Source organism: Photobacterium makurazakiensis, from assembly GCF_050336715.1.
Taxonomy (GTDB): domain Bacteria; phylum Pseudomonadota; class Gammaproteobacteria; order Enterobacterales; family Vibrionaceae; genus Photobacterium; species Photobacterium makurazakiensis.
In genome coordinates, this window is sequence record NZ_JAKJSJ010000023.1 from 1 (window position 1) to 103,499 (window position 103,499).

A 103,499-nucleotide genomic window follows, 5' to 3' on the forward strand; every position below is an offset into this window, starting at 1 on the left:
ATATATCCTTTTACCCGAACACCCTTTGATTGGTATATAATAATACAATACCTTAACCTTATATTATTGAGTCAAAGGATTGGAATATTAGGATGAATACTCAAAAGGATATTGTCTTAGATGCAATTGAAATAGTTAGACCATCGATAGAGCGTTTATTTACACGTACTAATCGACAAGAACTCCATATCGTAGTGATGAACCCTCAAGTTAAGCCTTGGGAATCGAACTTCGAAGAAGCAATATTGGTTGAAACGTCTATTGGTGAGCCTGATGCATGGACGATCCCCTTCGATCAACTCGCTAGAAAAAAAGCACAACAAGCTTGGCGAGATTCTCAAGCGAATATATCCCACCAAACCATTCACCCAAGCTCTCTTCATGATGATGATGTGCTTTATTACGGCTCTTTTGTTTACGGCAATATCGTTGTCGCCTGTAGCGGCGTTCAACAATGGTACGACATGTTAATCAGCGGTTGGATTGCACTTGCAATAGAGCAACTTACGATGAATGACTACCAAACTACAAAAATAAATAACCCTACTCAAACTTACCGATTTGAAAAATAATAAGGTCTAAAGCTATGAATAAATTCTTAAAAGCAGCAATGGTAACCGCAGGCGTACTTGTTTCAGCCTCTGCAATCTCAGCAGATTACCCAAGTAAAAACATTCGCTTAGTTGTTCCATTTGGTGCTGGCGGCGGTACTGATGCTGTTGGTCGAACATTGGCTAATAGTGCAAAAGATGTATTAGGCCAAAATATTGCTGTCATGAACCGTACAGGTGGCGCAGGCGCTGTTGGAATGAGCTTTGGTGCCCAACAACGTGCAGATGGTTATACACTAACGGTAGTTACTCGTGAGATTGCTTCTCTTCCTCAAATGGGGTTAATGAGACACGATGCTGATGACTTTAAGCTGATTCGGATGGTAAACCTTGACCCTGCAGTTGTCCTCGTTGCCGCTGACAGCCCATACAACACAATTAATGATTTAATCGAAGAAGCGAAACGTGAGCCAGGTAAAGTTAAATTTGCTTCGACAGCTGCTCCTAACTTCTATTTGATGGCATTAGAAAAAGACCAAGGCATTAAACTCAATGCGATTCCTTATAACGGTGCTTCTGAAGCGATTCCTGCGGTTTTAGGCAATCATACTGATGTCACTATGGTTACACCTGGCGAATCCATTGCTCAATTACGTTCAGGTCAATTAAAAGCACTTGGTGTAATGTCTGACGAACGCATCTCTTTCATTAAAGATGTTCCAACCTTAAAAGAGCAAGGTATTAATGTTGTAACAGGTACATGGCGTGGTATTGGGGCACCGAAAAACACACCAGATGAAGTCATTGAAAGACTTGGCAAAGCATTTGATACAGCAATGGCGAGTGAAGAGTTTAAATCATTCATGGAAACAGGTGCGATGACTATCCATAACCTGAATGCTGAAGACTTTACTAAGTTCGTTTATGAAGATACACAAGCACTTGGCACTTTAATTAAGTAGTCACCGCCCTAGAGCCAACAATCGTTTGTTGGCTCTATTCTTATTACCACGTTCAACATAAGGATGGATTCTATGCTGAATAGAAACTTTCTTTTCCCGTCCCTTATTATTTTCTTAAGTGCGGCTGCATTATTTATTATAAGCCAATTTGACAAACCGATGTTTCAAGATGCCAGTGTCGATGCTCGGTTTTTCCCCATGGTTGTTGTTATTGCACAAATCATCATCTGCGGAGTATTACTTGTTCAACACAAAATGAAAATGAACAAACAAGCACTCGAAGCTGAAGACTCTCTTTTTTCTAAACTATCTGTTTTTGGTGTCATTTTTCTCATTGGTTACGCACTACTCATTCATTTTATTGGCTATCTTTTTGCAAGTCTTATCGCCTTCACCTCATACCTTATTTACTTCAACGTTAAGAAGCCACTTTATTATGTCGTTGCTGCCGTTTTTGTTTTTTCTGTTTACTACCTATTCGGTGAAGTGTTCTTAATTGCACTTCCTGAAGGCATTATTTTTTAAGAGGCCGTTATGCTAGAACATTTAATGACAGGTCTTTTTACGGCCTTTAGCCCAACCGTTTTTCCAGTCTTGGTTTTCGGGGTACTTGGCGGAATTATTCTCGGTGCCTTACCTGGCTTAACCGCAACAATGGGGGTCGCTATTTTGCTCCCCTTCACCTTTGGTATGGAACCAACGGCTGCACTCGTAATGCTAATTGGCGTCTACATCGGTGGCATCTATGGTGGCTCGATTGCGGCAATATTACTTAAAACACCCGGTACGCCAGCCTCTGCGGCAACAGTGCTTGATGGCCACACGTTAGCCGTAAAAGGGCAAGCCGCAAGAGCACTCAGTATATCTGCCGTTGCTTCTTTTGTGGGCGGTTTAATCAGTACCATAGTATTAATCGCGATTGCGCCTTTACTGGCTGATTTTGCACTCAAGTTTAATGCGCCAGAATATTTTGCCTTGGCACTCTTTGGCTTAACCATTATTGCCAGCGTCTCTTCAAAAAACATCTTAAAAGGCTTACTTGCCGGGACTATCGGGCTACTGATATCGACCGTCGGACTTGATCCTATTAGCAGCGTACCGCGCTTTACCTTCGATGTAATGGACCTCTATAGCGGTATTAACGTTATACCCGTATTGATTGGCTTATTTGCTATATCAGAAGGCCTTAATCAATTAGAAAAACTACATGCACAGAAGAAAAGTGCACCACCGAAATTTGACCATAAGCTATTGAGCAAAACTGACTTAAAAGCAATGCTACCAACGGCTGTTAAGAGTGGTTTAATGGGGACAACCATTGGTTCTGTACCCGGTGCTGGCGCTGATATTTCTGCGTTCGTATGCTACAACGAGGCAAAACGTTCCGCAAAAAATCCCGACGAGTTTGGTAAAGGGTCTGTGCATGGTTTAGCCGCAGCAGAAGCCGGTAATAATGGTGTGACAGGAGGATCGCTAGTTCCCCTATTAACGCTTGGTGTCCCAGGAGATGCTGTTGCCGCTGTTTTGCTTGGTGCATTGATTGTGCAAGGGTTAACCCCTGGCCCACTGCTATTTAGCCAAAACCCTGAAGTCGTTTATGGCGTATTTAGCTCAATGCTTGTTGCTAACATTATCATGCTAATTATCGGCTTAGTCGGCATTCGCTTTTTCTGTCGCATCATTGAAGTACCAAAGATCATTATGATCCCAATTATCATTTTCCTCTCGGTGATTGGCGCCTATGCAATTAATAATTCTATGTTCGATGTTGGTATTGCTATCTCATTTGGTTTACTCGGTTTTGTATTGAATAAGATAGAGATCCCTTCCTCACCAATATTGCTCGCTATTATTCTCGGGCCAATGGCAGAAACGAACTTGAGGAAGTCTCTCTTGATGTATGAAGGAAGTTGGTCATTTTTATACGAAAGGCCAATCGCACTGGCATTTATTGTACTTGCTGTCTTCTCTGTATATTCAACGATGAAGATGAAAAAGAAACAAGCTAAGAGCAACGTCGTACACCAATAACTTTATAGCGTCCTATCTCATGGCTTGGGTTAGCGTATAGCCCAAGCCATGCTGACTTAAATCTACCAAGAGTTATAATCGCCCCCCCCAGACATTGACATAAAGAATACCCTTCCCCACAAAACATCACCTCAAGTTATGTATTAACCATAGCTAGCCTTATGTATCCCCCAGCCCTCAAGTGTTCAAATACCAACCATAAAGACACAGCCACTTACCCTACAGAATTAAAGTGACAAACAACCAAGGTGTCTTTGAATAACAAACGGTGTAGCTCATTGGGATCGCAGCTCATGCGCTAGCTACTTACTCGCAAGTGTCCTTTAACCCGGATTGGTTAAATGTAAGCACTCATAGGATATCAGTATGAAGATTCTCTTTAATTTATATGCCTTTACGCTCGCAATCATTGCCATCTTCTGTGTTGTGCTAATGACAGAGCCTGGTCAGGTTATCGGTGTACCAAGAAACTGGTTACTTCACTACTACCGCTATATGCCATTGTTTTGGACTATCCAAATCATCGCATTAATTACGCTTTGGATTGCTAACTATCGCGGTAAATTCTGGAAACCAATCTGGCTAGGACTTGCTTCTATGGGGGTTGGCATAACCTTTTGGGCACAGTCTTTTGCGATGCCGACGGCATTCCCGACAGAGCAGCTGAACGCTAAATATTATTCCGTAAAGGATGCTGACATGTTGATTCCAGAAGAAGATTCACGCGTTTATGTCACTGAAATCAATGGTGAGGTTCGAATCTTCCCTCGCTACCACCTTCAGGTACCTCATGTTGCTGGTTGGGAATCTGAAGGCATTGGTTATGCGATAACATACTGTGGTCTATCTAATCTCCCGATGGTCGTAGAGACTGATTATGGCCTAGGAAACTCTGACCTACAGGTACTTGGCCAAGTACATAACAACCTTATTTTTAAAGATGTAAAAAATGGCACTGCTATCCAACAAATTACCATGCAATCAGAGTTTACTGATCATTCGACCACGGTTCACCCAAACACGCAAATGGATTGGGAGAAAGCGAAAGGTATGTATCCAGATGCCAAGGTATACATCTATGGAATGGAAAGGATAATAGACAATATTTTACTTGGGTTGTTTGAAAAACCCTTGCAAGATCAGCGTGATATTAATAACCCTAATTTTATGTTCGATACGTTAAACCTTATAGATTCACGACTTAATCCTAAAATAGAGGTTTTCGGTTACGACAATGGCAAACAACAAATCGCAATTGACCCTGACTTTGCTCGTGCTAATGACGGCTTTGAATTTCAACTAAACGATGATGTATTAACGATTTCTACCGATGGTGATGTGGTAAGGCTTTTAAACGCTGTAGGTGAACAAGTCTCGACCCATAACGGTATACATTTCGGTATTTGGTCTCAATTTTTCCCTGGCACAAAGGTACTAAAATGAAACATTTAATCATTGCTTTAATGTGTACATTGGTTGTGTCTATGACCGATATTGACCAGCCATACGAACGTTTGATGATAAGACAGCACCATCAACAAGCCGACGCACCAGCGTTAATCAAAGATGACGTTTCACAATTCATTAAACAGGTTCAATATTAGTTACTCGAAATGGTCTCTAAGTACATCATTCACAAATAAATGGCTGATAGGTTAAGAGTAATGTCTACCTATTAGTCATTATTCTTTATCACTGTTCTAAAATCATGACCAAATCCCCCTCTACTGCGCAAAAACCTACCCGCCTTTCTCCACTGGTTGCTCAAAAACTAAGCTGGCAGATTAATTTAGACAAAAATCTCAGGCACTAAAATCCTATTGCGAACTAGAATTAATGGGATTCAGACAACGTTAAAAATACGTGGTTAATGAGGTACAACTGTGGATCTGAATTTACTAACAACCTTTTTGAGTGTCTATAAACACACTTCCATTACTGTTGCCGCTGAAGAATTAGATTTATCTCAGCCAGCGGTGAGCGCAGCCTTAAAGAGGCTCGAAAATTTTGTTGGAAAGCCCCTCTTTGTTCGAGATGGACGAGGGATCGCACCGACAGGCGCCGCAGTTGCGTTAGCAAATAAGATTGAGTTGCCGCTTACTGTATTAGAAACCATTGGTACGCAACAAGAGTCTCTTACTGTCTATTGCAGTGAAATGGTATTGCACCTAGTCAGCCATATAGAAGGAATTAAGCTAAGTGAAACGCCATTAGAGGAAAAAGCCATCTTTGATGACCTCTACACGCAAAAGGTCGATCTAGTTATCGATGTCATGTCTAGTAGGCAACATTCGCTTATTGTGGAAGAATTCCACCAAGAAGAACCGACATGTTTAACACGGTTAGATCATCCCAGAATCCATGCTCAAATGACAAAAGAAGAATATTTCGCAGAAGAACACATCGCGGTAAAATTCACTCGAAACAATACCAATACCATCAACAATCTCGCTGAAAAGCCTGTTGAGCCGCGTAAAGTAAAGATTGAAACGGGCTCTCTATCTAGTATGTTAATTCTTTCTTCTGTCAGCGATTATATCGCTTCTTCTCCTCGTTCAATTGCAGAGAAGTTAGCGCCAAAACTCAACCTTCGAGTTCATCATTACCCTTTTAAAATGAAGCCCGTAAGATTGTTCATGATCTATCATCGACGTTATGCAAATGACCCTTTCCACACAGCAAAACGACAGATTTTAAAGACCGCGATTACTCAAAAAAGCTAAACCACTAAACCAGTGTTTAAAGTAAGTACTCTCAATAACATCATGATAGAAGCATATCTTGAATGCTAGGGGCATGTTCTTTACATGTCTTCACCAAATCGAGAAGTTGGGCGTTAGAGCCAGTGCGTTTGTAGTAAATATATAATGGCAAAATTAAATTAATTTCGTTGATCGGAATACAAACACAGTTTTCCTGCGCGATAAACTTAATGCACTCTGGCGCAATTGAAATACCAAGCCCTGAAGATACTGAAGTGACTAGGTTTCTCATATTATCAGGATGAAAAGTGATATTAGGAGAGAAGCCACTTTCTTGAAATAAATGCAAAATATGTTCATACATCTCTGTCCATTCCGCACGGCGGAAGAGAATAAACTTCTCATCACGTAACTCACTAATACTTAGACTTTTTTCACTTGATAGCGGGTGATGTTTCGGTACGATTGCCACCAGCCTATCAATATAAATTTCTTCAACATTAAATAGATTTCCATCAAGCTTGGGTTGACGCCGAGAAAAGGCAATATCTATTTTGTTTTCAATTAGCGCTTCATATTGTTCTTGAGCTGTCATTTCATGCAAAGTAGTCAGTACATTGGTATGAGACGCACTAAAACTATTAATTAACTTTGGCATGAAAAATGAGCTTGCCGTCGCTAAATAACCAATATTAATTTGATACTCACTACTATCATTTGATTGACGAATAAGATCTTTAACCCTCTTATCATTTGATATTATTTTTAATGCTTCAGGCAACAAGGAGTCACCGGCTTTAGTCAGCTCAACTTGGTGTGTCGTCCGTAAAAATAACTTCACACCAAGCTCACTTTCAAGATCAGACACATGCCTAGAGACTGTCGGTTGTACAGTATGGAGCTCTCTGGCTGCCGCCGAGAAATTTTTTATCTTTGCTACAGTCACAAACGTTTTGAGTGTTTTTATGTCCATTCACTTTGCTTATTCATCATTTGTATTATTGTTATACATTAATATTATTTCCACTGATATGTAAGCATCTTTATAGTGAAACGTGCATCAAGTCTCAAGCATTCGTATGCATCCCGCCAACAAGAACAAAAGGGAGAGATCTTGCTTACTTGCCCTATTACTACAGGAACATACACATGGATATAGATATTATTGTTGTATTGGTTTACTTCACCTTTCTCATGAGCTTAGGCTGGGTATTCCGCTCTGCAGCAGCCAATACAAGTGATTATTTCCGAGGGGGCGGCCGAATGCTCTGGTGGATGGTTGGCTCAAGTGCTTTTATGATGGCACTAAGCGCAATGACCTTCACAGGTCTTATGGGGAAAGCGTTAACCAGTGGTATGTCCGTCGCAGTTGTCTTCTTCGCAAACGCATTAGGCTACTTTTGTAATTATCTTTTCTTTGCTGCGAAAGCTCGTCAAATGCGGGTGATCAGTCCTTTACAGGGAGTAAGGCTACGCCTTGGTAAAACCAATGAGCAAGTATTCACTTGGGCAAATGTACCGCTTAGTGTCTTACAAGCCGCGATTTGGCTTAATGGCTTGGCTGTCTTTACAAGTGCCGTTATTGGGGTACCACTTGAACAAACAATTATTGGTGCAGGTTTAGTCGTATTATTCATGTCACTAGTCGGCGGTAGCTGGGCTGTTATTGCTTCTGATTTCATGCAGATGATCATCATTACCGTGATGACATTTGTTGCTGCTATGGTCGCAATTTGGAAGTCAGGTGGTGTTGGTAACTTATTAGAAGTCGGTCTTCCAACTCAACAACTTATTGGTGATGGTTATAGCTACACTTACCTTTTTGTTGGCTGGTTTATCTGTATTTTTGTTAAACAGTTCTTTAGTACCAACAACATGGTCGATTCCTACCGATTCATTGCATCAAAAGATACTAAAAACGCACGTAAAGCGGCGCTACTAGCTTGTTCATTAATGATCATTGGTCCACTAACTTGGTTCCTTCCGGCATGGTTCGTTGCGGGAAATTATCCAGATATCACAACTTGGGGACTTGATGGCCTAGGTAATAATATTGCAGATGCTACCTACTACATTTTTGTAAAACGTGAAATGCCAGTTGGTATGGTCGGCTTAATGCTAGCTGCAATGTTTGCAGCAACAATGTCATCGATGGATTCAGCCCTAAACCGTAATGCTGGTATCATTCTTAAAAGTGTCTATGAACCTTACTTCTGTAAAGATTTCTCTGAAAAACACCTAATGCTAGCAAGTAAAATACTAACGGCGGTATTTGGTGTGATCATCATCGTGACAGGTTTATTCTTAACATCGTTGAAAGAGTTTGGCTTATTTGACCTAATGATGCTTGTAGGCACATTAGTTGGCTTCCCTGTTCTTATCCCTTCAATCCTGTGCTTCTTTATACGTAAAACGCCTGACTGGGCTGGTTGGGGTACAATCCTCGTTGGTATGTGTGTATCTGCAATCATCGCATTTGGTATAACACCGCAGGCAATTGAAACACTCTTTAACCTTGAAACTCCAATCTCTGCTCGTGAGTTCTCGGAAATGAAATCGGTAACAATGGGTGTTATTGGACACATGTCTATCACACTACCGTTCTTTGTACTTTCTCAATTCTTTTATAAAGAACCATCGCCAGAACGTGCCGCTGAAATTAATACATTCTTCAACAACGTCGATACTGAAGTTGTCGTGGAAGACTCTGAAGCAAGCATTGCAATGGATAACAAACAGCACGATATGCTTGGAAAAATGCTACTTACCGCTTCGGTTTTCTTATCGATGCTAGCGTTTGTTCCTAATCCATTATGGGGCAAGGCACTGTTCCTTATTGTCGCGGGTATTGTAGGACTCATCGGATTCATACTCCTGCGAACAATTAAAACGGCACCGCAACTAGAAGTTGCAACATCAAACACTTAATCAAATAAATATATCAGTATGAGAGGTAGGAACGTTGTTCCTACCTCTTTGGGGAAGACATGTCAGTACAACAACGATTTGGTGGTGAACTCAGTGATGAAGAATTTCGAAAATTCACCCTCTACACCACCCAAAGTAATAATTTCGAAGATGACAATGCAAGAGCAAAAATCATCGGCTTCAACAACTCTGGGGTAAGAGTTGCACCAGGCGCCATTGTGAGAATTGGTGACAACCAAATTGGTGAAAACTCGTATGTTGGTCTCTATAGCTATATCAACGGTGATGTATCTATTGGTCTGAATGTCTTGATTGGTCCACACGTCTCGATCGTAGCATCCAACCACTTATACGATCCGCAAACCGACCATTTCAGTGCTCGCAGTAACCTTCAAAAAGGAAAAGTAAACATTGAGGATGGTGTTTGGTTAACGTCTGGCGTCGTCATTACGCCCGGTGTCACCGTCGGTAAATGTGCATTAGTTTGCGCCAATTCTGTGGTCACACAAACCGTGGAACCTTATTCCATTGTGGCTGGTACACCAGCGAAAGAAATTGGAAAAATTGATCCTAAAAGTGGCAAGTATCACTGGTATAAAGAGGAGGTTTAGCATGTTATCTTTAGACCGACACCACGATTTTCAAGTTTTTGTATCCCCGAAAAACCAACAACCATCGGCGGTTAATCCACCGCGCTTTAATTGGCCTCAGGAAAAATACGAGTACACATACTCTATCGATCTTGAGCATGTTGAAAAACAACTTCAATGGCGTTGGGTTAACGTATCCTCTCCTTTCCAGCTCCCATTTTTATTATCAAGCGGTGAATATCGCTGGCGAGTTACCGATATAAATAATCAAGTCTCGGAATGGCTAACTTTCAGTGTTTCTGATGATACAGAAAACTATTTACCGCCTACAGCTCAAGAGTTATTTGAACTTTGTCATGGCAAAGATCAATTCTTAATGTATTTTGACGAGGACATAAGCAAAGTATGCAACGCCTCTCAAGCCACTTTAAGCAAGCTACAGAATACAGCGGCCTTAGCTGATATCAATGCTATCACCTACCCAACTCATTACCGCCGTGGAGCAGAAGAAGGTAAACGTACTGCGATTGCAAATGTACGAAATTGGATCGACCGAGATTTAATGGCATTAACCCTTCTTTATAAAATTTGGGGTGAAGAAGAAAGTGGCCATCAAGCTATCGCATTGTTACTTCGTTTAGCTGAATGGAGCCCTGAAGGCCCTGCCTCGTTATTACGTCCTTGCACATGGGGTGACGAAGTTGGACTTTCATTATCAAGAAACCTCTATTTAGCCTACCACTGGCTATCTCCTTTATTAACTGATAGCGAAAAAGATTTCATTCGACCGATGCTAATTCGAATTGCCTACCAAATGGAAGAGCGGTTAGAACAAGACATGTTCAAACAATACCCTGGGCATTCCCATACATCACGCCTTCCGGCTTATCTTGGGGTGGCGGCTTTAGCACTTCATAAAGAATTTGACCACGGCGTCTGTACACGTTGGTTAGAATACTCGCTAATGATATACCAGAGCGTACTTCCATTTTATGGTGGTGAAGATGGAAGTTGGGCTGAGGGGGCTTTTTATTCGTCATCTTACAGCAAGTGGCAGCACCCTTTCTTCCTTACTGTAGAGCGCATTAGCGGGTTTTCGTTTTACAATCACCCTTTCTACAAAAACTATCATCAGTTTGCGATGGACTTCGTCGCCAGTGATGAAGATATTCATCCATTTGGTGACGGTTTTTGGTGTAAGCGGGATAACAGCGTTGAATGGCCAGGTTTCTTTGCTCAGAACCCTTTACGCATATATGCAGACCGTTTCGGTAACAAAATTTCACGCGATATGTGTAAAGCATTAGAAGTAAATATTGATACCTACGAGCTACATTTGCTGGATGTAATTCCAACCATAAAACAAATTGAATGCTTAAATAACCCACAAGCGACTACTACCAGTAATGAAACGGCTGCAGATAACCTTTATAGCAAGCTCTATAACTTTGCTGGCTTCGGCAATGTGAAATGGAAAGAGTCATCATTGTATTTTAGGGCCAGCCAATTTGGTAATAGCTCACACCGACATGCTGACCAAGGTAACATCGCACTGATTGACTCAGGCGACAATGTACTCACGCCAAGTGGCAGCTATGGCTACCGGTTTGGTAGTGGTCACCACAGCGAATGGACTAGAACAACGAAAGCACATAACTTACCCTTAATAGGTGGTATTGGGCAGATCCTAGATGACGAGTCAGCAACGGCCAATGTTATCAGAAGTCAGTCAGGCAATAATTGGTATCTCGCGCAATTGGATCTTAGCAAAACATACACGGATGTAGTCAGTTTCATTCGCACCATCGTCTTCGTCGCTGATAAAGGACTAATGGTATGCGACAAGATCCAGCTTGAAGAAGCTAAGCCTGTACAGTGGCGACTTCACTCACCCTTGGCTGCAGAGAAATCAAGCAATCATATATCGCTTACAGGCTCTAAAAATACTTATACAATAGGTTTAGCAAATCATAAAAACGTATCCCCTACTTTAGCCTTCGGCTATGAAAATGACCCTTCTCACAGTGAAGTCGTTATATCTGATGCAAGTGAAGATATAAATCACATTGAATGGGAACTACCGAAAAGCAAAGAGCATTTAATCATAGGCTGTTGTGAGAAAAGCCCGCTGCAATTTACCACTGAAGATAATAGATTCCTCAACGTCGTTGTAGGGGAAGAGAGCATTGTGATCGATTCACTCGCTAAGCACGCAATTAAGTGTGCACAATACGAATTAACACTTTAGAATAATATCCATAATAAAAACCACCTAAATATTACTTAGGTGGTTTTTCAATGATAGGTAAATAGCAAGTCAAGCATTAAACGTTAAGGCTCAAAAGAGGTTATTAGCTGCATTAAGCAACAAGAATAACGCTTTCAGGCGCAATATTTAATTTAACTATATCATCCGCACATTTACGTACTTCATTAGCAGGGCGAGAGATCAATATCTCACCAAAAGACGTTTCAACCTCATATTCAACACGACTACCTAAATAGGTCGCACTGCATATTTTGCCATCGACACCTTTCGTATGATCATCTAAAAAGCTAATCAGTTCTGGACGGATTGAAACAGTTGCCATACCCAAATGCTCAGTTAACAATTTGAGTTTCCATTGACCAGCCTTGAAAAAACCATTATCAACTTTGCCTGTAATTAAGTTTGCATCACCGATAAAGTCGGCAACAAAACGAGAACTAGGCTCTGTGTACAATTCTTCTGGTGTGCCTACCTGTTCTATAATACCGTTTTTCATCACAACGACTTTATCCGAAACAGCTAAAGCTTCTTCTTGATCATGGGTAACATACACGGCTGTTATGCCAAATCTCTGCTGTAATTGACGAATTTCATTACGTACTTTTCGGCGAAGCTTTGCATCAACATTCGATAATGGTTCATCAAACAGTAAGACATCAGGCTGCTGAACAATTGCCCTTGCAACGGCAACTCGTTGCTGCTGACCACCAGATAGTTCTGATGGGTAGCGATCAGAAAGGCCATCTAGCCCAATCAATGACAGTACTTCATGAGCGCGAACAACTGCATCTGATTTTTTCTCGCCACGCGTGACAGGGCCGTACACCACATTATCCAATACTGTCATATGTGGGAAAAGCGCATATGACTGGAAAACCATGCCGACATTTCTATCTGAAGCGGCTAACTGGCTAACATCTTGGCCATCAATTTTTACGACACCACTAGAAGGTAATTCTAAGCCCGCAATTAATCGTAACGTGGTCGTTTTTCCACAGCCCGATGGGCCAAGAAAAGTCACTAATTCTCCGCGATTAATCGTCAGATCAATACCATTAACAGCAACCGACTTACCGAACTGCTTCTTAACACTTTTTAACTCTATTGCTATTTCTTTCATTTTCTATAAACCCTAGTTTGTCTGCGGCTGCGTTAATTGTTGAGACCGTTTTGCCCTTAACGAGCGACGCCCTAGGCCTTTTGTTATTAATGCTATGACCACAATCATGATCAACATCAGTACTGCGGAGTAAGTAATTGCAAGTGCATACTCACCATTTTCAACGCGCCCCATAATGTAAGCTGTTGCCATATTATGACGAGCACTCACAAGGAAAATAACAGCAGAGACGGCTGTCATCGCAGTAACAAATGCATATGTCACCGCCGTGAAAATTGCCGGTTTAATCAATGGCAATACCACTCGGTGCAGCGTGGAAAAACTACCCGCTCCCATCGTTTGACTCGCTTCTTCCATCGATTTATCAATCTGCGATAGAGCAGCAACGCCAGCTCTCATACCTACAGGCATGTTCCTAAAGGCAAAACAGATAATCAATATAATCAATGTGCCAGTAATATCGACAGGCGGCACATTGAATGCAGCCACATATGAGACACCAACAACCGTACCGGGAATAGCGAAACTTAGCATGGTCATAAATTCAAACTGACGGCTACCGCGGAAAGACTGCCGTGTTACTAACCAAGCCGTTAATATCCCCAAAACAGCGGTAACGGGTGCAGCAAGCGCTGAAACCCAAAGCGTTGTTTTCAGTGAATTCCATGCCGAACCATAAAGTTGAATCCCATCACTTGTTATGTCGAATGCAAAAGCAGTACTTAAATGCGCTGTCGAAGGCGTAAGATCCCAGCGTCCGATGTCTTGCACAACCCCACCGATCATCACAATGGCATAAATAACTACCGTTAAAACAATGAACGGAACAACAATACTACTCGCACCTCGCTGAACACTCTTCGGTAACGGGGCGATAACACCAGCATCGGATTTTCCGGTTACCGTGACGTAACTCTTTGAACCCAACCAACGATTTTGAAGCCAAAATGCTAATAACGTTAAGCTAAGCAGAATTAACGATAATACTGCGGCATTTGATAAGTCATACCTTGCACCAACAACGGCGAAAAATATCTTGGTCGAAAGTACTTCATAGTTACCACCTAGCACAATTGGGTTACCGAAATCAGCGAGGCTTTCAATAAACGCAAGCAGAAATGCAGCCGCAATACCCGGCTTCAACAAAGGCAGTGTTACCTTATAAAAGCTTTGTAGTGGACTGGCACCCATTGTTTGCGAAGCTTCCTCTAAACTAGGATTAACCGCCTCAAGTGCACCTTGTATAACCAAAAAAGTGACAGGCGTAAATGCTAATACCTGAGCCATCAAGACACCCGGCAAGCCGTAAAGCCATCGCGATGGGCGAACATCAAACAAATCAGCAACAAAGCCTGTTATTAAGCCACTTCGACCAAATAGCACGATAATCGCGACACCGACAACAAAAGGTGGAGTAATGATTGGTAAAATAGAGAGTCCGCGTAATAAGCGCTTATATTTGAAATTTGACCTAACAAAGAGAAGCGCCAATGCTAACCCTAGTAATGTCGATAATGAGGCTGCCAATACCGCGAGCAAAAGTGAGTTTATAACAACTCCACATCGGCCATTACTGTAAGTACAATCGAGTTGCCACAGCTCTTTTGAAGTAATACTTGGCCATAAATGGGATACCGCCCACTGCCCATCAGGCAGAATAAAGGCTGTAAGAATCAGCTTCGTTATTGGATAAAAAACAAATGTAACCAATAGCAATGAAATAAATACAACCGAGGCGCAGGCAAAGCGATCACCCTTACATAGGCCTCTGCTTGCCAGTATGTTTGATAGCAAACCAAAAGCAGCAACAATATAGCCAAACCCACCTAGCCCAAGTCCAACTTGCCCTTCAGATGCCGCGGGGAAAAGTGCGACTAACCAATGAGTTGACGATCCGTTTAATGGAATCGCAAATGCTTGCCCAACAACCACGCTAATGCCAGCCAGAGTCACATAGAGCACACTGTTGGAATCAAATCCCCTCTTCATTTGAATTAAACCAAATGTAAGGCATGTCGTAATGACCGCTAGCCATAGCCAACTAAAGCCATCAATAGCCTGAAAAAGAGCCCCGTTTAACCATGGAGATAAAGACTCCGATGACTTATACCAAGGCAATGCCACAATCGATAGCAGCATAAAAAAGAGCCAGCCGTAGCCAGCCCTTTGAGATTTAAGCATCGTTAGCATTAGCGTAATGACCCAACTTCATCATCCCAACGTTTCAACAGGCGTGTACGCTCATCAGAAGAGCCGTAACGTTCAAAGTCATAATCAATAAGCTTAATATCCGCTAGCTTAGGGGCTTCAGGTGGCGTCATCGCAAGCTTATTAGATGGTACTTGATATGAGTTCGCTTTAATTGCGAGGCTTTGTGCATCAGCTGTTAGTGCCCAGTCATACCACATTTTTGCCGTATCAGGGTTTGGACCGCCTTTAATGATACTCATTGAACCAATTTCGTACCCTGTACCTTCACACGGAGATACAGTGACAATTGGTGCACCTTGAGCGGCTTGTGCAACTGCGTCATGCATAAACACAATACCAACCGCTGTTTCACCAGTGCCTGCTGCTCGTATTGGTGCACTGCCTGATTGAGTATATTGATTAATATTTCCGTTTAGCTTTTTAAGGTAGTCAAAAGCCTCATCTTCACCAAACAGTTGAACCATTGTCGCTAGCATGGTGTAAGCCGTACCTGATGAGTTCGGGTTAGCGACTTGAACATCATCATTAAAATCAGAATCAAGCAAGTCTGCCCAACACTGCGGTTGATTATTCCTAACTAAATCACTGTTATAGCCAAACCCTAATCCACCAGCGTAAATACCAACAGTATGGTAATCAGACGCTTTGGCTTGTCTTACTGCCCAATCTTGTAGCTCATCAAGCTTACTCGACTTATATTGCGCAGTGATTCCTTCTTGTGCAGCTTGAAGGTGCGGATCACCCGTTCCACCCCACCAAATATCACCACGAGGCTGCCCACCTTCTGCCCGTATTTGAGCATACGTTTCGCCAGACGAACGACGAGTCATTAATACATTCACACCTGTTTCACGCTGGAATGATTCCGCCATAACGCGACACCAGTTTTCGTCAGATGAGCAATATACAACGAGTTCATTATTTGAAGTAGAAGCCGTAGCCGAATACATAGGTAGAAGGCTCGCTGCCAATGTACCCAACATTAGAATATTATTTTTCATGCTATTTCCACTTAATTAGTAATTTATTATTTGTTTTTATGCCAGTCATAATGCTCAGACCAATCTAATGTTGGAGTAAAGTATTCAGTATTATTCACTTTCATCCAGCTATTAAAATTGTCAAGATTAAATAATCTTGGGCGAACAAAATCCACACCTGCATTATTCAATTCAGACCAAATTTTATCATCAACCTCGTCTTCACCTTCGGGTGTATAATAAAAACGAACTTTCTGATTATTGCTATGGGCTAATTCAGTTATTCGCTCTAACTCTTGTAAAGCTTCAGCAGGCCACTCTCCCTTACCAAAGAAGTTGCCAAACTCTTCCCGATTAAAATAACTAAAATTAGAGGTAACTAATGGCATTAATGTTGAATTTTCTTCAACACCAAGATGATTATCTATGCTGCCATCAAGAAATGCATACCTGTCATTAGTACTTTCAAGCTCATTATGAAGTTGGTCTGTTTTACCAGATAGAATAACAGTAACAGGTCCCATGAAGACCTCTCCATTTTTATAATGGGAGAATACGTCAGGGTGTTTTTCCAGCATTGCTTCTATTTCTTGCCAAGTTTCATAAGGCTGTGAACTTCCTCGTACCTCAACAATCAATGCGAAGGAATGATCCCAGTCTTCATAAAACTTTCCATTATTATTTTCAATATGATTAACTAACGGTTTAATTAATTCATACTCAAATGACATGTCATACATGGTGTGCCACTCTTCGCGGCCCATAGTGACATATTTATAGTCTTCATCATTGTAATAGACATGAACTTCAGCACTACCAGATTTGAAATTAACGATTTGTTCAAATGGTGTTTCAGGCACTTCATCTAGGTAAGTTAACCGAACATTATTACTCGCAACAACATCAGATTCTTGTTCAACTTCATTATTATTAGAACTGCTATTACATGCTGCCAAAGATAGCACTAGAAATGGTAGTCCAGCTGCCTTAATTAATTTTTTCAAAATAAACCCTTATTTTATCGATAATATTTTTAATTAGTACATTGAGTACCAGGCATCATGGTCTAACCAATCAACACTCGGCTTTGACGGGTGTGGGTCATTTTCAAGTAACCAATCGTGTAATGCTTGTTGATGATCAGTATTAATAAAATCTACATCTGCATTAATCAATTCACGCCATATATGCTCATTTATATCATCACGTCCTTCAGGCGTAGCCCAGAAGCGGATCTTCTGATGGTTAGCATGTGCGATGTCTGTAATGCGGCTTAGTTCATCTAACGCTTCTTGAGGCCACTCACCTTTACCAAAGAAATTACCAAACTTATCGTTATTAAAGTAATTAAAGTTATTACTAATCAATGGCATTAGTGTCGCATCATACCCCTCTTCTAAGTCACCCATACGACCATCTACAAATGAGTAACGAAGGTTAGCATCACTCATTTCATTAATTGGACGATCACCTGAAATAATGGCTGTTACAGGCCCTTGATGAACTTCTCCATCTTCATAACGAGTAAATACATCAGGGTATTGCTCTAAGACTTCTTCAACGGCTAACCAAGTACTTAATCCTTCAGTTTTAATGTCAACAAGCAATACAACCGAGTAATCCCAATTATCAAAAAACTGATAACCATTATTTCTTACATGCTCTACGATAGGCTGAATATACATTTCATCGAAAGACCACTCTAAAGCCGTTTCCCACTCATCATGAGCTATCAAAACTTCATCATAACCATCACGCCAAAAGACATCAGCCTCAAAGCTACCAAACCCTAAATTTAGTGCACCATAAAAAGGGTCTTCTAAATGGTAATCATTATGAGAGTGTGAACGAACAGTTTGTTGAGAAGCTGGAAGCTCTTTCCCGCCCTCATCATTATCACTGCTATTACATGCTGCTAGCGAAAGTACAGCCGCTAATAAACCAGCAAGCTTTATTGACTTGTGCATATAAACCTCAAGATTAATTAAATTATCAAATGTGCACAGCTGTGCACAAAAACTGATGTAATAATCACAGTTATTTATTTCAGTTTAATGACCAAAATTTTAAATTAAAAAAGTTCAATACTTAATAACCCAACAGATAATAAGACTAGAAGTATATTTACACTTACACCAATAAATACATTCTTATTAATGTCATAAAACATAAATACAATGCTAATATTATTGTAGTTATTAACATTGATATATTTATGGATAGTAAAGTTAAACCGCCGTCATCTAATGATGTTGCTAAGTTAGCAGGGGTTTCACGTACAGCAGTTTCACGAACATTTTCTAATAATGGCTATGTTTCAACAAAAACTCGAGAAAAAGTGCACAAAGCGGCAAAGTCACTAGGCTATCGTGTTAACTACCTTGCAAAAGGTTTAACTCATTTACGGTCAAATTTGGTTGGTTTAGTCATGGCTGATATTGATAGTCCCTACCGCAGTCAACAAATTAAATCCTTAAGTGAAAAACTATTAGATAATGACTTTCACCCCATCTTAGTACCTACTAGCTCTGACAGAGATAGCTCTTCTGTCATCGAACTATTAATGAGATATAACGTGGGTGGGGTAATCATTACATCAGATACCCCACCAGATAGTATTTATTACGAATGTGTCGCGCATCAAATTCCTGTCGTTTTAATCAATAAAGCTGAACAAAACTATAAATCTGACCGTGTTGAATGTAATAATCAGCAAGGTATTGAATTTATTGCTGAAACTCTTACAAAGCTTGGTTGCTCACAAGTCGCTGTCATTAGCACGCACTCAAACTCTTACAGTATCAGTGAACGTACACATCGATTTTTAACCTATGCAAAGAAAATCGGACTTAAAACCAACACGATTTATGTCGATCATCATACTTACGAAATGGGGAATATTGCAGGTAACTTACTTCTTGAAACAGGTACTCTTCCTAATGGGATATTCTGCACAAATGATCTATTAGCTATTGGAGTACAAGATAGTCTCAAACAATCTTTAACATCAGATGAACTCGATGCCATTCCAATTATTGGATTTGATGATATACCTCAGGCTAATTGGTCAGGAAATAACATATCTACCGTTAGGCAATCAACCGAAATTATGGCTCGCTATGTCACTGATATGCTGAAAAAAAGACAAGAAAATCCAGATATCCCGCCGCAATCAACAATGTTTGATGTCGAACTGGTCTTACGTGGAAGCCTTGCTGATAAACCTTAACCTTATTAAGCCTCAGGTGAAAATATTTGTTGAGATTATTTAATCTCAACCTTCCCTCACAAAATAAATTTCGTTGTTATTAATGTAAGTAAATAAATGTCATCTAAAATTACTGTAAAAATAGTACTTTTAGAAAAATAAATCTAATTACGCTGGGGATTCGACCTGAACATGCCACATTAACACCGGAACCTGACATGCTCTCGATTGGAATTGATATACAGGTTGTCGAACCTCTAGGCCCAAATCAATTGGTGCAGGGTAATTTGGGTGAGCAACGGTTTATTGCTGTTACACCAGAACAGCACTTTGATATCGGAACAACACTGGTATTACACATTAAAAAACCAAACCTACACCTATTTGACACTTACGGAAGCATATTGATCGTCATGTTTCTGTTCAATCAGAAACTAGAATCTGTGCCGTTTAATTGACCATGTACGATTCGCTTTAACGGCACTATTTCTGCGTTACAGATCCTAAGCAATCTCGAGTCGAGAGGTTTAGGATCTGCCGCTATTCTTTAGAAAAACAGTGTGTTTAAACACTTAACCAAAAAGTAATCACTATGGTTTTATCCTCGCGTCAGAAAGATATCCTAACGTATTTAAATGACATTTATAGCGTGCTTTCTAGCGCGATGGCGAAAGCGGTAACTTAGGTCAGTACATCTATGTTAATCCTAACCGCGATTTTATCGGTGTCGTTTTCTCAACCAATCCATACCACTCCGGTTACGGTGAATTCAAAGCCCCTACCCTAATCGTACTGCCGTGAAACTTCTTACAGACAAATCATACTACTCACTATTAATACCTAAAACTGCTTCAGGGACGAAGCAAGCTTCGTGAATAAAATAAATCACACACTCATGCGTTTATACCCATGACATCGGTAATCTCGACTCTGCGATATGGCAAGTTTCACTTCGGTATCCACTCTGTAATAATCTCTGTTTAGCTGATCTTTATAAACCACTGTTATCTAAAATTTCAACGCGACATTCTTACTTGTATTAAAATTGTTAAATCTTGTATATATCAAAACAACTATTATGCTAAATAGAGACCTTAAACAACCTCAACCCCATGAAATATACCTTTATAAACATAAAGTTAATCTAAATTCCACCACTAGAATCACAAGATAATTGATGAATAAATTTGCAATTTACGTCTTTTCTAATAAGTTTAATATAGAACAATATTTAATCGACATATAAGTAAAAATAAAATAAATTTATTATTGATATTTTCAGGATGATTAATTTAGTTATTCTAAGTGAAGTGTAAGTAATACTACAGGTCATATTTTTATCATATTAAAATGCATATAGCATCAGGGATGAGTATATGAAGAAATTAAGTCATGTTGCTAATGATGGTAATATAACTATATTTAACGTTAATTCAATTTTGTTATTACTTTCCTGTGGTTTTATTTCGCTTTTTCCACCGATCTCATATGCAAATGGACTTGAGCTAAAGTTTGGTGGTTGGAGCCACCATGGTAAATCTTTTTCAACCGATGATTATGATTATTCTGAGGTTCATAATGGTATCGGAATAGAGTATTTTTTTGGAGGTAAAAATTGGAAGCCAGTGATTGGCGTTTGGACAATGGAAGATTCATTTAAAGAACGCTTATTCCAAGTTGGAGTGGGCTATCGCTATAGACCTGACTTTCTCGGTGGCCGTATTAGCGCCCAATTGATGCTGGCTTATGAGCGCAGAGGTGAACGTGTAGTATCACTGAATACAGGTGATACAAAAGAAATTCATATAACAAACCAACTTCAAGTCATCCCATATTTGCACTTTGTGCTTATCCCCTCAATCGGAGCCGCAGTAGACTTTACTTACGTGCCCAGGCTGAGTGAAACGGATGTAGAAACCTTTTTTATTCGTTTCAGTATTTCACCTCAAGCGGTAAGGAAAACGTTTTTGTAGATATAAAAATTCAGTTCTATTTATCTCCAATTACCTCCAAACAAGTTGAGACCATTTAACTTAATTTTTCACCTATATATTAAACGGTGAGTATAATTAAAATGAAGATATTCTACTATATGGAAATATAAACACCCCCTAACAGCCACCAATTTTATGTGATTTTTAGAATTATCAACCTAATAAGTATTTATTTTTATAATTAAAATAAATTAAATATTAAACTCCACAAATCATTCACCAAATATAAATAAATACAAAACCAAACTGTCACAACCCTCATTGAATATAGCTTCAAACGAAAGCTATATAAATTCGTACGAAAGATAAAATTCATATTTAAGGGATATAACATGAACAAACTATGGGTAGCAGGAGTTCTTTCTGCGGCGATGTCTTCAGCAGCAGTAGCCCAAACAGAAATTACTTGGTGGCACGCTATGGGCGGCCAGTTAGGCGAAACTGTCAATGAAATGGCCACTGACTTTAATGCTTCTCAAGACAAATACAAAATTACGCCTGTCTATAAAGGTTCGTACGTTGAAACATTAACGGCAGGTATTGCTGCTTTCCGAGCAAATGAAGCCCCAAACATTCTTCAAGTTGCAGATGTCGGTGCAGCAACCATTATTAATGCCCCAGGTGTAGCAAAACCCGTTGCAGATATCATGGTTAATTCTGGCTATGAGTTTAATTCACAAGACTACATTGCAGGTGTACGTAACTTTTATGCCGATAGCGATGGAAAAATGATTGGTATGCCATTTAACAGTTCAACACCAGTGCTGTATTACAACAAAGATCTCCTTGATAAAGCAGGCGTTAATCCACCAAGAACTTATGAAGAAATGGAAGTCGTCGCAGCCAAGTTGAAAGAAGCGGGACACGCCAGCTTCTCACAATCCCTGACGCCATGGATCATGTTTGAAAACTTTAAATCTCGCCACAATTTGCAGCTAGCCGATAAAAATAATGGCTATGATGGCCCAGCGTCAGAAATCTACTTTAATACTGAAGATATGCGTATGCACTTCAATAAGATGAGTGAATGGTCTGATAAGGGTTACTACAAGTACTACGGTAGTGATTGGGATGCAAACCAAACCCCATTTGAGCGTCAAGATGTTGCAATGTGGATGGGTTCATCTGGCTCTTTCGGTGGCCTGCGTAACCGTGTTCCATTCGAGTTAGGAACAACGTATTTACCTTACTGGGAGTCAATCAACGCCGAAGCTGGACGTACTTTCATCGGTGGTGCAGCTCTTTTTGCTCTTAGCGGCCATGCCGCTGAACAAGACAAAGGGGTTGCTGCTTTCTTCAAGTTCTTGACTCAGCCTGAGACCCAAATGGCTTGGCATAAAACAACTGGCTACGTTGCTGTTACGAAAGCCGCTTACGAGCTAACGAAAGAGTCTGGTTACTATAAAGAGTCGCCTGATGCAGAAGTTGGTATCAAGCAATTAAGTCTGCCTGGTGGTGAATGGGCTCGCGGCTACCGTCTTGGTTTCTACCCTCAAATTCAGGAAGTGATGCACCGTGAATTTGACAACATCTTCTCTGGTCGCTCAAGCGTCGAAGATAGCTTTAAGAAAGTAGAGCAAGAAAGTAAGGTTCTATTGAACCGCTTTGCCCGCACTGTGAAGTAATCGCATTAATTACAAACTGGCTATCGGACTTACCGCTAGCCAGTTTTTTGAACTTAGTTAGGAATTACCGTGGAACGTCGTCAACAGTTTTCCAATTCAGGTTTACCTTATCTGTTTCTGGCTCCTCAAATATTGATTATTGCCGTTTTCTTTATTTACCCAGCAGCACATGCCGTTTATTTAAGCTTTATGCTGGAAGACCCTTGGGGGATCTCATCGACATTTGTCTGGTTTGAAAACTACCAAATGATTTTCAGCTCAAGTGAATATATAAAATCAACATTATTTACGTTGGGCTTCGCATTCATCGTTTCTTTTTTATCGTTATCGATCGCACTGTTATTGGCTGTAAAAGCCAACAACATTCTTCGTGGTCAAGGTGCCTATAAAATAACACTCACTTGGGTTTATGCTGTCGCACCAGCAATCGCGGGTATTGCTGGAGGGTTCTTATTTAACCCTCACTTTGGCACCCTAACGGCAATGTTTTCAAATTTGGGTTGGAACTTTTCATATATTACGAATCCTTTTGATGCGACAGTCGCATTAATTATCGTCTCTGTTTGGAAACAAATTTCGGTTAACTTCGTCTACTTCTTAGCAGGATTACAATCTATTTCTTGGGCAGTAAGAGAAGCAGCACTGCTCGATTGTGTTAGTGATAGTCGGCGTTTCTGGACGATTACTTTCCCACTGCTAGCCCCTACAGGCTTCTTTTTACTCGTTATTAACTTGACGTATGCCTTCTTCGATACCTTCGGCATTATCGACACAATGACGAGTGGTGGCCCTGGCGGTTCAACCACATCGTTAGTCTTTAAAGTTTATCGCGATGGCTTTATCGGTGCCGATCTCGGAGGAAGCTCAGCACAATCCGTTATCTTGCTATTGCTTGTTTTGGCCCTAACTTGGGTCCAATTCAAAGTGCTTGAAAAACGCGTTCACTACTAAGGGCATAAAATGAAAAGTAATAAACTGACCGATCATCTCATTTTGATTGCAGGCGCCCTATTTATGATCGCGCCAATTTGGTTGATTTTTGCCAGCTCAACCCATGATCCAAACACCATTATTGCAGAGGGTTTACAGTGGTTACCTGGTGGTAACTTACGCGAAGTCTACCATGAGGCTTGGACAAACAGCATTGGCTTTTCTAACGATGTTAACGCACGAACCATGATCACCAATTCAATGATCATGGGGCTTGGCTTTGCTATTGGAAAGATTGCGATATCTATCTTAGCCGCATATGCCCTCGTTTATTTCCGATTACCGTATGCGACAGCTTGGTTCTGGCTGATATTCGTTACCCTACTTCTTCCTTTAGAAGTACGTATTGTTCCATCTTACGAAGTCGTCGCAAAATTAGGGATGCTAAACAGTTACTCAGGGTTGATTATTCCGTTAATTGCCTCAGCGACTGCAACGTTTTTCTTTCGCCAATTCTTTAAAACCATCCCTGATGAACTATTAGAAGCGGCTCAACTCGACAATGCAGGTCCAATTCGATTTCTAATCGATATCCTGATCCCGCTTTCTAAAACCATGATGGCTGCAATATTCATTATCATGTTTGTCGTAGGTTGGAACCAATACTTATGGCCAATAATGATGACGACAGACGAGAGCTACAACACCATAGTCATGGGGATCAAACAGATTATGGCCAATATCTCAGACTCCTCATTACCACGTTATGACTACGCATTTGCCATGGTTATTCTTGCCATGCTGCCGCCGATATTGGTCGTTATTGTGTTTCAACGTTGGTTCGTTAAAGGCCTTGTTGAGTCTGAGAAATAATCTAAACATTACAGGTGGCTGATTAAGATCAGCGCAGGAAAAATATTATGTTAAAAATAGAAAAACTCGTAAAAACCTATGAAAACGGCCATCAAGCAGTTAAAGGTGTTTCATTAGACATTCAACAAGGCGAGTTTATTGTACTTGTTGGCCCATCGGGCTGCGGGAAATCTTCCGTTCTCCGTTCGATCGCAGGACTAGAATCGCTCACCAGCGGTGAAATTCATCTATCTGGCCGCCGTGTGGATCAAATGAAGCCAGCATTACGTGATATTGCCATGGTATTCCAAAATTATGCGCTTTATCCCCATATGAGTGTATATAACAACCTTGCCTACGGATTAAAAAACCGAGGTGTTGATCAAGCAACAATCGAGAAAAAAATTCAGCAAGTGGCTAAAGTCCTTAAAATTGAAGAATACCTTGATCGCAAACCATCCAAATTATCCGGTGGCCAGCGACAACGTGTTGCGATGGGGCGAGCGATTGTACGCGACCCAGAACTATTCTTATTTGATGAGCCTTTATCGAATCTTGATGCTTCACTCCGCGCTCACATGCGTTTGGAAATAAAGAAGTTGCAACGAGAACTTGGTGTAACCAGTGTTTATGTTACCCATGACCAAGTTGAAGCAATGACATTAGCAGATCGAATTGTGGTACTAAACCAGGGTGAGATCGAACAAATAGGCACACCTTCTGAAGTATATCACCAACCCGCAAGTCAGTTTGTGGCCAGCTTTATTGGTAGCCCTGCTATGAATTTCATTGCTGCGGAAATGCGTCATGGCTCGTTAAGTGTTAATGATACTCTGCTTACACTTCCTGAGTATCAACATTTACCTGATGGTCCGATTACACTGGGCATTCGACCTGAACATGCCGTATTAGCACCTGAACCGAACATGCTCTCTATTGGCATTGAGATACAAGTTGTCGAGCCATTAGGCCCGAATCAATTGGTTCACGGTAATTTAGGTAAGCAACGTTTTATTGCTGTGACACCAGAACAACACTTTGAGATCGGTACAAATCTGCCGTTATACGTCGAAAAATCAAACCTACACCTATTTGATACTCACGGTAAGCGTATTGAGCGTAATGTTTCTGCCGACTTAGAAGCGGAAGTTCATGCTGCTTAATTAGCATGGTCTGCTCACTTTAACGCCACTTTTTATACGTTTCAGATCCTAAACAACTTCTAATCGATAGATTTAGGGTCTGTAGCTTTTCTTCTATAAAAACAATATGTTTAAACACTTAGCAGTAAAAAGTAATCATTATGGTTTTATCATCGCGTCAAAAAGACATTCTTACTTATCTAAATGAGATTAATGGCGTGCTCTCAAGCTCAATGTTATCCAACAAGTTTGATGTCTCGGTACAAACAATTCGTAAAGACATGAATGAACTCAGTGACAAAGGGATGGTGAAACGAGTACACGGTGGCATTACTCTGCCAAGTGCTAATGATAACCTCTCTTTTACTAACCGAGAGATGCTCAATTTTTCAGCAAAAGTAAAGATTGCACAACGGGTCGTTCAGGATATACCAAAAGGTGCGAGTATATTTCTGGGTATTGGAACCACGCCTAAGCAAGTTGCTCATGCGTTATTAGATCATCCGGAACTGACAGTAGTTACTAATAATATCAATGCAGCCCTTATATTAAGTAAAAACCCTAATATTAAGATCCATCTTGCAGGAGGCTTACTTCGGTCTTCCGATGAAGACACAGTTGGTGAATCAACAACCCAGTTTTACCGCCAATTCAATATAATGATTGGTATATTTGGCATTGGTGGCTTAAGTGAAAATGGTCAATTACTCGACTTTACACCTGAAGAAGCCTGCCTGACACGAACAATTATCGAGCAAAGCAAAGAGTGCTGGCTAGTCGCAGATAAAACAACATTAGGACGTTATGCCCCCATCGTGAGTGGGAAGTTAAGTGAAATACAGCGTGTTTTTGTCGATGAATTTACACCCGAAATACAAACATTGAGTCAAGGTTATAAGCTTTCAGTCACAAGTACTTAGTTTAATTTCCTACGGCTAAATGCTTTCAGGTTGATAAAAATCATACGGTACCTATCACCCCATGGAAGCGAATAACAATAAAGTGGTCACTTAACTCCAAATTATTCTGAATACCCATTAGCCTTGATTAGGCATTATACATCCGAGATTTTTCATGTATAACGACTTGAAAGGATATGGATAAACCGAGACCTATCTTCAAGGGCTAGTGCATTGATTCCAGCTGCCGCTTTACGTCCACCACCAGTCTTAAACTGGGTACAAACTTCATCAGCCCCTTCGCGGTTATTCAATGGCGCTCTAACACTAACAGTATAATCTTCCTGATTTGCATTTAACGTTAGCACCGCATGCACTTTGTCGGGTTGCTGATTTGCTAATTCATTACTGAAAACACCACTTATTCGTCTTGCCCACGCTTCACAGGGCAATTCAAATACTCGGCTAATATCGTCATCATGAATAGCAGTTAATGCTGCTATATTTTTATAATCTTGCTCGTAGCCTTCTTTTAACAAGTAATACGGAGAACTTTGATCTTCACGTAAATCAAATGGGTTCTCATATTTCATTAGTGCAGTATAAAGCTCAGCGGGCGGAATATGTAAGTCAAATAGCGATGCACCATAACCGTTATAGTTGATTAATGTGCCAAGCTCTTTCAAAAATTCTATGTCTGCTTCAGCTAAATTTTGTTTTTTAGCCAATGCCAAAGCCGATGTGTACAGATTGTCTCCGAAAGCTGCAGCGATCGCCCAATGTACAAACTGACCGTTTAATTTATCATTAATTAATAAACTGGTACAAACCTCTGCATCTAAATTAATTAATGCTTCAAGGTTACTGCTACTCGGTATTACTCCAGAGCGGTGATGATCACAATAAAACACCTCAACACCTTGCGTTAATAAGTGCTCTAATTCTGGTAAATTCTTTTCCATCGAAATGTCTAACACTGTCGCAGACGTTGCATTGCCTTTCGCTACCACTTGCTGTAGCAGTTTAATGTCTCGTTTTACACCAGTGATCAACATACTTTGCTTGGGGTCAGCTAAGCGTAATTGTAGCAATGCAATAATGCCATCGGCATCACCATTAAAAATATCGTAATGCATACTCTTCCTAAGTTTGTATAAAGTCCAAAGTAACTTGGTAGCATAAGGCTAAATATAATACAGATCGTTATCTTATCAACCAATTATTACCCGTAACGCGAATATTAGACACTTAACTAATCGGGGGTGCTTTAGAATCTTGATATTTACGTGTGGATTATCGTCTTTACGTGAAAAGGGAGGACTCTAATACAATAAAACCCCAAATTTAGTTATCATTCGGGGCTTTATTTACATCAAGAAAAATCAGACTTAACTTGCTGGCTCAATCGTGCCATTAAAGGCTTCTTGCATAAATTCAGCTATCGGCTGAGAATGAAAAATGCTAACCACTTTTTGATAGTCGCTGTTATCTTTCTCGTCTTCCCGAGCAGCAATCACCATCACCGCTAATGGTGCATCTTTTGCTTCTAAAAACAAACCTTGTTTCTGTGGGTTTAGCCCAGCAGACATTACATAGTTCATGGTGATAGCGGCGGCATCAACGTCATCAAGACTCCTTGGCAATTGAGCAGCCTCTACTTCGACGAATTTCAACCCTTTTGGGTTATCAATAATATCATTCAGGCTTGCTGTAAAACCTACATCAGGTTTCAAGGTGATCAGCTTTGCTTCTTCGAGAAGCAGCAACCCTCTCCCACCATTCGTTGGATCATTGGGTATGGCAATTTGTGCGTTGTCAGGAAGATCGGCTAGAGAGCTATATTTATTAGAGTAAACCCCCATGCGCATAAGTATTGACTCACCAATAGAGACTAGATTGGCATTGTTCCCGTTATTGTAGTTTTCTAAAAAAGGTAAATGCTGATAGCTATTAAGGTTAAGACTTCCATCGGCCAAAGCCGCGTTTGGAGTGATATAATCTGAGAATTCAATAACCTCAATGTTCACGCCTTGTTTTTTCGCCTCTATCGCTACAGCCTCAACAACTTGAGCGTGCGGCCCTGATGTAGCTCCTATTTTGATAATCGAATCATCCTTTTGACCACAAGCCGCTAAGCTCACACAGGCGATTATAGATAGAATCCATCGTTTCATCTTGGCATGTTCCTTCATGACTAATCCTTTAATAAACAGATACAGCTTTAGACACCCATTACTTTAGACATCTATACGTCCATAATATACAGAGTGTATTACAATTCAAGTACTTCTACCGTAAGGCATAGGACTTAAAGGAATTATTTATTCCCAAAGTGAATATATGCCAATGCAAAAGCTGAACTTAAATAACATTTTTATAGATAAAGGCTTCTGAAAATAAAGCGTGAGCTTTGAGACACGAGAGCCAAGTCCCCCTGAAACTCACAATAGTAAAGTTATAAGTAACTAAAAGTAATGAGAAATCGTCAAATATCTTGTTTTGATATGCTCAATCAATAACTTTACTTTCTTAGGCGGCTGACGCGTAAATGGGTAAACAGCATAAATACCGAGTTTTTTTCCAACCAATTCAGGGAAAATATCCACCAGCTGACCATTACGAAAATCATGATATACCAAACAACGGGGAACATAGGCAATCCCATGCCCGCCAAGCGCGGCTTTTCGCAATGCAGTCGCATTATCAGTAGTGAAACTACCTGACACCCTAACTATATAATTACCTTCATCACCTTTGAACTCCCAGTCAGTAGCACCTGTAGTCTGGTAGGCATATTGAAAACAATTATGTTGTGTTAAATCCTGAGGGTTTAGCGGTTTACCATTACGGGCAATATAAGAAGGGGAAGCGCATACCACCCATTGAGAATCAAGAATATGACGGGCAATCAAGCTGGAATCTTCCAGATAGCCTGTACGTATAACCAAATCATAACCGCCATCAACCAAGTCGACAAAGCGGTTATCGAGTGACATATCTACTGTTAGGCCGGGGTGCATATTACAGAACTCCGCAACTGCATCAGCCAAGATCAGATCACCCGAAATACTCGGAACCGACATTTTTATATGGCCGCTAACACTTTCGCCAAAACCTGAAACTGCATCCATAGCCTCTTGAGCCGCTTGCTTCACATTTTTGGCGCCATGCGTAAGAGCTTTGCCTGCTTCCGTCAAAGTTAATTTACGCGTTGTTCGATACAATAACTGAACGCCAATTTCCTCTTCTAGCCTCGCAATTCGCTTGCTAACTACTGAGTTTGTAAGGTTATTCTGCTCAGCAACCTTACTAAAGCTGCCTAACTCAACGACCTGGGAAAATAAAATTAAATCATCTGCACGCATTCTATTATGTCACTTTTGGAATTAATCATTTTCATTATTTCCCTATATTAATAAAAATGAAAGGGGTAAATTCACACCCCGTTAACACAGAGATCACAAACATAATAATTACAATGCATCACCTACCCCTTTCAAACGGATAAATGAAATAATACCTGTACGAGGATGTACCAATGAGTGAAACATTACTGGCCTTAGTGGCTTTCTCTCCAATTGTGGTGGCAGCGATACTGCTGGTCGGTCTCAATTGGCCTGCAAAAAGAGCTATGCCTGTCGCCTTTGGCCTTACCGTTGTTATCGCACTAACGTTTTGGGATATGGCTGCTAATCGTGTATTAGCATCTGTCTTCCAAGGGCTTGGTATTACGGTATCCGTGCTTTGGATTGTGTTCGGCGCAATCTTCCTGCTCAACACACTAAAACACACTGGTGCGATAGCCACTATTCGCAACGGGTTTACCAATATCTCGCCTGATCGCCGTGTCCAAGCCATCATCATTGCATGGTGCTTCGGCTCGTTTATCGAAGGCGCTTCAGGCTTTGGTACCCCAGCCGCTATCGCTGCCCCGCTGCTGGTTGCTATCGGATTTCCTGCCCTTGCTGCTGTATTGATGGGGATGATGATCCAATCAACACCGGTATCATTCGGTGCGGTGGGTACGCCAATTATAGTTGGTGTCAACAAAGGGCTAGATACCCATAATATTACCGAAACCTTAATCGCAAACGGCTCAACTTGGGAGGCTTACCTTCAGCAAATTACATCAAGTGTTGCGCTGATCCACGCATCGGTTGGGACAATGATCCCTGTACTGATGGCAATGATGCTGACCCGCTTCTTCGGTAAAAACAAAAGCTGGACTGAAGGGCTTGATATTGTGCCATTCGCACTATTTGCCGGTGTCTCTTTTACTATTCCTTATGCATTAACCGGTGTTTTCCTAGGTGCAGAGTTCCCATCACTGATTGGTGGGCTGGTTGGCTTAGCCGTTGTTGTTTCAGCAGCCAAGCGTGGTTTCCTAGTACCTAAATCAACTTGGGACTTCGAGTCAGAAGATAAGTGGCCAGCAGAATGGCTTGGTTCACTGAAGATCAACCTTGATGAAAATAAGACTAAACCAATGAGCATGGCACTCGCTTGGGCACCTTATGTCTTGCTTGCTGTGATTCTGGTCGCCAGTCGTGTTAGCGCAGACTTCAAAGGGATGCTGGTTAGCGTAAGCCTTTCTTTCACCAATATTCTGGGTGAAACAGGCATCAGTACTGCAATTCAGCCACTGTACCTACCTGGAGGCATTCTAGTATTCGTTGCCCTGCTAGCTGTTCTTCTTCAATCTCGCAGTGTTGCGCCACTTGCTAAAGCCTTTGGTGAGTCGAGCAAAACGCTGATTGGTGCTGGTTTTGTACTCGTGTTCACCATTCCTATGGTACGTATCTTCATCAACTCAGGAGTGAACAGTGCCGATCTTGCCAGCATGCCTGTAACAACCGCAAATTTTGCTGCTGGCCTTGTGGGTGATGCTTTCCCTGCGCTAAGCGCAACAGTTGGTGCTCTTGGTGCTTTCATCGCTGGCTCAAACACAGTATCGAACATGATGTTCAGCCAATTCCAATTTGAAGTGGCGCAGACGTTGACGATATCGAGCGCAGTGGTCGTCGCCCTTCAAGCTGTTGGTGCCGCAGCCGGTAACATGATTGCTATTCACAACGTGGTTGCCGCATCAGCGACTGTCGGTTTGCTGGGGCGTGAGGGTGCAACGCTACGTAAAACAATTATCCCAACATTCTATTACTTAGTAATGACAGGCGTAATTGGCTTGGTGGTGATATATGGCTTCCAGATTACAGACGCACTCATGAAGTAAGCCCCAGATTAACTTCTTACTAGGATTAGATTTATGATTATCTCAGCCTCAACAGATTACCGCGCGGCCGCTAAGTCGAAGCTACCGCCGTTTCTTTTTCACTATATTGATGGTGGCTCGTACAACGAACATACTTTGGATCGCAATACCGACGATCTAGCAAGTATCGCCCTGCGCCAGCGTGTACTAAACAACATGTCTGAGCTAAGTCTTGAGAGCGAGCTTTTCGGTGAAAAAATGGCATTGCCTATCGCATTGGCGCCTGTTGGACTAACAGGAATGTATGCTCGACGTGGTGAGGTTCAAGCAGCCCAAGCGGCAGCAAAAAAAGGTATCCCATTCACTATGTCAACGGTCTCTGTTTGCCCAATAGAAGAAGTGGCACCAGCAATCGATCGCCCGATGTGGTTCCAGCTTTACGTGCTCAAAGATCGTGGCTTTATGAAAAACGTACTAGAGCGCGCCAAGGCCGCAGGGGTAACAACTCTGGTCTTTACTGTCGATATGCCAGTACCGGGTGCTCGATACCGTGACATGCGCTCTGGAATGAGCGGTCCGAATGCCGCATTTCGTCGTGTTTTCCAATCAATGCGCCACCCAAGTTGGGCGTTAGATGTCGGTCTTTTGGGCAAACCTCACGATCTTGGCAATATTTCCACCTATAGGGGTTCACCAACCAAGTTAGAAGATTATATTGGGTGGTTAGGAGAAAACTTCGATCCTTCAATCAGCTGGAAAGATCTAGAGTGGATCCGTGAGTTCTGGGATGGCCCAATGATCATCAAGGGGATTCTTGATGAAGAAGATGCTAAAGATGCAGTCCGCTTTGGTGCCGATGGTATTGTTGTATCAAACCACGGTGGCCGCCAGCTCGACGGAGTGTTATCTACAGCAAGGGCGCTACCGAACATTGCTGATGCCGTAAAAGGCGACTTGAAGATCCTAGTCGATTCAGGCATCCGTACAGGTCTCGATGTGGTACGTATGCTGGCACTCGGTGCTGACTGCACCCTACTCGGCCGATCTTTCGTCTACGCACTCGCTGCACAGGGTGGCAAAGGCGTTGAGAACCTGCTCGATCTGTATGAAAAGGAAATGCGAGTTGCCATGACACTTACTGGTGCAAAAACGATTTCTGACTTATCCCATGAGTCGCTAGTAAAAATGGGTTAAGCAAACATAAAGGATACCGCAGGCGATCAAACAACATCACTAATACAATAATTATCCTCAGTGATATCGCCTGCGGCTCAACAAAAGGAAGCAATTGATGGCAAACGCAATTACCAATGCCACGTATCAACAACTGGAAGGTATCCTTGCTGAGCGTATCGAAAAAGAGCGCATCATCACCCAAGAAGCCAAACGCCTAGCCTACGGCACCGACGCGAGTTTTTATCGCTTGGTGCCGAAAATCGTTCTACGCCTTAGGGATTTGGATGAAGTCATTTTTGCCATCCAATGCTGTCGTGAACTGAGTGTTCACTTTACCTTCCGCGCTGCAGGCACCAGTTTGTCTGGTCAGGCAGTGTCAGATTCGGTGCTTATCACCCTCACCGACGATTGGCGTGGGCATCAGATTACCGATGACGGCCATAAAATCACTCTCCAACCCGGTGTAATTGGTGCTGATGCCAACAAATACCTTGCGCCATTTCAGCGTAAAATCGGCCCAGATCCGGCCTCAATCAATACATGTAAAATTGGTGGTATTGCAGCCAACAACGCCAGCGGTATGTGCTGTGGTACAGCGCAGAATTCTTACCGTACCGTCGACAGCATGAAAATAGTGTTTAGCGATGGTTCACTGCTTGATACTGCCAGCAGCGAGAGTATCGCGGCATTCAAAACAACTCGCCCTGAATTGCTACAAGGTATTCAGGCACTTTGCCAAGAAACAGCCGAGAACACTGCGCTTACCGAGCGTATTCATCATAAATACCGCCTGAAAAACACCACTGGTTATGCTCTTAATGCCTTAGTTGACTATCAAAACCCAATAGAAGTACTCGAGCACTTAATGATTGGCTCTGAAGGTACTTTGGGGTTTATTGCCGAAATTACCTACAACACGGTGATTGAACACCAACATAAAGCCTCTGCCCTGTTGGTGTTTGCCGATATCGAAGAAGCCAGTAAAGCGGTCACAACACTATCAAAAACACCAGTAGCTGCCGTCGAACTCATGGATGGCAGAGCTATGCGCTCCGTCGCCGATAAACCCGGCATGCCCGAATTTATCAAATCGCTAGATCTTGAAGCGGCAGCACTGCTGGTTGAGTCTCACGCGAGTTCCCAAGCAGACATAGACAATCAATGCATTCAGATTATGGATTCACTGTCGGGTTACACCATTACTGAGTCGGTACCTTTTACTTCGAATCCTGCTACTGTTGCCACCCTTTGGGGGATCCGAAAAGGCATGTTCCCTGCCGTTGGGGCAGTACGTGAGGTGGGCACCACAGTGATCATTGAAGATGTTGCCTTTCCGGTTGAAAACTTGGCAAATGGCGTTCGCGACCTGCAAGCATTGTTCGATAAATACCAATATAGCGAAGCCATCATTTTCGGCCATGCACTAGAAGGTAACTTACACTTTGTCTTTACCCAAGGCTTTGAATCACAGACTGAAATAGAGCGCTACGGCGGCTTTATGGATGATGTAGCCGAGTTGGTAGCCGTTAAGTATCAAGGCTCATTAAAAGCCGAGCATGGCACAGGCCGAAATATGGCGCCTTATGTTGAACTGGAATGGGGTAAAGACGGCTATGCCTTGATGCAAAAGATCAAGGCACTATTCGACCCTGAAAGCCTACTTAATCCGGGGGTGATCATTAATGACAACCCCAATTCACACATTGAGCATCTTAAGCCAATGCCTGCGGCAGATGAATTAGTTGATCGCTGTATTGAATGCGGCTTTTGTGAACCGGTCTGTCCTTCTCGTACCCTCACCTTATCGCCACGCCAGCGTATTGTGCTATATCGTGAATTACAACGTCGTCGTGCGGCTGGAGAAAATGTTGAAGCGACCGAGCTAGAAAAAATATTTGAATACCAAGGACTCGACACCTGCGCGGCAACCGGGCTTTGTGCCGATCGCTGCCCTGTCGGTATTAATACTGGCGACTTAGTAAAACAGCTGCGCACAGCGAAATACCAAAAGTTCACTCCGATAGCCAAATGGACTGCCGATCACTTTTCGAGCACAATGGCACTGGCTAGAACCGGGCTCAAAGCCAACCAGTTAGCCGTTAAAGCGCTAGGTGGGAACTTCGTTGGCAAGGTGACTAATGGCGTACGTAACCTAACGAAAGGTTCTACACCACTATGGATACCAGAATTGCCGCAAGCTAACTCACAAGATCTCAGTGATGCGGCAGCCTATCAGCCTCGGCAGTTGAGAAAAGTTGTGTATATGCCATCCTGCGCGAGCCGTAATATGGGCCAGCAAGCCAATGCTACCGATCAGCGCCCACTAACAGAAGTCACACTATCTTTGCTTGAAAAAGCGGGATATGAAGTCATTATACCCGAAGCACTTAAAGCACAATGCTGTGGGATGCCCTATGACAGCAAAGGTATGAATGACATAGCTAAAAACAAAGCACAACAGCTAGAAGCTGCTTTATGGCAAGCGTCAGAGCAAGGTCGGTATCCTGTTTTAATCGATACTAGCCCCTGTGCCAAGCGCAGTATTGAGCAATTTGCTCAGCCCCTTGATATATACGAACCAACAGGGTTTGTAAGTAAATACCTGTTAGAACATTTATCTATCTCTCCTGTTGATGAAACCGTTATGCTGCACATCACCTGTAGCTCTCGCCGCATGGGGCTAGAAAACGATATGCTAAAACTTGCTAACCAATGTGTATCCGAAGTGATTGTACCGGAGCATATTCAATGTTGTGGTTGGGCGGGTGACAAAGGTTTTACCACGCCAGAGCTGAATGCGGCGGCTGTGCACCCACTAAAGGCTCAAGTACCTGAGCACTGCCTACGGGGTTTTAGTAACAGCCGAACCTGTGAAATTGGACTATCACATCATAGCGGTGTTCCATACCAGTCGATCCTCTATCTGGTCGACGAAGTCTCTCAGCCTATTACCTAAAGCAATAGCCTAGAATTATACCAATCTGGATAAGTAATTGATCTAAGTATTACGCAGGAAAAATTGCTGTTATCAAGGCAGAGATTGCAGTAACTAGCGGTTCTAATTACAAAATATCTAACGTAGAGAATAGCGGTTTTAACCAGTAAGACTGATCAAGTACTTATGTGGGTTGGTATTAGTGGCGAATAGAAACAAAAAAGCCTCAGCATTTCTGCTGAGGCTTTTCTATGTAGATGGTGCCCCGGGCCGGACTTGAACCGGCACAACGCGAACGTCGAGGGATTTTAAATCCCTTGTGTCTACCAATTCCACCACCAGGGCACGCAATTTCTCGCGATGCGCTAACTGAAAAGTTAAACACCATCTGTGTCTTACCGCTATTGCCGTAAGATTTTAATTTGGAGCGATACATCGGGTTCGAACCGATGACCTCAACCTTGGCAAGGTTGCGCTCTACCAGCTGAGCTAGTGTCGCTTTATCATTCTCAATCGAGAATGGAGGCGCGTCCCGGAGTCGAACCGAGGTCCACGGATTTGCAATCCGCTGCATAGCCACTCTGCCAACGCGCCATTTTTACTTTTCTTCTAACTCTAAAAAGAGTTTAGATAATTTGGAGCGACACACGAGGTTCGAACTCGTGACCTCAACCTTGGCAAGGTTGCGCTCTACCAGCTGAGCTAGTGTCGCATGCTAAAAGTTTCTATTCAGAAAATCTTAGACTTAAAATAGATGGTGCCCCGGGCCGGACTTGAACCGGCACAGCGCGAACGCCGAGGGATTTTAAATCCCTTGTGTCTACCAATTCCACCACCAGGGCACGCAATTTCTCGCGATGCGCTAACTGAAAAGTTAAACACCATCTGTATCTTACTGCTACATGAGCAATGAGATTTTAATTTGTAGCGACACACGAGGTTCCCGATCTTCGAGTAGCTAGGCGTGACCTCAACCTTGTTAAGGTATCGTCTACCAGCTTTGCCTGTGTTTCACTTACTCACCACTTACGCAATGAGATTCAATTTGGAGCGACACACGAGGTTCGAACTCGTGACCTCAACCTTGGCAAGGTTGCGCTCTACCAGCTGAGCTAGTGTCGCTTTTTTCATTCTCAATCGAGAATGGAGGCGCGTCCCGGAGTCGAACCGAGGTCCACGGATTTGCAATCCGCTGCATAGCCACTCTGCCAACGCGCCATTTTTACCACCTCAGTAAGGTCTCCCCCGCTGCGGTATGTGGTGTAATTTACTGATTTTACGCGGCGAGTCAACGAAAAAAACAATAAAAAATATCAAACGGTCAATTTCCATCACATCAACACAAAATAACACCAATGAGTGGCGAACATATCACCACTCATTGATTTTATTGAATTTTGAACGCTGTATTAACTCACTGACCATTGTGACAACGAACGCTTAAAATCGTCGTAGCCAAACTCATTTAAACGCTGGACTTCACCCGTACTACGCTCACAATAAATCGATGGCATCTTCAAACCATTAAACCAATTCAGCTTCACCATGGTATAGCCTGCACTGTCTAAAATATGCAGACGCTGGCCGATCTCCAATGGCTGTTCAAATTGAGTAACGCAAAATTGATCACCGGCAAGACAAGAGCACGAACCAATGATGTACTCATGTTCACCGTTATCTGCAGCTTCTGCTATTGATGCCGGTTCATTGTAAATCAACGTATCTAATCGGTGTGCTTCAGTCGCTGAATCAACAATGGCGGTTTTCATACCGTTTTCTACCACATCAACGACAGTCACCACTAAATCCGTTGTTTTCGTGATGATTGCTTCACCCGGCTCTAGGTAAAGTTGTACACCGTGTTTTTGTGAAAAAGCCTTCAAGGCAACCGCTAGTTTTTCAATGTCATAACCCGGCCATGTGAAGAACACACCGCCACCTAGGCTCACCCACTCTAGCTTATTTAGATAATCACCGAACTGCGTAGAGATCGAATCGAGGAGACCAATGAACGCATCGGCATCTTTATTCTCACAGTTCATGTGGAACATCACGCCGTTGATTGAGTCGAATACCTCAGGGTTAATATGATCTGCTTGCACACCAAGACGAGAGAACTGGCGTGCAGGGTTTGCTAGATCTTGCCCTGCATAGCTAACTCCAGGGTTTAAACGTAAACCAATTGATGATTTACCTTCAACAAGATGGCGATGAGCGGCTAACTGGGTTTGAGAGTTAAAAATTAACTTATCACAGATATCAGCCACTTCTTTTACGTCATCGGCGCTGTAACCCACGCTGTAGGCATGTGTTTCGCCCCCGAATGTTTCGTAGCCCAGTTTCACTTCATTTGGGCCGCTGCTTGTGGTGCCATCTAAATATGGCTTAATGATGTCAAAGACACCCCAAGTCGAGAAACACTTCAGAGCCAACACTAGCTTCACGCCAGATAGCTCTTTCAACAGCTTCGCTTTCTCAAGATTTGCTACCAACTTATCTTCATTGATCATGAAGTAAGGGGTTTTTAATTCTTCTTTTTTAAATGTCATTTTTTCTCACACACTCAAGTTGTGTCTGTAAGGATGTTGGATTCAATATTTCCCTATTTTGTAACTCACTGCGTTCAGACAGGACAAAACAGGAAAATATCGACTCTCAACAGTCCCTCATTCCGATCGACAGAACAACCGAATTAAGAGTTTCACCAAGAAGGGAGCAATAACTGCTCCCTTCTGATATTACTTTGTAAATAAGGCAGTAAACATAAACCGCCTATTTATATTTTTTGATTATAATTCGTAGGAATTTGAGACAAGAGCAAGGAAACCGCGCGGAGTTTACGAACGTAAATGAGCACGATTGACACCGCTATTGCCTCAAATAACCAGAATTATTTCAGGATTTTGATGTCAGGCTGACCGACTTCCAATTCCTGAACATGCCAATCAAGACCAATCTCAGGCATAGTTTCTAGGAACGGATCTGGGTCTAGTTGTTCCATGTTGAACACGCCAGCTTCTGCCCACTTACCACGGAAGTATTGCAGTGCTGCAGTAATCGCAGGCACACCTGTCGTGTAAGAAATCGCTTGGTGCTCTACATCTTTGTAGGCCACTTCGTGGTCAGCATTGTTGTAGATGAACACGCTACGCTCTTTACCGTCTTTCTTGCCTTGTACCCAAGTACCGATACACGTTAGGCCAGTGTAACCCGGAGCCAACGATGTAGGATCTGGCAGCAATGCTTTTAATACATGTAGCGGTTGAACAACAGTACCGTCGTGCAATGTAAGTGGATCAGGGCTTAGTAAGCCGATATCACGCATGCAGTTGAAGTAGTTTAGGTAAGCATCACCAAAGCCCATCCAGAATTCGATACGTTTTGCTGGAATAAACTCTTTCATTGAGCGAACTTCATCGTGCGCCATTGAGTAGACTTTTTGTGGACCACAGTTAGGGAAATCAAACTCTAGCATACGAGAGTGACAAGGTACTTGCTTCCACTCTTCGTTTTCCCAGTAGAAAGAATCACCTTGGATTTCTAGCATGTTTGTTTCTGGGTCAAAGTTAGTTGCAAACTTCTTACCGTGATCACCTGCGTTGACATCCATAACATCAATGGTGTCGATTTCATCGAACAAATGCTTCACAGCGTATGCAGCAAATACACTAACTACGCCGGGATCAAAACCAGCACCTAGAATACCGGTGATACCCGCTTCAGCGAATTTTTCACGGTAAGCCCATTGCCAATCGTAAGCTTGTGGTACTTGCTGACCTTCAGAACAAAGATCAACAGCAACCGATGTATCTAGGTAAGATACTTTAGCTTGAAGACACGCTTCCATGATGGTCATGTTTACCCATGGAGGACCAGCATTGATGACAAGATCAGGTTTTACATCTTCAATCAATGCCACTAATGCATCAACGTCATCCGCATCAACAGTACGAGATTCAAGCTTCTTCGATGGGTCTTTAAGGTTATTCTTACCCTTGATGGAGTTGATAATTTTGTCGCACTTTGAAAGTGTGCGAGAGGCAATCGTAATATCGCCCAATACTTCATTATTTTGAGCTGCTTTATGCGCAACAACCCAACCAACACCACCAGCACCAATCTGTAGAATTGCCATAGTATCTATTTTCCGTTTGTAAAATCTATCAATAAACCAAGACGCCAAATTCATCGATGGCGACTTGGCTCAGTTCATTTTTAAGCTACTTGCTCGATGTGAGCTGCAACGTTATTAATTTCTTTCAGTAATGATTCAAAATCTGACATCGTCAGACAAGGGTTCAAAATGGTAAATTTCAGTGCAACCTTGCCGTCTACCACCGTTTCACCCAATACTGCTTTCCCTTGCACTAGTGCATCAATGCGTAATTGTTTATTTAACTGGTCGATATTAGCTTCTTGCTGAAGACCAACGTAGCGGAATAGCACCGTCGACAATGCCGGATCGGCCAACAATTCAAACTCTGCTGATGTATTTATAAGATCAGCAACTTGCTGTGTTTGGTTTAGCAAGTGGTCATACATTGCCCCTAACGCTTTAGGACCAACACATTGCATAGTCATCAGCACTTTTAATGCATCAAAACGCTTGGTTGTTGCAATTGATTTGTCCACCAAGTTCGGCAGTACATCATCTTCGCGATTTAAGTAGTCTGCATGGTGCAGTAGATATTTAAAATGCTCTTTATCTTTAACCAATACAGCACCACAGCTGATCGGTTGATAGAACATTTTGTGAAAATCAACACTGACTGAATCAGCCAGCTCAATGCCATTCAATCGAGATTTGTGACGACTTAAGATAAGTGCGCCACCGTATGCGCCATCGACATGCAACCATAAATTATGTTGCTGCGCGATATCAGCCATGCCCGCTATATCATCAATAGCACCATGATCTGTTGTACCTGCTGTACCTACTAACGCAAACGGCAACAAGCCATCTTGCTTTAAAGTTTCAACAGTTTTGACTAACGACGCTAATTTAATCGTACCATCAGGGTTCGTATCAACGCAGACAACAGCTCGCTCACCTAGCCCCATTAGAGAAGCCGACTTTTGAACGGTAAAGTGTGATTTTTTCGAGCATAGAATACGCATTTTTGCTGCATATTCTGGTAAGCCTTGTTGCTGAATATTATGTCCCGAGATGGTGTCTGCAGCCCAATCACGAGCTAATAATAGACCCATCAAGTTACTTTGCGTACCACCACTGGTAAAGACACCATCAGCAGCATCACCAAGTTGATAAAGCCCGCAAAGCCAGTCGACAACCTTCTGCTCAACAAACGTTGCAGCGCTCGCTTGATCCCAAGAGTCCATAGACTGGTTCAATGCCGCTATGAATGCCTCAGCAGCAATCGCTGGAAGCAGCGGTGGCGTGTGAAGGTGCGCAATACAATGTGGGTGTTGTACCATGATTGAGTTTTTGGCAATCACTTCACCAACTTGCTCAATCACTAAATCCAAAGGCATCTGTGAATTATCTAAATCAATGTTGTTAATCATTGATTTCAGTACTTGCGGTTCGATACCTGAATACGGTGTATCGGTATTTTCAAATACAGACTTTAACGCTTGAGTTGTGCTATTCAATGCTGATTCAAACACATCTGCACCACCTTTACCCGTGTGAATAAAGTGTTGATGCCAATCATTACTTTCAACGTTAATATCTTGAACGATTGCAGGCCCAGCGGTAGCAAGAACGGCTTGACTCAATGCCTCGAGTGCAAAATCAATTTGCTCGTAGGTGATAACAAGTGGCGGAAGGAAACGCAATACCGAACCTTGTCGGCCACCTTTCTCAATAATTAATCCACGCTCAAGCGCTGCACGCTGAATAGCGATTGTTAGCTCTGGATCGGCTTCTGGCTCACCAAACTTATTCTTAGAACCATCGGCTTTAACAATTTCCATGCCAAGCATTAGGCCTTTACCACGTACCTCAGCAATGCAGCTAGTGTACTGTGCAATACGTTCTAACCCTTCACGGAAATACTGACCAGCTTTGTGGGCGTGTTCAACTAGGTTATCACGACGAATTATTTCGAGTGCTTTTGCCCCCGTCGCCATCGCAAGCTGATTACCACGGAAAGTGCCGGTATGCTCACCCGGGTTCCATGTATCAATTGATTTGTTAAAAATCAAAATCGACATCGGTAAACCACCACCGACAGCTTTAGACAAACACAGGATATCCGGTGCGACACCGGCCTCTTCAAAGGCGAAGTTATAACCCGTTTTACCAATACCACATTGAATTTCATCAAAGATCAGTAAAATACCGTGTTCTTTGGTGATTCGACGTAACTCTTGCAACCAGAATGCTGGGGCTGGGATTACTCCCCCTTCACCTTGAACGGGTTCAACAATGATCGCTGCAGGCTTTTGTACACCACTTTCATCATCACATAGCATGCGCTCAATATAGCGAAGGCTTTGTTTAGCCCCTTCGTCACCATGCATGCCAAACGGACAACGTAAACTGTATGGGAAAGGTAGAAAGTGTACATCTGACATCAAACCCTGACGACGAGCTTTGGTGTTCAGGTTCCCCATCATCGCCATCGTACCATTTGTCATTCCGTGGTATGCACCGTGGAAGGCAGCCATGGTATTACGACCTGTCGTCTGCTTAGCCAGTTTAATGGCAGCCTCTACCGCATCGGCACCTGACGGGCCACAAAATTGAATGCACGCATCTTTTGAGAAATAATCGGGTAGAAAACCCATCACTTCTTTAATGAATTTATCTTTTGCAGGTGTCGTCATATCAAGCGTTTGATAAGGAAGACCAGCCTGTAACTGATCGATGATCGCTTGATTGATTTCAGGGTGGTTATACCCCATAGCTAAGGTACCCGCACCGGCCAAGCAGTCTAAAAACAACTGACCACGCGTATCTTCAACTAAAACGCCTGATGCTTTAGCAATCGCTAATGGTAATCGACGCGGATATGAACGCACTTCTGATTCATAGTGCTCTTGGCTAAGAAGTAACTCATCTGGTGTTAAATCATAGATTCCATGGACGACAGGCACATTCGAGGCCAGCTTCAATTCATCAAGGTTTAATACGTTGCTCATGATTTTTCCGTTTAATCATGTTGCACATACCTATCAATGATTTTCACATAAATAAACATCATCTAATCGGTGGTATTTCTCAATATTCACCCTTCCAGACGCATTAAGTAGAGACTAAGCATCGAAAGTAGATGTTTTACATAAAATTCATTGTGGTATAAATGCAACGTTTACATGCAATACAGGGAATCATGCTGTTCCATCATACGGTTGTGGCTCACAGCACAAAGTTCAATCTACGAACGGATAACGAGAAAGCACTTTAAATGACAAAATTTAAATGTCGAAAAGCGATAACTGCAATTATGTCAGTACATTGGAATTCATATTATTTGTGATCAGGAAGATCAAGGCTCAGTAATAATACTGTAATTGGGTAAGACAAAGCTGATTTTGGTAGATATAGATAATGTCATCGCTTTCACGTTGGGTTCCTTCAATATGCCCCTGCTCAATTTGCAGGACAGCGCATTAATGCCCTTCTACTAAAATATGCTCTTGATTGAAGAATCATATTGTTAGTACCTACGGCGTACTATGCGGTAATCAGCCTGAATACAACACAGTACCTATGCCTCAGATCATTCAAGTCTGAGATTGGTTTGAAAACTAACACATTGAGAATGTGCATGCCAAGTGTTATTTACAAATGTTACAACTCTATTCATCGCCAAAATTTGACAGTGAAACTGATTGAATAATTAGATTTATTAACCACAAAGCCTTCTATAAGAAAAACAACATGAAGTAGTTCAAAATTCAGCCTGAGTTATTATGCTAACGTAATAATTGTTTACTTAACGGGATGATTTAGTTATGACATCGTTTCACGTTAATTTTGTGCAATTTCGTTCGAACATTAGTACGTCCCCCTGAGGACATTTACTTGCTTGCGGTCTGCTAAGCAATACCCTCTCCCATCCAATTCGTACATATAACCTCTTATCTATCCCTGATCCTGGCGGTTAACCTTTATTAGCACCTGTTATTACATTGTTTTTATTAGCAAGGAATTAATATGGAAATTATTCTGGGAATTGCTGCATTAATTGCAGCGTTATGTTTGTTTTCTTTGTTCAGCTTTAAAGCCCCAAATGGTAGCGCTGCCATGAGTGGGCTCGCTGATGCCGCTATTGCGACTTTCTTGGTTGAGGCTATTCATAAATATGTTATGGGTAACCTTTTAGGGATCAGTTACCTTGCCGAATTTGGCAATATGGTTGGTGGCATGGGCGGAGTTGCGGCCGCAACATTGGTTATGTTGCGTGTAGGTGTGCAGCCCGTATTTGCAATCGTAACCGGCTTAGCAATGGCGAATCTGGGCATTCTAGAAGGCTTTATTGTTGGCTACTTATTCTCGTTTGCAGCCCCTCTTTTCAAAAAATACCTACCGGAAGGTGTTGACGTCATTTTAGGCGTACTCACCTTGGCCCCACTAGCAAGGCTGCTGGGTATTTTCATTAGCCCTGGGCTTGATTTACTAATGGGGACGCTCGCAAGCATGATCACTGAAGCAACACAGCTATCGCCACTTGCGATGGGCTTCTTGTTAGGTGGCTTGATCAAGATGGTCTGTACTTCACCGCTAAGTTCAATGGCACTGACCGCCATGTTAGGGCTCACAGGCTTACCTATGGGGATAGCCGCCATTGCATGTGTCGGGGGATCTTTTACTAACGGTTATATATTCCACACATTAAAGCTGGGTAAATCCAGCAATACGATCAGTGTCATGCTTGAACCTTTAACCCAAGCCCACATTGTTACTCGAAATCCTGTGCCTATCTTTATGTCTAACTTTATCGGCGGTGCATTAGCGGGCACAATTGCCGCCTATTTCGGCATTGTTAACGATGCGCCAGGCAGTGCAGCCCCTATACCGGGGTTACTGGCTTCTATTGCCTTCAATGAACCACAAACACTGTTCATGGCTGTTTGCGCCGCAGCAATAGCTGGGTTAATCGGAGGGATAATAGGAAACCGTATCTATACCAGTCTATTAGCCAAAAGGGTACCATTGCAACAATTTGCAAATGGCTAATATTCGTTCTAGATAAAATGCAAAAAAGCCCGATACTTTCGTATCGGGCTTTCTGCTATATGGAGGCGCGTCCCGGAGTCGAACCGAGGTCCACGGATTTGCAATCCGCTGCATAGCCACTCTGCCAACGCGCCTTTATTAGATGGTGCCCCGGGCCGGACTTGAACCGGCACAACGCGAACGTCGAGGGATTTTAAATCCCTTGTGTCTACCAATTCCACCACCAGGGCACGCAATTTCTCGCGATGCGCTAACTGAAAAGTTAAACACCATCTRTGTCTTACCGCTATTGCCGTAAGATTTTAATTTGGAGCGACACATCGGGTTCGAACCGATGACCTCAACCTTGGCAAGGTTGCGCTCTACCAACTGAGCTAGTGTCGCTTTATTTATTCTCAATCGAGAATGGAGGCGCGTCCCGGAGTCGAACCGAGGTCCACGGATTTGCAATCCGCTGCATAGCCACTCTGCCAACGCGCCGTAACCTTTCAGGGATGCTTCCCCCGTTGGTATGGCAGCCATTTTACACAACCATTGTAGGCTGTCACGCAGAAAATGAAGAAAACAAAATCGTTCGCTTTATTTTCAACCAATGACACCAAATGTCGTTCCATATGATTAAAAGCGCAACATTTACGTTGCTAAAAATCAATCACCATTCAGGTGCGGCTTTAGAAGACACACATTACCAACGCAGAAAAAAAGCGGCTATCAAGCCGCTTCTTCTTTTTATATGTCTTCTGAGTTCAGCAAATCATGCTTGGCTGCACGTAAGTAAATATACATAGACCAGTACGTTAAAATCATTGCTACGTATAGTGAGATGTATCCAATCCATACAACCCAATCAGTTGGGTGCCATAGTAGAACGCACAAAGCAAACATCTGCGAGCCTGTTTTCACTTTTCCGACCCATGAAACCGCAACGCTAGAACGTTTGCCAAGTTCAGCCATCCACTCACGTAATGCTGAAATAATAATTTCTCGACCAATCATAGTGATAGCTGGAATAGTTACCCACACAGAGTGGTAATGTTCAACGACCAATACCATTGCGGCAGCGACCATCACTTTATCTGCAACAGGATCGATAAATGCACCAAAACGTGTCGTTTGGTTAAGTTTTCTCGCCAAATAGCCATCAAACCAATCTGTAATAGCTGCGATTAAGAAAATCAGCGCCGTTGCAAAAGGCGCCCAGCTATAGGGAAGGTAAAAGGTGATAACAAAGCATGGGATCAGAAACAGTCGTATGAAGCTTAAGATATTCGGAATTGTTAAACGCATAATTCTTAGTTCTTATTGTGGATTTAAATTGCAGCACTGTTAGCCATGTTGCAGTGCGTCATATATTTTTTCTGCTAAGGCTTTACTGATTCCTGGAACCTTAGCGATGTCTTCTCTACTTGCTTTTTTCAGTTCTTGTAATCCACCCATATACTTAAGTAGTGCCTGACGACGCTTAGGACCGATCCCTTCCACATCTTCTAATGCACTACGCCTTCTCACTTTTGCACGCTGGGCACGGTGACCACTTATAGCATGATTATGGCTTTCATCCCGGATATGCTGAATTAAATGCAGCGCCGGTGAGTCTGAAGGCATTGAAAATTCTTCGCCGGTTGTCAAAAGTAGGGTTTCAAGCCCCGGCTTTCGCGTTGTTCCTTTTGCTACACCGACTAATAACGCGCGCTTTGGCCACGTCGACATCAATGGGTTAACTACATCATACGCTCTTGACAGCTGACCTCTACCCCCATCGATAAAAATAATGTCAGGAATTTTATCAGGTTCAGTTTGTCCGCTGTAACGTTTCTCTAGGGCTTGCGCCATAGCAGCGTAGTCATCTCCACCAGTGATGCCCGAAATGTTATAACGACGATATTCTTGCTTTGAAGGCCCCTCTCGATTAAACACCACACAAGAAGCAACCGTTTTCTCTCCCATTGTATGGCTTATATCAAAGCACTCCATTCGCTCTAATATATTGAGATTCAACGCTTCACGCAATGCCATAAAGCGTTGTTGAATCGTCATTTTATGATTGAGCTTACTGATTAACGCTGTTTCTGCATTCGTTTGGGCTAAGCGCTGAAATTTTTCCTTGTTACCACGGCTACGTACCTTCAACGTAATTTTGCGTCCAGCAAGCTCAGTTAGGGTATCTGCGATAACACTTTTTTCTTCACCTAAGTCGAGACCAAGCAAAATTTCGGCAGGGATCACCCTACCCTCAGCCTGATTGAGATAAAACTGTGTCACAAAACTAGAGAGAACTTCAGTCACACTCGCATCAGAAGGCATACGCGGGAAATAGCTACGACTACCCAAGATTTTACCTTGGCGAATATACAGCGCATGAATACAAGCCATACCATTATCGTGTGCAATGCCAATGACATCGAGATCGTCATCACTATCGTTGCTCACAAATTGCTGCTCTTGAACACGGCGTAAAGCTTGGATCTGATCCCGGTACAGCGCCGCTTTCTCAAAGGCTAACTGCTGACTAGATTGCTCCATCTTTTCCACAAGCGAACTAATAACTTGCTTATCTTTTCCTTTCAGAAACAAGCGAACATAATTCACCTGCTCTTGATAATCCTCGTCACTGACAAGGCCTTTCACACATGGTCCTGAGCAGCGACCAATTTGATACATTAAACACGGACGACTCCTGTTTGCATAAACGGAGTCTTCGCATTGACGAACAGGAAAGATTTTTTGTAGTAAGTGCAAGCTCTCTCGTACCGCTCCACCATCAGGGTAAGGGCCAAAATATTCGCCTTTGCGTTTTTTAGCACCACGATGGATAGTGAGTCTGGGATGAGTCGTTGAACTAAGGAAAATGTAAGGATAAGACTTGTCATCTCGAAGCAGTACATTGTATTTAGGTAAATACAATTTAATGTAATTATGCTCAAGAATAAGTGCTTCGGTTTCGGTATGCGTTACAGTGACATCGACTTTAGCAATGTTTTTAACTAAAGCCCTTGTCTTTTCACCAGCTACCGTCGTACGAAAGTAACTGGCAAGGCGTTTTTTAAGATCTTTTGCTTTACCGACATAGATAACCTCACCAGCGACGTCATACATTCTGTATACGCCTGGCTGGTGAGTAACGGTTTTCAAAAAGCTTTTTGAGTCAAACGGTTCTGACACTACAACGTCTCTGTATCTAACATTCCATGTCGAATAGCAAGGTGAGTTAATTCTACATCACCACTGATATCTAACTTATTGAATAGTCGATAACGATAACTGTTCACCGTTTTAGGGCTAAGGTTGAGCTGCTCTGAAATGTCAGTAACCTTTTGACCTTTCGTGATCATCATCATGATTTGCAGCTCACGCTCTGAAAGCTCCTTAAATGGATTTTCTGAGTCTGGCGCAAATTGACTTAATGCCATTTGCTGTGCAATTTCTGGTGAGATATAACGCTGACCACTGTTTACCATTCGGATGGCATTGACCATTTCATCTGGCCCTGCTCCCTTCGTTAAGTAACCAGCAGCACCTGCTTGCATTACTTTCGTCGGAAAAGGGTTCTCAGTATGAATTGTTAGAACGATAATTTTAACATCTGGACTGAAACGTAAAATCTTTCGGGTGGCTTCAAGACCACCGATTCCGGGCATATTCATATCCATAAGAATGATATCCGCGTGTTCACTACGGCACCATTTTACGGCTTCTTCACCACTGTCGGCTTCCCCTACCACTTTAATACCACGGACATCTTCAAGAAGACGTCGGATCCCTGTGCGAACCAGTTCGTGATCATCTACAAGGAATACATTAATCAAGCTGTATCTCCAATATGATTTGGCTCTGCACCCAGCCAATATGGCGGGATAGCTGTTACTAATAGTACCCAATTTTACCCTAAGTTGTAATGAGAACCCATGCAGTTTCTGTGTTTCAGCGCAAATTTTCACTTAAAGTTAGAGCTTGACAAAAAGGGCTCGTTACATATTTCATGCTTCGAAATATAAAATCCGAACAGCAGTATTTACTAAGTAAATAAAAAAATAAAGTAGATAATTCAACATATCCAGCAAGTTAGGGATAATACAGCAAAATTTGCAATGTCGATTAATTTCTCAAAAATCATTGATGAAAAATATAAATCAACATCTTAATCGCAATAAGCAATTTTCACACCAAGCTGCTAAGCCTTCAACACTGTCTACTCTAACGTACATTATTATTCATGATCACCTAAATTTAAAGGCATCATAACTGTAAAAGTTTGTTATCTGCTTGGAACAAATTCTCACTTCATTGTATTTAAAGCACGTGTCGGCTTTTACAACGATTAATCATACTGAAACTGGCTGTTAATCATCATCCTTTTGCCTATTTGATAAATAATTAAACACCCAGAAGTTACAATTTTCTTTCTTCTAATGCTTGCTGTAAGATTGCGCCCTCTTAAATCTACTGACATAACTGTTTTTGCTAAGAAAGGGATTTGCAACACGCGCAGCGTTCATCATTGACGATGATATTGCAAAGTAGCTATTTCATCAGGGTTCTAAATCCTTGTGAGTGGATTTTAAAGTGCAAGTATCCAAAAAGTAATAAAAGGTTATGTCATGAATCTCTCAGCTAAGACAGTTGTACTCATTGCTATCGGTGCAGCCTTATATGGCATTGGCGGACTGCCAATGTTTGGAATTCCTGTCTTCGCAAACACCACGCTAAAACCCGCAATGGCTGTATTGGCTCTATTTGGTGTTCTTTTTGGCCCATTAGTTGGGTTTTTAGTTGGCTTTATTGGCCACTGGGTCACCGACCTCTTCGCTGGTTGGGGAGTATGGGTAACTTGGGTTATTGGCTCTGGCATTGTGGGCTTAATTATTGGCCTATACCCAAAAATAACGAAAGAACGAATCGAAAAAGGTTTATTTTCGAAGCTAGACTTTTCACTGTTTGTCCTTTTGGCCTTTATCGGCAACGTCATTGGCTATGGTTGCTCTGCCTACCTAGATGCCGTGCTTTATGCCGAACCATTTACGAAGGTCATTGCCCAGCTCACTATTATTGCCGCTGGTAATACCGTCCTTATCGCTATTGTTGGCCATTTTATTCTTAGCTCTGTCGCAAAGCGCAAAAAACAAAGCTACAACCTGAAAGAGGCTTGCTAAGACATGGCAATTGAGTTTTCAAATTTCTCGTTCAAATACTGGGCACTAGAACAACCAACCTTAAAGAACATTAATTTAACCATTGAGAAAGGCGAGAAGGTCATTATCGTCGGTCCAAGTGGCAGCGGCAAGTCAACCTTAGGGCAGTGCCTGAATGGCTTAATTCCTTTTGCTATAAAAGGAGAGACTAGCGGTTCACTGAGTATCAATGGTCGTAACACTAAAAACATGGATTTGCACAAGTGTACCAGTTTGGTCGGTACGGTCCTTCAAGATACCGATGGTCAATTCGTTGGCTTAAGCATTGGTGAAGATATTGCTTTTGCACTTGAAAACCAAATGATTGAACTCGGCTCTATGCATAGTATCGTCGAACAAACAGCAACGATGTTAGAGCTGGATGACATGCTACATCTATCGCCATTTGACCTAAGTGGTGGCCAGAAGCAGCGTGTTTCACTTGCAGGTGTTATGGTTGATGATGTCGACATCCTGCTGTTTGATGAACCTTTGGCAAGTCTTGATCCTAAAACGGGTAAGTCAACCATAGAGATCATTGATAAACTACACAAAGATACCAATAAAACGGTCGTTATCATTGAACACCGCCTTGAAGATGTCCTGCACTGCCCAGCAGATCGCATTATATTAATGGAGCGCGGTGAGATCGTAGCCAATATGACGCCGAATGAATTATTGGCTAGCCCCTATTTAGCGCAGCATGGCATACGTGAACCTTTATACCTTACGGCACTAAAAGCTGCGGGCTGTAATATCACGTCAAATGATCAACCCGCTTATCTAGAAACACTCGACCTTGACCGGTTTAAGCCTGCGTTAGTCTCATGGTTCAGCCAAGACACAGAACAACATCAGTGTAAGGCCAGTACTCCCTTATTAGAGATCAAAGGGCTTTCCTATTCATACGATGGACAAAGAACAACACTTGATGATGTTTCTTTCACCGTCAATAAAGGCGAGTTCGTTTCTATCCTTGGCAAAAATGGTTCAGGAAAATCGACAATTACTCGTCTTATTATGGGTGTACTAGAACCGGACAATGGAAGCATTGCATTTAATGGCAAAGATCTTGTGCAAAGCTCCATATTTGAGCGCAGTCAAAAAATTGGTATTGTGTTACAAAATCCTAACCATATGATTTCTCATCATATGATTTTTGATGAAGTTGCTTCTGGGTTACGTAACCGTGGCATGAAAGAGTCTGACGTTAAAGCAAAAGTACTTGCTACGCTAGAGCTATGCGGCCTTAGTCGTTATCGTCACTGGCCTATAGATGCATTAAGCTATGGGCAAAAAAAACGTGTTACGATTGCGACAATCCTAGTATTAGAGCCTGAACTACTGATCCTCGATGAGCCAACCGCAGGTCAAGACTATTATCACTACACCACAATGATGAATTTCATTCGTGATTTAAACGATAAACTAGGCATTACCATCGTCATTATTTCACACGATATGCACCTTGTACTTGAGTATACCGATCGAGCCATAGTGATCGCCGACAGCAAATTAATTGCAGATGATGCAGTCAATACGATATTTAGCCAACCCCTACTGCTTGAACAAGCTAACTTAACCGTGACAAGCTTATATACGCTTGCCGATAAGTTAGGCATTGAGCGAATCGATAACTTTATCCGTTGCTTCATTCAGCATGAGGCAAATGCAAAATAATGAAAACAAATAAAATTAAATTCGGCATTAGTTATGCCAACACGGGCTCACCGCTTCATGCCCTAAACGGTATTACTAAGTTCATATTATTCATGGCTTGGGTCACTATGGTCTTAATCACTTTTGATATCAGGGTGATCAGTCTATTAATCATGGTAGGGCTGTACCTATTACGATTATCGCGTGTACCTTTTTCAGCCTACAAACCACTGTTGATTGGTACGTCAACAGTGTTGTTACTGAATGCATTTTTTATGTTCTTAATTGCCCCTCAACAAGGCATGGAATATATGGGCTCGCAAACGGTGCTCTTCTCTCTGCCCGGTAACTACTCAATCACTAGCGAGACACTGTTCTACCTCGTTACAGTGACGCTGAAGTATTTCAGTATGTTCCCTATCGCATTGGTCTTCGTTTTTACTACCCACCCAACAGAATTTTCTGCAAGTCTGAACCGACTTGGGGTGCCTTACCGCATAGCTTATGCCGTAAGTTTAACATTGCGTTACCTACCTGAAGTTACGAAAGACTTTATCAATATCATGCATGCGCAGCAGGCGCGTGGTGTGGATATTTCAAAAAAAGCACCTGTTTTCACGCGCATAAAGAACGTGGCAAAAATATTAGGCCCTTTGATTTTTTCTAGCCTTGATCGTGCCGATGTGATTGCAAACGCAATGACCTTACGTGGCTTTGGACGTAACAATAAGCGTACTTGGTATAGTTTAAAACCCATGCGCAAGGCTGACTATCTAACTCTCCTTACTATTGGTGCAATCCTCACTATTGGCGTACTGAATCGTTACCAATCGGAACAACTCTTTTGGTATCCATTTTAACGCAGGCTTCGTCAATATATTAATACCTAAAAGCCCCATTCGGCGAGATTATTCATTATCGATAACCATTGAAATATAATGATCTCGCCAATATTCAGCATCATCTAACAGCTCTTCATTGATTTTTATTGCATTCTCAATGGTTAAATAAAGCGGAGAGTTTTCTTCACCAAACTCTATCAGGCTTCCCTTTGCCTTATAAAGCTGAGACAAGTAATCATGCTGTACAGCTAAAAACTGTTGCTGTTGGTCAGTTATATCGTATGTATTTTCCGCGTAATTTTGCGTATAGGAAACTAGCAGCCCTAAACAAAAGGTAACCGCAACTAAACCACCAATCCATGACCGATTCATCATTACTACCTGCCTTATACAACTGTTACGAAGGTGCATGCAGCGATCATACAACATTATGTACACTATTCAATTAACCATAACTGAATACACATTATTAAGTAGTTAGTGAGGTGTTATAGCTCTTCATTACATGATTTTGTCAACACATCTTAATTAACATTTTTTAATTCAATACTTACCGCTATGTAATCCCAAAGAGCATCGTTGTGAATATGTTGCAAATAAGTAACAAGTAAACACCGGCAATGATAATAAATAATCAACCAGAGATGGCTTTTTTGTGCTCCACAACCAGTTTTTAACACAAATTTACCTTACTTGACATAAGGTTATTAACTAACCGATCTAACTCAACTTTTTTTTACTCCTAAAGGGGTAAATTACGCATCGTTGAGTGAGGAGTTTAGTATGGATATGAAAACCGCTCAGATACCTACTGAGTTAACAGAAGACGAATTATTGATTACGTCATGGGAACCCGCAGTGGATGCTATAGCATCACTGTTTGGTAGTAGCTGTGAAGTTGTTCTCCATTCATTCAATAACTTACACTCATCTGTAACTAAAATCGCTAATGGACACGTTACGGGTCGACAAGCTGGAGCTCCAGTCACTGACTTTGCCTTACAGAAGCTAAACTCTAATTGCGGTTCTAAATGGAGCACATATTTTACGCGCACCAAAGACGGGCAAATGATGAAGTCAGCTTCAACCACTATTTGTAATCGCAATGGTAAACCCATCGGGATGCTATGTGTAAATTTTAGTTTAAATGCCCCCCTTGCCAGTTTACTTGATGCCTTTAGCTTACCAACATATCAACAAGAAACTGATAATCCAGTACATAATGAAACATTTGCAACTTCAGTTGACGATCTCGTAAGTCAAATTATTACTCAAGTTCATAATGATTCAAGCTTGGCAAATAACCTTAGAAATAAAGAAATAGTATGCCAACTATATGACCGAGGTATTTTTGAATTAAAAGATTCATCATCTATGGTTGCTGAAATGCTAGGTGTATCTAAACATACTGTTTATTTACATATAAGAAATCACAAACAGCAACGGTAAATAAAGTACTTTTAATATTCATAATAGCTAGCAATACTCAACAATTGCTAGGTAATTAACATCTTTGCACCATAGGTTTTAAATTAGAGGTTATACATTTGTATAGCTTCAGGACTCTTACATTTATATTTTGAAGGAATAAATGATGACTTTCAGCGTTATATTAAACTTGAGTATTTTCCTTGCGTTAATACTCTTTCTATATCGGCTTCAAACTAAATACGTTACCTTTACCAAACGTGTATTCGCTGGCTTAGGTTTAGGTATTATTTTCGGTGGCGCCCTGCAAATTTTTTATGGTGCCGGTTCAGACGTTATTAAAACGAGTATTGAATATTTCGATATCGTTGGTGTCGGTTACGTAAAACTGCTCCAAATGATCATTATTCCGCTGGTGATGGTCTCTATCATCTCAGCCATACTTCGCCTTAATGGCGGCACCTCTTTGGGTAAAATTAGTGGCATGACGATTGGTGTGCTGATCGTTACTACAATGATTTCAGCCGTTGTTGGTATCCTAATGGCGAACTTATTCGGCCTCACTGCTGAAGGGCTAACATCGGGTGCTGCAGAGATCGCCCGCGGTGAAGCATTAGAAAACCGTTTAGGGTCTGTAGAAGCAATGTCATTTGCCAAGCTAATGATTGAGTTCTTACCGGCTAACCCGTTCTTAGACATGACTGGCTCACGCCGCACATCAACCATTGCTGTGGTTATCTTCTCAGTATTTATTGGTATTTCTGCAACCGGTATTGCACGTAAGAAACCTGAAGTCTTTGCATCATTTGAGAACTTCATTAGTGTTGCCCAAGCTATTGTTATGCGTATGGTTACCTTAGTACTTCGCCTAACCCCGTTTGGTGTGCTTGCTCTGATGACCAAAGTTATCTCAGGCTCTAACTATGCAGACATCGTTAACCTTGCTAACTTCGTTATTGCTTCTTACGGTGCAATCTTTGTCATGTTTGCTATTCACCTTGCGTTAGTCGCTATGGTGGGTCTAAACCCAATGCGTCACCTGAAAAAAGTCATTCCAGTGCTACTGTTTGCCTTTACTTCACGTACCAGTGCTGGCTCAATTCCAATGAATGTTCAGACTCAGGAAAAGCACTTAGGTATCCCAAGTGGAATTGCTAATTTCTCTGCATCATTTGGTTCAACTATCGGTCAAAACGGTTGTGCTGGTATTTACCCAGCCATGCTAGCAGTAATGATTGCGCCAACTGTTGGTGTTAACCCAATGGATATGGGCTTCCTGTTTACCCTTATTGCTATCATCACAGTTAGCTCTTTTGGTGTGGCAGGGATCGGTGGTGGTGCGACGTTCGCAGCCCTTATTGTTCTATCGGCCTTGGACTTCCCTGTTGCCCTCGCAGGCCTTCTTATCTCTATCGAACCTCTGATTGATATGGGCCGTACAGCGCTAAACGTATCAGGGTCAATCACCGCAGGAACAGTAACCAGTAAAGTGCTGGGCCAGACAGACATGGATATTTTCAACAGTGACGTAGAAGTTAACCTTGATGGTGAAGATGCTACTGCATAAAAGTAAAACTCTAGCGTTATCGGACGTTAATGATTAACAAGTACCAAAGGGAAGCCTCGGCTTCCCTTCACCAAACTCTACACACTATAGCGTTGTGCTAGAGGGGTTTAAACAAAAGAGAAATAACAATGAAAATAGTCATTATTGGTGGTGAAGCGGCTGGTATGAGCGCAGCAGCTAAAGCTCGACGTATTAACCGCGATGCTGAAATTACGGTATTTGAAGCTTCGGAAGTTATTTCTTTCGGTGCATGCGGCTTACCCTACTTTGTTGGCGATGAATTCCAAGATCGCAACTACATGGCTGAATTCACACCGGCGCAGTTTGCAGAGCGCGGTATTGACGTTAAGACCAGCCACCGTGTTAATAAGGTCGATGCGCTCAATAAACAACTTGAAGTACAGCACGGTGATGAAACTTTCGTAGCCCGCTATGATCGCTTGATGATTGCAACTGGAGCAAGTGAAGTATTACCACCAGTTAAAGGCCTAGAAAAGCGTGGTGTTCATAGCTTACGCCGCATGGATGATGGTATCAGCCTTAAAAAGGCTATCAATCAGCCGCAGTGCCAACATGTGACCGTGATTGGCTCAGGCTTTATCGGCCTAGAAATTGTTGAAGCAATGATCCACCAAGGCAAGCAAGTTCGTTTGATCGAACGTGCAGAACGCCTTATCCCTGATGCCTTTGATAATGAAATTAGCGAGCACTTCCTAACTGAATTGCAATCAGCAGGGGTTGAGGTATTACTTTATGAGTCGTTACAAGAGATTCTCGGTGACGATCATGTTACCTCGATCAAAACAGATAATGACCTACATCCAACCGATCTTGTTGTCGTTTGCACTGGTGTTAAACCTAATACTGGTTTCATGAAAGAAACTGGCATTGAAACCTTAGCCAACGGTGCGATTTGTGTAGACCAACAAGGCCGAACATCATTGCCTGATGTATGGGCAGCAGGCGACTGTGCGTCTATTTGGCACAGTGTCCTCAATAAGAATGTCTACATCCCGCTTGCTACAGGGGCAAATAAACTCGGCCGTTTAGTTGGCGAAAATATTGCTGGCAAGTCTTTAACCTTCCCTGGATCTTTAGGGACAAGCTGCGTGAAAGTCTTGTCTTTAGAAGCAGGCCGCACTGGTATTTCAGAACCAGAAGCGATTGAGGCTGGCATCAACTACAAAGCAATCACCATCAAAGATAAATGCCATACCAACTACTGCGATGGCCAATCTGATATTCACATGAAACTAGTATATAACGCAGATACTCAGGTTATCTTAGGCGCCCAAATGATTGGTAAGAAAGGCGCAGTACACCGCATTGATGCCATGGCTGTTGCCATAACTGCAGGACTAACCACTAAACAACTGGGCACGCTTGATTTTGCCTATGCGCCGCCGTTTGCCCGTACTTGGGATATCATGAATGTTGCTGGCAATGTGGCGAAGTAACACTTCATTAGCTACTCGTGCCGAGCTCCTATTATAAAGTCAAAGACCAGCCTTCGCTGGTCTTTTCTATTTCTAATCATGCTTCTGTTGACTGACCAACCATTCTTGATTCCACTTTAGGCTTACGGGTTACCAAATACACAGCCAATGCTGCCAGCATAAAGCCGAGTGCACCTAGCTCATCAAACGTTTCACCAAAAATCAGCCAAGCCTGAATAGCCGTCATTGGAGGAACAAGGTAAAAAGTTGATGCCACTTTTGATGACTCGCCATGTTTCACCATATAAAGCAGAAGTAAAATCGCAACCACCGACAAAACAAGTACTAGCCATACAAGTGCAAAAATAAACTCACCCGACCATGTGACCACCATGGTTTCTGTCGTAAGAGCAACAGGCAAAAACAGTAATGCTGCCGCAGTGTATTGCCACACCGCACTGCCGACCATATCAATACCTTGGCAAAAACGTTTTTGATACAACGTACCTAATGTGATGCCAAGTAAAGCTGCAATGGTAAAGATATAAGCCGCTTGCTTGCTGCCATCTTGATGCCAAGCCATATTGCCCTGCAGCACCAGCATGATGCCGATAAAACCAATCCCTAAACCTAGCCACTGTGACATTCGCATTCTCTCACCCACTGACGCAAACATAACCACCGCGGTCAAAATCGGCTGTAAACCAACTAGCAGTGAACATAGTCCTGCTGGCATGCCCTGCCCAATTGCGATGTAGGTCCCTCCCAAGTAGAAGCCGTGGATCAGCAAACCGGCAACCAAACAATGTAGCATTGCCTTCCCTTTGGGCAATGAAGCGCGCAGTACTGCAACTAAAAGTAAAAAGACACAAATATTCGCTGCCATACGAAGCAAAAGAAAAGTTGCAGGTTCGGCATAGGGCAAACCTAATCGGGCACCAATAAAACCGGAGCTCCACAACACAACGAAAATAAACGGAATTAAACGGGTTAGCATGGCAGGTATCTCTTTTTATTTTAAGTGATACCTATTACTTTATAGGGGTACAAAAAAGTTAATAGGGACAGTTTCAACCATTTATTAGGGTACAGATAATGCTGAAAGAGACCATCATAACCCGTGCCAAACACCATCAAAGCAGCCACCAGCAAGCCAAGTACCAACAGGTCGTCACCTTAATTGGTGAACGTATCGATAAAAGGAGCTACCAAGCTGGTGATAAGTTACCCTCAATTCGCGAGCTTAGTGCAGAGCTTTCACTGAGTAAAAATACGATTATCCGCGCCTATCAACAACTAGAGGCCAGCGGGAAAATCACAGCATGCTCTCGCTCAGGGTTTATCGTCTCAGCCATTAATGCCCCTGCTAAAAAGATCACAACCACGCCCAAATACGTTGATTTAATGGCGTTGAGTAAAACGATAATGAGACTGCCGGCTGAGGGCAATATTGTATCATTTGGATCAGCCCATCCTGATACCGACTTTCCAGCTATCCGCTCACTCTATGCTGAAATTGGTCGCCACAGTCGCTATCAACACCACATTCCAAGCCATTACCAACTTCCTCCGGGCAATGAAGATTTACTCAAACAACTGGTGGCCGTTAATCGGGAGCTCGGTATCAATACTTCAGTGAATGAACTCCTGATCACGAATGGTGCCCAGCAAGCCATTAGCCTAAGCTTGCAAGCAATCACCCAACCCGGCGACATTGTTTTAGTCGAATCCCCTAGCTACTTTGGTAACTTGCTATTATTAGAATCACTTGGATTAAAGGCCATAGAAGTTCCCGCCTCAAACCGTGACGGTATGGATCTCAACGCACTCCAGCAGGTACTTGCTCGTTGGCCTGTTAAGGCAATTATCACGAACCCAAGTTTCAATAATCCAACCGGGTTCTTAATGCCAACAAACAAACGACTTGAGTTTCTCGCTATTACTTCGGGGATCCCTATCATTGAAGATGATGTATTTGGTGGTCTCGCCTATCAGTCACGGCCGCTTCCTCTCAAGACCCTCGATGAAGAGAACCGGATAATCTATTGCAACTCACTGTCGAAAACCTTGGACTCTCGATTACGCATTGGCTGGGTCATTGCAGGTAAATATCAACCAACCATCGAAAAGCGGCTAATGACCGATAACATGGGTAGCCCTAATCTAATGCACTCTGCCGTTGGTCAGTTTTTATCAACCGGTAAATACCGCCAGCATCTGGGAAAAATCAGGCGAAGCTACGCAAAAAAACAAAAAATGTTTTACCAGCAACTAACGCAAGCTTTAGACCAGTACCCAAACCTATATAACCATTATCACCTATCACAACCACAAGGTGGGTTTCTATGCTGGCTAACCCTACCCAACTCAGTTGACGGATTAGCGCTATATCGCGGTGCATTAGAAAGAGGCATTAGCATATTACCCGGCGAGATGTTCAGTACCGATGAGCATCATCGCAACTGCTTGCGATTAAGTTTTGCGACATTTGAACCAACACAAAAATGGAAAAAAGCATTGGAAACACTGGCAGAAGTTATTGCCAGGCACGACAATTAACCAAATCTGGTTTTTATCATAACGAAAGGACTTCACTATGATACCTCGAGCATTACGGCAACTCGTACTCATTTGCCTTATTAGCCTAAATTTGACCGCCAACGCGAAAAGCGTTTATCAAGGCAGCAGCCAAGGCATGCCCTTTCAAGTCGAGCAGATCTCTACCCTGTCAGGAACACCGTGGGGCATGACATTCATCTCGGATAACACCCTATTTATTACTCTGCGCGATGGACGGGCTATAACGCTCAATACAAAGAGCAGCCAAATCGAAGCGATTTCAGGGTTACCGGATGTTTTTGCCAGCGGTCAAGGCGGGTTATTAGACGTTAATTACCACCCTTCGGGCTGGCTCTATTTCACCTATAGCAAACCTATTGGTACAGAAGCTGCAACCACCTTAGCCCGTGCCAAGCTAGCCGGTACCGAGTTAAAAGAGTGGGATGATCTTCTGGTTACGAAATCGACCAGTGATACAGCTCGCCATTTTGGTAGCCGCATTGCTTTTAAGGATGAGTTTGTTTTCTTCTCTGTTGGCGACCGAGGGCACCGCCCAAACGGCCAAGATCTCACGACCCATGCAGGTAGTATTATACGCTTGACCCTTGACGGAAAAGTGCCTGCCGATAACCCGTTTATGAAGCGGAGTAAGGCCCTACCTGAGATCTGGAGCTACGGCCACCGTAACCCACAAGGACTACTTTACGATCCCCATACCGATCGTTTATGGTCAAACGAACATGGACCACGCGGCGGAGACGAGATAAACCTGATCACCAAGGGCAGTAACTATGGCTGGCCAATTACGTCGCACGGTAAAGAGTACTGGGGGCCTATCACTGTGGGTGACGCCAAAGAAAAAGAAGGGATTGTATCGCCTAAAAAAGTCTATATTCCATCAATCGCCCCCGGCAGCCTATTACTCTATAACGGTGACGCTTTTCCAGCGTGGAAGGGTAGCTTATTCAGTGGTGCACTGAAGTTACGTCACCTTAACCGTATCACAATGAATACAGAAGGAAGTGCCGTTAGTGAAGAGAGGTTGCTTGAAAGCCTCGATGAGCGGATACGGGCCCTCACACTTGACCCGAAAGGCTTTTTGTATCTATCAACAGACAGCGGTGATATTTATCGTCTGACACCTAACTAAGCATTCATCATTCGCCACTCAGCTTAGATATCCTCTCGATCCATAACATGCATAATATGCATATATAAACTGCTAAATACTCATTTGAGTCATGATTTATATTGCACTATTATCCCCGCTCATTTGTCGTCATGAGGTGAGAATGTTCTCACAATCCCTTCTTGCTCAGCTCCTGCGAATGGGGCTGTTGCTTGCAATCACGCTGGTTGCAGTACATAACTGCCAACCATTGCTGGATGTGTTAGCCGAACAAGCGATGAGTGGCGGATGTCACCAACAAAACGCTATCGAACCCAACTTTTCTGGACTTTAAACCATGAGCATTTTTCGTTTCCCTCTTCTTGTATGGATGGGAATTGGAACACTAATTATTAGCCTAGGGATCAGGCAATCTTTCGGTATCTTTATGATGCCTATTTCTACTCACTTCGACACCGGTCGTGAGTTTTTCAGTCTGACCATTGCTTTGCAAAATCTACTTTTTGGCTTATTCCAACCCTTTGTAGGCATGGCAGCAGATAGATGGGGGCCACAAAAAGTAATTTGGACCGGTGCGATTGCCTATGCACTTGGCCTTTACCTTACTTCTATTGCCCTAGAGCCAAGCTGGCTTTATCTTACGCTCGGTGGCCTTGTAGGCCTTGGTTTAAGCGCAACCAGTTACGTGATTATATTAGGTGCCGTTGCTCGCGTAGTGCCCGCCGAACACACGGCTAAAGCCTTCGGATTAACAACAGCCGCTGGTTCATTTGGCATGTTTGCTGTTATTCCTGGCGCACAATACATGCTTAGCGATTTTGGCTGGCAAACCGCACTACAAGTTTTTGCTATGCTTTGTGGTTTAATTCTGGCCTTTTCATGCTTCATAAAAAGTAAGCCACAGAATAACCAGACGACCTCAACAGATGATAACCAAACCCTTCGAGATGCATTAAAAGAAGCCTTTCAGCACCGTGGCTACTGGTTAATCCATCTCGGATTTTTTGTCTGCGGCTTTCACGTTATGTTTATCGCAACCCACTTACCCAGCTACTTAGCCGATAAAGGTCTACCTGCTGCAACAGCCGCGATGGCACTCGCGTATGTTGGGATATTTAATATCTTCGGCAGTTACTTCTGGGGCGTTATGGGCGATAAATTCAATAAACGCTATGTCATGTCAGCGCTCTATCTAACCCGTACGGTTGTTATAGCCGGTTTTGTGATGCTACCCATAACCACAGAAACAGCGGCACTCTTTGGTGGTGCAATTGGTTTTTGTTGGCTTGGTACCGTACCGCTAACATCTGGCTTAGTCCGTCAGATCTTCGGGGCGCGTTATATGTCGACACTCTACGGTTTAGTCTTTTTAACTCATCAGGTTGGTAGTTTTCTGGGAGCGTGGGCTGGCGGCCGTATTTACGACTACTATGGCAGTTACGACCCTATTTGGTGGTCTACCGTTGTACTCGCGTTTCTTGCGGCATTAATTCACATTCCGATTGATGATAAGCCAGTTATACGCCAGCCAGCCTTGGCATAAGTTCATCAAATAAAGAAAGCCCCGTTTACATATCAACTCTTTAACCTAAGAAGCTGAAATGTAAACGGGGCTTTTTATTTATCTATTATTCAATAATGAGTTTATAGATGCTCGCCACGACGCAATGCATCGATACGCTTGTCTAATGGTGGGTGTGTCATGAATAGCTCAGACAGTGACTTTTTACCATTAATACCAAACGCCATCATAGAACCTTCCAGCTGTGGTTCATGACTCATTTTCAAGCGCTCAAGTGCTGCAATCATCTTCTCTTTACCAACAAGATGAGCAGAGCCTGCATCCGCTTTAAATTCACGATGACGGCTGTACCACATGGTTAGAATGCTCGCCAAGAAGCCAAACAATACTTCCATGATTGAAGAAACGATAAAGTACGTCATGTAGCTACCGCTCCCTCCCTCTTCATCGTTATTGTTAATACCACTAATCGCGCCTGCAACTAATCGAGAAACGAAGATAACAAAAGTATTCACCACACCTTGCATCAATGTCATGGTAACCATATCGCCATTGGCAATATGACTCACTTCGTGAGCAAGTACAGCTTCGGCTTCATCACGTGTCATACTATGAAGTAAGCCAGTCGATACCGCTACCAGTGAATCATCACGTTTTGCACCCGTAGCAAAAGCGTTAATGTCAGCTGAATCATAGATAGCAACTGTTGGCATGCCGATACCAGACTGCTGAGCTTGACGTGACACTGTCTCCATAAGCCAATGCTCTGTTTCGTTACGAGGGTGTTCAATCACTGAACCGCCAACAGAACGAAGTGCCATCGATTTCGACATAAATAGTGAAATTAATGAACCACCAAAACCAAATAGCGCAGCCATAACCAACAAGCCAGATAGGCTACCTGGCTGAAGACCTGTAAACGCATAGATAACGTTCAAGACAACACTGAAAACCAGCATCACTGCTAGGTTGGTTGCCAGAAATAAAGCAATACGCTTCATATTTTTTCCATTCTCCAAATAAAGGCATCTTTCATAGGTAATCGCTGTGAAGAGTTTCTACAGCCATCTTTGTTATTTATAGTATGGTCGTTCAAACGAATTACAAGTGGAAGTGATAAATTGTTACGTTTCGTAATCAGCTTAAAACAAATAATTATTTGTTAAAACTCATTACCTTATCTAAGTGGCTATTTATTATCCTTTCACGTGTTTATTTTCGAGATTTCAAACCAAACCAGTGTGACTAGGTGCATATAAGTTGATTTTAGACTTTAGTCTTATTGAAACTGTGAGCCAATTCGAATATTGTCTTATGTCAGAAAGGCATGATGAATTCACTAAGTCGAATTATCAAGGAGGAATGATGGCTGATAACGAGAATTACCAGGTGGCGATTGATATTTTGCGCTGTCATCTTGGTATGTCTGCAGAAGAAGCACGCAAAGAGCTTGGCATCGAAAATGGTGTATCTGCACTAACTGATACACAAGAAGCTCTTATTGGTTTAACCAGCGAAAGCTAATGAATGCTCTGTAGCATACTGCTGTAACCCTTTTTTAAACAAAAAAAACCTGCCAATTGGCAGGTTTTATTTTTTCTCATTAAAGAGCTAGTGATGATAAGTCAATATACTTAGATAAATCACGCTTTTTAATCCCCGGCATATAAGGAATTTCGCCTAATTTTTTGCCTGGTAAGTTCGCTTCCATCATGCGAATAATTTCAGCATAATTTTCAGTACCTGGATTAATACGGTTAGCAACCCAACCCACAACCTCAAGGCCGTCATGTTGAATGGCTTCAGCCGTTAACATCGCATGACTCATACAGCCAAGCTTTACGCCAACAACTAAAATTACTGGTAGCTTTTCGCGCTTCACCCACGTAGATAGAAATTCAGTGCGTGTCACAGGTACACGCCACCCGCCCGCACCTTCAATCAGTACTGCTTCTGATTTTTCTTTTAACTTCGATAAACCTTCAGACAACACATCGAAATCAATCTCACGACCTTCTTGCTCAGCGGCAAGGTGTGGTGATACTGCTGCCTCGAACGCATAAGGGTTAACCTCATCGTATGCAAGGTCAACAACAGAAGCATCCTGAATATATAGCGCATCAGAATTGCGCATCCCCTCTTGAGTCGGCACACTTCCTGATGCTACCGGCTTATAACCCGCCATCTTGATGTTCGCGCTAGCTGCAGCATGAAGAATGGCGCGAGAGGCAACAGTTTTACCGACTTCGGTATCTGTTCCTGTTACAAAGAAAGCGTTAGTCATTAATAATTACTCCAAAACAGACTTGGTATGTAGCTGGCAGTTGTTGGTTCTCATCTCGATACTCTTCATAAGCGCTCTCTAATGCCTGAATCGTTTTACGACCGGCCAAGCCTGCCTTACGCCCCTGCTGCAGATGTGTCGCTCCAATCCCTTTCAGATCTTTCATGAGTTCAACTGCCGAGCTGTAATACATGGTGATCGGCTTGAAGTCTAGGTCAATGTTATGGCTACCTGCTTGCGCCAGCGCAAGTTTTATGGCCTTTTGCGAAAGAAACTCGTTCACATGTTGATATTGATCAACCTGACGCCATGCATTAGAAAGCTCAAATAATGAATCCTCTACTAAAGTGGTAAACACAATATTGCCACCCGGTTTAACAACACGTTTAAGCTCTTTTAGCGGAATGGATAGATCATCACACCACTGTAGGGCCAAGCTACTAAAGGCAAAATCAAAGGTATTATCGTCAAAAGGCAGGTTTTCAGCATCAGCTTCAACATAAGAAACATCGTGACCACAGCGATTTTCCGCCTGCTGTAACATGGCTATCGAGAGATCTGCTGCTACAACATCGAGTCCGCGCTGTACAAGCTGTTCACTGAAATAACCCGTACCGCAGCCTAAATCGAGACACTGGCTACCGACAGGAGCTACCGCGGGTAACTTGTCTAGCAATAAATGTCCCACCTCTCGTTGAAAGGCTGCAGCTTTATCATAATGTTTCGCTGCGCGGCCAAAAGCATCAGCAATAGCCTGCTTTTCTTGTTGGTTATTTTCCATACTAAGCTTGATGGCAGTATTCAATTTATCCACCATGAAACACCTCATTAATAGCCATTGCCAACCGTCTCACATCGCTCTTTTGATGCGATACTGTGAGAGTAATTCGAAGTCTTGCGCTATTAGTCGGCACCGTTGGCGGGCGAATGGCACTCACCCAAAAGCCTTGCTCTCTTAGTGCAGATGAAATACGCATGGCTTCATCACTTTGACCAATCAATAAAGGCTTTATCGGCGACATTGTATTTTCAAACACAATATCGTTATCTAAACCACCCTCTAGCACCTGACTGAGTTCCGTCAACTTTTCCCTTCGCCATTCATCGGCTTGTATCATGTTACAGGCTGTACTTAAGGCGTAAGCTTGTGCCGGAGGCATTGCGGTTGAATAAACAAAATGACGTGCAAACTGTGTCAAATACTCAGCGATATCATGATTACAAAGTACCGCAGCGCCCTGCATTCCAAATGCTTTACCGAAAGTAATGACCAAAATATCAGGAGTAACCCCCGCTAAATCACAACTTCCTTTACCATTCTCACCCAACACACCGCAGCCGTGTGCATCATCCACCATTAAAACACTGCTTGTTTCACGACATAATGCTTGAATATCAGCCAGTGGGGATAAATCCCCATCCATACTGAATACACCTTCCGTCACAACAAATTTCGCCATCGGAGATTGTTCAGAGCAACCTGCCAACTCTAGGCGAGATAAAGTTCGCGACAGTGCAGTCAGATCATTATGAGCAAAACGCCGCATATTGGCTTCAGACAACATGCCAGCTTCAATTAATGAGGCGTGATTAAGCTTATCTTGAATAAGATGATCACCTTGCTGCAATAACGAAAAAAGAACAGCCTGATTCGCGCTAAAACCACTACTAAAAAGTAAGGCTCGTTCAAAACCTAACCATTCAGCAAGCTGTGCTTCAAAGTACTGATGAGGTTGGTGGTAGCCTGTTACCAACGGCGATGCGCCACTTCCGGCTCCAAATTTCGTCAGCCCAGACTGCCAAGCTGCTATCAGCTCAGGCGATTGCGCCAAACCAAGATAGTCATTACTTGAGAAGTTTAATAAAGCGCTACCGCCAGATATAACCTGCTCGTTGTGTCGTTCAAGGCAAGTTCGTTGGCGGTAAAGCCCTCGAGACGATCTTTCTTCAAGGGCTTTGGCTATACGTTGATTAAGCCGATGCATCGTAAAACAAATCGTCTTTACTCGGACGAGCAGCAACACGCTGAGCAACCTGTCCTAACAGTTCTTGTGCTTGAATTTCATCAGGCTTGGCACTCTGTTCTTGGCTATTGATACCTAACTTGGCAAATAGCTGCATGTCTTTATCTTCACCCGGGTTTGGCGTTGTTAGCAGTTTACAACCATAGAATACCGAGTTAGCACCAGCCATAAAGCACAGCGTTTGCATTTGCTCGTTCATATCTTCTCGCCCAGCAGAAAGACGTACAGCAGAAGCTGGCATAATGATACGCGCAACAGCAATGATACGAATGAAATCGAATGGGTCGACATCATCAACTGACTCTAGCGGTGTCCCCTTCACTTTGACCAGCATGTTAATAGGCACACTCTCAGGGTGAATCGGTAAATTCGCCAACTCGACCAGTAAACCCGCACGGTCACGTGAGCTCTCGCCCATGCCAATGATACCGCCTGAACAAATTTTCATACCTGCATCACGTACATGGCTTAATGTGTCTAAGCGATCTTGATACGTCCGCGTGGTAATAATATTGCCGTAAAACTCTGGTGATGTATCTAAGTTGTGATTGTAGTAATCGAGGCCGGCATCGGCCAACTCGCCAGCTTGATCACCCGTGATCATGCCTAGAGTCATACAGGTTTCAAGGCCCATCTCTTTCACGCCACGCACCATGTCTAGCAAATATGGCATATCACGTTCTTTCGGGTTTTTCCAAGCTGCGCCCATACAAAAACGAGTCGCCCCAGAGGTTTTCGCCTTTTCTGCGGCATCAAGTACACGCTCAACTTCCAGTAAACGCTCACGATCTACATCAGTACGGTAATGGGCACTTTGTGGGCAATATTTGCAATCTTCAGGGCAGGCACCCGTTTTAATCGATAATAAGGTGCTCACCTGTACTTTATTCGGCTCGTGATACTGGCGGTGCACTTGCTGTGCATTAAAAACCAGATCCATGAACGGCTTGTCGAACAAGGCTTGAACTTCCTCAACTGTCCAGTCGTGACGTACTTCCACGTGTAATAACCTCTTATTTTATTTCAGCTCTAACGGCAAAATATGCTTATTGATACTTGGCTAGTCTACTGAGACTCAGTAGACTGTCAACCATCAAAAAGGACCAGGGTTTACATCTGTGCAAAAATCAACCAATATAATCGACTTAGCTTTTGACCAACAACATGTTTGGCATCCCTATACGTCAACGCTGAACCCTCTACCTTGTTACCCAGTAGAAAGTGCCAGCGGGGTTTACCTTAAACTAGAAGATGGTCGAGAGATCATCGATGGGATGTCTTCATGGTGGTCAACTATTCACGGTTATAACCATCCAGAACTTAACGCTGCTGCTAAATCACAACTCGATAAGATGTCGCATGTTATGTTTGGTGGCATCACTCACGAGCCCGCAGTAGAGCTTTGCCGTAAACTCGTCAAAATGACACCCGAACCTTTACAGCATGTATTTTTAGCTGACTCCGGCTCAGTCGCGGTAGAAGTAGCCTTAAAGATGGCATTACAGTATTGGCATGCTAAAGGCGAACGCCGTCCTAAATTTCTCACCGTTAAAGATGGTTATCATGGCGATACTTTTGCGGCTATGTCGGTTACTGATCCGAATAACTCCATGCATAGCCTATATAAAGGCTTTTTACCGGAGCATATCTTTGCTCAATCGCCAACTTGTGGTTTCTATGATGAATGGCAAGAATCTGATATCGATGACTTCAAGCAAAAATTGGCCGCGAATCATCAAGACATTGCCGCAGTCATCCTCGAACCAGTAGTGCAAGGTGCTGGCGGTATGAAGATCTACCACCCAACCTTCCTGTCTCGGGTTCGCGAACTCTGCGACGAATATGGGATTTTGTTAATTGCAGATGAAATTGCCACTGGATTTGGCCGAACTGGAAAATTGTTTGCTTGTGAACACGCTGGTATCAATCCTGATATTATGTGTGTCGGAAAGGCGCTTACAGGCGGCTACATGACCCTATCAGCAACCTTAACGACTAAACATGTCGCAAATACGGTATGTGGGGGAGAGGCTGGCTGCTTCATGCATGGCCCGACATTTATGGGCAACCCCTTAGCTTGTGCCGTGGCAAATGCTAGCCTTAATATTCTTACGCAAGGAGTATGGCAAGAGCAAGTAAAAAGCATTGAAAATCAATTATCTAAAAGCTTGCCTGAGATCGGTAAATTAGAGCGTGTAAAAGCAGTTCGTTGGCTCGGCGCTATAGGCGTTGTCGAACTCTATGAACCCGTTGATATGGCTTCAATACAGAAAGCATTTGTCGACAGTGGTGTCTGGATTCGCCCTTTTGGCACACTTGTCTACATAATGCCTCCTTTTATTATTAAACCACAAGAACTTAGCAAGTTAACTTCGGCAATAAAACAGACCCTGCTGTAGTATCGAAAAGCAGACAGTTTCTAATAATTGTCTGCTTATACTTTTCCTGAACGTTATAGCAAAACCAACTCATGGTTGGAACGTATATAGACAAATCTAAAGTCAATAACGTCAGAAAGGCTAATACTATGCAATTACCCCTATTTCCGTTACAGATATACTTGCTACCCGGTGGGATAAGTAAGTTGAGAATATTTGAACCTCGTTATACGCGCCTCGTCAAACTTGCAATGGCAGCAGGCGATGGCTTTGGACTCTGCATGAAAGATGGTGATTCACTGTGTCACTTTGGTACACGTGCGATAATCACTGATTTTGAGCAGCTTCCTGATGGCCTACTTGGCATAACCATAAAGGGTGTAGAAAAGTTTTTAATCAATCGTCACTGGAAAGAAGAGGACGAGCTACGTTTTGGTGACATAACGCCTATGACTAACTGGTCACCTACCGAAATAAAGTTTGTTGATAGAGATATCTCCAGTAGCCTCAAGGCTCTGTTTGATGAATACCCTGAACATGCCGTTCACTACCCTTTGCCAGATTACAATGACATGACTTGGGTGTGCCAACGGTGGTTAGAATTACTTCCTCTTGAAACCAATCAAAAGCAATGGTTTATGAGTCGAAATGACCATCGAGCTGCACTCTCTTTTTTACATAATGTTATTGATGAGCAACTGAAAAAAGACCAATAATATTAATAAAAGCGATCATGTCTGTGGATGTTAGCTTTAACAAAGACATGATTCTACCATCAAACAATACACTGCATTTCTCATGAATAAGTCAAAAGCCACCAGCTTTTTTACTACATTTACATTATGTCAAAATGAGCAATTTGCTAATCATTATGCAAAAATCATAAATTTTGACGCAGGAAGATTGATGGGGAGGGAAAATGAACACCATGACGATGCAGGATCATCACGATGAAAAAACTATTACTAATATTGAGTCTTAATTGCATCCCATTCATTTTACTCACTGCAACCCTATTATATAACGGCAGTTTACTGGCTAGCGATCAACAAACCCTGCAGCAATTACTTCCCCTAGAGAGCCTATGTCAGGCCATCACACCAAAGCCATAAAAAACATTAAACCGACAGGTGATCAGCTAAATTGAATAAATCCTCTTTTTTCGTCTAACCTCAAAATAGCACCGCTTTTTGAGAACAAGGATGTCAAAGTGGAATCATTTTTAGGCTTTATCGGTTATATCGCTGCATCTATCGGCTTTGCCATCTTATTTTTATTATTATTAACAACATACAAGAAGCAAAGCATACAGAAGAAGCTTCTACTTAGTATGTGTGCGATTGGTACTATTTGGACAGCAAGCACCGCACAACAGCTCATCAATGGCACGTCAGTTTTACCCCCCCTCATCAGTGAAACACTATTTAACTTAAATCTTTCTTTATTACTTATTAGTACCTTAACAGTAAAAACGAATATAAGAGCGTTATTGAGCCTCAAACCCCATAGTGCCATTATCAGCGTCATGTCACTCATTGCTACCAGCGAAGTGATACGGCTTTTTACCCCGGTATTTCATCAAAAAATATTCTTTTTATTCCACCTTTCGCAAGCCATTATTTGCCTTTGGCTCGTCGAACAACTGTACCGGCGTAGCAATCGCCTAGAGCTGCAATCAATAAAGCCACTCTGTATTGGTGTTGGCTTGATCAGTGGTTACAACTTTGCCTTGTATGCCGACGCGCTGTTAACAAACACGATCTCTCCTTCGTTTTGGCAAGGAAGAGGCTGGGTAATTGCTGCAGCTTTACCGCTCATTGCAGTCACAACTCGACGACTAAAAAACTGGGAAAGCCGTGTTTATGTCTCTCGTAACATTATTTATCACAGCACATTGATTTTAGTCGCTGGGTTATACCTGCTTTTAATGTCACTGGCTGGCTATTACATTAAAGCGATGGGCAACTCTTGGGCTGAAACCGCGCAGACACTCTTTTTTGCACTAGGAAGCCTAGTGCTTGCCAGCTTATTTTTATCCGACGTTTTACGACAAAGAGTAAAAGTCTTCATTGCCAAGCACTTTTTCGCCAACAAATATGAATACCGCGAAGAGTGGATGCACTTTTGCTCTGAGATTGAAGATCAAGCACGTACACCCTACGACAATGCTCTCTCTGCGATGATGCGTCCTTTGGGTTGCGAATATGGCATTCTTGCCATTCAAAAGAATGGCTTACTGCTACCCGAAACAAACCTTCACTGCTCTTTGGATCACCCTGAAGCATTAGCCTTATTAAAACTTCTTGGGAGCAAAGTTATTGAGCATCAATGGATTATAGATATCCCGAAATTGTCCAGCGGACATGAAAAAGCACCATTTGATATTGATATTCAACAACTCAACAAAATAAAACAATTTACTATTGTTGCGCCTCTCATTTCCTCATCCGGTACCCAAGGAATCTTTATTCTATCTACGCCAACATCTACCGACGACTTAAATTGGGAGGATAGAGACTTAATGAACGCGATTAGCCTACAACTTTCAGTTTACCTCACCATGTATGAAACCAATCAAAGGCTAGCTGAAAGCCAGCAATTTGATACCTTTAACCGAATGTCTGCGTTCCTTGTTCATGACCTAAAAAATGTGGTGGCGCAACTACAATTATTAAGTAGTAATGCTAAAAAACACCGTGATAACCCTGAATTCATTGATGATGCTTTTGAAACAGTAGACTCCGCAGTAATACGCCTCAATAAAGTATTAACACAACTCGGTAAAAAGCGAATTGAAGCTGACACCGAGCAAGTCATTAATATTGAGCAAACTATCACGCGTATTTGTGAAGAGCGGGCTGTTCAGCGCCCAATACCCATATTTCATAATTTTTCCCGTCATCAACTAGCGTTAACAACACTAAAAGAACGATTCCAAAATAGCCTAAACCACCTAATTCAAAATGCGCAAGATGCCACCAATGATAATGGCAGCGTGACCGTTTCCTTAGTCGACACCCCCAAAAGTATTCAAATAATCATTAAAGATAGTGGCCACGGTATGTCAGAAGCATTTATTAAACACCGCCTTTTCAAGCCTTTTGACACAACGAAAGGCAATATAGGGATGGGTGTAGGCGCATATGATGCGAAAGTCATGGTCGAGCAACTCGGGGGCTTCATTTATGTTGACTCTACTGTTAATGAGGGCAGCTGCTTTACATTGAAAATCCCTAAACAAACCGCTTTAGCACAAAAAAGTTTCACTATACTTAAATAACGACCACAAACAGGGAATAGTCTATGGAAACGTTGCTCATCATTGAAGATGATCCCGGCATTCAAAAACAATTAAAATGGTGCCTTTCTGATTACAATGTGGTGTTAGCAGGTCATCGTCAAGAAGCAATTACTGCGATACGTCGTTTCGAACCTAAAGTCGTGACACTGGATTTAGGGCTCCCGCCTGATGAAGCTAATGCATCAGAGGGATTACAAACATTACAAGATATTCTCGAACTCAATCCCTATTGTAAAGTCATTGTCATAACGGGTAATGACGATAAAGAAAATGCGTTAAAAGCCATTGAACTTGGCGCTCATGATTTTTATCAGAAACCAATTGATAATGATATCTTGTCAATCATTATCGAGCGTGCATATATCATTGCCAATTTAGAATCAGAAAACCTTCGACTTAAACAGGCATCATTAGAAGACAACGGGTTTATTGGCAATAGTCCTCAAATACAACATGTATGCCGAATGGTTGATAGAATCGCAACCAGCGAAATTTCCACCCTCATATTAGGTGAAAGTGGAACCGGTAAAGAGGTGCTTGCTCGCGCTATCCATAATAAGAGTGAAAGAAGAGATAAACCCTTTGTAGCCATAAATTGTGCTTCTATTCCTGAACAATTGCTTGAAAGTGAATTGTTTGGCTTTGAAAAAGGAGCCTTTACTGGTGCACATAAAACCACGATAGGTAAAATTGAACATGCTCATGGAGGAACACTTTTCCTCGATGAAATTGGTGATATGCCCTACCCTTTACAAGCTAAAATTTTACGTTTTCTTCAAGAAAAAGTGATTGAACGTGTCGGAGGCAGACAAGAAATAGCAGTAGATATAAAAATTATATGCGCTACCCACCAGAACCTTGAAGCAATGATGGCAGAAAAAACGTTCCGAGAAGATCTGTATTATCGAATTAGCGAAATTACCATCGTTAATCCACCACTCCGTGAACGTGGGCAAGATGTCGTGCTATTAGCAAGGTACTTCCTACATATTGCTAACCAACAAACGCAACGCCAAATCACAGGGTTTACCGAAGAGGCAATCACAGCGATGGCTCAACATCACTGGCCTGGTAATATTCGTGAATTACAGAACAAAATAAAATCGGCAACGATTATGGCTGAAGGTAAAGTCATTACTGAGTTTGATCTTGCCTTAGTACTACAAGATACCCCTGATGATGATAAAAAAATGGCAATTAATCTTCGCCACATTCGTGAAAAAGCAGAAAAACAAGCGATCACTCAAGCATTATCACTCTGCAATAATAATATATCAAAAACCGCAAATTTACTGGGAATAACCCGACCAACACTCTATAACTTACTAGAAAAATACACTTTGGCCATCGATGTAAAGTAATGCTAATGCGCTAATAAATCGAGTAACGTTGACGAAAATACGCTCTAAAAGGAGATGCCATAGTACTTCTCCTTTTTAGTCGCTATTAACAGGGTAATCGATACTATGACTTTATTCTGTGGTACTCAACTTCATCAGCTTTTTCACCCAAAACTTACTCCCTAAAGACCCCAATTCTTCATCTAATATATTATCTTGGGAACCTCCTTCATCGCTTGGTTTAATATTAACTTGGCGCTTCTTTTTCGCTAACAACTTATCTAAATAGCGAATGGTTGCAACTTTTCGCTCAATAACAGTATCAAGCACTTCAGTTACTGAATGCAGGGTCTTATGCATTTTTTCGATATCATGATCTGATAACTGAGTAAGCACATCACGCTCAGCCGTACTCATGGGCGAACCATGTTGAAAACCTTGCATTAATGGTTGCTTTGCTAAGGACCCAGAAAATTCTGCGCCCATTTCTTCTAGCACTTTATCCACATCTGATGGCGTTATAACCGACAAATCTTCTAGAAATGCGAACAATAAAACCCTATCCATTAGAATATTAATCTTACGGGGAATGCCCGACGACTTTTTAGTGACTAACTCAAAAACATCATGCTCAAATTCAGGGCTACCCTGCCAATTTACTTGCGCCAGACGATGTAATATATAGTCTTTGGTTTGTTTACTATCAAAAGCCTGTAAATGACAAGATGCAATAATGCGTTGACGAAATTGCTCCATCTCCGGTATTGCAATGATGCCTTTCAACTCTTCTTGCCCCAGAAAAAAACTCTGTATCAAGGGCGTATCGTCTAACTGAAAGTTTGATAACATTCTCAGCTCTTCGACTGTTTCAACTGGCAAATTTTGCGCTTCATCAACAATCAGTAGCGCGCGCTTTCCTTGCTGAGACAGCGTTAATAAATACTGCTCCATTCGTTGCAATATCGCAGCTTTATCTCCCCCATCCACTGGGATACCAAATTTTGCAGCCACCAAACGAACCAACTCTTCAGGGTTAAGCCTCGTGGTGGCGATTTGGATAGCCACAAAGGATTCATCTAAAGATGCTAATAAGCTCCTCGCCAACGTTGTTTTACCTGTTCCTACAGGGCCAGTAACAACAATAAATCCTTCACCTTGAGACAGGCCATACTGTAGATAAGACAACGCTTTTTCATGATGGGGGCTCGAGAAGAAAAATCGAGGCTCAGGGCTTAATTTAAAAGGTTTATCAGTAAGTCCGAAGTGTGATTCATACATGGGTTATAATTGCATCCTTACATTAATAAACACTCTATTTTCATCATAGCTTTCATTTAACTTAGAAGACGATTTATTCATATGAGACAAGTTAAATGACGTTGATATATCATCATTCAACTGATAGCTTGCACCTAATGAATAGTCTTGATAATGATCACGCTGGTCAGCCTCTGAAAGTCGTTCGAAATCATAATACTTATATTCAGCACCTAAGCGCATGCTTAAGCGACGTGATAAGCGGTGAGATATATCTAATCCAATCCCATTGCCCTCTTCATCTTGCACATCCGCATTAGCATTAAGCACTTGCTGTTCATCATGGAAAATAGACAACTCATAGCTTGTACGCCTAGCTTTTACTACCGAGGACCACTCTAAACGCCGGCTTAGAGATACTTCAGAGATATTAGAACCTGAGGTAAAGAAATCGCGGTCAAAGCTCACCGCTTCTTCAAAATATGAGATGGAGTTTGTCAGTTTGCGAGAGCGATGTGATAACTCAAATTGATATGCATCACCAAAGAAGCGCTTATCATAAGAAAAGAATAACTTAGTGCGTGTATTAGGCTCTACATTGATTGCGCCAGCCCAAAAATCTGAATTATTATCATCGTCAGAAAAATTATAACTTACCTCGATATACGACTGCTTCGTCCAATAATATCGAAGTCCCGGCCCCCAGCTAAAGGAATCGGCACTGTCTGACTTTGCTCGACCTTCATAATTTTCATAATTTAAGCGTATAAGTGGCGACCAGCCATGAATGGTTTGCAAACCAAACTCTTCACGCAATAAAGTAAAAGACGTGTCTTCATCACCATTTTTACCATTCTTATAATCATAAGAGGCTTCAATTAACCAGAAAAAATCTTTAACGCTTCGTCCATTTGCATAGGTAATTTCGGCACCATAGCCATCATAATTACCAATATCATCTTCATTATTGGTAATTTGTGCATACGTTCTAGCTCGTAAATCAACCTTACTTAATGGATTAGAATGATAACTAACGCCCACCTGCGCATTTTTACTTTCAATTGTGTTGCCAGTAAACACATCAACACTGGCATTTTCATCAATCGCTTCCGCTATGTTTTCAATGGATGCGGATACATCCACACTAAACCCTGTGTTATACAGCCCCTTTCTAGTCAAAAAATTTAATTGTTGATAAGCTGCATTTTCACTCGAGTCGTGGCTGTAAAATAATTGGCTCATGGTATAAGCAAGGTTTAACTGCCCATCGTTACCAATAACACTGGCTGCTACCCCCACATCAATGGACGAGATTAAACTACTGCCGCTTCCTGATTCGACCAAGTCCACATTATCTGTGAAAGTAAGCCCTCCTCCTACAACAGGAGAAAACGTAACATCCGCAGCAAAGCTACCTGTAGTAATAAGCGATAGGGAACATAATAGGTGCTTATACTTTTTTGGGCTTCGTTCCATAGTCATAACCATATCCATATTGACTATGCGTTCCATACAACGCTTTATTAATTACAAAACCAATGGCTAGATCCCTATTTAAATCAGCAATAGTTTGCTCTACGTCTGACATTTGGGTTGATGTATGCGAAACAACAATAATAGCTTGCCCCATCAATTGCGAAACCGTGACAGTTTCAACGACACCAAGCATTGGTGGGCAATCAAACAACACCAGCCGATCTGGATAGCGGTTCTCTAATTCAGTTGTAAGTGATTTCATTCGATCACTGGCTAGTAGTTCATTACTTAAATGGTGCGCAGAGCCTGCAGGTAAGATCCTTAGGTTAGGTATATTCGTTGGATAAATGACGTCAGATAGATTGGAAACATCACCAAGAAGGTAATCAATAAGGCCTGGGGTTTCTTCAACGCCTAAAGTTCGTGAAATATTTGGTCGCAATACATCTGCATCGACCAATAATATTGTTTTATCTTTCTCGGTGGCAACACTAAATGCCAAGTTAATTGCAGTAAACGTTTTTCCTTCGACTGGCTGAGCGCTTGTTATCATCACCATATTACTTTTTTTCAATGTACTCGACGCTGGGCCAAAAGCATTGTAGAGAATTTTATGTTTTATCGAACGATACTCATTGTTAATTTGTGCGTTAGCATTATCATCATCGTACGCCACCATCCCCTCTTTTTTTAATCTTTCAGTATCAATGTGCAAAGTGGTTACCGCGACCTTATTACCGTTATCGCTTGCGACATGGTTCTTAGCTGCAGTCTCAGGGGTCACTTTCCGTGTCATTGCTTTTGCAATACTACCCGAATTTTCCGTGGCCTCGCTTTGTTCACCAACGCTTCGTTTTTTAAGCGCCTTTTCTATAATACTCATATCAACTTAACTCCTGAGTAATAGCATTCTGAATAGAGGGCACGATATTGATAACCATAAAACATGTAAAACAGACAAGTAACAGCACACTTAAAATAGAAAATCGCCAAACTTTCCGTTTTTCAATCGCTTTTATACCTGATGTACTTGTTGCTGATACCACACCAAATACAGGTAGTTTAGTTTGAGTAAAAAGTTGGTTCGCAGAAATAACAACGGGTCGTATCTGGCTATTCAAAAACGCCAATGCAACCCCAGCACCGGTAGCCAAGAACAACACCACAATCAAGAACAATGGACGCATTGGGCCAGAAGGCTCTTTTGGCAGTAATGGCGCATCGATAACCCTAAAAGTAATTTCGTCAGACGATGCACCAACGCTCTGTGAAATCAATGCCGATTCACGACGGGCGAGTAACTGCTCATATTGCGATCTCGTCACATCATAATTCCGCATCATACTCGTCAGCTCAGCCTCAACGTTGGGAATTTGCGTCATCGCCTCTGCTAGCACCGCCAACTTTTCAACTTGGCTCGCCTCCCTTACCGTTAAAGAAGCAATCGCATTTTCTAACTGGGTAATATACAGCTTAATTTCTTGAAGTACGGGGTTCTCTGCTGCCGAAGGCGAAGATTGGTCAAGCGATGATTGCTGCAATTTTTTAAGTTCTGTAATTTGACGTCGCGTTTCCACGACATCTGGGTGTTTTTCAGTAAACCTAAATAATAAAGAATCTAACCGTGACTCTAACGATTCAAGACGAAGGTCATACTCTGTTCGATAACTTGATGACTGCCTTGATATTAAAGAGATTTCTTTATTTAACTGGCCTTGGGCACTTTTTAGCTGTGTTTGAGACTCTTTAAGTTCTAAACGGGTTGATTCAAGCCCCCCCTTTAAACCCTCTAACTTCTGAAAATAACGTTTTTCCGCTCCTGGCATAAAACCAGCGTTGGTACGTTTAAATTCGGCTAATTTTGATTCAGCTTCAAGTAACCGAGCTTCATATTCATTAAGTTGAGATTCAATAAACTCGTTCGCTTTACTCGTATCTTGCCGCTTTTGTCCTACTGCATTTTCAACAAAAACATCAAGTGAAGCCTGTACAACGCCTTGTACGTACTCAGGGTCTTTACCTGAGTAGCTAATTGTAAATAAGTTCTCTTTACCTGCAGAGCGAATTTTAATGTTCTTTTTTAAATCTTCTAATAACTCATCATATTCATCATTCGTTGTTACCGTCACATCAGCATCTGTATATCGTGCAATGGTTTCTAGGTTACGTCGGCTCAGTAACGTTTTAACCATCAATCGCAACTCTTGAGTTGGGTCGTTATCAATCGCTAAACCACGTAACAATGGCTGAAGGATCGATCGGGTATCAGCATATACCCGAGCTTCAGAAGTATATTGATTCGGTAAAAAGGTTACTGCAACCCAGCCAATTGGGCAGATTATCCATAATGTAATGATTGCCCATCGACGGTATATCCATACTCCCCGAAGGTAATGCAATAGGAGATCTAACTGTTCCTTCATAGAGATCGTTCCTTAAAACCATGCTTCAGGAATTATAATAATATCGCCAGGTAATATATCGACATTTGCTTCTATGTCGCCATCCCGAACAAGATCGCTCATGTTGAGAGCAAACTGTTTCTGTTGACCATTTACAACTCTGATTAACCGGGCATCGTTGCCATCAGCAAACTCTGTTAATCCCCCGACTGCAACCATGACATCAAGCAGCGTCATATTTTCTCGATAATTAATTGCTTGAGGATCAGAGGCTTCACCAATTACGCGAACTTGCTCGCTATACGGCCCAACAAAACCAGATACCATCACAGTCACAATTGGGTCTCGAACATATTCAGACAATTGAGCTTCCAAGCTACGCGCCAAATCTGTTGGTGTTCGGCCAGATGCAGGTAAGTCGTCGACCAAAGACGTCGAAATCATACCGTCAGGGCGCACAATAAAATTACCGGATATTTCAGGATTGCCCCAAACAAAAATAGACAGGCTATCACCAGGGCCAATAAGGTATTTATAGTCACTGATATCTTTGGTTAGTGATGCCTGAGGCGTAGCTGGTGGCAGTAGCGGTAAGCCTGTAGAGCTACAGCCAACAGTACTACCCACCAGTAGCCCAAAAGCCAACAATGAACACCTAACATTGAAGCCATGTTTACTCATAAACGCATCCACCCTGCATTACCACCTTGACTAAGTAAGGATTCCCTTTATCGCCACCAAAGGCGTAGAACTAAAAATTCATCAGCTGTACTTATTTAACTATATATGTTTTTTTTATTTTGAAGATTTTTTCTAGTTAAAATTGAACATTTCAGGTGAGGTACTTAACATTTACACCACTATATTTTTATGAAATCTCGATTTGATATGCAATTTAAAAAAAAAGCTGCATATAATTCCTAACACCCCCTGATAGTGCAAGCTTTATATGTGGCATAGATAATGCTTTAAAAACAAGTAAGAAAGCTATGTACCATAAGGAATAAAATATTATRGCAACGTCTAAGTTTCATGACTTAAACCTCAGCAATGCAACATTGATAATTACGGATATTATCCTTTTATTCAGTATTTTTTCATTTGGAATTCATTACCTGAAAGGCATATATCCTAATATAATGCCAATTTATGGCAGCATTGCTTTTGTAGCTAATTTATTCTTCTTTAGTCTACCGATACAAATAACATTACTTTCTGTCGGTTTATACAATGAAAAGCTGAGAGAAAACTTTCGAGGTATTACTGTCCGTATTACCGTGGCAGTTATTCTTGCTTATATCCTGTCTTCCTCACTCTCATTTTTCATACCATTCTTACAGCTTACTGGAGCTAGTAAGGAGATTCTCTATGGTTTTGTATTGATAGGGTTAGTTTTCTCTCGCTATATCGCAATAAAAAACAACTATGAACACATTGGGCGCCGTAAAGTCGTTGTTCTTGGTGCAGGAGAGCGGGCAAAGTTAATTGATACGAGCATGCGAAGAAAGTCAGATAGAGTACATTTCGACCTTGTTGGTTTTATCACACTAACAGGTGACAATAGCGAACAAGCACTATCTGCCCCAAAACTTAGCTCGGAAGAATCACTAGATGAGTTTGCTATAAGCAATGACATTGACGAAATTGTAATTGCTGCAGATGAAAGGCGAGGAAACTTACCAACAAACAGTTTATTCAATTGTAAGGTTAATGGCATATCAATTACTGACATTATTGATTTCATTGAAAGGGAAACTGGCCAAATCGCGGTCAATCATATTTATCCATCCTTTGTTATGTACAATAATCATGCAAAGAAACACTGGCTCCCTTCGGTATTCCATTGGTCATTCAACAGCTTTATTGCAATTATGATTCTTATCGTAACTTGGCCTTTAATAATTGCTGCGATAATAGCGATTAAACTAGAAGATGGCATAAAAGCACCAGTATTTTACTCTCAACAACGTGTTGGCTTAAAAGGGAAGGTTTTTTCTATCTATAAATTCCGCAGTATGACAACCGATGCTGAGAAGAATGGTGTCCAAATGGCGTCGAAATCTGACAGTCGAATAACTCGAGTTGGAAATATATTACGTAAATACCGTATAGACGAGCTTCCTCAATTATTAAATGTTTTTCTTGGTGATATGTGTTTTGTTGGCCCTCGCCCTGAACGCCCTCAGTTTTCATCACAGTTTGAAAACGACATTCCCTATTATGCGCACCGTTTAGATGTTAAGCCCGGTCTTACTGGTTGGGCGCAGCTAAAATACCCTTATGGTGATGGCATAGAAGATGCCATAGAAAAACTAAAGTTTGACCTCTACTATATCAAACATCGTAGTCTACTATTAGATATTCTAATCTTGATAAGGACATCTGAAATTGTCTTATTTGGAAAAGGACGATAGACATGGAAAGCTTAAACACACCCGCTCCAAATTTAAAAGTGGATACAATAGTTAACGCTATGACCATTGACGTTGAGGATTATTTCCATGTCGCAGCGTTATCTGATGTCATAAAGCCTAATGAATGGGGGAAAAAGTACCCTCTTCGTATCGAGAAAAGTACACAGCGGATTCTTGAATTACTCGATAACCACCAAACCAAAGCGACTTTCTTTATTCTCGGTTGGATAGCTGAAGCATGCCCAGCCCTTATCAAAGAAATAGCAGCGCATGGACATGAGGTGGCAAGCCATGGCTTTGCTCATCAACAAGCAAATAAACAAACTCTTGGTGTATTTCGCGACGATGTTGCCAAAAGCAAAGCATTAATAGAATCACTCACAGGTAAGCCCGTGGTAGGTTACCGCGCGCCTAGCTTTTCAATTGACACCTCAAATACTTGGGCTTTTGATGTACTTAAAGAGCTTGGTTTTTTGTATACAAGCAGTACCTACCCTGTAAAACATGATCTCTATGGTGTGCCAGATTGGCCAAGATTTAAACACAGACGTCCAGAAGGGATCTGTGAAATACCAATCCCAACCCTGAATAAATGGGGTAATAATATTCCAATTGGTGGTGGTGGTTATTTCCGGTTTTATCCTTATCGATTAAGTCGCTACCTTATTCAATCTTTTATTAAAGAAACAGGTCAACCATATAGTTTTTATTTTCACCCTTGGGAGATTGACCCAAACCAACCAAGAGTGGCAGGAATTACACGTAAATCACAATTCAGGCATTACCTAAATCTAAACAAAATGGAAAGTCGATTGGAACGGCTCTTGCAAGATTTCAAATGGAATTCAATGAGTCATGTTTATCAACTAAGTAGGCACGAAGACAATGCAAAATCTATCAATACGGAAGTTAACAGAGAAAGAGCATTCATTATGGGACAACTACGTTGATAATCACCCCGACGGTAGCTTTTTCCATTTATCAGGCTGGCTAGATGTTATTCATTCTGTTTTTGGTCACAAGCACCACTACTTATTAGCAGAAGAAAATCAGCAGCTCGTTGGCATCTTGCCACTATTCGAGCAAAAGAGTTTGCTTTTTGGTCACGCTCTTATTTCAACACCTTTTTGTGTATATGGCGGTGTTGTTGCAAACAGTTCTATTATCCGAGAAAAGCTAGAGTCTGCAGCTTATGAATTAGGCTGTGACTTAAATGTTGATTATATAGAATTGCGTGATAAAAACCCAATAGACAGTAATGGGCCATGGCTTTCTCATAGCCATCACACTTCTTTTCAATGTCCGCTTCCTGAAAAAGCCGACGATATTCTTACCACAATAAAACGTAAACAACGTGCGGTTATTCGTCACTCACAGAAAAATGAATTAAGTTGGGATAACACCAGTGATCCTGAAGCTTGCTTTGATATTTATGCTGAAAGTGTACGAAACCTAGGTACCCCCGTATTCTCAAAAAAATTATTTAGCCAATTGAAAGGTACCTTTGGTGAACAGTGTGAAACACTCCTTGTTCATGACAAAAATAATCAGCCTGTTTCTGGTGTATTAAGCTTTTATTATAAGGGGCAAGTGCTCCCCTATTATGGCGGCGGGAAATTTGAAGCAAGAGAACTGAAAAGTAATGATTTCATGTATTTTCAACTCATGCAGCTGGCACATCAAAAAGGCATAACACACTTTGACTTCGGACGAAGTAAAAATAATTCAGGCTCGTATAAATACAAAAAGCATTGGGGAATGGAAGAGCAACCTTTGCATTACCGAGTTGCTCTAGTCAAAAGCAAAGCATTACCGAACTTGTCACCAAATAACCCTAAATATAAGTACTTCATCAAAGCATGGCAGAAATTGCCGCTTGGCCTTAGCCAAAAAGTTGGCCCTCTTCTCTCAAAATATCTGGGGTAATGCTATGAAAGAGCCGTTGCTATATCTTTGCCATCGGATTCCATTCCCGCCAAATAAAGGCGATAAAATTGCGAGTTACAACATATTAAAATTTCTGAGCAAACGCTACGATATTTATTTAGGCTGCTTCATTGATGACAACTTTGATATTCAGTTTGAAGATGATGTACGTGCTTTCTGCGTAGATTGTAAATTCATTACTATATCAAGAGGCTATAGCAAACTTAAAAGCTTAACAGCCTTACTCGATGGAAGCCCTATAACCTTGCCATTTTATTCACGAAAAAGCATGCAACGGTGGGTGGACGACACCGTAGAAACACATCAGATAGAAAAAGCCTTTGTCTTTTCATCCTGTATGGCGCAATACGTACAGCACTATTCAAGCGACCTGCATACCGTCATGCACTTCGTCGATATAGATTCTGACAAATGGCTGCAATATGCCCAAAAAAGTCAGGGAGTGATGAAGGCGATTTACCATCGTGAACATCAAACCCTTGCCCAGTATGAAAAAAGAATTGCCAATACATTTTCCGTTAGTTGCTTCGTCACCCCTGCAGAAACCGAAGCCTTTAAATCTATGGTACCTTCAGCGATAAGGCAAAAAATCCACCCGTTAGAAAATGGCCTTGATAGCCAATTTTTCTCGCCAGACGCTAAACACAAATTAGTTGAACCTTATGATCTGGTGAATGAAAATTACTTAGTCTTTACTGGTGCCATGGACTACTGGGCAAATGCAGATGCTGTAAAGTGGTTTGCTGACTATGTATGGCCTGAAGTCACGAAAGTAATACCAGATGCAAAATTTTATATCGTTGGTAGCTCACCTACATCAGAGGTCAATGCATTAGCCGATATCGATGGGATCACAGTAACAGGGCGAGTTGAAGATGTCCGTCCTTACTTATTTCATGCTAAAGCTGCTGTTGCTCCAATGCAAATTGCACGCGGGGTACAAAATAAAGTGCTCGAAGCAATGGCCATGGCGAAGCCTATTTTGGTGTCATCACTTGGCATTGAAGGGATAGATAATTATCCGACCTCTCAGCTATATGTCTCTGATGATGCTTCCACATCTATTAACTGGGCGATTGAGAAATTGTCTGAACAACCGTCTATCGCCATAGATTCTAGGGTTTGGATTAAAGATACCTATAGTTGGGACGCAAAACTCTCTCCTCTTTTAAATTATTTAGGAGAAGTACATGCCAATCCGTAAGCCTTATTTATTCCTACTCCCTTTCATTGCGTGGCTATTGATGTTTTATAGCTCCATCGTCGATATGGTCAATGTATGGGGAACATCAAAAACCTACGAGCACTGTTTTCTCATTATCCCAATCAGCTTATGGGTGCTGTGGCAGCATAAAAAAGAATTCAAGATTGCACCTAGTGGTGTTGCTTGGCTACCAATCATTCTTATGCTTTTTCCTGCCAGCTTGTGGCTCTTGGGATTAGCCGCAAAGGCAAACATTTTTGAACATGCAGCTGCTATTTTCAGTTTACAACTTTTACTTTGGGCTATGCTTGGCAACGCTAAAGCCAAAGTCGCCTGGTTCCCAATCGCTTTTTTGGTTTTTTGTATACCTTTCGGTGAAGAACTGATCCCAAGGCTACAGATCATAACCGCTGATCTCTCCATTATTTTTTTGCAATTGAGCAATATTCCAGTCTACCGGGACGGTCTTTATCTCACCATTCCTAATGGACAGTTCTTCGTTGCTGAAGCATGCTCTGGAATCCGCTTTCTTATTTCCAGCCTCGCCTTAGGAACGCTGTTTGCCTATTTACAGTTCACTAAAACCTGGAAGCGAATTGCCTTTGTGGGTTTCTCGTTCATATTCCCGATTATCGCAAATGGTATCAGGGCTTACGGCATCATTCTGATTGGCTACCTGTCGGATATGAAATACGCAACAGGCGCTGATCACCTCGTGTATGGTTGGTTTTTCTTCAGTATTGTTATCTTGTGTATTTTCTTTACCGCCAGTTTGTTTGCTGATAATCCAACCGAACAAGTACATCAACATTCCCCATTAACAACGCAACTCACGAAGCAATCATCCACAAAAGCAGCAGCTACTATTACTCTCATTTTCTTTTCGTTTACGCTTTGGGGGCAGAGCATTACTCATAATCATAAAACAGTGACCACTCCCCCCACATTACTGGCTGATGCAAAGGCAATAGATGATTCAATTTGGGGAATTAACTTCCCAGATGCTTCTCTCGCAACACTAGCCGTAAATAATACTGGAGATACTTATTTTTACACCGCTCGCTATGCTCTTTGGCAACCAACAGGTGAGCTTATAAGCAGTAGAAATACATTATTCGACAAAGATATTTGGTCAATTCAACAGCAAGAAAGCGTCACCATCTCTAATAATGCCAATGCAACAACACTCTCATTAATAAGCCAAGGTGGTAGTTCAATGAAAGTGGTGTATTGGTACTGTGTTAGCCATTACTGCTCTAGCGATCCTCTTTCAATTAAGCTAACCAAAGCGAGTCAGTTACTTCGTGGCGAAGAGGGTTATGCAGATATTTACGCTATCGCCAGTCAAGGTGAGCAACGTGCGATACAGTATGCTCAGCGTTGGCAAGCATCTTTTCGTCAGAAACCAGAATAACGCTATTCAAGGAGGATGAATTATGTGTGGTATTTCAGGAATTTTCAATTTAAGGCAACCTTACCCAATAGATAAAGCGATGCTAGAAAAAATTAATCGCCTGCAAAGCCACCGAGGCCCTGACGATGAAGGCTATTATTTTGATGAATTTGTTGGGTTAGCGCATCGTCGATTATCGATTATTGACCTTTCAGGCGGCCACCAACCCATCTTCAATGAAGATAAAACTATCTCTGTTGTATTTAACGGTGAGATTTATAATTTTCAGGAATTAGCCGATGAGTTAATAGCACTGGGCCATCAATTCAATACGCTGAGTGATACTGAAGTGATTGTTCATGCTTGGGAGTCTTGGGGAGAAGATTGTATTACCCGCTTCCAAGGTATGTTTGCTTTTGCATTATGGGATAGCAATAAAAGAAAGTTATTTCTAGGTCGTGACAGGCTCGGTAAAAAGCCTCTTTTCTACACGGTGACCGCACAAGGACAGTTCATATTTGGCTCTGAGCTGAAAGTTTTACTAGGCCATCCAGATGTGAACAAAACGCTACGACCGGAGATGGCTGAAGATTTCTTCATGTATGGCTACATTCCAGAACCTTACAGCGCTTATAAAGAAATTCTAAAACTAAACCCTGGTCATTGCCTGACACTCAGTCCCGGTAGTGATATTTCACCCATAAAATACTGGGATTTGTCAGCCCCTACTCAAGAAATGAGCTGGGAGCAAACCCAAGAAGAATTGATTGCTAAGCTCACTGAAGCCGTCAAGATCCGTTTAGTTTCCGATGTACCGCTGGGTGCCTTTTTATCTGGAGGGGTCGACTCCAGTGCAATCGTTGCCCTTATGGCGCAATTGCAACAGTCTCCCGTCAACACTTGTGCTATTGGTTTTGACGAAAAAGCGTTTGATGAAAGTGAATATGCCCAACAAGTTGCTCAACGTTATCAAACCAACCACCGCCACCACATTGTGAATCCCGCCGATTTTCAGCTAATCGACCAATTAACCGATGTGTATGATGAGCCCTATGCTGATAGCTCCGCATTACCTACCTTAAAAGTTTGTCAGTTAGCCAGTCAGCATGTCAAAGTCGCACTATCGGGTGATGGTGGTGATGAAATTTTTGGCGGCTACCGTCGGCATCGGATGCATTTGGCTGAGCAACAATTGAGGAATGCCATTCCAGACCCAATACGTAAACCATTATTTGGTGCATTAGGACATTTATACCCAAAAGCCGACTGGGCACCTAAACCATTTAGGGCAAAAACGACGTTTCAATCATTAGCTCTAGATACTGTTGAAGGCTATGCAAACTCAATCTCAAAACTTCGAGAGAATGAACGCCGCCAGCTATTTAGTGATCGCTACCTATCAGAGCTTAATGGCTACAGGGGCATAGAAATACTAAAGAGCCACGCCAGCCACTTCCCGTCAAATGACCCACTTAAACAGATCCAATATCTCGATATTAAGACATGGTTACCTGGAGATATCCTGACTAAAGTTGACCGAGCCAGTATGGCAAACTCACTAGAAGTACGTTCGCCGCTATTAGATCACAAGTTTATTGAGTGGGCATATAACATTAAGAGTAAGCACAATATTAAAGGCGTAGACGGCAAATATGCGTTTAAAAAAGCTCTGTCCCCTTATGTCGATGACAATATTCTCTATCGCCCTAAAATGGGGTTCCGAATTCCTATTTCTGAATGGTTTCGGACGAGCCTAAATTCACACCTTCGAGAACATGTTTTATCTGAAAATATGAAAGACAGTGGTTTTTTCAATGTCGACCATCTAACAAAAATGATCGATGACCATCAGCAGGGCTACCGTGACCACGGTACTTCTCTGTGGTGCATTCTGATGTTTTCTCAATTTATGATGAGGCAGTAAACATGAAACTACTGACTATCTCAACGCTATATCCAAATGCCAGCGACCCAAAACACGGGATTTTTGTTGAAACACGCTTACGTCATTTACGAGAGAAATACCCAGATGTGAAAGTTACAGTGATAGCACCGGTACCTTGGTTTCCCTTTAAACATAAACGCTTTGGCCAATATGCAAAATTTGCCTCTGTCCCTTACTTTGAACAGCGACATGGCATTTCTATCTATCACCCCCGTTATATCGTCATCCCAAAATTGGGCATGAATATAACACCGATCACCTTACAGGCCTGCATTGACCGACAGCTATCCCAATTAGTAAAACATGGTTTTAAATTTGATTTAATTGATGGGCATTACTTTTATCCTGTTGGCGTTGCCATTGCAGCAATCGCAAATAAATGGAAAAAGCCCTTTACCGTTACAGCACGAGGAACAGATATTAATTTGATCCCTAAGTTTCAAAAACCACTTAAAAAAATACAAGAGGTATTCCATAAAAGTAACCACAACTTAGCGGTATGTGAAGCTCTCAGACAAGAGATGATATTAAACGGTGCTGACCCTGCTAAAGTAACCGCGTCAAGAAACGGCGTTGATTTAACGTTATTTCCATTCACACCGAAGCATGACCAGTTCGACTTACGTAAGAAAATGCAGCTTCCTGTCGATAAACCTATTTTTATCTCCGTCGGGTTGCTAACCGAACGTAAAGGGCATCACCTGATCATTGATGCCATGAAAAACCACCCTGATGCGACCCTACTTATCGCGGGAACTGGGCCAGACAAAAAAGCACTTGAAAGCCAAGTGCAAACTAATGGCCTGAGTAACCAAGTCCGCTTTCTTGGGGGGGTAGACCAGTCCGTTTTAGCTGACTACTTTGGCGCAAGTGATGCCTCGATACTCGCCTCAAACAGAGAAGGCTGGGCGAATGTACTACTTGAGTCGATGGCATGCGGTACACCTGTGATTGCAACGAAAATATGGGGCACACCTGAAGTGGTTAAATCGCCTGAAGCGGGGATTTTAATTAATCGCCATAGCCAAGCTATATCAGCCGCAATGGAACAAATATTATGCTCGCCACCGAACAGAACAAAGACTCGTCAATACGCAGAGCAGTTTTCATGGGATGAGACCTCAACCCAATTGTATACACTTTTTAACACGATCCTCTCACCATCAGCCTATGCACAGAAACATACAGCAACTCACAAGGAAGAAATCTCATGAAAATCCTTTATCACCATCGAGTTGCATCTCGTGATGGCCAATTTGTTCATATTGATGCTATTGTAGATTCGCTTCGCGCATTGGGACATGAGGTGATCATTGTTTCACCAACGGTGAGTCAATCAACAAACTTTGGGGATGATGGAGGGTGGGTATCGAAACTTCGTCGAGCACTGCCTGGCGCCATTGCTGAAATATTAGAATTTGGCTACTGTTTCTATGATCTTATCAAGCTTGCCCAAGCAATTCGAAAGCACAAGCCCGATGTTATTTATGAACGTTATAATATTTTACTTCCTTCCGGAATTTGGGCTAAACAGCTGTTTAATCTTCCACTGCTGTTAGAAGTTAACTCACCACTATACAAAGAAAGAAAAGACTATACTGGTATCCACTTTCCAATGTTGGCTAAATGGTCCGAATACTACACATGGCGTAATGCCGACCACTTACTGCCTGTTAGCCATGTCATGGCTGACTATATCTATGATACTGGTGTCAATAGAAACAAAGTCACAGTCGTTCCTAACGGTATCGATAAAACTTTATTTAACACAACAAACTCTCACCCTCGCTTAACTAAATTTAAAGGCAAAACGGTTGTAGGTTTTGTTGGATTTTGCCGTGAATGGCATCAACTAGATAAAGTGCTTGAAATGATTGCACAAAGTAATAACCGAGAGACGGTTCTACTCATTGTTGGTGACGGCCCCGTACTAGAAAGCCTAAAAGAGAAAGCAAAACAACTTAACATGAGTGAGCAAATACACCTTACAGGGTTAGTCAGCCGTGAAGATATGCCGCACTGGCTTGCTCAAATAGATATAGCGATTCAGCCCGCCGTAACACCTTGGTGCTCACCATTAAAATTGATTGAATATTTAGCAACAGGTAAAGCGATTGTGGCGCCTGATGCCAATAATATTAAAGAGTTACTGGTTGATGGTCACAACGCCCTCCTCTTTAAACACGATGATATCCAAGAAATGCCAATACATTTACGACGACTTGTTGATGATCCATCACTCACCATGTCGCTAAAAAGTCATGCAGCAAAAACCATAGATCACCAACAACTGACTTGGCATCAAAATGCGGAAAAAATCATTCAACAGTTTGAACAAGAAGTAGCAAAAAATAAAACAACCAATACCGAAAATTCCACTAGTGCGACATCTCAGCCTTAAACGCTTACTTTGAAAGGTAAAGCACATAACTAGAAGCCCATGATAGATCATGGGCTTCTAGTAAAAGAATAATCTCAACGCATCAATATACTTAAAATTTCAGCCGTTTTATTTTCCATTAATTCCCTGTTATTACGCGCCTCAACATTAAGTCTAACCAAAGGTTCGGTATTTGATGTTCGTAAATTAAAGCGCCAATCTTGAAACTCAGCAGTAATCCCATCGGTTTCATCTAACAAAATAGCGTTATGACCATAGTGGGTTTTAATGCGTTGCAATGCACGATGCGGATCATCAATTTGCTTATTGATCTCACCCGATGAAGGGAATGCCGATATACGGCGACTTACGGCCTCTGATAATGTTAATGCCTTCGAACTTAATAGTTCGGTTACCAACAGCCAAGGGATCATTCCACTGTCACAATAAGCAAATTCTTTAAAATAATGATGCGCGCTCATCTCGCCGCCATAAACAGCTCCTTGCTCACGCATCATCTGCTTGATGAAAGTATGACCCGCTTTTGATTGCACGGGCTGTCCGCCTACCGCATGCAATATATCTTTCGTGTTCCAATACAAACGCGGGTCATGAATCACTTTCGCACCAGGCTGACGCAAAGCAAAAGCCTCTGCGAGCAAACCTACAATGTAATACCCCTCGATAAACTGTCCTTTCTCGTCAAAGAAGAAGCATCGATCAAAATCGCCATCCCACGCAATCCCCATATCAGCTTGATGGGTAATTACCGCTTGTTCTGTCATTTCCCGCTTTTCAACCAACATTGGGTTTGGAACACCAAATGGAAAACTGCCATCGGCTTCATGCAATATTTTAATAAATTCGATAGGTACTTGTTGCCGAATAAATTGTTTTTCTATTTCGTCAATAACATGACCAGCAGCACCATTCCCCACGTTAGTCACAATACGTAAAGGCTTTAGGCTTTGAACATTTATAAATGACATTAAATAGTCAATATATGCCTTTAAACAAGATTGCGATTTACGCTCACCTCTGTTTTTAGCAGCAGTAAATGCGCCTTTTTGGGCTAATAATTTAATCTCACTTAAACCGCTGTCTATACCTATCGGCTGGGCATGATAACCAACTAATTTCATCCCATTATAGTCAGCAGGATTATGACTGGCCGTTATCTCAATGCCACCATCAAGCTGCCAGTGCTGGACAGCAAAATACACCTCTTCCGTCCCTGTCATCCCAAGGTCGATCACATCAACCCCTTGGTCTTGCAAACCTTGGCACACTGCTTCTTTAATTGAATTTGATGATAAACGCATATCAGCCCCAACAGCGACTCTTTTGGGCTTAATATAATCAGCATAAGCACAACCAATCGCATACGCTTTCTCTTCATTAAACTCAGCACCAACGCGACCACGGATATCATAAGCTTTAAAGCACGACCAATTATCATTAGGGTCCTTACTCATAGCCTTCTCCTTGCGAGTCGATTCTAACAATGTCATCTTCACCCAAGTAACGACCGGTTCTCACTTCAATCAATTCAAGCATCGACTTACCGGGGTTCTCAAACGCGTGTTCAGCACCAATTGGAATATAAGTAGACTCGTTTTCACTCACAAGGTAAGTACGATCGCCATTACGAACACGTGCAGTGCCCACAACAACAATCCAATGTTCAGCACGATTAAAGTGAACTTGAACAGCTGTTTTTTCACCGGGCTTCACTTTTACTTTTTTGACATGATAACGATCACCCTCTGTAATCGCGTCGTGAGAACCCCAAGGGCGATAAATTTCTCGGTGTTGCAAATGCTCTTTACGATCATTGTCGTGCAGATAAGCGACTACTTTTTTAATGTCTTGAACACTGTCCTTCTGCGCAACTAGCACTGCATCTTTCGTTTCGACAACAATGAGGTTTTCTGTCCCAACCGTTGAAACCAAACGATGTTGGGAATAAACATAACAATTACGACTGCTTTCTGTAATTACATCCCCACGAGTAGCATTACCATGTCCGTCTTTGTCAGTAACATCCCAGAGCGCATCCCATGAGCCGACATCACTCCATCCAGCATCCATTGAAACAACAGCCGCTTTCTCTGTTTTTTCCATCACCGCATAATCTATCGATTCAGAAGGGCTCGTTAGGAAAGCGTCATTATTCAAACGAATGAAATCCAGATCGTTGTGCCTACCGTCAAACGCTTTTTGACAAGCATTTAATATTTCAGGGTAAAAAAGCTCTAATTCATTAAGAAATGCAGATGCACGAAATAGGAACATACCACTATTCCATAAGTAGCCAGCATCAACGTATTCCTCAGCAGCTTGGCGATCAGGTTTTTCAATAAATGCATCAACTAATGCTATCGAGTGATCGGCATTCAACGCATCACCTTGACGGATATAGCCATAACCTGTTTCAGGGTGATCCGGAACAATGCCAAATGTCACCAACTTCCCCTGAAGTGCCATTGGTACGGCTTTTAGTACTGAGTCGTGGAACATTTCAGGCTGCTTAATCACATGATCTGCGGCTAAAACAAGTAACAAAGGATCAGTACCTTGATGCTGAGCTTGCAACGCCGCTAAAGCAATCGCTGGTGCGGTATTTCTCCCGTCAGGTTCAAGGATTATCCCTTGATGTTGAAACTCTGCTTGCCTTAGCTGTTCTGCAATAATGAAACGATGATTCTCATTTGAAATGACAATTGAAGGTAAGCAATTAAGTGCCTCACACCTAAATAACGTTTCTTGTAATAAAGAACAATCACTGGCTAAGGGTAAAAATTGCTTAGGGTAGTGAGTTCTAGACAAAGGCCATAGCCTAGACCCTGAACCACCGGCCATGATAACTGGGATAATATAATCACTAGACATATATACCACTCCATTCTAAGTAGTTATTGCTTGATGAGAGGCAGTATCTGCACTTTCCTCTTCATTAATCCGTCTTTCATGCTCAATAACAGAAAATTGCAGAGCAATAATCAAAGATATATATGCCCAGAATATTTCAACATAAGGTAAAGAAAGGGATGCCCCAGATAAACAAAAAGCAATCAAAGAGATTTTTAGAGATTGAGCCAACTGAGATTGCCAAAGTAGACCCTTGTTATCTTTCACTTTTCGAATTATTGAGTTTAAAGTCAAAAAACTTTTCAATAAAACCATTAAAAAAATTGAGAACGTTAAAAAACCATGATCCCCAATAACCTGGAAGTATATACTATGAGCAGCCCATCCCTTTCCCAATGTAGGTTGCGGTGTCTCGATAAAATCTAACCGTCCAAAATCACTTGCAATATCATCCCAAATAACTGGATTTTCCAGAGCTTTGAAACCGCCACCAAGTAATGGACGTTCCATAGCCATCAGTGTATACATTTTCCAAGCTTTAACTCGAGTCATAAATGAACTATCTTTTTCAGCATCTTGGATAGTATTCATACGATCGAACCAGCTATCTGAAAGTATTGAGCCAGCCCCCATGGCAAAAATAAAAAAAATGCAGAGCATTAATATTTTTCTTTTACTTTTCAGCCAAAGAAAGCCAGAAATACAAAGAAGACCTATTAGTCCACCGCGAGAGTTAGTGCCTAAAATAGCTATAATACAAAGTAATCCAGCACCTAATAGAACATATTTAAGCCACTTCTCTTTTTCTTGCTGAAACAAATAGATAACAACTGGCACTAACATACAAGTAATAAGTGCAAAATGGTTATTATCGTTAAGAATATGATTCCGTGGACCTGTAATGTGGTGTCCACCACCACTAGCAAGAAACTTCAACGCTTCAGTTCCAGCCAACAGGCCTGTTGATAATAAGATGCCCCATAAAATCATATTAAAATGAATATCCTGCCTAATAATTAAAACTATCATTAGACACAATAAAGAAGCTTTGAAAAACTTCTCCCACTCATACCAAACCATAGCAGGGATAGTAATACTCATGGCCGTAGTTATCGTTGTCATAAAGAAAAACAACAATGCAAGAATAGCTAGTAAACTGAAATAAACCCTTGGTTTAACTTTAAAAATAAAATAGGTAACAAACGTTAACAATGCAAATAATGAGTTAAAACTAATACCTGAAGCAAAACCATAGATCCAATGTTTAGGTACAATTAAACCTGACCATAACCATAGGGTTACAGAAATAAAAGGCCTTTGTATTCCGATAAAAATAAGGCATAAAACCGCTAGCATAAAAATGCCATCTCTCATTTTTTATCGCCTTTGAGCTTGTCCATACCTAAATATCTGTAACAAATATAAACAAACAGTGAAAGTGCCAATATAAGTAGTCCAGCTTCCATTCAATCACCTTCAATTATATAATTTCCTATATTCATCAATCATAGTTTCTTGATTAAATGATTTGAAAATACGGCTTCGAGCGGCATCCCCCATATTCAAACATTTATTTTTATCTTTGTATAAAGATAAAAACGCATTCGCCAAATTGGTATCATCTTCACTATCAACATTAAGACCTGTCACACCAGAAATAGTAACTTCTGTAATGCCACCGACATCTGTAACAACATGCGGAACACCCATTGCCATCGATTCAAGCAATGTCATCGGAATACCCTCAGCTAGAGAAGTTAAAGAAAAAACATCAAAACAAGAATATAACTCTTTTACATCATCTCGCTGACCAGTAAAGATAACCTTACTAAATAATGCTTTATTACTTTGAGAAAACGCCAATAAATTATCTTTTTCTGAACCATCACCAACGATAACCAATTTGCTATTTGTCATGAAATCATCATCCATGTTACAAGCAATAAAAAAACCATTAATAAGCATTTTTTGATTTTTTATTTTATTTAATCTTGCAACATGACCAATAATAAAATCATTAGTATTAAATTCATTATTATTTTTAGAAGAATATGAAAAGTCAACGACATCAATACCATTAACGATTTTAATGACTTTTGATGATGATACTCCAACATCAGTTAATAACCAATCATAGAGGTCATGAGAAACAGCTACAACTTTATGTGTAAACAGGCTACAGAATTTACGTAAAATTTTATATTTATAATTCGAACCTGTAGGATCATTAATGTCCCGTCCATGTTCAGCATGAAGTCTAGTATTAATACCTAAAATCCAACCTACAATTTGAAATTCAGCAGTACCAAGATTATATGTATGAAGTACATCAGGCTTTAATTTCCTTAAGACATTAAAGACTAATGCGTACTGACTAATTGAGGAAAGCTGCTTACAATCTAAGCTTATAATGTCAACATTGTTTTTTAATTGCTTTACAATACTACCTGATGTCGTTAAGGATATAATTGTATGACAATATCCGTCACCTAAAGAGTTTATTGAATTAACAATAACCTTCTCTAAGCCACCGACATGAAATCCATGTACGATATGGCATATGTTCCTTTTCATATCCATATGTAAAGTATCCTATCTTCTTATGTAGATTTAAAAATTTACCCTATAATCAATATAGAACTTATTTTACTTTCACCCAACATTTTTTGAGGTTTATATGGAAATTGACATCAATCATTATTTGGAAAAATTCAAAGGAGTACCTTTCAATTACATCCCAAATTATGGTAATGCTGGTGATTGCCTTATCGCATCAGGTACTTTTCAAGTATTTGATTCAATTGGGTTAAGTTATCAAATTAAAGATAGGGAAAAGTTTGACTACAAGGATAAAGTTGTCATATATGGAGGTGGCGGTAACTTAGGTAATGATACTACTGGTTCATATAAAATTTTAAAAAGAATAAATAAAGAAGCAAAACATATAACTATACTCCCTCATACGATAAAAGATATAGATGAACTACTGACATCATTTGGGAGCAATGTTGATATAATATGTCGAGAAAGACAATCTTATGAATACGTAAAAAAAGTAGCCGTACATGCTAACACTTACCTATGTGATGATATGGCTCTTAATTTAAAAGTTAATTTTATCGACAACGGAAAATTCACTATCGTTGACAAAATAAATGTTTCAATTACATACTTAGCCAATAAACTAAACCTTTCACAATCACAAGTTCCATCAAAAAATGGAATATTTAAAATGTGGTTTATTAACAAAAAGCTTAAAAAACTTAAAAAACTTAAAAAACTTAAAAAACATAATGATCAATCTAAAGTTTTATATGCATTTAGAAAAGATGGTGAAAAAACAGATATAGAAATCCCAAATGGAAATATAGACATTTCAGAAGAACTCGCAATAAGTGCTAGTGAAAAGAAAGTTACTCAATACAACAGTAAAATATTCCTTAAATTCATTGATAACTTCGATATCATTCATACAAACCGTTTGCATGTATGTATTGGGGCTGCATTACTTAATAAAGAAGTACATTTTCACGGTTGTAATTATTTCAAATGTAAAGCCGTATATGAATATACATTGAAAGAAAAATTCAGCAATATTACATGGTATAATTAGTTATTAAAGGCCTTTTTTAAAACATCAAAGGAGGCCACACATAACTCCCAGTATGTATTATTAATCTCTTTGACTAAATATGAAAAAAGAATGATCAATGTACCATACGTAGCAATACCTATAGATACTCCGGTCAACATTTTAATAAAATGGACATCGAAAAATCCAATTAAAGAAGTAACAACAATATACATTATAACACTTGATACAAATGGTAATATGAGTAATGAAAGTAATTTATGAATCTTTATATTCGTTAATTTGTAAAAAACAAACATTATAACAACAAAGAAACCTGAGCCTATAATCATCCTCAATTCAGATAAATGTTCTACCGTTCTGACTGTGGACATATAAAACGATGAAATAATAGTAATCACCACAACTACATCCATTAATATTAGAATTTTCATTCTTTCTTTAATAATCAATACTGATACTAATATCTCGTATACGGCCATAACAATCATTAGTCCAGCTATATTTCTTATAACAACATCAGCCGCAAGCCACTTCTCGCCTAGAATAACAAATGTAAAAGGTGTCGATATTGCTGCGACACCAAATGCACATGGGACAATAATAATTAAAGTGTATGATAATTGTTTTATCACTCTATCATTGAATGCTTTAATATCATTTTTTAAATTAGAAAAAACAGCATACACACCACGGTTCATTGGAGAAACAATCTCATTATAGGGTAACCATGCAAATTCTTGAGATATACTATAAACACCTACTGACTTCGTATTGATGATATTACCAAGAATCAGAACATCAACTCTGGACCGAAAGTATCCTGTAATAGATGTAAGGTAAACCCATTTAGAAAACAACCATTGATCTCTCCAATGACAAGTAGTGAATTTTGGCCTATATGGACAATATAAATAACTTAACAACTGCTCAATTGTAGCAATTGTTATAATTCCAAAAATAAGTGCCCAGTATGTTTTGAAATATACAGCTATAGTAATAGATACGATAGTACCGACTGTTTTAGAAAAAATCTTTATTAATATAAGCAATTTAAAGTTATAATTTTTCTCCATAATATCTAAACCAACATTACGAAATCCAGATATTATTGGTAAAACCGAAGTCACTTGAATTACTTTGACAATTTCAATATTATTTAGATATATACCAATATATGGTGCTGAAATAAATAATAGGATTGCTGATAATATTTTCATCGTTAAACCTAACGACCAAATGCTATTCAATTCATCATTAGTCAAATTTTCTTGTGATATTACATATTTACTTACACCAACAGCAGAAAAAGCGACATAAAGTGATACGAAAAAAGTAGCTAAAGCAACAATACCAAAATCCTTAGGTTCCAATAACCTCAACAAAACTAAAGTATTTGCTGTTCCGATAATTCTCCCATACCAATTTGATATCAAGCCCCATTTAGCACCACTAATCAATCCCTTCGCTGCTTTTTCTTCCATATTTAATCCAAACCTAATTGCTTAATAACTTTATGTGCAAGATTTTTATAAGCATTGCGCCTGTAACGACATGTACCCATAAAGTGAACTACTGATGAATTATCTAAAGGCTCTGATGTATCTGGAAACATGTGTGTTTGATATTTTGGCCATGGAAGTACATGCGCACCATTTGCCATTGATGCTATTACATTTGAAGCAACTTGTTCACTACCCCATTTATTCCATACCTCAACCCCCAAAGTAGATTTCATTTGATTAGAAAACTTTTCTAATTCGTCTAGGTAGCCTTCGCCCTTAGGTAACCCTGTAAATCCTGCGCATCCTCTTATATAATGAAAACTTGAGTTACTAAACATAGGCAGGTTAGATAAAGCCTGCTCAGATTGCACTTGCACATGCGTGGTATCCCACTGGCTAGCAATATGTGATATATAGTTAACAGGTACTGGGGACGACCATTTCGGGTCTCCTAAAATAAATGAAGATTCATCTTTTATTGCTTGTTTTAGCTCAACAAGAGGTCCATTGATAATAATGTCAGAGTCTAACTGTATCACATATTTTTCTTTTGCCAGTGTTAATAGCAATACTAAACGCTCCCAACAATTTTTCCTTGGTAGCGTTCTCATATCTAATTCATCATATTCGTGAAAAATAACATTACTTATATGCGATTTTATTAATTCTTTATCACTATCATCAAGAGTACCGTCATTCAATATATGAACATCAACATCATGAAACCAAAATAAGAATGATTTTATTGCTAATAAATAGCTATGAACTACCTTTTTACCAATTAGGGAAAGAACAATAACATCATTTGATAAGTCTGTTTCAAAAGCCCTAACATTAACAATGTTTTTTAAAACCTGGTCGCACCTAAACTTATATACTTTCCTAGATACCGCATTAACAATATGATTCATACTTAAACCTACCACTATGTAATTAATACTAAATACAATGATTTTTTTTTATTACCTTTACATATTCTTCACCCCTTTTTTCTTCACAACCATATGAAAAACTTGACGGTAAAAAACATTCTCCTTTTTTTGAGTGTATAAACCATTTTATATACTCTATAACCTTAACTCTAAGTTCATCAACGTCTTCTGATGATTCAGAGTAAGGTGTTCCTTTAACAGTTAGACTAGAAGAATGGAGTGAAAGTACAAATTCTTCTACACCGAGTTGTTCTTGCACTCTAGTTATATGCTGCATTTGCTCAAAAGAACAACCTTCTGGAGATAATCTGTATGTGTTAACTTTGAATATTTTTTTAAATAGTCTATACCAAAACTTATTTTTTAATTTGTACATTATTTCTGGTTTATTATTAATGATTTTTTCAATATATGGAATAGAACAATAGATAGAAGATGTATGCGGCAAGCACTTGATTTTCCCTGAATTAAAGCTAGAACAGTCAACTTTAGAGTAATCAGGACCACCTTTAGCGGAAAAGTCAAAATAAGCATTTATACTAAGGTCTACACAATAACCAAGTGATTCCAAATGCAGATATGTATTTTGGCCAACACCATAGCGGCCTGCTAAGTATGCTTTAGGTTTTTGCCCACAAAGTTGATGAATACCTTGAGTTAGTGCCTTCATTTTATTATATTCAACATCCTTCGGGAGGTTTCCAGGAAAAGAATAAAATCCGTTTTCATAATCAATTTTTGAATCATAAGGCGGTGTTACCCAAGGGTGTAGATGTGCAGCGAACTCGATTGAATGATTTTGTAATGGTTTTAATTGTTTAATGACTGATTTTCCAGAAAGACTTGAAATAAACGCATAATCTAATGCTAACGTCACTTTTGCATTAAGAGACAATAATTCATTAACTAGCTGTAAAAGCTCAGTACTATGAGTAACTGTTTGATTTTTAATATCAAAGCCGCAAGACCAATCAAATTCCTCCTCCGCATGAATTACAATTGCAAGCTTCAACATACTCACTCCTTGAATTTGTCCTTTATGATCATGGCACAATTATAAAAAATCGCCAATTTTGATAAAAAGATACATCAAAAATATCCGCAAAAATTCCCTAGCTATAAATGCATGTACAATAAGGCATTTATTCCATTTTATGGCATTTTTTTATCTATGATTTATTTTGCATATGTCCATTTTTTGTCTAAGTTTAGTTAAGGCAGATAAACTGTAAAAGTGATTTATTAACAATGGATAAAAAGTTTATTAAGTATTATTTAATTACTGTTGGTTTAACGACTCATCTTGTTGCTATCTGCTTATTGATCATTTTCATATTATCTCCAGTTAAACTTAACCACATAAAAGAGTTCGTACCTATTGTAAGTACTAAAATCAACTCAGGAATAATAAACACTGAAAATATGATTAATGAAACAATTACTATGAACAAAAATTTTGACATGAAAAATTGGCCAACCATTGGCCCTAAAGATTCTTTTACCTTAAATAACAATAAATCCGTTTCTATTGTCAAGGATACACAGTCCCTCATAAATGCGTTAAAAAATGCCATTCCAGGACAAACTATTTATATAAATGATGGGATTTATATTCTTCATGGTAAAAGATTTATAATGGGAAAGAAAAACCAACTGTTATCATCCCCCATTATGATTACCGCCTTAAACCCAGGCAAAGTCACAATAGAATTAGATTCATTGGAAGGTTTTTATATAGACAAACCCAATTGGAATATATCTGGAATTATCTTTAAAGGAATTTGTAACATTGCCTCTAATTGTGATCATGCTATTCATATAGTTGGTAATGCAAATAATACAACAATAATGCATAACACTTTCATCAACTTTAATGCAGCCTTAAAGGTCAACAGGTTAGATGATAAACATCCAGATAATGGTAACATTTCAAATAACCATTTTTATTTAACAGAACCACATAAAACTAATCGCTCTGTGACTCATATAAACATTGACCACGGTAATGACTGGGTTATTTCTAGAAATATAATACGTGACTTCATTAAGACAGGTGGTAATAAGGTCAGTTACGGAGCCTTTATAAAAGGTGGAGTTAACAATGGTTTAATCGAAAGAAATCTTGTCATTTGTAATTCAAAAAAAGATACCTATAGTGGCTTTCAAGTTGGTCTTTCTTTAGGCGGAGGAGGTATGAAAAAAGCCCACCGCAGAAATTTTAACGAGTATGAAGTAAAAGGAGGTGTTTTAAGAAATAATATAATACTTCACTGCAACGATGTAGCCGTATATGTTAACAATGCAACAAAAACATTAATTCATAATAACTTACTCTTTAATACTAAAGGGATTGATGTAAGATTTAGAAAAAGTGACGCTATACTATTTAATAACATTAGCAACTCAGGGTTTCGAATGCGTGACGATGGTAAATTAGTAGAATTCAATAATTTAGTCATGAACTATAAAAAATTCAATGATACATATATTGATTCTAAAAATGGTAATTTTTCATTTAAAAACACTCCTCTAAAGTATATAACCACCAATAAAACATTTAACATTGGTCAAAATACTGTTATCACTGACTTTTGTAATAATCAAGTTTTAGGGGAAAATAATTATRTCGGCCCATACCTAGAAGACTTTAACTGCTTCAATTAAAGTTATGTTACTATATGGGAGTTACTTATTATTTATTAACATGGAGGTGTTTATGATAGTATCGTCACCAGAAATAACTGAAGACAAGAATAAATGCATAATATCATGTAATATTGAAACAAAAGACTCAAAGTCTACTTTATGGTTTTCAGTTCCTATACATTACAAAGATGCTATTCTGAAAAATAGATTAGATGCTTTTCTTGTTGCTCTTTTACCATTAGCTATGTTTAAAGGGGAAGAGTTGTATTTAGATGGTGAAGTATCTGAAAAGCTCATTTATAGCATTGACTCTTATTATATACGACTATTAAATACTATTGACTCTAGCTTCTCACCCGTAGCTATAAAACCAGCAAATATAACAAATAAAAAAATAAACTCTAACACTTATGGGGGTGCAACTGGGTTTTCTGGAGGTGTTGATTCATTCTGCGTAATTTCAAACCATATTAATAATTCGAAATATCCCTCTTATAATATTTCAAAGTTGCTATTCAATAATGTCGGAGCTTTACCAAGTCACCTATTTAATAAAAAATTCGATCTTCTTAAGCCTGTTAGCGAACAGCTAGGTGTTGAACTGATTCCAATTGACTCTAATATGGATGACTTGTTAGATGGCGTTCCATTTATACTCTCACATAATACAAGAAATATTGCATGTGCTTTAGTACTACAGTCTGTTTATAGTAAATATTATTATGCCTCTGGTTATTCTTACTCTGACACTAAGGTCAATAGTACAAAAGATATTGCTACAATAGACCCTTTATCAATACATCTATTTTCTACTGAAAATCTTGATGTGATTTCTTCCGGTGGTCAATATTCACGAGTCGAAAAAACTCGTATTATTTCTAATTATAAGCCATCGAACAAACTTCTTAATGTTTGCATATCAGCAAATAGAATTGATAACTGTTCACGCTGCTGGAAATGTGGACGCACTTTGCTGGTTCTTGAACTATTAGGCTCTATAAAACAATATAGTGATGTCTTTGACTTAAAGGTGTGGGAAGTTAATCGAAAATGGTATATTGCTGAATATTTGTTAAATCACAAAAAAAGAAATGATCCGCTAAGTAAAGAAGTAAGAGACTTTGCAATTGCCTCCGACTATAAGTTTACAGTAAGTGATAGATTATTAACATTGTTTGTAACGTGCTTTCCAAGTAATATTGTAAGCTTTGTTAGAAAATTATTCACTCATTAACTTTGTTTTTGCTTTTCGAAGTGAATGTAAAAATACTGTCCATACGCTACTTCTTTGTAGATCAACTTTAACCAATTCTACAGATTCATTAGAAAAACTCTTTTTATACCTTGATTCCCCCCCAAGAAAATCATAACCATTTAATCCATCAGTCCATAATTTATTTATTATAAAATAATGTATTGTTAATCCAGGCTTACAA

84 protein-coding genes, 11 tRNA genes and 1 pseudogene are annotated in these 103,499 nt (G+C 41.1%); 50 read left to right on the plus strand and 46 right to left on the minus strand.

The window, feature by feature from the left end:
* The first annotated feature begins 92 nt into the window (after nucleotides 1-92).
* The 7 genes from L4D09_RS11375 to L4D09_RS11405 all read left to right on the plus strand — a co-directional run bounded on the left by L4D09_RS11375 (nucleotide 93) and on the right by L4D09_RS11405 (nucleotide 6,267).
* Nucleotides 93-572, plus strand: coding sequence for a hypothetical protein (locus L4D09_RS11375; RefSeq protein ID WP_428457633.1), 480 nt, complete (start codon nucleotides 93-95; stop codon nucleotides 570-572).
* Between the two features lie 14 nt (nucleotides 573-586).
* On the plus strand, nucleotides 587-1,513 hold the full coding sequence (locus L4D09_RS11380) for a tripartite tricarboxylate transporter substrate binding protein (protein ID WP_428457634.1): 927 nt from the start codon (nucleotides 587-589) through the stop codon (nucleotides 1,511-1,513).
* A gap of 72 nt (nucleotides 1,514-1,585) precedes the next feature.
* The gene (locus tag L4D09_RS11385) at nucleotides 1,586-2,038 is read left to right on the plus strand and encodes a tripartite tricarboxylate transporter TctB family protein (RefSeq protein ID WP_428457635.1); all 453 of its coding nucleotides are present in this window, start codon (nucleotides 1,586-1,588) and stop codon (nucleotides 2,036-2,038) included.
* Between the two features lie 9 nt (nucleotides 2,039-2,047).
* Complete coding sequence (locus tag L4D09_RS11390; RefSeq protein WP_428457636.1) at nucleotides 2,048-3,544, plus strand: tripartite tricarboxylate transporter permease; 1,497 nt, start codon at nucleotides 2,048-2,050, stop codon at nucleotides 3,542-3,544.
* 366 nt (nucleotides 3,545-3,910) lie between these two features.
* Nucleotides 3,911-4,987, plus strand: coding sequence for a DUF3179 domain-containing (seleno)protein (locus L4D09_RS11395; protein ID WP_428457637.1), 1,077 nt, complete (start codon nucleotides 3,911-3,913; stop codon nucleotides 4,985-4,987).
* Nucleotides 4,984-5,148 (plus strand): hypothetical protein, encoded by a 165-nt coding sequence (locus L4D09_RS11400; protein WP_428457638.1) that lies wholly within the window; start codon nucleotides 4,984-4,986, stop codon nucleotides 5,146-5,148. The genes L4D09_RS11395 and L4D09_RS11400 overlap by 4 nt, the downstream gene beginning before the upstream one ends.
* 279 nt (nucleotides 5,149-5,427) lie before the next feature.
* The gene (locus L4D09_RS11405) at nucleotides 5,428-6,267 is read left to right on the plus strand and encodes a LysR family transcriptional regulator (RefSeq protein ID WP_428457639.1); all 840 of its coding nucleotides are present in this window, start codon (nucleotides 5,428-5,430) and stop codon (nucleotides 6,265-6,267) included.
* A 40-nt stretch (nucleotides 6,268-6,307) separates the two neighbouring features.
* Here the strand turns inward: L4D09_RS11405 and L4D09_RS11410 are convergent, their stop codons facing one another.
* The gene (locus tag L4D09_RS11410; protein ID WP_428457640.1) at nucleotides 6,308-7,219 is read right to left on the minus strand and encodes a LysR family transcriptional regulator; all 912 of its coding nucleotides are present in this window, start codon (nucleotides 7,217-7,219) and stop codon (nucleotides 6,308-6,310) included.
* A gap of 176 nt (nucleotides 7,220-7,395) precedes the next feature.
* Between L4D09_RS11410 and L4D09_RS11415 the strand changes: the two genes are divergently transcribed.
* From L4D09_RS11415 to L4D09_RS11425, 3 genes are read left to right on the plus strand one after another with little or no spacing between them, the layout of a single operon-like run.
* Nucleotides 7,396-9,174 (plus strand): sodium:solute symporter family transporter, encoded by a 1,779-nt coding sequence (locus L4D09_RS11415; protein WP_428457641.1) that lies wholly within the window; start codon nucleotides 7,396-7,398, stop codon nucleotides 9,172-9,174.
* Nucleotides 9,175-9,233: 59 nt separating this feature from the next.
* The gene (locus L4D09_RS11420; protein ID WP_428457642.1) at nucleotides 9,234-9,785 is read left to right on the plus strand and encodes an acyltransferase; all 552 of its coding nucleotides are present in this window, start codon (nucleotides 9,234-9,236) and stop codon (nucleotides 9,783-9,785) included.
* A 1-nt stretch (nucleotide 9,786) separates the two neighbouring features.
* Nucleotides 9,787-12,012 (plus strand): heparinase II/III domain-containing protein, encoded by a 2,226-nt coding sequence (locus L4D09_RS11425; RefSeq protein WP_428457643.1) that lies wholly within the window; start codon nucleotides 9,787-9,789, stop codon nucleotides 12,010-12,012.
* Nucleotides 12,013-12,124: 112 nt separating this feature from the next.
* Here the strand turns inward: L4D09_RS11425 and L4D09_RS11430 are convergent, their stop codons facing one another.
* From L4D09_RS11430 to L4D09_RS11450, 5 genes are read right to left on the minus strand one after another with little or no spacing between them, the layout of a single operon-like run.
* On the minus strand, nucleotides 12,125-13,153 hold the full coding sequence (locus L4D09_RS11430; protein WP_428457644.1) for an ABC transporter ATP-binding protein: 1,029 nt from the start codon (nucleotides 13,151-13,153) through the stop codon (nucleotides 12,125-12,127).
* A gap of 12 nt (nucleotides 13,154-13,165) precedes the next feature.
* Nucleotides 13,166-15,292 carry an ABC transporter permease gene (locus tag L4D09_RS11435; protein ID WP_428457645.1) on the minus strand — a complete coding sequence of 709 codons (2,127 nt, stop codon included), beginning with the start codon at nucleotides 15,290-15,292 and terminating at the stop codon, nucleotides 13,166-13,168.
* A 50-nt stretch (nucleotides 15,293-15,342) separates the two neighbouring features.
* Complete coding sequence (locus L4D09_RS11440; protein WP_428457646.1) at nucleotides 15,343-16,365, minus strand: ABC transporter substrate-binding protein; 1,023 nt, start codon at nucleotides 16,363-16,365, stop codon at nucleotides 15,343-15,345.
* A gap of 26 nt (nucleotides 16,366-16,391) precedes the next feature.
* Nucleotides 16,392-17,348, minus strand: a complete 957-nt coding sequence (locus tag L4D09_RS11445; protein ID WP_428457647.1) for a PI-PLC domain-containing protein — start codon at nucleotides 17,346-17,348, stop codon at nucleotides 16,392-16,394.
* Between the two features lie 33 nt (nucleotides 17,349-17,381).
* Complete coding sequence (locus L4D09_RS11450; protein ID WP_428457648.1) at nucleotides 17,382-18,311, minus strand: phosphatidylinositol-specific phospholipase C/glycerophosphodiester phosphodiesterase family protein; 930 nt, start codon at nucleotides 18,309-18,311, stop codon at nucleotides 17,382-17,384.
* Nucleotides 18,312-18,559: 248 nt separating this feature from the next.
* On the opposite strand from L4D09_RS11450, the gene L4D09_RS11455 reads away from it, so the two are divergent.
* The 9 genes and pseudogenes from L4D09_RS11455 (at nucleotide 18,560) to L4D09_RS11495 (ending at nucleotide 27,015) form a co-directional block, all read left to right on the plus strand.
* On the plus strand, nucleotides 18,560-19,573 hold the full coding sequence (locus tag L4D09_RS11455) for a LacI family DNA-binding transcriptional regulator (RefSeq protein ID WP_428457649.1): 1,014 nt from the start codon (nucleotides 18,560-18,562) through the stop codon (nucleotides 19,571-19,573).
* A 158-nt stretch (nucleotides 19,574-19,731) separates the two neighbouring features.
* Nucleotides 19,732-20,010, plus strand: a complete 279-nt coding sequence (locus L4D09_RS11460; protein WP_428457714.1) for a TOBE domain-containing protein — start codon at nucleotides 19,732-19,734, stop codon at nucleotides 20,008-20,010.
* Nucleotides 20,011-20,221: 211 nt separating this feature from the next.
* Nucleotides 20,222-20,427: pseudogene (locus L4D09_RS11465) on the plus strand (hypothetical protein); the annotation flags it as partial.
* Nucleotides 20,428-20,928: 501 nt separating this feature from the next.
* The gene (locus tag L4D09_RS11470; RefSeq protein ID WP_428457650.1) at nucleotides 20,929-21,525 is read left to right on the plus strand and encodes a hypothetical protein; all 597 of its coding nucleotides are present in this window, start codon (nucleotides 20,929-20,931) and stop codon (nucleotides 21,523-21,525) included.
* A 353-nt stretch (nucleotides 21,526-21,878) separates the two neighbouring features.
* Nucleotides 21,879-23,171 (plus strand): extracellular solute-binding protein, encoded by a 1,293-nt coding sequence (locus L4D09_RS11475; protein ID WP_428457651.1) that lies wholly within the window; start codon nucleotides 21,879-21,881, stop codon nucleotides 23,169-23,171.
* A 69-nt stretch (nucleotides 23,172-23,240) separates the two neighbouring features.
* Nucleotides 23,241-24,122, plus strand: a complete 882-nt coding sequence (locus L4D09_RS11480) for an ABC transporter permease subunit (protein ID WP_428457652.1) — start codon at nucleotides 23,241-23,243, stop codon at nucleotides 24,120-24,122.
* Between the two features lie 9 nt (nucleotides 24,123-24,131).
* Complete coding sequence (gene ugpE, locus L4D09_RS11485; protein WP_428457653.1) at nucleotides 24,132-24,974, plus strand: sn-glycerol-3-phosphate ABC transporter permease UgpE; 843 nt, start codon at nucleotides 24,132-24,134, stop codon at nucleotides 24,972-24,974.
* 47 nt (nucleotides 24,975-25,021) lie between these two features.
* A complete protein-coding gene (gene ugpC, locus L4D09_RS11490; protein WP_428457654.1) occupies nucleotides 25,022-26,116 on the plus strand; it encodes a sn-glycerol-3-phosphate ABC transporter ATP-binding protein UgpC in 1,095 nt (364 codons plus the stop codon).
* Nucleotides 26,117-26,253: 137 nt separating this feature from the next.
* The gene (locus L4D09_RS11495) at nucleotides 26,254-27,015 is read left to right on the plus strand and encodes a DeoR/GlpR family DNA-binding transcription regulator (protein WP_428457715.1); all 762 of its coding nucleotides are present in this window, start codon (nucleotides 26,254-26,256) and stop codon (nucleotides 27,013-27,015) included.
* A 152-nt stretch (nucleotides 27,016-27,167) separates the two neighbouring features.
* Here L4D09_RS11495 and L4D09_RS11500 read toward each other — a convergent pair whose 3' ends face one another.
* The 3 genes from L4D09_RS11500 to L4D09_RS11510 all read right to left on the minus strand — a co-directional run bounded on the left by L4D09_RS11500 (nucleotide 27,168) and on the right by L4D09_RS11510 (nucleotide 30,359).
* On the minus strand, nucleotides 27,168-28,130 hold the full coding sequence (locus L4D09_RS11500; RefSeq protein WP_428457655.1) for a DHH family phosphoesterase: 963 nt from the start codon (nucleotides 28,128-28,130) through the stop codon (nucleotides 27,168-27,170).
* 252 nt (nucleotides 28,131-28,382) lie between these two features.
* A complete protein-coding gene (locus tag L4D09_RS11505; RefSeq protein WP_428457656.1) occupies nucleotides 28,383-29,186 on the minus strand; it encodes a MetQ/NlpA family ABC transporter substrate-binding protein in 804 nt (267 codons plus the stop codon).
* Nucleotides 29,187-29,459: 273 nt separating this feature from the next.
* Nucleotides 29,460-30,359, minus strand: a complete 900-nt coding sequence (locus L4D09_RS11510) for a LysR family transcriptional regulator (RefSeq protein ID WP_428457657.1) — start codon at nucleotides 30,357-30,359, stop codon at nucleotides 29,460-29,462.
* Between the two features lie 173 nt (nucleotides 30,360-30,532).
* On the opposite strand from L4D09_RS11510, the gene L4D09_RS11515 reads away from it, so the two are divergent.
* The 3 genes from L4D09_RS11515 to L4D09_RS11525 all read left to right on the plus strand — a co-directional run bounded on the left by L4D09_RS11515 (nucleotide 30,533) and on the right by L4D09_RS11525 (nucleotide 36,335).
* Nucleotides 30,533-32,224 carry an L-lactate permease gene (locus L4D09_RS11515; protein ID WP_428457658.1) on the plus strand — a complete coding sequence of 564 codons (1,692 nt, stop codon included), beginning with the start codon at nucleotides 30,533-30,535 and terminating at the stop codon, nucleotides 32,222-32,224.
* 33 nt (nucleotides 32,225-32,257) lie between these two features.
* Entirely contained in the window at nucleotides 32,258-33,397 is a 1,140-nt protein-coding gene (lldD, locus tag L4D09_RS11520; protein WP_428457659.1) for an FMN-dependent L-lactate dehydrogenase LldD, read from the plus strand.
* Between the two features lie 97 nt (nucleotides 33,398-33,494).
* Nucleotides 33,495-36,335: an FAD-binding and (Fe-S)-binding domain-containing protein gene (locus L4D09_RS11525; RefSeq protein WP_428457660.1), complete on the plus strand. Its 2,841-nt coding sequence runs from the start codon at nucleotides 33,495-33,497 to the stop codon at nucleotides 36,333-36,335.
* A gap of 237 nt (nucleotides 36,336-36,572) precedes the next feature.
* Here the strand turns inward: L4D09_RS11525 and L4D09_RS11530 are convergent.
* The 10 genes from L4D09_RS11530 to L4D09_RS11575 form a co-directional block, all read right to left on the minus strand.
* Nucleotides 36,573-36,659, minus strand: a tRNA-Leu gene (locus L4D09_RS11530).
* 78 nt (nucleotides 36,660-36,737) lie between these two features.
* Nucleotides 36,738-36,813, minus strand: a tRNA-Gly gene (locus tag L4D09_RS11535).
* Nucleotides 36,814-36,834: 21 nt separating this feature from the next.
* A tRNA-Cys gene (locus tag L4D09_RS11540) sits at nucleotides 36,835-36,908 on the minus strand.
* Between the two features lie 42 nt (nucleotides 36,909-36,950).
* Nucleotides 36,951-37,026, minus strand: a tRNA-Gly gene (locus L4D09_RS11545).
* 43 nt (nucleotides 37,027-37,069) lie between these two features.
* Nucleotides 37,070-37,156 (minus strand) — tRNA-Leu (locus L4D09_RS11550).
* A gap of 204 nt (nucleotides 37,157-37,360) precedes the next feature.
* A tRNA-Gly gene (locus L4D09_RS11555) sits at nucleotides 37,361-37,436 on the minus strand.
* A 22-nt stretch (nucleotides 37,437-37,458) separates the two neighbouring features.
* Nucleotides 37,459-37,532, minus strand: a tRNA-Cys gene (locus tag L4D09_RS11560).
* 191 nt (nucleotides 37,533-37,723) lie between these two features.
* Nucleotides 37,724-38,863 carry a carboxynorspermidine decarboxylase gene (nspC, locus tag L4D09_RS11565; RefSeq protein ID WP_428457661.1) on the minus strand — a complete coding sequence of 380 codons (1,140 nt, stop codon included), beginning with the start codon at nucleotides 38,861-38,863 and terminating at the stop codon, nucleotides 37,724-37,726.
* A gap of 341 nt (nucleotides 38,864-39,204) precedes the next feature.
* Entirely contained in the window at nucleotides 39,205-40,449 is a 1,245-nt protein-coding gene (locus L4D09_RS11570) for a carboxynorspermidine synthase (protein ID WP_428457662.1), read from the minus strand.
* Nucleotides 40,450-40,529: 80 nt separating this feature from the next.
* Nucleotides 40,530-43,421 (minus strand): pyridoxal phosphate-dependent class III aminotransferase, encoded by a 2,892-nt coding sequence (locus tag L4D09_RS11575; protein WP_428457663.1) that lies wholly within the window; start codon nucleotides 43,419-43,421, stop codon nucleotides 40,530-40,532.
* A 1,018-nt stretch (nucleotides 43,422-44,439) separates the two neighbouring features.
* Between L4D09_RS11575 and L4D09_RS11580 the strand changes: the two genes are divergently transcribed.
* Nucleotides 44,440-45,462, plus strand: coding sequence for a PTS sugar transporter subunit IIC (locus L4D09_RS11580; protein WP_428457664.1), 1,023 nt, complete (start codon nucleotides 44,440-44,442; stop codon nucleotides 45,460-45,462).
* Nucleotides 45,463-45,522: 60 nt separating this feature from the next.
* Here the strand turns inward: L4D09_RS11580 and L4D09_RS11585 are convergent.
* The 7 genes from L4D09_RS11585 to uvrY all read right to left on the minus strand — a co-directional run bounded on the left by L4D09_RS11585 (nucleotide 45,523) and on the right by uvrY (nucleotide 49,268).
* A tRNA-Cys gene (locus L4D09_RS11585) sits at nucleotides 45,523-45,596 on the minus strand.
* 9 nt (nucleotides 45,597-45,605) lie between these two features.
* Nucleotides 45,606-45,692 (minus strand) — tRNA-Leu (locus tag L4D09_RS11590).
* Between the two features lie 78 nt (nucleotides 45,693-45,770).
* Nucleotides 45,771-45,846 (minus strand) — tRNA-Gly (locus L4D09_RS11595).
* 22 nt (nucleotides 45,847-45,868) lie between these two features.
* Nucleotides 45,869-45,942: transfer RNA gene (locus tag L4D09_RS11600), tRNA-Cys, on the minus strand.
* 249 nt (nucleotides 45,943-46,191) lie between these two features.
* Nucleotides 46,192-46,749, minus strand: a complete 558-nt coding sequence (gene pgsA, locus L4D09_RS11605) for a CDP-diacylglycerol--glycerol-3-phosphate 3-phosphatidyltransferase (protein ID WP_428457665.1) — start codon at nucleotides 46,747-46,749, stop codon at nucleotides 46,192-46,194.
* Nucleotides 46,750-46,788: 39 nt separating this feature from the next.
* A complete protein-coding gene (uvrC, locus tag L4D09_RS11610) occupies nucleotides 46,789-48,624 on the minus strand; it encodes an excinuclease ABC subunit UvrC (protein WP_428457666.1) in 1,836 nt (611 codons plus the stop codon).
* Entirely contained in the window at nucleotides 48,624-49,268 is a 645-nt protein-coding gene (gene uvrY / locus L4D09_RS11615) for a UvrY/SirA/GacA family response regulator transcription factor (protein ID WP_428457667.1), read from the minus strand. The genes uvrC and uvrY overlap by 1 nt, the downstream gene beginning before the upstream one ends.
* 792 nt (nucleotides 49,269-50,060) lie before the next feature.
* Between uvrY and L4D09_RS11620 the strand changes: the two genes are divergently transcribed.
* The 3 genes from L4D09_RS11620 to L4D09_RS11630 are packed head-to-tail and all read left to right on the plus strand — an operon-like array spanning nucleotide 50,061 to nucleotide 53,149.
* Nucleotides 50,061-50,612, plus strand: coding sequence for an ECF-type riboflavin transporter substrate-binding protein (locus tag L4D09_RS11620; RefSeq protein ID WP_428457668.1), 552 nt, complete (start codon nucleotides 50,061-50,063; stop codon nucleotides 50,610-50,612).
* A gap of 3 nt (nucleotides 50,613-50,615) precedes the next feature.
* Complete coding sequence (locus L4D09_RS11625) at nucleotides 50,616-52,310, plus strand: ABC transporter ATP-binding protein (protein ID WP_428457669.1); 1,695 nt, start codon at nucleotides 50,616-50,618, stop codon at nucleotides 52,308-52,310.
* Entirely contained in the window at nucleotides 52,310-53,149 is an 840-nt protein-coding gene (locus L4D09_RS11630; protein WP_428457670.1) for an energy-coupling factor transporter transmembrane component T family protein, read from the plus strand. The genes L4D09_RS11625 and L4D09_RS11630 overlap by 1 nt, the downstream gene beginning before the upstream one ends.
* A 48-nt stretch (nucleotides 53,150-53,197) precedes the next feature.
* On the opposite strand, the gene L4D09_RS11635 is transcribed toward L4D09_RS11630, so the two are convergent.
* Entirely contained in the window at nucleotides 53,198-53,506 is a 309-nt protein-coding gene (locus L4D09_RS11635) for a hypothetical protein (protein ID WP_428457671.1), read from the minus strand.
* 408 nt (nucleotides 53,507-53,914) lie between these two features.
* On the opposite strand from L4D09_RS11635, the gene L4D09_RS11640 reads away from it, so the two are divergent.
* The 3 genes from L4D09_RS11640 to L4D09_RS11650 all read left to right on the plus strand — a co-directional run bounded on the left by L4D09_RS11640 (nucleotide 53,915) and on the right by L4D09_RS11650 (nucleotide 57,583).
* On the plus strand, nucleotides 53,915-54,580 hold the full coding sequence (locus tag L4D09_RS11640; protein WP_428457672.1) for a helix-turn-helix transcriptional regulator: 666 nt from the start codon (nucleotides 53,915-53,917) through the stop codon (nucleotides 54,578-54,580).
* A gap of 145 nt (nucleotides 54,581-54,725) precedes the next feature.
* Nucleotides 54,726-56,126, plus strand: coding sequence for an L-cystine transporter (locus L4D09_RS11645; protein ID WP_428457673.1), 1,401 nt, complete (start codon nucleotides 54,726-54,728; stop codon nucleotides 56,124-56,126).
* A gap of 128 nt (nucleotides 56,127-56,254) precedes the next feature.
* Nucleotides 56,255-57,583, plus strand: coding sequence for a CoA-disulfide reductase (locus tag L4D09_RS11650; protein WP_428457674.1), 1,329 nt, complete (start codon nucleotides 56,255-56,257; stop codon nucleotides 57,581-57,583).
* Nucleotides 57,584-57,659: 76 nt separating this feature from the next.
* Here the strand turns inward: L4D09_RS11650 and L4D09_RS11655 are convergent, their stop codons facing one another.
* Nucleotides 57,660-58,559 (minus strand): DMT family transporter, encoded by a 900-nt coding sequence (locus L4D09_RS11655; RefSeq protein WP_428457675.1) that lies wholly within the window; start codon nucleotides 58,557-58,559, stop codon nucleotides 57,660-57,662.
* 98 nt (nucleotides 58,560-58,657) lie between these two features.
* Here L4D09_RS11655 and L4D09_RS11660 point away from each other — a divergent pair, with 98 nt between their 5' ends.
* The 4 genes from L4D09_RS11660 to L4D09_RS11675 all read left to right on the plus strand — a co-directional run bounded on the left by L4D09_RS11660 (nucleotide 58,658) and on the right by L4D09_RS11675 (nucleotide 62,793).
* The gene (locus tag L4D09_RS11660) at nucleotides 58,658-60,121 is read left to right on the plus strand and encodes an aminotransferase-like domain-containing protein (protein WP_428457676.1); all 1,464 of its coding nucleotides are present in this window, start codon (nucleotides 58,658-58,660) and stop codon (nucleotides 60,119-60,121) included.
* Nucleotides 60,122-60,158: 37 nt separating this feature from the next.
* Nucleotides 60,159-61,271, plus strand: coding sequence for a PQQ-dependent sugar dehydrogenase (locus L4D09_RS11665; protein WP_428457677.1), 1,113 nt, complete (start codon nucleotides 60,159-60,161; stop codon nucleotides 61,269-61,271).
* 142 nt (nucleotides 61,272-61,413) lie between these two features.
* On the plus strand, nucleotides 61,414-61,584 hold the full coding sequence (locus L4D09_RS11670) for a hypothetical protein (protein WP_428457678.1): 171 nt from the start codon (nucleotides 61,414-61,416) through the stop codon (nucleotides 61,582-61,584).
* Nucleotides 61,585-61,587: 3 nt separating this feature from the next.
* Nucleotides 61,588-62,793: an MFS transporter gene (locus L4D09_RS11675; RefSeq protein ID WP_428457679.1), complete on the plus strand. Its 1,206-nt coding sequence runs from the start codon at nucleotides 61,588-61,590 to the stop codon at nucleotides 62,791-62,793.
* Between the two features lie 101 nt (nucleotides 62,794-62,894).
* Here L4D09_RS11675 and htpX read toward each other — a convergent pair whose 3' ends face one another.
* Nucleotides 62,895-63,773, minus strand: a complete 879-nt coding sequence (gene htpX / locus L4D09_RS11680) for a protease HtpX (protein WP_428457680.1) — start codon at nucleotides 63,771-63,773, stop codon at nucleotides 62,895-62,897.
* Between the two features lie 364 nt (nucleotides 63,774-64,137).
* Between htpX and L4D09_RS11685 the strand changes: the two genes are divergently transcribed.
* Nucleotides 64,138-64,296 carry a hypothetical protein gene (locus L4D09_RS11685; RefSeq protein WP_428457681.1) on the plus strand — a complete coding sequence of 53 codons (159 nt, stop codon included), beginning with the start codon at nucleotides 64,138-64,140 and terminating at the stop codon, nucleotides 64,294-64,296.
* Between the two features lie 79 nt (nucleotides 64,297-64,375).
* Here L4D09_RS11685 and bioD read toward each other — a convergent pair whose 3' ends face one another.
* From bioD to bioB, 4 genes are read right to left on the minus strand one after another with little or no spacing between them, the layout of a single operon-like run.
* Nucleotides 64,376-65,056, minus strand: coding sequence for a dethiobiotin synthase (gene bioD, locus L4D09_RS11690; RefSeq protein WP_428457682.1), 681 nt, complete (start codon nucleotides 65,054-65,056; stop codon nucleotides 64,376-64,378).
* Nucleotides 65,049-65,873, minus strand: a complete 825-nt coding sequence (gene bioC / locus L4D09_RS11695; protein ID WP_428457683.1) for a malonyl-ACP O-methyltransferase BioC — start codon at nucleotides 65,871-65,873, stop codon at nucleotides 65,049-65,051. The genes bioD and bioC overlap by 8 nt, the downstream gene beginning before the upstream one ends.
* Complete coding sequence (gene bioF / locus L4D09_RS11700; protein WP_428457684.1) at nucleotides 65,863-67,041, minus strand: 8-amino-7-oxononanoate synthase; 1,179 nt, start codon at nucleotides 67,039-67,041, stop codon at nucleotides 65,863-65,865. The genes bioC and bioF overlap by 11 nt, the downstream gene beginning before the upstream one ends.
* Nucleotides 67,028-68,080 carry a biotin synthase BioB gene (gene bioB / locus L4D09_RS11705; RefSeq protein WP_428457685.1) on the minus strand — a complete coding sequence of 351 codons (1,053 nt, stop codon included), beginning with the start codon at nucleotides 68,078-68,080 and terminating at the stop codon, nucleotides 67,028-67,030. Before bioB ends, bioF begins: the two co-directional genes overlap by 14 nt.
* Before the next feature lie 139 nt (nucleotides 68,081-68,219).
* Between bioB and bioA the strand changes: the two genes are divergently transcribed.
* The 5 genes from bioA to prsR all read left to right on the plus strand — a co-directional run bounded on the left by bioA (nucleotide 68,220) and on the right by prsR (nucleotide 74,120).
* The gene (gene bioA / locus L4D09_RS11710) at nucleotides 68,220-69,479 is read left to right on the plus strand and encodes an adenosylmethionine--8-amino-7-oxononanoate transaminase (protein ID WP_428457716.1); all 1,260 of its coding nucleotides are present in this window, start codon (nucleotides 68,220-68,222) and stop codon (nucleotides 69,477-69,479) included.
* Nucleotides 69,480-69,607: 128 nt separating this feature from the next.
* Nucleotides 69,608-70,174: an LON peptidase substrate-binding domain-containing protein gene (locus tag L4D09_RS11715; RefSeq protein WP_428457686.1), complete on the plus strand. Its 567-nt coding sequence runs from the start codon at nucleotides 69,608-69,610 to the stop codon at nucleotides 70,172-70,174.
* Between the two features lie 234 nt (nucleotides 70,175-70,408).
* Entirely contained in the window at nucleotides 70,409-70,570 is a 162-nt protein-coding gene (locus L4D09_RS11720) for a hypothetical protein (RefSeq protein ID WP_428457687.1), read from the plus strand.
* 98 nt (nucleotides 70,571-70,668) lie between these two features.
* Nucleotides 70,669-72,738, plus strand: coding sequence for an XrtA/PEP-CTERM system histidine kinase PrsK (gene prsK / locus L4D09_RS11725; protein WP_428457688.1), 2,070 nt, complete (start codon nucleotides 70,669-70,671; stop codon nucleotides 72,736-72,738).
* A 23-nt stretch (nucleotides 72,739-72,761) separates the two neighbouring features.
* A complete protein-coding gene (gene prsR / locus L4D09_RS11730) occupies nucleotides 72,762-74,120 on the plus strand; it encodes a PEP-CTERM-box response regulator transcription factor (protein WP_428457689.1) in 1,359 nt (452 codons plus the stop codon).
* 111 nt (nucleotides 74,121-74,231) lie between these two features.
* Here prsR and L4D09_RS11735 read toward each other — a convergent pair whose 3' ends face one another.
* Genes L4D09_RS11735 through L4D09_RS11755 form a run of 5 tightly spaced genes read right to left on the minus strand, consistent with a single transcriptional unit; the run spans nucleotide 74,232 to nucleotide 79,915 of the window.
* Nucleotides 74,232-75,377: an XrtA/PEP-CTERM system-associated ATPase gene (locus tag L4D09_RS11735; protein ID WP_428457690.1), complete on the minus strand. Its 1,146-nt coding sequence runs from the start codon at nucleotides 75,375-75,377 to the stop codon at nucleotides 74,232-74,234.
* Between the two features lie 3 nt (nucleotides 75,378-75,380).
* Nucleotides 75,381-76,850 carry a TIGR03016 family PEP-CTERM system-associated outer membrane protein gene (locus L4D09_RS11740; RefSeq protein ID WP_428457691.1) on the minus strand — a complete coding sequence of 490 codons (1,470 nt, stop codon included), beginning with the start codon at nucleotides 76,848-76,850 and terminating at the stop codon, nucleotides 75,381-75,383.
* Nucleotides 76,807-77,715 carry an XrtA-associated tyrosine autokinase gene (locus tag L4D09_RS11745; RefSeq protein ID WP_428457692.1) on the minus strand — a complete coding sequence of 303 codons (909 nt, stop codon included), beginning with the start codon at nucleotides 77,713-77,715 and terminating at the stop codon, nucleotides 76,807-76,809. The genes L4D09_RS11740 and L4D09_RS11745 overlap by 44 nt, the downstream gene beginning before the upstream one ends.
* A 1-nt stretch (nucleotide 77,716) precedes the next feature.
* Nucleotides 77,717-79,255 (minus strand): XrtA system polysaccharide chain length determinant, encoded by a 1,539-nt coding sequence (locus L4D09_RS11750; protein WP_428457693.1) that lies wholly within the window; start codon nucleotides 79,253-79,255, stop codon nucleotides 77,717-77,719.
* 12 nt (nucleotides 79,256-79,267) lie between these two features.
* The gene (locus L4D09_RS11755; RefSeq protein ID WP_428457694.1) at nucleotides 79,268-79,915 is read right to left on the minus strand and encodes an XrtA/PEP-CTERM system exopolysaccharide export protein; all 648 of its coding nucleotides are present in this window, start codon (nucleotides 79,913-79,915) and stop codon (nucleotides 79,268-79,270) included.
* Between the two features lie 377 nt (nucleotides 79,916-80,292).
* On the opposite strand from L4D09_RS11755, the gene L4D09_RS11760 reads away from it, so the two are divergent.
* The 8 genes from L4D09_RS11760 to L4D09_RS11795 are packed head-to-tail and all read left to right on the plus strand — an operon-like array spanning nucleotide 80,293 to nucleotide 90,538.
* The gene (locus tag L4D09_RS11760; protein ID WP_428457695.1) at nucleotides 80,293-81,648 is read left to right on the plus strand and encodes a TIGR03013 family XrtA/PEP-CTERM system glycosyltransferase; all 1,356 of its coding nucleotides are present in this window, start codon (nucleotides 80,293-80,295) and stop codon (nucleotides 81,646-81,648) included.
* Between the two features lie 2 nt (nucleotides 81,649-81,650).
* The gene (locus L4D09_RS11765) at nucleotides 81,651-82,598 is read left to right on the plus strand and encodes an XrtA system polysaccharide deacetylase (RefSeq protein WP_428457696.1); all 948 of its coding nucleotides are present in this window, start codon (nucleotides 81,651-81,653) and stop codon (nucleotides 82,596-82,598) included.
* Nucleotides 82,534-83,574: a FemAB family XrtA/PEP-CTERM system-associated protein gene (locus L4D09_RS11770; protein ID WP_428457697.1), complete on the plus strand. Its 1,041-nt coding sequence runs from the start codon at nucleotides 82,534-82,536 to the stop codon at nucleotides 83,572-83,574. Before L4D09_RS11765 ends, L4D09_RS11770 begins: the two co-directional genes overlap by 65 nt.
* A gap of 4 nt (nucleotides 83,575-83,578) precedes the next feature.
* Complete coding sequence (locus L4D09_RS11775; RefSeq protein ID WP_428457698.1) at nucleotides 83,579-84,799, plus strand: TIGR03087 family PEP-CTERM/XrtA system glycosyltransferase; 1,221 nt, start codon at nucleotides 83,579-83,581, stop codon at nucleotides 84,797-84,799.
* Complete coding sequence (gene xrtA, locus L4D09_RS11780; RefSeq protein WP_428457699.1) at nucleotides 84,786-86,213, plus strand: exosortase A; 1,428 nt, start codon at nucleotides 84,786-84,788, stop codon at nucleotides 86,211-86,213. The genes L4D09_RS11775 and xrtA overlap by 14 nt, the downstream gene beginning before the upstream one ends.
* 22 nt (nucleotides 86,214-86,235) lie before the next feature.
* Nucleotides 86,236-88,116, plus strand: a complete 1,881-nt coding sequence (locus L4D09_RS11785; protein WP_428457700.1) for an XrtA/PEP-CTERM system amidotransferase — start codon at nucleotides 86,236-86,238, stop codon at nucleotides 88,114-88,116.
* A 2-nt stretch (nucleotides 88,117-88,118) separates the two neighbouring features.
* On the plus strand, nucleotides 88,119-89,351 hold the full coding sequence (locus L4D09_RS11790) for a glycosyltransferase (protein ID WP_428457701.1): 1,233 nt from the start codon (nucleotides 88,119-88,121) through the stop codon (nucleotides 89,349-89,351).
* Nucleotides 89,348-90,538 carry a glycosyltransferase family 4 protein gene (locus L4D09_RS11795; RefSeq protein WP_428457702.1) on the plus strand — a complete coding sequence of 397 codons (1,191 nt, stop codon included), beginning with the start codon at nucleotides 89,348-89,350 and terminating at the stop codon, nucleotides 90,536-90,538. The genes L4D09_RS11790 and L4D09_RS11795 overlap by 4 nt, the downstream gene beginning before the upstream one ends.
* A 74-nt stretch (nucleotides 90,539-90,612) precedes the next feature.
* Here the strand turns inward: L4D09_RS11795 and L4D09_RS11800 are convergent, their stop codons facing one another.
* The 4 genes from L4D09_RS11800 to L4D09_RS11815 all read right to left on the minus strand — a co-directional run bounded on the left by L4D09_RS11800 (nucleotide 90,613) and on the right by L4D09_RS11815 (nucleotide 95,968).
* A complete protein-coding gene (locus L4D09_RS11800) occupies nucleotides 90,613-91,992 on the minus strand; it encodes a phosphohexomutase domain-containing protein (protein ID WP_428457703.1) in 1,380 nt (459 codons plus the stop codon).
* Nucleotides 91,985-93,409 (minus strand): mannose-1-phosphate guanylyltransferase/mannose-6-phosphate isomerase, encoded by a 1,425-nt coding sequence (locus tag L4D09_RS11805; protein ID WP_428457704.1) that lies wholly within the window; start codon nucleotides 93,407-93,409, stop codon nucleotides 91,985-91,987. Before L4D09_RS11805 ends, L4D09_RS11800 begins: the two co-directional genes overlap by 8 nt.
* Nucleotides 93,410-93,424: 15 nt before the next feature.
* Entirely contained in the window at nucleotides 93,425-94,762 is a 1,338-nt protein-coding gene (locus tag L4D09_RS11810) for a putative O-glycosylation ligase, exosortase A system-associated (protein WP_428457705.1), read from the minus strand.
* 102 nt (nucleotides 94,763-94,864) lie between these two features.
* Nucleotides 94,865-95,968: a glycosyltransferase gene (locus tag L4D09_RS11815; protein ID WP_428457706.1), complete on the minus strand. Its 1,104-nt coding sequence runs from the start codon at nucleotides 95,966-95,968 to the stop codon at nucleotides 94,865-94,867.
* A gap of 97 nt (nucleotides 95,969-96,065) precedes the next feature.
* Between L4D09_RS11815 and L4D09_RS11820 the strand changes: the two genes are divergently transcribed.
* Complete coding sequence (locus tag L4D09_RS11820; protein ID WP_428457707.1) at nucleotides 96,066-97,001, plus strand: polysaccharide pyruvyl transferase family protein; 936 nt, start codon at nucleotides 96,066-96,068, stop codon at nucleotides 96,999-97,001.
* On the opposite strand, the gene L4D09_RS11825 is transcribed toward L4D09_RS11820, so the two are convergent.
* The 3 genes from L4D09_RS11825 to L4D09_RS11835 are packed head-to-tail and all read right to left on the minus strand — an operon-like array spanning nucleotide 96,998 to nucleotide 100,432.
* The gene (locus L4D09_RS11825; RefSeq protein ID WP_428457708.1) at nucleotides 96,998-98,464 is read right to left on the minus strand and encodes an oligosaccharide flippase family protein; all 1,467 of its coding nucleotides are present in this window, start codon (nucleotides 98,462-98,464) and stop codon (nucleotides 96,998-97,000) included. The genes L4D09_RS11820 and L4D09_RS11825 overlap by 4 nt on opposite strands.
* A 2-nt stretch (nucleotides 98,465-98,466) precedes the next feature.
* Complete coding sequence (locus tag L4D09_RS11830; protein WP_428457709.1) at nucleotides 98,467-99,396, minus strand: hypothetical protein; 930 nt, start codon at nucleotides 99,394-99,396, stop codon at nucleotides 98,467-98,469.
* A gap of 28 nt (nucleotides 99,397-99,424) precedes the next feature.
* The gene (locus tag L4D09_RS11835; protein ID WP_428457710.1) at nucleotides 99,425-100,432 is read right to left on the minus strand and encodes a polysaccharide deacetylase family protein; all 1,008 of its coding nucleotides are present in this window, start codon (nucleotides 100,430-100,432) and stop codon (nucleotides 99,425-99,427) included.
* Between the two features lie 233 nt (nucleotides 100,433-100,665).
* On the opposite strand from L4D09_RS11835, the gene L4D09_RS11840 reads away from it, so the two are divergent.
* Both L4D09_RS11840 and L4D09_RS11845 read left to right on the plus strand, forming a co-directional pair.
* The gene (locus tag L4D09_RS11840) at nucleotides 100,666-102,081 is read left to right on the plus strand and encodes a polysaccharide lyase domain-containing protein (protein WP_428457711.1); all 1,416 of its coding nucleotides are present in this window, start codon (nucleotides 100,666-100,668) and stop codon (nucleotides 102,079-102,081) included.
* A 52-nt stretch (nucleotides 102,082-102,133) separates the two neighbouring features.
* Nucleotides 102,134-103,297 (plus strand): hypothetical protein, encoded by a 1,164-nt coding sequence (locus L4D09_RS11845; protein WP_428457712.1) that lies wholly within the window; start codon nucleotides 102,134-102,136, stop codon nucleotides 103,295-103,297.
* Here the strand turns inward: L4D09_RS11845 and L4D09_RS11850 are convergent.
* Nucleotides 103,283-103,499: hypothetical protein (locus tag L4D09_RS11850; RefSeq protein ID WP_428457713.1), on the minus strand; the 217-nt coding region annotated here is incomplete at its 5' end. The genes L4D09_RS11845 and L4D09_RS11850 overlap by 15 nt on opposite strands.

Bases quoted from the DNA above. Each gene is read 5' to 3' on its own strand.
- L4D09_RS11375 (WP_428457633.1), top strand. From the start codon at position 93: ATGAATACTCAAAAGGATATTGTCTTAGATGCAATTGAAATAGTTAGA.
- L4D09_RS11380 (WP_428457634.1), top strand. From the start codon at position 587: ATGAATAAATTCTTAAAAGCAGCAATGGTAACCGCAGGCGTACTTGTT.
- L4D09_RS11385 (WP_428457635.1), top strand. From the start codon at position 1,586: ATGCTGAATAGAAACTTTCTTTTCCCGTCCCTTATTATTTTCTTAAGT.
- L4D09_RS11390 (WP_428457636.1), top strand. From the start codon at position 2,048: ATGCTAGAACATTTAATGACAGGTCTTTTTACGGCCTTTAGCCCAACC.
- L4D09_RS11395 (WP_428457637.1), top strand. From the start codon at position 3,911: ATGAAGATTCTCTTTAATTTATATGCCTTTACGCTCGCAATCATTGCC.
- L4D09_RS11400 (WP_428457638.1), top strand. From the start codon at position 4,984: ATGAAACATTTAATCATTGCTTTAATGTGTACATTGGTTGTGTCTATG.
- L4D09_RS11410 (WP_428457640.1), bottom strand. From the start codon at position 7,219: ATGGACATAAAAACACTCAAAACGTTTGTGACTGTAGCAAAGATAAAA.
- L4D09_RS11415 (WP_428457641.1), top strand. From the start codon at position 7,396: ATGGATATAGATATTATTGTTGTATTGGTTTACTTCACCTTTCTCATG.
- L4D09_RS11420 (WP_428457642.1), top strand. From the start codon at position 9,234: ATGTCAGTACAACAACGATTTGGTGGTGAACTCAGTGATGAAGAATTT.
- L4D09_RS11425 (WP_428457643.1), top strand. From the start codon at position 9,787: ATGTTATCTTTAGACCGACACCACGATTTTCAAGTTTTTGTATCCCCG.
- L4D09_RS11430 (WP_428457644.1), bottom strand. From the start codon at position 13,153: ATGAAAGAAATAGCAATAGAGTTAAAAAGTGTTAAGAAGCAGTTCGGT.
- L4D09_RS11435 (WP_428457645.1), bottom strand. From the start codon at position 15,292: ATGCTGCTATCGATTGTGGCATTGCCTTGGTATAAGTCATCGGAGTCT.
- L4D09_RS11440 (WP_428457646.1), bottom strand. From the start codon at position 16,365: ATGAAAAATAATATTCTAATGTTGGGTACATTGGCAGCGAGCCTTCTA.
- L4D09_RS11450 (WP_428457648.1), bottom strand. From the start codon at position 18,311: ATGCACAAGTCAATAAAGCTTGCTGGTTTATTAGCGGCTGTACTTTCG.
- L4D09_RS11455 (WP_428457649.1), top strand. From the start codon at position 18,560: ATGGATAGTAAAGTTAAACCGCCGTCATCTAATGATGTTGCTAAGTTA.
- L4D09_RS11470 (WP_428457650.1), top strand. From the start codon at position 20,929: ATGAAGAAATTAAGTCATGTTGCTAATGATGGTAATATAACTATATTT.
- L4D09_RS11475 (WP_428457651.1), top strand. From the start codon at position 21,879: ATGAACAAACTATGGGTAGCAGGAGTTCTTTCTGCGGCGATGTCTTCA.
- ugpE (WP_428457653.1), top strand. From the start codon at position 24,132: ATGAAAAGTAATAAACTGACCGATCATCTCATTTTGATTGCAGGCGCC.
- ugpC (WP_428457654.1), top strand. From the start codon at position 25,022: ATGTTAAAAATAGAAAAACTCGTAAAAACCTATGAAAACGGCCATCAA.
- L4D09_RS11500 (WP_428457655.1), bottom strand. From the start codon at position 28,130: ATGCATTACGATATTTTTAATGGTGATGCCGATGGCATTATTGCATTG.
- L4D09_RS11505 (WP_428457656.1), bottom strand. From the start codon at position 29,186: ATGAAGGAACATGCCAAGATGAAACGATGGATTCTATCTATAATCGCC.
- L4D09_RS11510 (WP_428457657.1), bottom strand. From the start codon at position 30,359: ATGCGTGCAGATGATTTAATTTTATTTTCCCAGGTCGTTGAGTTAGGC.
- L4D09_RS11515 (WP_428457658.1), top strand. From the start codon at position 30,533: ATGAGTGAAACATTACTGGCCTTAGTGGCTTTCTCTCCAATTGTGGTG.
- lldD (WP_428457659.1), top strand. From the start codon at position 32,258: ATGATTATCTCAGCCTCAACAGATTACCGCGCGGCCGCTAAGTCGAAG.
- L4D09_RS11525 (WP_428457660.1), top strand. From the start codon at position 33,495: ATGGCAAACGCAATTACCAATGCCACGTATCAACAACTGGAAGGTATC.
- nspC (WP_428457661.1), bottom strand. From the start codon at position 38,863: ATGACATTTAAAAAAGAAGAATTAAAAACCCCTTACTTCATGATCAAT.
- L4D09_RS11570 (WP_428457662.1), bottom strand. From the start codon at position 40,449: ATGGCAATTCTACAGATTGGTGCTGGTGGTGTTGGTTGGGTTGTTGCG.
- L4D09_RS11575 (WP_428457663.1), bottom strand. From the start codon at position 43,421: ATGAGCAACGTATTAAACCTTGATGAATTGAAGCTGGCCTCGAATGTG.
- L4D09_RS11580 (WP_428457664.1), top strand. From the start codon at position 44,440: ATGGAAATTATTCTGGGAATTGCTGCATTAATTGCAGCGTTATGTTTG.
- pgsA (WP_428457665.1), bottom strand. From the start codon at position 46,749: ATGCGTTTAACAATTCCGAATATCTTAAGCTTCATACGACTGTTTCTG.
- L4D09_RS11620 (WP_428457668.1), top strand. From the start codon at position 50,061: ATGAATCTCTCAGCTAAGACAGTTGTACTCATTGCTATCGGTGCAGCC.
- L4D09_RS11625 (WP_428457669.1), top strand. From the start codon at position 50,616: ATGGCAATTGAGTTTTCAAATTTCTCGTTCAAATACTGGGCACTAGAA.
- L4D09_RS11630 (WP_428457670.1), top strand. From the start codon at position 52,310: ATGAAAACAAATAAAATTAAATTCGGCATTAGTTATGCCAACACGGGC.
- L4D09_RS11635 (WP_428457671.1), bottom strand. From the start codon at position 53,506: ATGATGAATCGGTCATGGATTGGTGGTTTAGTTGCGGTTACCTTTTGT.
- L4D09_RS11640 (WP_428457672.1), top strand. From the start codon at position 53,915: ATGGATATGAAAACCGCTCAGATACCTACTGAGTTAACAGAAGACGAA.
- L4D09_RS11645 (WP_428457673.1), top strand. From the start codon at position 54,726: ATGACTTTCAGCGTTATATTAAACTTGAGTATTTTCCTTGCGTTAATA.
- L4D09_RS11650 (WP_428457674.1), top strand. From the start codon at position 56,255: ATGAAAATAGTCATTATTGGTGGTGAAGCGGCTGGTATGAGCGCAGCA.
- L4D09_RS11655 (WP_428457675.1), bottom strand. From the start codon at position 58,559: ATGCTAACCCGTTTAATTCCGTTTATTTTCGTTGTGTTGTGGAGCTCC.
- L4D09_RS11660 (WP_428457676.1), top strand. From the start codon at position 58,658: ATGCTGAAAGAGACCATCATAACCCGTGCCAAACACCATCAAAGCAGC.
- L4D09_RS11665 (WP_428457677.1), top strand. From the start codon at position 60,159: ATGATACCTCGAGCATTACGGCAACTCGTACTCATTTGCCTTATTAGC.
- L4D09_RS11670 (WP_428457678.1), top strand. From the start codon at position 61,414: ATGTTCTCACAATCCCTTCTTGCTCAGCTCCTGCGAATGGGGCTGTTG.
- L4D09_RS11675 (WP_428457679.1), top strand. From the start codon at position 61,588: ATGAGCATTTTTCGTTTCCCTCTTCTTGTATGGATGGGAATTGGAACA.
- htpX (WP_428457680.1), bottom strand. From the start codon at position 63,773: ATGAAGCGTATTGCTTTATTTCTGGCAACCAACCTAGCAGTGATGCTG.
- L4D09_RS11685 (WP_428457681.1), top strand. From the start codon at position 64,138: ATGGCTGATAACGAGAATTACCAGGTGGCGATTGATATTTTGCGCTGT.
- bioD (WP_428457682.1), bottom strand. From the start codon at position 65,056: ATGACTAACGCTTTCTTTGTAACAGGAACAGATACCGAAGTCGGTAAA.
- bioC (WP_428457683.1), bottom strand. From the start codon at position 65,873: ATGGTGGATAAATTGAATACTGCCATCAAGCTTAGTATGGAAAATAAC.
- bioF (WP_428457684.1), bottom strand. From the start codon at position 67,041: ATGCATCGGCTTAATCAACGTATAGCCAAAGCCCTTGAAGAAAGATCG.
- L4D09_RS11715 (WP_428457686.1), top strand. From the start codon at position 69,608: ATGCAATTACCCCTATTTCCGTTACAGATATACTTGCTACCCGGTGGG.
- L4D09_RS11720 (WP_428457687.1), top strand. From the start codon at position 70,409: ATGAAAAAACTATTACTAATATTGAGTCTTAATTGCATCCCATTCATT.
- prsR (WP_428457689.1), top strand. From the start codon at position 72,762: ATGGAAACGTTGCTCATCATTGAAGATGATCCCGGCATTCAAAAACAA.
- L4D09_RS11735 (WP_428457690.1), bottom strand. From the start codon at position 75,377: ATGTATGAATCACACTTCGGACTTACTGATAAACCTTTTAAATTAAGC.
- L4D09_RS11740 (WP_428457691.1), bottom strand. From the start codon at position 76,850: ATGGATATGGTTATGACTATGGAACGAAGCCCAAAAAAGTATAAGCAC.
- L4D09_RS11745 (WP_428457692.1), bottom strand. From the start codon at position 77,715: ATGAGTATTATAGAAAAGGCGCTTAAAAAACGAAGCGTTGGTGAACAA.
- L4D09_RS11750 (WP_428457693.1), bottom strand. From the start codon at position 79,255: ATGAAGGAACAGTTAGATCTCCTATTGCATTACCTTCGGGGAGTATGG.
- L4D09_RS11755 (WP_428457694.1), bottom strand. From the start codon at position 79,915: ATGAGTAAACATGGCTTCAATGTTAGGTGTTCATTGTTGGCTTTTGGG.
- L4D09_RS11765 (WP_428457696.1), top strand. From the start codon at position 81,651: ATGGAAAGCTTAAACACACCCGCTCCAAATTTAAAAGTGGATACAATA.
- L4D09_RS11770 (WP_428457697.1), top strand. From the start codon at position 82,534: ATGCAAAATCTATCAATACGGAAGTTAACAGAGAAAGAGCATTCATTA.
- L4D09_RS11775 (WP_428457698.1), top strand. From the start codon at position 83,579: ATGAAAGAGCCGTTGCTATATCTTTGCCATCGGATTCCATTCCCGCCA.
- xrtA (WP_428457699.1), top strand. From the start codon at position 84,786: ATGCCAATCCGTAAGCCTTATTTATTCCTACTCCCTTTCATTGCGTGG.
- L4D09_RS11785 (WP_428457700.1), top strand. From the start codon at position 86,236: ATGTGTGGTATTTCAGGAATTTTCAATTTAAGGCAACCTTACCCAATA.
- L4D09_RS11790 (WP_428457701.1), top strand. From the start codon at position 88,119: ATGAAACTACTGACTATCTCAACGCTATATCCAAATGCCAGCGACCCA.
- L4D09_RS11795 (WP_428457702.1), top strand. From the start codon at position 89,348: ATGAAAATCCTTTATCACCATCGAGTTGCATCTCGTGATGGCCAATTT.
- L4D09_RS11800 (WP_428457703.1), bottom strand. From the start codon at position 91,992: ATGAGTAAGGACCCTAATGATAATTGGTCGTGCTTTAAAGCTTATGAT.
- L4D09_RS11805 (WP_428457704.1), bottom strand. From the start codon at position 93,409: ATGTCTAGTGATTATATTATCCCAGTTATCATGGCCGGTGGTTCAGGG.
- L4D09_RS11810 (WP_428457705.1), bottom strand. From the start codon at position 94,762: ATGAGAGATGGCATTTTTATGCTAGCGGTTTTATGCCTTATTTTTATC.
- L4D09_RS11815 (WP_428457706.1), bottom strand. From the start codon at position 95,968: ATGGATATGAAAAGGAACATATGCCATATCGTACATGGATTTCATGTC.
- L4D09_RS11820 (WP_428457707.1), top strand. From the start codon at position 96,066: ATGGAAATTGACATCAATCATTATTTGGAAAAATTCAAAGGAGTACCT.
- L4D09_RS11825 (WP_428457708.1), bottom strand. From the start codon at position 98,464: ATGGAAGAAAAAGCAGCGAAGGGATTGATTAGTGGTGCTAAATGGGGC.
- L4D09_RS11830 (WP_428457709.1), bottom strand. From the start codon at position 99,396: ATGAATCATATTGTTAATGCGGTATCTAGGAAAGTATATAAGTTTAGG.
- L4D09_RS11835 (WP_428457710.1), bottom strand. From the start codon at position 100,432: ATGTTGAAGCTTGCAATTGTAATTCATGCGGAGGAGGAATTTGATTGG.
- L4D09_RS11845 (WP_428457712.1), top strand. From the start codon at position 102,134: ATGATAGTATCGTCACCAGAAATAACTGAAGACAAGAATAAATGCATA.